At 59.8% G+C, this 115,343-nt stretch carries 98 protein-coding genes (2 of these 98 cut by a window edge); 49 read left to right on the plus strand and 49 right to left on the minus strand.

The genetic code is table 11. The features are described 5' to 3' along the window. The 7 genes from EI290_RS06775 to EI290_RS06805 all read right to left on the minus strand — a co-directional run. Positions 1–819: the 5' portion of a hypothetical protein gene (locus EI290_RS06775; protein ID WP_125428011.1), read on the minus strand. It extends 249 nt beyond the left edge of the window; only the first 819 of its 1,068 coding nucleotides appear in the window; the start codon lies at positions 817–819; its stop codon lies off the left edge, out of view. A gap of 304 nt (positions 820–1,123) precedes the next feature. Next, entirely contained in the window at positions 1,124–3,718 is a 2,595-nt protein-coding gene (locus tag EI290_RS06780) for a PEP/pyruvate-binding domain-containing protein (RefSeq protein ID WP_125428013.1), read from the minus strand. Positions 3,719–4,111: 393 nt separating this feature from the next. Next, entirely contained in the window at positions 4,112–4,987 is an 876-nt protein-coding gene (locus EI290_RS06785) for a UbiA prenyltransferase family protein (RefSeq protein WP_125428015.1), read from the minus strand. 176 nt (positions 4,988–5,163) lie between these two features. After that, positions 5,164–6,363 (minus strand): aminoglycoside phosphotransferase family protein, encoded by a 1,200-nt coding sequence (locus EI290_RS06790; RefSeq protein WP_125428017.1) that lies wholly within the window; start codon positions 6,361–6,363, stop codon positions 5,164–5,166. Beyond that, the gene (locus EI290_RS06795) at positions 6,356–7,504 is read right to left on the minus strand and encodes a DUF3419 family protein (protein ID WP_125428019.1); all 1,149 of its coding nucleotides are present in this window, start codon (positions 7,502–7,504) and stop codon (positions 6,356–6,358) included. Before EI290_RS06795 ends, EI290_RS06790 begins: the two co-directional genes overlap by 8 nt. Then, the gene (locus tag EI290_RS06800; protein ID WP_185816877.1) at positions 7,501–8,946 is read right to left on the minus strand and encodes an AMP-binding protein; all 1,446 of its coding nucleotides are present in this window, start codon (positions 8,944–8,946) and stop codon (positions 7,501–7,503) included. Before EI290_RS06800 ends, EI290_RS06795 begins: the two co-directional genes overlap by 4 nt. Positions 8,947–9,574: 628 nt before the next feature. Continuing rightward, positions 9,575–10,582: an OmpA/MotB family protein gene (locus tag EI290_RS06805; protein ID WP_246008877.1), complete on the minus strand. Its 1,008-nt coding sequence runs from the start codon at positions 10,580–10,582 to the stop codon at positions 9,575–9,577. Between the two features lie 166 nt (positions 10,583–10,748). Between EI290_RS06805 and EI290_RS06810 the strand changes: the two genes are divergently transcribed. From EI290_RS06810 to EI290_RS22385, 8 genes are all read left to right on the plus strand, one after another. Then, positions 10,749–11,801 (plus strand): class I fructose-bisphosphate aldolase, encoded by a 1,053-nt coding sequence (locus EI290_RS06810; protein ID WP_125428023.1) that lies wholly within the window; start codon positions 10,749–10,751, stop codon positions 11,799–11,801. A gap of 363 nt (positions 11,802–12,164) precedes the next feature. Continuing rightward, a complete protein-coding gene (accD, locus tag EI290_RS06815; protein ID WP_125428025.1) occupies positions 12,165–13,052 on the plus strand; it encodes an acetyl-CoA carboxylase, carboxyltransferase subunit beta in 888 nt (295 codons plus the stop codon). A gap of 231 nt (positions 13,053–13,283) precedes the next feature. Further along, the gene (locus EI290_RS06820) at positions 13,284–14,021 is read left to right on the plus strand and encodes an OmpA family protein (protein WP_246008878.1); all 738 of its coding nucleotides are present in this window, start codon (positions 13,284–13,286) and stop codon (positions 14,019–14,021) included. Positions 14,022–14,455: 434 nt separating this feature from the next. Next, the gene (locus EI290_RS06825; RefSeq protein WP_125428027.1) at positions 14,456–15,163 is read left to right on the plus strand and encodes an OmpA family protein; all 708 of its coding nucleotides are present in this window, start codon (positions 14,456–14,458) and stop codon (positions 15,161–15,163) included. Positions 15,164–15,253: 90 nt separating this feature from the next. Further along, positions 15,254–16,015 (plus strand): endonuclease III domain-containing protein, encoded by a 762-nt coding sequence (locus EI290_RS06830; RefSeq protein ID WP_125428029.1) that lies wholly within the window; start codon positions 15,254–15,256, stop codon positions 16,013–16,015. A 152-nt stretch (positions 16,016–16,167) separates the two neighbouring features. Next, on the plus strand, positions 16,168–17,151 hold the full coding sequence (locus EI290_RS06835) for a radical SAM protein (protein ID WP_125428031.1): 984 nt from the start codon (positions 16,168–16,170) through the stop codon (positions 17,149–17,151). A 254-nt stretch (positions 17,152–17,405) separates the two neighbouring features. Further along, positions 17,406–17,924, plus strand: a complete 519-nt coding sequence (locus EI290_RS06840) for a gamma carbonic anhydrase family protein (RefSeq protein WP_125428032.1) — start codon at positions 17,406–17,408, stop codon at positions 17,922–17,924. Between the two features lie 135 nt (positions 17,925–18,059). Continuing rightward, on the plus strand, positions 18,060–18,590 hold the full coding sequence (locus EI290_RS22385; RefSeq protein WP_185816878.1) for a hypothetical protein: 531 nt from the start codon (positions 18,060–18,062) through the stop codon (positions 18,588–18,590). An 81-nt stretch (positions 18,591–18,671) separates the two neighbouring features. Here EI290_RS22385 and EI290_RS06850 read toward each other — a convergent pair whose 3' ends face one another. After that, entirely contained in the window at positions 18,672–20,003 is a 1,332-nt protein-coding gene (locus EI290_RS06850) for a hemolysin family protein (protein ID WP_185816879.1), read from the minus strand. 226 nt (positions 20,004–20,229) lie between these two features. On the opposite strand from EI290_RS06850, the gene EI290_RS06855 reads away from it, so the two are divergent. The 5 genes from EI290_RS06855 to EI290_RS06875 all read left to right on the plus strand — a co-directional run bounded on the left by EI290_RS06855 (position 20,230) and on the right by EI290_RS06875 (position 26,273). Next, complete coding sequence (locus tag EI290_RS06855) at positions 20,230–22,407, plus strand: protein-disulfide reductase DsbD family protein (protein ID WP_125428034.1); 2,178 nt, start codon at positions 20,230–20,232, stop codon at positions 22,405–22,407. A gap of 96 nt (positions 22,408–22,503) precedes the next feature. Next, positions 22,504–23,619: an isoaspartyl peptidase/L-asparaginase family protein gene (locus EI290_RS06860; RefSeq protein WP_125428036.1), complete on the plus strand. Its 1,116-nt coding sequence runs from the start codon at positions 22,504–22,506 to the stop codon at positions 23,617–23,619. 551 nt (positions 23,620–24,170) lie between these two features. Beyond that, positions 24,171–24,656 (plus strand): AsnC family transcriptional regulator, encoded by a 486-nt coding sequence (locus tag EI290_RS06865; RefSeq protein WP_125428038.1) that lies wholly within the window; start codon positions 24,171–24,173, stop codon positions 24,654–24,656. A 219-nt stretch (positions 24,657–24,875) separates the two neighbouring features. Next, a complete protein-coding gene (locus tag EI290_RS06870) occupies positions 24,876–25,841 on the plus strand; it encodes an energy transducer TonB (RefSeq protein WP_125428040.1) in 966 nt (321 codons plus the stop codon). 120 nt (positions 25,842–25,961) lie between these two features. After that, positions 25,962–26,273 (plus strand): hypothetical protein, encoded by a 312-nt coding sequence (locus tag EI290_RS06875; protein WP_125428042.1) that lies wholly within the window; start codon positions 25,962–25,964, stop codon positions 26,271–26,273. 87 nt (positions 26,274–26,360) lie between these two features. Here the strand turns inward: EI290_RS06875 and trxA are convergent, their stop codons facing one another. From trxA to EI290_RS06945, 14 genes are all read right to left on the minus strand, one after another. Further along, positions 26,361–26,690, minus strand: coding sequence for a thioredoxin (gene trxA / locus EI290_RS06880; RefSeq protein ID WP_044003005.1), 330 nt, complete (start codon positions 26,688–26,690; stop codon positions 26,361–26,363). Between the two features lie 219 nt (positions 26,691–26,909). Then, on the minus strand, positions 26,910–27,278 hold the full coding sequence (locus tag EI290_RS06885; protein WP_125428044.1) for a hypothetical protein: 369 nt from the start codon (positions 27,276–27,278) through the stop codon (positions 26,910–26,912). A gap of 128 nt (positions 27,279–27,406) precedes the next feature. Further along, entirely contained in the window at positions 27,407–28,345 is a 939-nt protein-coding gene (locus EI290_RS06890) for a TIGR01777 family oxidoreductase (RefSeq protein WP_125428046.1), read from the minus strand. 94 nt (positions 28,346–28,439) lie between these two features. Then, entirely contained in the window at positions 28,440–28,958 is a 519-nt protein-coding gene (locus EI290_RS06895) for a GbsR/MarR family transcriptional regulator (protein ID WP_125428048.1), read from the minus strand. A gap of 54 nt (positions 28,959–29,012) precedes the next feature. Next, positions 29,013–29,492, minus strand: a complete 480-nt coding sequence (locus EI290_RS06900; RefSeq protein ID WP_125428050.1) for an SUKH-3 domain-containing protein — start codon at positions 29,490–29,492, stop codon at positions 29,013–29,015. An 83-nt stretch (positions 29,493–29,575) separates the two neighbouring features. Beyond that, positions 29,576–33,292, minus strand: coding sequence for a DNA polymerase III subunit alpha (dnaE, locus tag EI290_RS06905; protein ID WP_125428052.1), 3,717 nt, complete (start codon positions 33,290–33,292; stop codon positions 29,576–29,578). 199 nt (positions 33,293–33,491) lie between these two features. Next, positions 33,492–34,280, minus strand: a complete 789-nt coding sequence (locus EI290_RS06910) for a LysM peptidoglycan-binding domain-containing protein (RefSeq protein WP_125428054.1) — start codon at positions 34,278–34,280, stop codon at positions 33,492–33,494. A 28-nt stretch (positions 34,281–34,308) separates the two neighbouring features. Next, a complete protein-coding gene (locus tag EI290_RS06915) occupies positions 34,309–36,531 on the minus strand; it encodes a LysM peptidoglycan-binding domain-containing protein (protein ID WP_125428056.1) in 2,223 nt (740 codons plus the stop codon). A 161-nt stretch (positions 36,532–36,692) separates the two neighbouring features. Next, positions 36,693–39,644, minus strand: a complete 2,952-nt coding sequence (locus tag EI290_RS06920; RefSeq protein ID WP_125428058.1) for a TonB-dependent receptor — start codon at positions 39,642–39,644, stop codon at positions 36,693–36,695. Between the two features lie 451 nt (positions 39,645–40,095). Continuing rightward, positions 40,096–40,740, minus strand: coding sequence for an O-methyltransferase (locus EI290_RS06925; RefSeq protein WP_125428060.1), 645 nt, complete (start codon positions 40,738–40,740; stop codon positions 40,096–40,098). Between the two features lie 7 nt (positions 40,741–40,747). After that, a complete protein-coding gene (locus tag EI290_RS06930) occupies positions 40,748–41,632 on the minus strand; it encodes a YDG/SRA domain-containing protein (protein ID WP_125428062.1) in 885 nt (294 codons plus the stop codon). A gap of 15 nt (positions 41,633–41,647) precedes the next feature. Next, a complete protein-coding gene (locus tag EI290_RS06935) occupies positions 41,648–42,094 on the minus strand; it encodes a YDG/SRA domain-containing protein (protein WP_125428064.1) in 447 nt (148 codons plus the stop codon). Positions 42,095–42,294: 200 nt separating this feature from the next. Beyond that, on the minus strand, positions 42,295–43,563 hold the full coding sequence (locus EI290_RS06940) for a M16 family metallopeptidase (protein WP_125428066.1): 1,269 nt from the start codon (positions 43,561–43,563) through the stop codon (positions 42,295–42,297). A gap of 269 nt (positions 43,564–43,832) precedes the next feature. Beyond that, positions 43,833–44,861 carry a glycosyltransferase family 9 protein gene (locus EI290_RS06945; protein ID WP_125428068.1) on the minus strand — a complete coding sequence of 343 codons (1,029 nt, stop codon included), beginning with the start codon at positions 44,859–44,861 and terminating at the stop codon, positions 43,833–43,835. Positions 44,862–45,231: 370 nt separating this feature from the next. On the opposite strand from EI290_RS06945, the gene EI290_RS06950 reads away from it, so the two are divergent. From EI290_RS06950 to EI290_RS06960, 3 genes are all read left to right on the plus strand, one after another. Next, on the plus strand, positions 45,232–46,524 hold the full coding sequence (locus EI290_RS06950) for an aminopeptidase P N-terminal domain-containing protein (RefSeq protein WP_125428070.1): 1,293 nt from the start codon (positions 45,232–45,234) through the stop codon (positions 46,522–46,524). A gap of 322 nt (positions 46,525–46,846) precedes the next feature. Continuing rightward, positions 46,847–48,313, plus strand: coding sequence for an OmpA family protein (locus tag EI290_RS22925; RefSeq protein ID WP_125428072.1), 1,467 nt, complete (start codon positions 46,847–46,849; stop codon positions 48,311–48,313). A 96-nt stretch (positions 48,314–48,409) separates the two neighbouring features. Next, positions 48,410–48,964 (plus strand): DUF4252 domain-containing protein, encoded by a 555-nt coding sequence (locus EI290_RS06960; protein ID WP_185816880.1) that lies wholly within the window; start codon positions 48,410–48,412, stop codon positions 48,962–48,964. A gap of 96 nt (positions 48,965–49,060) precedes the next feature. Here the strand turns inward: EI290_RS06960 and EI290_RS06965 are convergent, their stop codons facing one another. The 4 genes from EI290_RS06965 to EI290_RS06980 form a co-directional block, all read right to left on the minus strand. Then, complete coding sequence (locus tag EI290_RS06965) at positions 49,061–50,644, minus strand: hypothetical protein (protein WP_125428076.1); 1,584 nt, start codon at positions 50,642–50,644, stop codon at positions 49,061–49,063. Between the two features lie 171 nt (positions 50,645–50,815). After that, a complete protein-coding gene (locus EI290_RS06970; RefSeq protein WP_125428078.1) occupies positions 50,816–51,223 on the minus strand; it encodes an EVE domain-containing protein in 408 nt (135 codons plus the stop codon). Positions 51,224–51,300: 77 nt separating this feature from the next. Further along, complete coding sequence (locus tag EI290_RS06975) at positions 51,301–51,690, minus strand: hypothetical protein (protein ID WP_125428080.1); 390 nt, start codon at positions 51,688–51,690, stop codon at positions 51,301–51,303. Positions 51,691–51,757: 67 nt separating this feature from the next. Beyond that, a complete protein-coding gene (locus EI290_RS06980) occupies positions 51,758–52,153 on the minus strand; it encodes a hypothetical protein (RefSeq protein ID WP_125428082.1) in 396 nt (131 codons plus the stop codon). A gap of 299 nt (positions 52,154–52,452) precedes the next feature. Between EI290_RS06980 and EI290_RS06985 the strand changes: the two genes are divergently transcribed. From EI290_RS06985 to EI290_RS07025, 9 genes are all read left to right on the plus strand, one after another. Then, positions 52,453–54,207: a helix-hairpin-helix domain-containing protein gene (locus tag EI290_RS06985; protein WP_125428084.1), complete on the plus strand. Its 1,755-nt coding sequence runs from the start codon at positions 52,453–52,455 to the stop codon at positions 54,205–54,207. Between the two features lie 231 nt (positions 54,208–54,438). Beyond that, positions 54,439–55,497 carry a glycosyltransferase family 9 protein gene (locus EI290_RS06990; RefSeq protein WP_125428086.1) on the plus strand — a complete coding sequence of 353 codons (1,059 nt, stop codon included), beginning with the start codon at positions 54,439–54,441 and terminating at the stop codon, positions 55,495–55,497. Between the two features lie 94 nt (positions 55,498–55,591). Further along, positions 55,592–55,903, plus strand: coding sequence for a phosphoribosylpyrophosphate synthetase (locus tag EI290_RS06995; RefSeq protein ID WP_125428088.1), 312 nt, complete (start codon positions 55,592–55,594; stop codon positions 55,901–55,903). A 3-nt stretch (positions 55,904–55,906) separates the two neighbouring features. Further along, positions 55,907–56,350: an OsmC family protein gene (locus EI290_RS07000; protein WP_125428090.1), complete on the plus strand. Its 444-nt coding sequence runs from the start codon at positions 55,907–55,909 to the stop codon at positions 56,348–56,350. A 34-nt stretch (positions 56,351–56,384) separates the two neighbouring features. Beyond that, positions 56,385–56,651 carry a UBP-type zinc finger domain-containing protein gene (locus tag EI290_RS07005; RefSeq protein WP_125428092.1) on the plus strand — a complete coding sequence of 89 codons (267 nt, stop codon included), beginning with the start codon at positions 56,385–56,387 and terminating at the stop codon, positions 56,649–56,651. Positions 56,652–56,784: 133 nt separating this feature from the next. Further along, positions 56,785–57,354: a biliverdin-producing heme oxygenase gene (locus EI290_RS07010; RefSeq protein WP_125428094.1), complete on the plus strand. Its 570-nt coding sequence runs from the start codon at positions 56,785–56,787 to the stop codon at positions 57,352–57,354. Further along, positions 57,336–59,645 (plus strand): ATP-binding protein, encoded by a 2,310-nt coding sequence (locus EI290_RS07015; RefSeq protein ID WP_125428096.1) that lies wholly within the window; start codon positions 57,336–57,338, stop codon positions 59,643–59,645. Before EI290_RS07010 ends, EI290_RS07015 begins: the two co-directional genes overlap by 19 nt. Before the next feature lie 4 nt (positions 59,646–59,649). Then, positions 59,650–60,093, plus strand: a complete 444-nt coding sequence (locus EI290_RS07020) for a response regulator (RefSeq protein ID WP_125428098.1) — start codon at positions 59,650–59,652, stop codon at positions 60,091–60,093. Positions 60,094–60,107: 14 nt separating this feature from the next. Beyond that, entirely contained in the window at positions 60,108–61,322 is a 1,215-nt protein-coding gene (locus EI290_RS07025) for a sensor histidine kinase (RefSeq protein ID WP_125428100.1), read from the plus strand. A gap of 73 nt (positions 61,323–61,395) precedes the next feature. Here the strand turns inward: EI290_RS07025 and serS are convergent, their stop codons facing one another. Continuing rightward, positions 61,396–62,670, minus strand: coding sequence for a serine--tRNA ligase (gene serS / locus EI290_RS07030; protein WP_125428102.1), 1,275 nt, complete (start codon positions 62,668–62,670; stop codon positions 61,396–61,398). 482 nt (positions 62,671–63,152) lie between these two features. On the opposite strand from serS, the gene rho reads away from it, so the two are divergent. Continuing rightward, positions 63,153–65,384, plus strand: a complete 2,232-nt coding sequence (gene rho / locus EI290_RS07035; RefSeq protein ID WP_125428104.1) for a transcription termination factor Rho — start codon at positions 63,153–63,155, stop codon at positions 65,382–65,384. Positions 65,385–65,460: 76 nt separating this feature from the next. On the opposite strand, the gene EI290_RS07040 is transcribed toward rho, so the two are convergent. Then, the gene (locus tag EI290_RS07040; RefSeq protein WP_125428106.1) at positions 65,461–66,669 is read right to left on the minus strand and encodes a T9SS type A sorting domain-containing protein; all 1,209 of its coding nucleotides are present in this window, start codon (positions 66,667–66,669) and stop codon (positions 65,461–65,463) included. Positions 66,670–67,056: 387 nt separating this feature from the next. Here EI290_RS07040 and EI290_RS07045 point away from each other — a divergent pair, with 387 nt between their 5' ends. Both EI290_RS07045 and EI290_RS07050 read left to right on the plus strand, forming a co-directional pair. Next, positions 67,057–68,493, plus strand: a complete 1,437-nt coding sequence (locus EI290_RS07045; RefSeq protein ID WP_125428108.1) for a Gfo/Idh/MocA family oxidoreductase — start codon at positions 67,057–67,059, stop codon at positions 68,491–68,493. A gap of 192 nt (positions 68,494–68,685) precedes the next feature. Continuing rightward, complete coding sequence (locus EI290_RS07050; RefSeq protein WP_185816881.1) at positions 68,686–69,336, plus strand: DsbA family protein; 651 nt, start codon at positions 68,686–68,688, stop codon at positions 69,334–69,336. Positions 69,337–69,500: 164 nt separating this feature from the next. Here the strand turns inward: EI290_RS07050 and EI290_RS07055 are convergent, their stop codons facing one another. The 5 genes from EI290_RS07055 to EI290_RS07075 all read right to left on the minus strand — a co-directional run bounded on the left by EI290_RS07055 (position 69,501) and on the right by EI290_RS07075 (position 73,045). After that, positions 69,501–70,127, minus strand: a complete 627-nt coding sequence (locus EI290_RS07055) for a hypothetical protein (protein ID WP_125428112.1) — start codon at positions 70,125–70,127, stop codon at positions 69,501–69,503. 60 nt (positions 70,128–70,187) lie between these two features. Next, positions 70,188–71,063 carry a UbiA family prenyltransferase gene (locus tag EI290_RS07060; RefSeq protein ID WP_125428114.1) on the minus strand — a complete coding sequence of 292 codons (876 nt, stop codon included), beginning with the start codon at positions 71,061–71,063 and terminating at the stop codon, positions 70,188–70,190. A gap of 138 nt (positions 71,064–71,201) precedes the next feature. Further along, the gene (locus EI290_RS07065) at positions 71,202–71,993 is read right to left on the minus strand and encodes a class I SAM-dependent methyltransferase (RefSeq protein WP_125428116.1); all 792 of its coding nucleotides are present in this window, start codon (positions 71,991–71,993) and stop codon (positions 71,202–71,204) included. 44 nt (positions 71,994–72,037) lie between these two features. Beyond that, complete coding sequence (locus EI290_RS07070) at positions 72,038–72,253, minus strand: hypothetical protein (protein WP_148103623.1); 216 nt, start codon at positions 72,251–72,253, stop codon at positions 72,038–72,040. A 363-nt stretch (positions 72,254–72,616) separates the two neighbouring features. Then, on the minus strand, positions 72,617–73,045 hold the full coding sequence (locus tag EI290_RS07075) for a hypothetical protein (protein ID WP_125428119.1): 429 nt from the start codon (positions 73,043–73,045) through the stop codon (positions 72,617–72,619). Between the two features lie 450 nt (positions 73,046–73,495). Between EI290_RS07075 and EI290_RS07080 the strand changes: the two genes are divergently transcribed. The 6 genes from EI290_RS07080 (at position 73,496) to EI290_RS07105 (ending at position 79,965) form a co-directional block, all read left to right on the plus strand. Beyond that, the gene (locus EI290_RS07080) at positions 73,496–74,152 is read left to right on the plus strand and encodes a hypothetical protein (RefSeq protein ID WP_125428121.1); all 657 of its coding nucleotides are present in this window, start codon (positions 73,496–73,498) and stop codon (positions 74,150–74,152) included. 214 nt (positions 74,153–74,366) lie between these two features. After that, on the plus strand, positions 74,367–74,660 hold the full coding sequence (locus tag EI290_RS07085) for a winged helix-turn-helix domain-containing protein (RefSeq protein WP_125428123.1): 294 nt from the start codon (positions 74,367–74,369) through the stop codon (positions 74,658–74,660). A gap of 63 nt (positions 74,661–74,723) precedes the next feature. Further along, on the plus strand, positions 74,724–76,349 hold the full coding sequence (locus EI290_RS07090; protein WP_125428125.1) for a DUF4153 domain-containing protein: 1,626 nt from the start codon (positions 74,724–74,726) through the stop codon (positions 76,347–76,349). A gap of 25 nt (positions 76,350–76,374) precedes the next feature. Next, positions 76,375–76,614, plus strand: a complete 240-nt coding sequence (locus EI290_RS07095; RefSeq protein ID WP_125428126.1) for a hypothetical protein — start codon at positions 76,375–76,377, stop codon at positions 76,612–76,614. Between the two features lie 12 nt (positions 76,615–76,626). Further along, positions 76,627–77,010 carry a hypothetical protein gene (locus tag EI290_RS07100; RefSeq protein ID WP_125428128.1) on the plus strand — a complete coding sequence of 128 codons (384 nt, stop codon included), beginning with the start codon at positions 76,627–76,629 and terminating at the stop codon, positions 77,008–77,010. A 567-nt stretch (positions 77,011–77,577) separates the two neighbouring features. Beyond that, a complete protein-coding gene (locus EI290_RS07105; RefSeq protein ID WP_246008879.1) occupies positions 77,578–79,965 on the plus strand; it encodes a transglycosylase domain-containing protein in 2,388 nt (795 codons plus the stop codon). 130 nt (positions 79,966–80,095) lie between these two features. Here the strand turns inward: EI290_RS07105 and EI290_RS07110 are convergent, their stop codons facing one another. The 4 genes from EI290_RS07110 to EI290_RS07125 all read right to left on the minus strand — a co-directional run bounded on the left by EI290_RS07110 (position 80,096) and on the right by EI290_RS07125 (position 83,446). Then, complete coding sequence (locus EI290_RS07110) at positions 80,096–81,271, minus strand: hypothetical protein (RefSeq protein ID WP_125428130.1); 1,176 nt, start codon at positions 81,269–81,271, stop codon at positions 80,096–80,098. Between the two features lie 45 nt (positions 81,272–81,316). Further along, entirely contained in the window at positions 81,317–82,228 is a 912-nt protein-coding gene (locus EI290_RS07115; RefSeq protein ID WP_125428132.1) for a TIGR01777 family oxidoreductase, read from the minus strand. Positions 82,229–82,362: 134 nt separating this feature from the next. Then, the gene (folE, locus tag EI290_RS07120; RefSeq protein WP_125428134.1) at positions 82,363–83,046 is read right to left on the minus strand and encodes a GTP cyclohydrolase I FolE; all 684 of its coding nucleotides are present in this window, start codon (positions 83,044–83,046) and stop codon (positions 82,363–82,365) included. After that, complete coding sequence (locus EI290_RS07125) at positions 83,039–83,446, minus strand: 6-pyruvoyl trahydropterin synthase family protein (RefSeq protein ID WP_125428136.1); 408 nt, start codon at positions 83,444–83,446, stop codon at positions 83,039–83,041. The genes folE and EI290_RS07125 overlap by 8 nt, the downstream gene beginning before the upstream one ends. 274 nt (positions 83,447–83,720) lie before the next feature. Here EI290_RS07125 and EI290_RS07130 point away from each other — a divergent pair, with 274 nt between their 5' ends. Beyond that, positions 83,721–84,431: a DNA repair ATPase gene (locus EI290_RS07130; RefSeq protein WP_125428138.1), complete on the plus strand. Its 711-nt coding sequence runs from the start codon at positions 83,721–83,723 to the stop codon at positions 84,429–84,431. A gap of 232 nt (positions 84,432–84,663) precedes the next feature. Here the strand turns inward: EI290_RS07130 and EI290_RS07135 are convergent, their stop codons facing one another. Together EI290_RS07135 and EI290_RS07140 are read right to left on the minus strand one after the other, a co-directional pair. Beyond that, entirely contained in the window at positions 84,664–85,266 is a 603-nt protein-coding gene (locus tag EI290_RS07135) for an inorganic diphosphatase (protein ID WP_125428140.1), read from the minus strand. 102 nt (positions 85,267–85,368) lie between these two features. Further along, positions 85,369–88,335 carry a M1 family metallopeptidase gene (locus EI290_RS07140; protein WP_125428142.1) on the minus strand — a complete coding sequence of 989 codons (2,967 nt, stop codon included), beginning with the start codon at positions 88,333–88,335 and terminating at the stop codon, positions 85,369–85,371. Positions 88,336–88,472: 137 nt separating this feature from the next. Between EI290_RS07140 and EI290_RS07145 the strand changes: the two genes are divergently transcribed. Next, on the plus strand, positions 88,473–88,895 hold the full coding sequence (locus EI290_RS07145) for a hypothetical protein (RefSeq protein ID WP_125428144.1): 423 nt from the start codon (positions 88,473–88,475) through the stop codon (positions 88,893–88,895). A 91-nt stretch (positions 88,896–88,986) separates the two neighbouring features. Here EI290_RS07145 and rplS read toward each other — a convergent pair whose 3' ends face one another. The 8 genes from rplS to EI290_RS07185 form a co-directional block, all read right to left on the minus strand. Beyond that, positions 88,987–89,361 carry a 50S ribosomal protein L19 gene (rplS, locus tag EI290_RS07150; protein WP_125428146.1) on the minus strand — a complete coding sequence of 125 codons (375 nt, stop codon included), beginning with the start codon at positions 89,359–89,361 and terminating at the stop codon, positions 88,987–88,989. Between the two features lie 182 nt (positions 89,362–89,543). Continuing rightward, positions 89,544–90,218 (minus strand): tRNA (guanosine(37)-N1)-methyltransferase TrmD, encoded by a 675-nt coding sequence (trmD, locus tag EI290_RS07155; RefSeq protein WP_125428148.1) that lies wholly within the window; start codon positions 90,216–90,218, stop codon positions 89,544–89,546. A gap of 22 nt (positions 90,219–90,240) precedes the next feature. Then, positions 90,241–90,822 (minus strand): ribosome maturation factor RimM, encoded by a 582-nt coding sequence (gene rimM, locus EI290_RS07160; RefSeq protein WP_125428150.1) that lies wholly within the window; start codon positions 90,820–90,822, stop codon positions 90,241–90,243. Between the two features lie 115 nt (positions 90,823–90,937). After that, entirely contained in the window at positions 90,938–91,483 is a 546-nt protein-coding gene (locus EI290_RS07165; RefSeq protein WP_125428151.1) for a 30S ribosomal protein S16, read from the minus strand. Positions 91,484–91,681: 198 nt separating this feature from the next. Then, positions 91,682–92,437, minus strand: coding sequence for an acyl-CoA desaturase (locus EI290_RS07170; protein ID WP_125428153.1), 756 nt, complete (start codon positions 92,435–92,437; stop codon positions 91,682–91,684). 447 nt (positions 92,438–92,884) lie between these two features. Then, positions 92,885–93,592: an RluA family pseudouridine synthase gene (locus tag EI290_RS07175; RefSeq protein WP_125428155.1), complete on the minus strand. Its 708-nt coding sequence runs from the start codon at positions 93,590–93,592 to the stop codon at positions 92,885–92,887. Positions 93,593–93,719: 127 nt separating this feature from the next. Next, entirely contained in the window at positions 93,720–94,535 is an 816-nt protein-coding gene (gene panB / locus EI290_RS07180; RefSeq protein ID WP_125428157.1) for a 3-methyl-2-oxobutanoate hydroxymethyltransferase, read from the minus strand. Positions 94,536–94,658: 123 nt separating this feature from the next. After that, on the minus strand, positions 94,659–97,523 hold the full coding sequence (locus EI290_RS07185) for a putative LPS assembly protein LptD (protein ID WP_125428159.1): 2,865 nt from the start codon (positions 97,521–97,523) through the stop codon (positions 94,659–94,661). An 87-nt stretch (positions 97,524–97,610) separates the two neighbouring features. Here EI290_RS07185 and EI290_RS07190 point away from each other — a divergent pair, with 87 nt between their 5' ends. From EI290_RS07190 to EI290_RS07220, 7 genes are all read left to right on the plus strand, one after another. Beyond that, entirely contained in the window at positions 97,611–98,420 is an 810-nt protein-coding gene (locus EI290_RS07190; RefSeq protein ID WP_394343524.1) for an N-acetylmuramoyl-L-alanine amidase family protein, read from the plus strand. A gap of 66 nt (positions 98,421–98,486) precedes the next feature. Next, complete coding sequence (locus EI290_RS07195; RefSeq protein WP_185816882.1) at positions 98,487–99,488, plus strand: MlaD family protein; 1,002 nt, start codon at positions 98,487–98,489, stop codon at positions 99,486–99,488. A 218-nt stretch (positions 99,489–99,706) separates the two neighbouring features. Continuing rightward, positions 99,707–101,335: an acyl-CoA carboxylase subunit beta gene (locus tag EI290_RS07200; protein ID WP_125428163.1), complete on the plus strand. Its 1,629-nt coding sequence runs from the start codon at positions 99,707–99,709 to the stop codon at positions 101,333–101,335. Further along, positions 101,335–101,823, plus strand: coding sequence for a hypothetical protein (locus EI290_RS07205; RefSeq protein WP_125428165.1), 489 nt, complete (start codon positions 101,335–101,337; stop codon positions 101,821–101,823). Before EI290_RS07200 ends, EI290_RS07205 begins: the two co-directional genes overlap by 1 nt. A 208-nt stretch (positions 101,824–102,031) precedes the next feature. Then, entirely contained in the window at positions 102,032–102,892 is an 861-nt protein-coding gene (locus tag EI290_RS07210) for a DUF5694 domain-containing protein (protein ID WP_125428167.1), read from the plus strand. 110 nt (positions 102,893–103,002) lie between these two features. Next, positions 103,003–104,730 carry a ubiquinone-dependent pyruvate dehydrogenase gene (gene poxB, locus EI290_RS07215; RefSeq protein ID WP_125428168.1) on the plus strand — a complete coding sequence of 576 codons (1,728 nt, stop codon included), beginning with the start codon at positions 103,003–103,005 and terminating at the stop codon, positions 104,728–104,730. A 485-nt stretch (positions 104,731–105,215) separates the two neighbouring features. After that, the gene (locus EI290_RS07220) at positions 105,216–106,091 is read left to right on the plus strand and encodes a transglutaminase-like domain-containing protein (protein WP_125428170.1); all 876 of its coding nucleotides are present in this window, start codon (positions 105,216–105,218) and stop codon (positions 106,089–106,091) included. A gap of 202 nt (positions 106,092–106,293) precedes the next feature. Here the strand turns inward: EI290_RS07220 and EI290_RS07225 are convergent, their stop codons facing one another. Next, positions 106,294–106,902 (minus strand): redoxin domain-containing protein, encoded by a 609-nt coding sequence (locus tag EI290_RS07225; RefSeq protein WP_125428172.1) that lies wholly within the window; start codon positions 106,900–106,902, stop codon positions 106,294–106,296. A 112-nt stretch (positions 106,903–107,014) separates the two neighbouring features. Next, positions 107,015–107,674 carry a 4'-phosphopantetheinyl transferase family protein gene (locus EI290_RS07230; RefSeq protein ID WP_125428174.1) on the minus strand — a complete coding sequence of 220 codons (660 nt, stop codon included), beginning with the start codon at positions 107,672–107,674 and terminating at the stop codon, positions 107,015–107,017. A 218-nt stretch (positions 107,675–107,892) separates the two neighbouring features. On the opposite strand from EI290_RS07230, the gene EI290_RS07235 reads away from it, so the two are divergent. The 6 genes from EI290_RS07235 to EI290_RS07260 form a co-directional block, all read left to right on the plus strand. Continuing rightward, on the plus strand, positions 107,893–108,819 hold the full coding sequence (locus tag EI290_RS07235; RefSeq protein ID WP_246008880.1) for a WD40 repeat domain-containing protein: 927 nt from the start codon (positions 107,893–107,895) through the stop codon (positions 108,817–108,819). Positions 108,820–108,935: 116 nt separating this feature from the next. Then, positions 108,936–109,898: a DivIVA domain-containing protein gene (locus tag EI290_RS07240; RefSeq protein ID WP_125428176.1), complete on the plus strand. Its 963-nt coding sequence runs from the start codon at positions 108,936–108,938 to the stop codon at positions 109,896–109,898. Between the two features lie 139 nt (positions 109,899–110,037). After that, positions 110,038–110,394: a dihydroneopterin aldolase gene (folB, locus tag EI290_RS07245; RefSeq protein WP_125428178.1), complete on the plus strand. Its 357-nt coding sequence runs from the start codon at positions 110,038–110,040 to the stop codon at positions 110,392–110,394. A 292-nt stretch (positions 110,395–110,686) separates the two neighbouring features. Further along, positions 110,687–111,106 (plus strand): BlaI/MecI/CopY family transcriptional regulator, encoded by a 420-nt coding sequence (locus EI290_RS07250; RefSeq protein WP_125428180.1) that lies wholly within the window; start codon positions 110,687–110,689, stop codon positions 111,104–111,106. After that, entirely contained in the window at positions 111,103–113,889 is a 2,787-nt protein-coding gene (locus EI290_RS07255) for a M56 family metallopeptidase (RefSeq protein ID WP_125428182.1), read from the plus strand. The genes EI290_RS07250 and EI290_RS07255 overlap by 4 nt, the downstream gene beginning before the upstream one ends. 243 nt (positions 113,890–114,132) lie before the next feature. Beyond that, positions 114,133–115,343, plus strand: partial view of a DUF5916 domain-containing protein gene (locus tag EI290_RS07260; protein ID WP_185816884.1) — the beginning only. Its footprint extends 1,393 nt past the window's final position; the window shows 1,211 of its 2,604 coding nt (coding positions 1–1,211); the start codon lies at positions 114,133–114,135; its stop codon lies beyond the right edge, outside the window.

Consider the following 115,343-nt stretch of genomic DNA (forward strand, 5'->3'; position numbering starts at 1 on the left):
GGGCGGCTCGGGGCCCAGGTGCAAAGGCGCGTAGTTGGGGTGGCAGAGGCTGAGGGCCACCAGCCGGCCCCGCGCCTGCTCGCGCACCAGCACCGAGGTGTGCGGGCACAGCTTGGCGGCGTACTGCGCGTTGTAGAGCTGGCGGAACTGGCTTTCGGGAATGGGCTGGTAGGCCGGGTTGGCGCTGAAAATCTGGTGCACCAGCGCAAACAGCTCGGTTTCGTGCCGCACCCAGGCTTCGGGCGTGAGCGGAATGAACTCGTAGGGCAACCCGCCCAGGGCCGCCAGCAGCTCAGCCTTGTTCTGGTATACGGCCGGCACCGTGGCGGGCGCAATCAGCCGGCTTTCAAACGTCAGGGCCGGCCGAAAACCCAGCTGCGCCAGCAGCTCCGGGTAGTAGGCAGGGTTGACGGGCTCCCGGTTGAACTGCTGCCAGGAGGGCGGCCCGCCCAGCCGCAAACGGTAGGCGTGGTAGGTGTTGAAGTTGAGCGGCCCCTGCACCCGCGCGTAGCCGCGCCTTCGGGCCTCAGCCGCCAGCTGCCCGAAAGCCGCCCGATTCAGCGTCGCGTCGTCCACGGTTTCCCAGTACCCGAAAAAGGCCGTAGCGCCTTCCCGCGGGAAGATGCCCACCAGCCGCAGCCCCACGTGGTCGGTAAACAGCACGATGTCGTTACGTTCCGCCTCCTGGGCAAACAGCGCCCTTGTAGCCGGCTCGTTTTCTTCCAGCTGGTACGGCAGTAGGTGATATAGCCGGCCTGGAATCTGAAAGAATGAATCGGGTAGCGTGCCTTGGAATGGGAGTTGTTGGATAGTGGGCATTGGATTGTTTTGGTGGTGCGCTTCACCCCCCGGCCCCCTCTCCAGGGGAGAGGGGAAGCCGGACGATAATGGCGAAGCGTTTTCGCTTTGCGTGATTTCTCAGCTATACTTTACAGGCACTTCTCACAATCTCCCAACTTAGAACCGTTATGTTCTACCTCGTCAGTCTGTCTTATTCGTCAGGCTCCCCCTCTCCTTTTCGGAGAGTGGGCCGGGGGGTGAGGCGCACCGACAGAACGTAACGGCCCTGTCTCACTAGCCCAGGGTTTAAACCCTGGGCTACGGAGCGGATGGCAAGTCCTCATCAGAAAGCCGCCAACGTTTCGGCGGCCGTTGCTGGCAGCGCAACCGAATCCGTTGGCAGCTCCTCGATTTCCCCGGTGGTGCCGTTCAGGCGGAGGCGCTGGCCGCTGCGGAGGCGCTGGGTGAGGTGGGGTACGTTGATGATGGTGGGAATGCCCAGCTCCCGCAGCAGAATCACGGAATGGGAGAGGGAGGAGCCCTTTTCGATGATGACGCCCCGGCACATGGGGAACAGGGCGGCCCAACCGGGGTCGGTGCGCAGGGCACACACGATTTTGCCGCTCACGGCCAAGTCGTCGCCGGGGTCAGTAATAACGACGATTTCGCCCTCCACCACGCCGGGGTAGCAGCCGGTGCCGACCAGCGCCCCGGCGGGCACCGGCACCGGAGCCGGCCGCGCGGGCACCGTCACGCGGGAAGGCACGTCTTGGCGGGCGTACTCCCGGAACTCGCAGTGGCGCTGGGCTACCAGGGGTAGCAGGTCGGTGGGCGAGCCGGCCACGGCCGCCAGCAACTCCGTTCCCGTCAGCCAGAATACGTCTTCGGCCGCCGTCAGCCGGCCCTGCTGCGCCAGTTGCATGCCCATAGCCCGGTACAGCGCCCGGTACATGCCGAATAGCCGGGTGCGCTCCAGCCGCAGCGCCTCGCGGTACCGGATGGCCTGTTGCAGCCGCTCCAGCTGCTGCCGCAGCCGCCACCGAAACCAGGGGTTGCGCCGGCTCAGCCGCTGCGCCAATTCCTGCCGAGCCTGCTGCTGCAAAGGGCTGCTGGTGTCGGGAGTCTCGGGGGTGGGCGGGGCGAGCAGGAAGTTACGCAGGTACTGGTAGAACACGGCCGGCTCCACGCGCATGGTGGTGGTTTCCAGCTTCAGCTCGCCCACCGTCCGGTCACCGTACTGGCCAATGAACTCCTGCACGGCCTCGTGAAACCCGGGGGCCAGGCAGGCTACCTGGGCGTGCAGGTCGGGGGTGGAGGTCAGGAGCAGCTCCCGTAGCTGGGGGTGGGCCCAGGCCTGCCGGGCCAGGGCCTGGAGGTGACGGGTGGGCTGGGTGCTGGCTACCTGCTGGTCGCCGGAAAGGTAGCGGCTCAGGAATTCTTCGGGCTGCGCAATGCCCAGCCGTTGCAGGCCCCGCCCCACCCGGCCGTTGGTGGTCATCACCAGAAAGTCGTTGATGATGGGCGTGGTCCATCGTTGCAGCAGCACCTCATCGAGCCGAGTTTTTTCCTGTACCAGCTCCATCCCGCCGAGCGAGGCCAGGGGCTGGGCATAGAACCGCCGATATTCGGTCGCGAAATGGGCCTGAAACGCCGGCACCCGCGCATCGAGTTGGCCGAAGGCGCGGAGCAGCCGCTGCAGATTCAGGGCCAGACCGGGCAGCAGCCGGAGCGCCTCAAACACGCTTTTGCGCCGGCTCATCACGAAATCCACGGGCTCTTCCAGGCCCATCATCCGCTCCATATCGGCCTTGTTCTGCCGAAACGAGGGCAGCAGCTGCAAGCCCCGGTACCAGTTGTTGATGTTATAGTAGATGCGGCCCCGTACCAGCCCCAGCAGATTGGTAACGGTGGTTTCGTGGGCGGCCACGCGGGCGGCGGGCAGGCCCAGCACCCACATGGTTTGGCGGTACACGGTGGCGTAGGCCCGCTGCGCGAAGCTGAACGTGAGCGGGGTAGTCACGCCGCAGTAGCTTTCCTGGATGTTGGAGTTGTCGTAGAGGATGACCTCGGGAATGGGCTGGGTGATGGGCCGCGCCTGCACCAGCCAGAGCCGGCCGGCTTCCACCACAAACTCTACGTCCTGCGGCCCACCAAACTCTTTTTCTAGCCGCCTAGCCACCGCAAACAGCTCGGCCAGCTGGTTTTCCGGGAGGCAGGCAGCCTGCTGCCGGGCGGCGGGCACGGCGGCCAGGTGCAGCCCCTCGCCCCCGGGGGCGGGTTGAAACTGGGTTTCCTTAACCGCCAGCTTCGTGTGACAAGTTGCGCCGGTTTGCTTGTCGAGGTAGAACTCGTCGGGTTCCAGCTGTCCGCTCACCAGCCCTTCGCCGAAGCCCCACACGGCATGTATGGCCATTTCCTGGGGGTATTCGGGGAAGGTAGAGAAGACCACGCCGCTGGCCTCGGCCGCTACTTGCCGCTGCACCAGCACGGCCGGCCGCGCCGCCAACGGCAGCTGCTTCTGCCGGCGGTAGGCCAATGCCCGCTCGGAGTAGGCGCTGGCCGCGCACCGGCCAATGGCGTCCCACACGGCGGCCTCGGTGGTCAGGTTCAGAAACGAGTCCATCAGCCCCGCAAACGACGCCCCGGCCCCATCTTCATCGGCCACTGAGGAGCGCACCACCACCGGCCGCCCCGGAAACCCCCACGCCACCAGCTGCCGCCGGATAGCCTCCTGGTCGGCCGTGGACAGGGGAAACTGCCGGAGTTGCTCCCGCTGCCGCGCCGCGTCGGCCCCGGGCAGCAGGGCCGCATCGAAGGTTTCGGCGGGCAGCACCAGAAACTCCGGCAACGGCAGCCCGGCCGCTTGCAGCCGGAACAGGCCGCGGGCCTTGTGGCCGATGGTGTGGTGGGCGGGTGGGGTGGAGCCGTGGAGTATCATGGAGATAGGGAATGTTCTGGTAGTGTGCCTCACGGGGCCCCTCCGGGGCCGGCCCCCTCTCCGAAAAAGGAGAAGTGGAGCCTGACGGATTGGGCGGTTGTAGAGACGCGACACTTCGCGTTTCTCGTTGCTGATGTTGAAGCTGTTTGAAAAGCTAAATAGGCCGTCATACTGAGCTTGTCGAAGCACCTCTACCGCTTCGTTGGACCCCACCCCAACCCCCGCCGCTTCATGCGCGGAATCCTCCGGGAGAGGGGCTTGAATTAGCCAGAGGTAGAGATGCTTCGACTGCGGCTGCGCCTTCGCTCAGCATGACGCCCTCTTTTTGACTTCTTAAATAAGCGGACCGTTCTATTTGGACCGTTCTAGTGTGAGACGTCAACCATTTCGTCTCTACAAGCGCATTTCGGCAATCAGGGTGAGGTAGCTGCTGAGCATGAACAGGGACACCAGCAGCTCGGCGCGGCGTAGCAGCTTTTCCAGGGGGCGGGTAGCGGCCCAGGCGTACACCAGCAGCGTAAGAGTCAGCAGACCCGCCAGTAGTCCGAATGGGGCCGCGCCGGCGTGCAGCTGCCGCAGCAGCACGCTCTGCGCCGCTACGCCGGCCAGCAGCACCAGCAGCACCGCCGCAATGGCTCCGCGGTAGCCCAGGGTGCGGGAGTAAGAATCTACGCCGGGCCGCTCGGCGGTGGGGGCGTGAGTTTTACGGGCCAGCTCAAAGGCCAGGCCGCCCAATAGGCTTAGTGCGGCCAGCAGCCAGAACTGCGGCGGCCACGGCCCAGCGGGGCGGTAGGCGGCCCACAGCCAGGCAATAACCAGGGGCATGATGAGCAGATGGCTGCCCGCGTACAGCACCAGCCGCGGCTTCAGGAAGCGGCTCGCGCCAAACTCGTAGCGCATCAACAAGCTGTACCCCAAGGCTAGCACCCAGCCGCCCAGGGCCGCCCCGCCCATCTGCTTCGACCACACCAATTCGCCCGCTGCGCCCAGCCAGGCCAGCCGTTGCAGCTGCCCCAGCGTCACGCGGCCCTGTTGCAGCACCCGCTGCGGGTGGTACACGGCATCGGTGGTGTAGTCCTTGATTTCATCGAACACCCGCAGCCGGAAAAAGAAGGAAATGGTAGCCGCCATGCCGCCCACCTCGGGCCACCCAAACGCCGCCCCGCCCGTCGCCACCGACCACACCGTGAGAAACAGAATAGCAAACAGCCCCATGTTCACTAGCGGAAACCGCTCGTTCAGGTAAGCCGCAAAGTTTCGGATGTTCATTAGGAGTTAGTGTAGTGCGTCTCGGCGTGTGCTGATGTTGTTTATTCTGTCATTTCGACGCAGGAGGAATCTGGGTCAAGCCGTTGGTGCGATTCATCCGGATTTCTCCTTCGTCGGAATGACAGTTCAACGGGTCGTTCTGGCGGGAGACGCGAAGTGTCGCGTCTCTACATCGTTCAGCTGGCCAACACGGCTTCATCGTGCCATACCGCCGCCGAAGCGGTTTGGGCCAGGGTGTCGAAAAAGCTGTGGACTACGCGGGGCAGGAAGGGGTAGGGGCCAACAGAATGGGCCATGAGGTACATGCCGAGGCGGTGCAGGCCGAAATCGAGGGCGGCGTAGTGGGTTTCCTGGCGGAAGGCGGCCGGGTCGGGGTAGTAGCCGGTGCGGCGGTGCAGGGCCTGGCGGTAGTGCTCCAGGTAGGCGGGGCGGAGGTGGTACCGGTCGGCATCCAGCACGAAGCAGAGCAGCTCCACGGCGTCGTATACCGGTACGTGGTAGGTGGCCAGCTCCCAGTCGTAGGCGCAGAGTTGCAGGGCGTCGCCCGCGCCCCGAAAGCAGGTATTGCGCGGGTTCAGGTCGTTGTGGATGAGGGTACGGGGGCGGGTTGCCAGCCAGGCCCCGCGCTGCGGAATCTGGCGGATGGCGGCGCGTAGCTGCTCGGCGCGGGCGGGGGAATAGAGGTCCGGGAAGCGGGTGGCGGCGTTGGTAAGCAGCGCCTCCCAGAGCGGGGCCAGGTCCTGCATGTAGCGGCCGGTGGGCAGGTCGGGCCAGGCGGGGGGCGGAGTGCCGGGCAGCAGCAGGTGGCGGGCGTGCCAGCTGGCCAGCTGGTCCAGGGCCGTGCGCAGGTGCTGGTCGGTCCAGGCCGCGGGCTGTAGCACTGAGTTGAGCAGCGTCACGTCCTCCAGATATTCCATCAGCACGCAGTAGAGGCCGGTTTCATCGTCGGCGTGGGTGCCCCAGATGCGGGTCATGAGGCCGGCAACGGGGCGCTGGTACACGGCCAGCTCACGCTGGTGGGTGTGTTGAAAGCCGGTACGTTCGGCAAAGGCTGGGTACACCGCCGCCAGCTCGCCTCCGCACAACTGGGCCAGCCCGGCCAGCATGGCGGATATTTCGCCGCCGTGGGGCTTCACCTTCAGCACCAGGCGGTGTTGCTGGGTCTGGCCGGCTTCTTCCACTGTCAGCAACAGCCCGAAGTGGCCGATGGGCCGGCGGCTCTGCCCGGCCGTGAGCGTGACCAGAATACTGGCTGAGTTATCGAGGGGCAGCGGCTCCACGGCCCGCACGCGGCGGTTGGCGGCGGGGTTCTGGGCCCGGAGCATGGCTTCCAGGAAGACTGGGCTCAGCAGGTCGGCGGTGGTCAGGTCAGGCACAGTGGGCGAGGGTAGAGGTGGAAGAAAGGACGGCCGGGGCCAGGGTCAGACGCGAATCCAGCACCCGCACGTTGCGGAAGTAAAAGCAGGCATCCTGCCGGCTCAGGCGGGCCGAGGCGGCTTCGGCCACGGGCAGCAAGGTGGCGCAGCCGGGACTGGCCGTGCCCTGGTCGAGCAGCAGGTTCCAGTACACCACCCGCAGCGCCCGGCCATCGGCAAACAGCGCCTGCACAGTGCCCTGGAACTCAGCCGCGCTGGTGTACTCGAAGATGTTCGACAAGCTGGCCTTGGTCACGTCCTGGCCGGCGGGGCTGCGCAGAAAATCCACGGCCTCGCCCTCTAACAGCCGCAGCTTGGGCAATTGGCGGCGCAGCAGCTCGTAGTGGCGGCGCTGGTAGCAGGGCGGCAGAATGGCGTAGGGCAGGTGCTCAGGCCCGAAAAAGAAGAAGCGGAAAAAGAAATTGTCGCGCACCAGCTCCGTGCGCACCGCCGCCCGCAGCCGCTCGTAAAACGCCGCCCCGCCCGACTCGGCCGCGTGCCGGAACAGGCGCGGGTCGCGCCCCCGGCTCAGGTTGGCCGCATCGAAGTAGGCCGTGAACCGGGCGGCAAACTCGGTGGTTTCCAGCTCCGCCGCGAAGTAGGCGGCCTGCTCGGCCACGTCGTCGAACTCGGCCAGCTGCCGCAGCTTAGCTTGCAGGGCCGGGGCCAGGGTAGGCAGAAAGCCGGTTACGTAGCGTTCCAGCCGCCCCGCCAGCAATATGCCGGCCGGGTTTTCAGCGAAAAACGCCGCCCAGAACACCCGCTGCGCGTCCGGTAGGGTAGGGCCCACCACCTGCCAGGCATCCGTCACCGCCGCCGGCCCCGCCAGCCCGAGCAAGCCCCGCAGCACACTATGCTCGTGAAAGGCAATAACGTGCATTTTGAGGCGCAGCAGCTGGTTTTGCACCGGGTTCAGGTCAATGGCCGTCACTTGGCGCGGGCATTTCAGCAGGGCGTTGAGGGCGTTGCACCCGGCCGACGTCACCACGAGCACGTGGTCGGTGGGCTGGAGAGTGAGGGCTCCGTAAAGGGTGCGGCTGTCTTCCCACACCAGGGAGTAGCGCAGACAGTCCAGCGCCACGGCACAGAATTCGGTTTTCATAGAGATTGAAGCTGGTCGTATAGAATTTTGGAATGATGCCGCGCGTCCAGCGGCAGCGCGGCGCACCGCCGGATGCCCACCAACGGCACGTCCGGCAGGTGCTGGGCGAGAAATTCCGCCACGTCCTCAGTTGAAACCGAGCCATGCACCAGCACCGTGAAGCCGGCCGCATCGGCGCGGGCGGCCACCTGCTCCACGCCGGGCCGGTGCTGAAGCAGGTGCTCCACTTGGAAGTGCTGCACGCCCCGGTGCAGCCGCGCGTTACCCTGGCGGCCCGTGAGGTAGAGCTGCCCGGCCGCTACGTAGCCATAGTCGCCGGTGCGCAGCCACTGGCCGGGTGCGGTGGCCACGTGCGCCCCGCGCACCCACAACTCGCCCACCATCTGCCCCGCCGCCCCAACGTGCAAGGTGCCCAGCGGCTCGAAGCGCCACTCCAGCTCCGGCCTGATAGCGCCCACGCAGTACCCCAGCAGCGGGTCAGGGGCCTCGCTCGTCACGGGCCGCACCGCAATGGGCTCTGCCTCCGACGAGCCGTAGATGACGTGTACCGCAGCGCCCGGAAAAGCCCGCCGCAGCGCCTGGGCCAGCGGCTCCGGCACCGGGGAGCCGCCCACGCCCACGGCCACTACGTCGGGCAAATCCACCGGATGCTCCCGCAGATACGCCAGCAGCCGCGCGAAGTAGCACACGTTGCCGGTGAGCGTCTGTACCCGTTCCCGCTGTATCTGCGCCACCACCCGGGCCGGGTCCAGTTGCCGGAGGTTGTGCCAGGGCACCGCCGGCAGCACGCTCACCACGCCCGCCGCCAGGTTGTGCAGCAGAATGTTGGGGAACAGCGGAAAGTCGCGCTGCCCGGCCCAGGGCGGAAAGGCGGCCTTAATGGTTTCGTGCTGGGCCCGCAGTACCGCGTGGCTGCGTCGGATGGCCTTGGGCCGCCCCGTGGATCCGGAGCTGTGCGACACCAAAGCCGCCTGCTCCGGGGGCACCGCCACGGCCACCCAATCCAGCGCAACCGGCCCCGGCGGGCAATCAGCCGCCACCAGCCGCAGCCCCCGCAGCCAGGCCGCCAGCCGCAGCAGCCGGCTTGGCGCGGCCATCAGCACCACCCGAATGTTCAGTTGCCGCGTCAGCTCCATCAGCTGTTTCGGGGTTGCGCCGGCCGGGGGCAGTACCGGCACGGCCCCCAGCGCCAGCACGGCCAGCAGCCCGCCCACCAACTCCACGCTTACCGGCACGGCCAGCAGCACCGCCTGACCCGCCCGCACCTTTTGCGCCAATAGCTTTTCCCGGCCGGCCGCCACCCGGTGCAGCAGCTCCCCGCCGGTGTAGGAAACGGCTTGTTCACCGTCCGCCGTGGGCCACACCAGGCACACCTGCTCCGGCTGCCGCCGCAGTTTGTCATGTATAAGTTGGAGGTAATTGCCGGGCTGAACACGGTTCATAGCCGAAGCAGCGGGCTGCGCGGGCCCGGCTGCCGTGCGGGGTAGAAGTTGTATGGATGAGCCGGAGAACTGCACGAGTGGTTGCATGGCAGAAAGGTGCCGCTACCGTTGCACATTGTCCAACCACGCTTTCAACTAATCAGACTTTGTGACTTGAGCTTGGTATGGGTGTATAGTGTTGTTTTATAGATATTTATGCATGATATAAATTGATTTTACAGCAGATCTATATGGCTCCAACAGGGCGACATATGGGTAGGCTGCTTTCAGAATAAACAGGGTTTGCAAAAACCACCGTGCTGTTTCATTGCTCGCAGTGTTTCGCAGAGGAATACGCAGTGTCTCGCAGTGTTCTATTGGCCCGTTGCGTACATCCTGATGAAATAGAAAGAGCCCCGGCGGGCCGGCCCTACCACCAACTGGTAGTGCCGTTCCGCCGGGGCTTCTGAAATGAGTGACACGCTTCTCCTACCAACATGCTTAAGTGGTGAGGCGAAAGCAAAGTAGTCTTTTTCCTCAGGCTTCCTCTCTCCTTTTTCGGAGAGGGGGCCGGGGGGTGAGGCGAACCATTAAACGAGTACACCGCAATACGTTCGACTCTCCATTAAATAGCCAGCCGCCCCACAACCTACTTCCCGCCCGCCGTCGAGTTCGAGTCCAGAATCTTGAGCAGCTCGTTGAGCTTGGGGGTGAGGATAATTTCGGTGCGGCGGTTGAGGGCTTTGTTCTGGGGCGAGTCGTTGGGGGCCACGGGCACGTACTGGCTGCGGCCCGAAGCTGTTACCCGCTCCGAGGCCACGCCGCCGGTGGTGAGCAGGCGGGCAATTTCGGTGGCCCGCAGTACGCTCAAATCCCAGTTGTCCTGCATGGCCCCGGCGGGGCGGCTGAACGGCACGTTATCGGTGTGACCCTCTACTACCACGTTCACGTCGGGCTGCTGCTGGAGCACGGTAGCTAGCTGCTTTAGGGCTTCCTGGCCCTTGGGGTCCACTTTCGTAGAGCCCGACTTGAACAGGAGCTGCTCAGAGAGAGAGACGTACACTTTGCCGTCCTTCATCTTCACCTGCAAGTCGGTGCCCTGGAAGCCGCGCAGGGCGTTGCTTACGCTGGCTTTAAGGGCGTCCACGGCCCGGTCCTTCTCGGCCAGGGCCTTTTGCAGCTCAGCCAGGCGGGCCTCACGGGCGGTGAGGTCAGCCGTGAGCTTGTCGATGTCGGCGCGGCTCTTGCGCAGGTTGGTATCCAGCTCGCCCAGCTCGGCCTCGCGGCGGGCCAGGTCCTTGGCTACCTTGTTGTAGTCGGCCGATTTGTCGGCCATGGCCCGGTCAGAGTTCTTCAGCAGCTTGTCGTAGCTGTCGGTGAGCTGGGCGTTGAGCTGGCGGGTGCGACGCAGGTTGCGGCCGGTTTCGGTGGAGTCGTCCACGAGGCGGCGGGTGTCGAGGCGCAGCTGGGCCAGCTCGTCGGCAGACTTTTTTAGTTCGGCTACCGCTTTGCGGTACTGCTGCTCCGCCTCGTCTTTAGCTTGCTCGGTGGCCGCCTGCCGGGCTTTCAGGTCGTCGTATTTCTTGGAAGCCACGCAGCCCGGCAGGGCTGAGGCGGCCAGCAGTGCGCAGAAAGCAAATGCAGGAATGTGTTTCACGGCAAAAGGAATCAGGGGAGAAATGCGGAAAAGCAGGGCCGCAGGCCTTGCGTACCTTCCGGCACGGCAAGGTAAGGCCCCGACGGCGGATGTGCTACCCGTAGCTGTTGAGGCTTCCACTACGTACACAACAGGTTTCAGACGTTTCCTTTTTCCTGCTTCCGCCATGGCTTCTATCCTCGACAACCTGCCCCCCGACACAGCCGCCCTGCTCGACCACCAGTGCCGCACCTTTCCCAAGGAGCAGCTGCATGCGCCCGGCCCTGATTTTCTGGACCGCTGTTTCGTGCCCGGCAACCGGACCCCGCAGGTGTTGCGCAGTCTGGGCCAGCTGTATACCCACGGCCGCCTTAGTGGTACCGGCTACCTCAGCATCCTGCCCGTCGACCAGGGTATCGAGCATACGGCTGGCGCCTCCTTCGGGCCGAACCCCATGTATTTCGACCCCGAAAATATTATCCGGCTGGCTGTGGAAGGCGGCTGCAACGCCGTAGCCACTACGTTTGGCACCTTCGGTACGGTGGCCCGGCGCTACGCCCACCGCATTCCGTTTCTGGTCAAAATCAACCACAACGAGCTGCTGACTTACCCCACCAAGTACGACCAGATTCTGTTTGGCTCGGTGGAGGAGGCCTGGAATTTGGGCGCTACGGCGGTAGGGGCCACTATTTATTTTGGCTCCGAAGAGTCCAGCCGGCAGATTCAGGAAGTGTCGGCGGCATTTGAGCGGGCCCACGAGCTGGGTATGGCAACGGTGCTATGGTGCTATCTGCGCAATAATGCCTTTAAAACCACCGACCAGGATTATCATCTGGCCGCCGACCTTACCGGGCAGGCCAACCACCTGGGCGTTACCATTGGAGCGGATATCATCAAGCAGAAACTGCCCGAAACCAACGGGGGCTTTGCTACCCTGAAATTCGGTAAAACCCACCCCGCCATGTATGAGCAGCTGGCCACCAGCAACCCCATCGACCTGACGCGCTACCAGGTGGCCAGTTGCTACATGGGGCGCATTGGCCTCATTAACTCCGGGGGCGAAAGCCTGGGTGCCGGCGACCGGGAAGCTGCCATCCGCACGGCCATCATCAATAAGCGGGCCGGCGGCCAGGGCCTGATTTCAGGCCGTAAAGCCTTTCAGCGCCCGTTTAAGGAGGGCGTAGACCTACTCCACGCCATTCAGGATGTGTACCTCGACGAGCGAATTACGCTGGCGTGAGGGCAATGATGAAGAAGTGAAGCAATGAACTGATAGAGAAAAAGGGACGGCATTCCGAGCATGTGGCGCATCAAGCCAGGGTCCGAAGGTGTAGTCGAGAAATCGGGCGTGCTGACGTCCGAGGCTACCTGTTATTCCGCCGGCAGGAGAAACCGGGCGTGCTGATGTTGCGGCCGTACTTCAACGTCAGCAGGAAACTGTCATTCCTCGGCTTCGCTCGGAATGACAGTTTCCTGCTGACCTTATCCCCCATCTTTCTCGTACCTTCACTCCCCTTTCTCGCTTTTGTATTCTGCCGTACCTTGCGCCTTGGCAGCAGGCATCGGTTCTGCACCCACCCCATCGACTCAAGCCCCTCTTCATATGTCATCTTGGTTTAAGCGCAAAGAAAAAGGCATTGTAACGCCCACGGAGCAGAAGAAAGAAACACCCGACGGCCTGTGGTACAAGTGCCCGGAGTGCAAAACGGTTGTTACCATGGTTGAACATAAGCGCCTGCTCTCTACCTGCGGCAACTGTGGGCACCACGACCGGATTGATGCAGCCGATTATTTCGACTTTTTGTTTGATAACCACCAGTACCAGGAGTTGGATGCCGAGATGCACTCCGCTGACCCGCTGCGCTTCGTGGACACCAAAGCCTACCCTCAGCGCGTAGCTGCTACGGAGCGTAGCACCGGCCTGAAAGATGCCGTGCGCTCGGCCCACGGCCAGATGAATGGGCTGGGCGTAGTAGTTGCCGCCATGGATTTCAAATTCATTGGGGGCTCCATGGGCTCAGTAGTCGGCGAAAAAATTGCCCGCGCCATCGACTATGCCCGGCAGAACCGGCTGCCCTTCCTTATGATTTCGCGCTCCGGTGGAGCCCGCATGATGGAAGCCGGCTACTCCCTGATGCAAATGGCTAAAACCTCGGCCAAGCTGGCGCTGCTGTCGGAAGCTGGCCTGCCCTACATTTCTCTGCTCACCGACCCCACTACCGGCGGCGTAACCGCTTCTTTTGCCATGCTCGGCGACTTTAACATTGCCGAGCCGGGGGCCCTTATCGGTTTTGCCGGCCCCCGGGTTATCAAGGAAACCATTGGCAAAGATTTGCCTAAAGGCTTCCAGAGCGCCGAGTTTGTGCTGGAACACGGGTTCCTGGATTTTATCGTGGACCGCAAGCACCTGAAAAATAAACTTACCGAGCTGCTAACCATGCTTAAGCCCGTTGAAGTGGCTGCCACTGAGCCTGCTACCCTTACGCGCTAGGCCCAAAGAATCCCGGCCGGAAATTTTCGGCAAGCTTTTTGGCTAAAGCCCGTTAAACGTGCATTCGGCGCGTTTAACGGGCTTTTTGCTTGGACAAGCGAAACACCGGTGCTTTTGCCACAGGCGGTATAGTAACTGGTCTATATTTGCCGAACATTTTTTACCCAACCGCAGTAAGAACCTGCAAAACCCCGCAATCCGCTCTTTTTCTCTCCACCAAGTTTCTTTCTTATGACTTCTCGCAATTCGCTTCTGACGCTGTTAATGGCCTTCGTGCTATTCGTAAGCTCCTGCGCCACTACCCGCAACCCCAACATTCCGGAAGCCGACACGAACGGCACCGGTCCCCGCAAAACGGGCATGAGCAAAACCGCCAAGGGCGGCCTGATCGGGGCTGGCGGCGGAGCCGTAGTAGGCGGGGTGCTGGGCCGCGTAATCGGGGGCAAGAACGGTACGGCTGCCGGCGCTATCATTGGGGCTGCCGTGGGTGGTACCGGAGGTGCCCTTATTGGCCGCAAAATGGACAAACAGGCCGAGGAGCTGCAGCGTGACATGCAGAATGCCAAGGTAGAGCGCGTGGGTGAGGGTATCAAAATTACCTTCGACTCGGGCATCCTCTTCGATACCAACAAGAGCGACCTGCGCGCTGCTTCTATGACGGAAATCCAGAAAATGGCTGAAATCCTGAAGAAGTACCCCGATACCAACGTACTGGTGGAAGGCCACACCGATGCCAGCGGCTCGGATGCCATTAACCAGCCACTTTCGGAGCGTCGGGCCCAGGCTGTTGCCAACTACACTACCTCCCAGGGGGTTGATGCGGCCCGTATTACCACCAAAGGCTACGGCTCCAGCCAGCCCATCGGCGACAATACTACTGCTGAAGGCAAGCAGGCCAACCGCCGCGTAGAAATTGCCATTTATGCCAACGAGAAAATGAAGAAAGCCGCTGAAGCCGGCCGCCTCTAATTCTCTGCAGTGGCACAGCACAAAAAAAGTCGCCTCCCAGGGAGGTGACTTTTTTTTGCGCCTGCGGGGTAGAAACCACCTGCTGGCGGCGTATGGGTAGAGCAGGCGGCCATTGCCGAAATTTCCGCAGCTTTTTCTGCCCGTATGAGCTGGTAGCCTGCCGTTGAGGGTACGCAAGGTGCATACTGGTGCTTGCCCACGTAATACCGGGGGGAGGCTTACCGGCTGGTAGGGAAGTAGTTTGGGCCGCTTAAGCCACCCGGTAGGGGCAGTTGCCCAGTATTTTGATAATTTCCACCCGCTGAAATCATTTTTGGCAAGGTGGTTGCAAAACCCTTGGTACGACTGGCAGCAACCTTATTCAGATGTTGTACCGAGCCTTTTCTGCTGCTTTTCCCTTTACTTCACACCAACACACTAACCTCCCCAAACCCATGAAAAATCTTCGTTCGTTATTCGCCCTCATGCTGGCTGTGCTGCTACTGGGTAGCAACTACGCTGAGGCCCAAACCACTACCACTACCAAGAAGCCCTGGAGCAAAACCGCTAAAGGGGCCGTTATTGGTGGCCTGGGTGGTGCGGCCGGTGGCGCTGTGCTTGGCCGCGTAATTGGTGGTAAATCGGGCACTGCCAAGGGGGCCATTATTGGTGCCGCCGTGGGTGGTGGTGCTGGTGCCCTCATTGGCCGCCGCATGGATAAGCAGGCGGCTGAGCTGAAAAAAGAAATGGCCGGCGCCAAAGTGGAGCGCGTGGGTGAGGGTATCAAAATTACCTTCGACTCCGGCCTGCTGTTTGCTAAAAACTCCTCGGCTCTTACCTCGGCTGCCCAGGAAAACATCCAGGAGCTGGCCAAAACCCTCATCAAGTACGGCGACACCAACGTAATTGTAGAAGGCCACACCGACAACACCGGCAACGATGCCATCAACGACCCCCTGTCTCAGCGTCGGGCCCAGGCCGTTGCTAACTACACCCAGCAGCAAGGCGTGGACGCTTCGCGCTTCACGGTAACCGGCTACGGCTCCAAGCAGCCTATTGCCGACAACACCACCGAAGCCGGCCGTCAGGCAAACCGTCGCGTGGAAGTAGCCATTTTCGCAAATGAAAAGCTGAAGAAAGCAGCTGAAAAAGGCACCATCTAAGGCAACTGCCGGTAGTTTTTTCGGCGGCCCTGTCACCAGTTTGGTGGCAGGGCCGTACTGTTTTTAGCCCTATCTGCCGATATCTGCCCTATGCCTGCCACTTACAGCTCATTACCTGCCGAAAAAACCCAGGAAAATCACGCCGTCCTGAATCGGTTTTATCCGCCTCTGACCCTCGATAATCCCCGCCGCTCTCCCATGCGGGAGCTCATTTCCACGGTATTGTCGCATCGGACCACCCACGCCGATGAGGAGCTGGCGTACGACCGGATGCTGGAAGCCTACGGCGACTGGGCGGGGGTGCTGGCGGCCCCTACTGCGGAACTGGCCCACGCCATCCGGACAACCCGCTGGCCCGATACTCAGGCCCCGCGCATTCAGGAAATTCTGCGCCGCATCCGGGCGGAGCGGGGAGAGTTTGACCTGGATTTTCTGCGGGAGTGGACCACCGAGCAAGCCATGCAGTGGCTGAATGATATGCCGGGTATTGGGTTGAAAACGGCCTCGTTGGTGCTGTTATTCAATTTTCATAAGCCCGTATTGCCCGTTGATGCTCACGTGCACCGCGTAGCACAGCGCGTGGGCATGATAGGCCCGAAGGTGTCAGTGGAAAAAGCCCATCATGTGCTCCTGGAGCAACTGCCCAAGGATGCCCTGACGTTGCTTAATTTTCACAAGCACAATTACTGGCACGGGCAGCAAATCTGCTTTTTCCTAAAACCCGCTTGCGCCCGGTGCCCGCTCAAAAGCTTCTGCTCCTACTACCAGGAGCACTACGGCCCCGCCACCCCCGAGGCCCTGGCTGCCACGCCCGCTCACTGGGACGAAACCTGGGGCAAGCTGCCGCATTAAATGGTTTGTCGTTATTTGTTGTTTGCTTTTCGTTTGGGCCGTTGGTGAAGGCAGCTAGGCGGTACTGACTGGGCTCTGGGCCAGCAGTAGTTACCGGGTAAGCAGCCGTTACCACCAACGAAAAACAGACAGTAGACAACAAAAAACGAGCTATGCGCCTTGTTCGCCATCCGGTTCTGTGCAATTACTACGTTACGTACCGGTGCAATGCCAAGTGCTCGTTCTGTGATATTTGGGAAAAACCTTCGCCCTACATCACGCTGGCGGACGTAGAGCAAAATCTGCGCAGCCTGAAGCAGCTGGGCGTATCGGTAGTGGATTTTACGGGCGGCGAGCCGCTGCTGCACCGTCAGATTCATGAGTTTGTGGCTCTGGCCCACGAGCTGGGCTTTATTACCACGCTTACGACCAACTGCCTGCTCTACCCCAAATACGCCGAGCGGCTGCGGGGCAAAGTAGATATGCTGCATTTCTCTCTGGATGCCTCCGAGAAAGAAGTACACGATAAAGGCCGGGGCGTGGCCTGTTTCGATTTTGTGCTGGAAAGCATTCGGGTAGCCCGGGAGTTGGGCGAGCGGCCGGACATACTGTTCACGGTGTTTCGGCAGAACCTGCCGGACCTGGAAAAGGTGTACCAGGAAATTGCCCAACCCAACCAGCTCATGCTGATTCTCAACCCGGCCTTTGAATACAATGCCGTTGACACCGGGGAGCAACTTACCCCGGAAGAGCTGGATTATCTGTCGGCGTTTGGGAAGCGGCCGGGCGTGTACCTCAACGAGGCGTTTATACAGCTCCGACGGGACGGAGGCAACCACGTGGCAGCTCCCGTGTGCCGGGCTGCCAGTACCACCCTGGTTATCTCGCCCAGCAACGAGCTGGTGCTGCCCTGCTACCACCTGGGCGAGCAGAAATTTCCCATTGAAGGGCAGCTGTACGACCTGTACCACTCGGAACCGGTGCAACGGCTGGTGGCACTTGAGGGCCGCTTGCCTCAGTGCGAAGGATGTACGATCAACTGCTACATGCAGCCCAGCTTCGCCGTCGAAACCAGCAAATATTTCTGGCAGGCCCTGCCCAGCACCCTCAAATACAACTGGGAAAAAGGTACCTGGAAACGGATGCTGGCGCGGTGAGTTGGTGAAATGGTGAGTTTAGGTCCTGAATGCACGGAAAACCGTATTACATCAGTACCGCCTTTGCTCACGTAGGCGCATTCCTCTGCGAGCCTTTGCCAGAAAACTTATTGCCACACACAATATTGTGCAGCTGTGCCAAGGTCCTTCGTGCTGACGACAGCAGATAAAAGATGACAGCAGAATAATCCATTCAGCATCCGCCAGCTCAACCGCCTCGTCTAACAATTCACCCGTTCATCCATTTCACTCCCATGCCCGCCCTCATTCTACCCGTTCAGGATAAGCACCCGCAATTTGGCCCCGACTGCTTTCTGGCCGATAATGCCACCGTAGTAGGCGACGTACTGCTGGGCCGGGGCTGCACCGTGTGGTTTCAGGCCGTAGTGCGCGGCGACGTGAACAGCATCCGGGTTGGCGACGAAACCAACATTCAGGATGGGGCCGTGATTCACTGCACATATCAAAAGGCGGCCACCGTCATCGGCTCCCGCGTGAGCATCGGGCACAAGGCCATTGTGCACGGCTGCACAGTGGCGGATGATGTGCTCATTGGCATGGGTGCTATTGTAATGGACCGGGCGGTTGTAGGGGCTGGCTGCATTGTAGCCGCCGGCGCCGTGGTGCTGGAAGATACCCAGTGTGAGCCGGGTTACCTCTACGCCGGGGTTCCGGCCCGCAAAATCAAACCCGTGAGCGAGGAGCAACGGGCCGGCTTGCGGCAGACGGCCGCAAACTACCAGCTGTATGCCAGCTGGTTTGTAGGAAAATGAGCTTCAAGGGGAGAGTAGCTTTGTGAAATGCAGAGGGGGCAAGTAATTTGGACGGAGAAATTCACCTTTCTTTCCGGTGCTCATATGCGTCATGAAAGAGGGTAGCTTTCTATTCACTTTTCTTACCCTCTATTCATGTCCAAATTGTACGCTTACCTGGTCGGCACCGTGCTGGCCACCGCCTCTCTGGTTTCTTGTAACAGCAGCCACTATGCTTTCCGGCCAGCTACCTCTCCCTATCATGAGGTTACCAACCGGGTAACAGCCCAGCCAGCCCCCGCCGCTCTGCCACTTGCCGTATCCGCCGGGAAACCGGCTGCCGCACCTGCTGCTCCGGCCCCTTCGGCTCCTGCTGCTCCTGCGGCAACGGCTAGCCGCAAAGCAATGACGCCTGCCCGGCACCTGGTGCTGCCCGGCAAAGCAGGGATATTTCAGCGTGCCGCAGTGGCCAAAGTTACCAAGCAGCTGCGCCGCCAGCCAGATGTTGCCAAGGCCGGGCAGGCTCAGTCGAAAGCCGGTACGGCTGGTATTGTTATCGGGATAGGACTGGTTATTCTGCTGATTGGCGGGCTGATTGGTGGAACCAACTTCGTGGCCACTATTGGCGGCGTTACGTTTCTGGTTGGCCTGATTATGCTGATTATTGCCCTGATCAGCGGAAAATAACCTGCTCCGCTACTTCCTGAAAAGAAAGCCCCGTCAGAAACCTAACGGGGCTTTCTTTTTAGGAAGTAGTGGCAGTGAGCTTTATAGGGCCAGGGCTTCTCCGGTGTCCTCCAGTTGCTCCTCGGCATTGGTAACCCGTAGCTGCACCAGCTCCACGGCACGGCCGGAGCGCTTCAGTACCCGGAACTCGTAGCTGTCGAGCACAGCCACGTCGCCTACTTCCGGAATGTTGCCGTACAGCACGTTCAGCAGGCCACCCACGGTTTCGTAGTCGTCGCCTTCGGGCAGGGGGTAGGGCAGGTACTCGTTGGCGTCGGAAATGGGTGTAGCCGTATTCACGCGGTATTCACTTTCCGAAACCTTCTCTACTACCGGCACTTCGTTGTCGTACTCATCCTGGATTTCGCCCACCAGCTCCTCCACAATATCCTCCATGGTTACGATGCCCGAGACGCCCCCAAACTCATCCGACACCACGGCCATATGCATGTGCTTGCGCTGAAACTGGCGCAGCAGGCGGTTAATTTTTTTGGTTTCGGGCACAAAGTAGGCCGGACGCATGATTTTGGCCAGCTCAATGGGTTCCTGCCGTCGGATAATCTGCAGTAAGTCTTTTACGTAGAGCACGCCCACGATATTGTCGATGTTGCCCTCGTACACCGGAATCCGAGAAAATCCTTCGTTGTACACCGTTTCCAGCACTACATCCTGGGGCGTATTGATATCAATGGCCGAGAGCTTGGTGCGGGGCACCATAATCTGCTTCACCATCCGGTCGTTGAACTCAAACACATTTTCCAGCAGCTCGTGCTCCGATTCCTGCAGCTCCCCGCTCTGCTTGCTCTGATCCAGCAGCAGGCGCAGCTCCTCGGAGGTATGCACCTCATGCTCATGCACCGAAGCTACCCCAAACAGGCGCAGCACCAGGTTCGAGAGCTTATCCAGCAGCCAGATAAGCGGAAAAGTAATCCAGGCAAAAGCCCAGAGCGGAATGGCAATGGCAATACTGACATTCTCGGGCTTGCGGATGGCCAGCACTTTGGGTGCCTGCTCGCCCAGTACAATGTGCAAAGTGGTGATAAGCGTGAAGGAAGTACCAATGGCAATCTGGTGCACCAACGTGGGGCTTACGGTCAGGCCCAGTTTATCGATGATAGCCAGTACCACTTCGGCTACTACACTTTCTCCTACCCAACCCAAGGCCAGGGAGGCCACCGTAATACCCAGCTGGGTGGCCGACAGGTAATAATTCAGGTCGTGCAGCATGCTCTGCACCAGCTTGGCCAGGCGGTTGCCACTCTGGGCTTTGATGTCAATTTGCGAAGGCCGAACCTTCACGAAAGCAAATTCCGCTGCTACAAAAAAGCCATTCAGCAATACCAGCAGGATGGTCAATACTATATTTAAAGCCATAGGTGCAGAAGCCTGACTCAACCGGTCGGCCTTCCATTGTAAGGCAAAAATACGACATTCGGCGCAAGCGGTTGGAAAATACCCTGGTTTGAGTTGAAGAATACCCGGCCGGCAAGGGAAACCGATGCAGCTTTGCTCCCGGAAAAACTACTTTCGGCGGTTGGCTGTTGCGGTTTCTGCCGACCTTTGCACCGTCTTCGGCCCTTCCGTCGTTTTTTTCTGCTTCATGTCCCGGCTTACTCCTTATTTCCTCTCGCTGCTTCTGGTGTTAACTACGCTTGGAGCCACGGCGCAGATACTGCAGCCTACTAAGCTTTCTGCCGCCCTCAGTACACCCACCGCTAAGGTGGGCCAGGAACTGGACCTCATCGTAACGGCCCGCATCGACGACAAGTGGCACCTCTACGCCACCGACTTCGACCCCGACCTGGGCCCCACCGTTTTTACCTTCACCTTCGCGAAGAGCCCGGCGTACGAGCTGGTGGGGGTGCCCAAATCCATTGGGGCCACCAAGCACTACGACGATATTTTCAAGGGCAACGTTACCTACTTCGAGAAAACCGGCCGCATCACCCAGCGCATCCGGGTGCTGCAGCCAGGCCCCCTCACCATTACGGCCGAAACCGAGTTTCAGAGCTGCACCGACGTGGATGGCCGCTGCATTCCGGGCGAAGAAACGCTCCAGTTTGGGCCCATTGAGGTAACGGGTGCCGCTGCCGCCCCCGCCACACCGGCCAAGGGCAGCACCGGCGCGGTAGCTCCAGCTGCCCCCGCCGCAGTTGCCCAAGCCATGCCGGCTCCCGCCAACACGGCCGCCGCCCCATCTTCTGCCCCAGGTACACCCGTTGCGGAAGCTGATCCGGTACTTTCCAGCCCGGCCCCGGCAGTAGCCCCGGCCGCCGCCGTTGCCGGAACTGCCGCCGCTACTGCGCCCCAGGATAGCCTGTGGGGCTTTGCGCTGGCGGCATTTCTGTTTGGGTTAGGGGCACTGGTTACGCCCTGCGTGTTCCCGCTGATTCCCATGACGGTGTCTCTCTTCACCAAAGGCTCGGCTAACCGCCGCGAGGGTATTCTGAAAGCCGTGGTGTACGGCGTCAGCATTATTGTGATTTACCTGCTGGTGGGGGTGCTGGTGGCCGCTGGGCTGGGCGAAGACGGTCCTAACCTGATAGCCACGCATTGGCTGCCCAACCTGATCTTCTTCCTTGTCTTCCTGGTGTTCGGCTTGTCATTTCTGGGGCTGTTCGAAATAACCCTGCCGCACGGCATGGTGAATAAAATTGACGCCCAGGCCGATAAGGGCGGCTGGGGCAGCATTTTCTTCATGGCCCTTACGCTGGTAGTCGTATCGTTTTCGTGCACTGGCCCTATTGTCTTTACTATTCTGAGTCTGGCTTCCCGTGGGCAGCGCATACTGCCCATCGTTGGAATGCTTGGCTTCTCTTCGGCTTTTGCCTTGCCGTTCATGCTGTTTGCCCTGTTCCCCACCTGGCTGAAAAGCCTGCCTAGCTCGGGTGGGTGGCTGAATACGGTAAAGGTTACCTTCGGCTTCGTGGAGCTGATGCTGGCCCTCAAGTTTCTGAGCATGGCCGACCTGGCCTACCACTGGAACCTGCTCTCCCGCGACCTGTATCTGGTGCTCTGGATTGCGCTGTCGGGTCTGCTGGGCGTGTACCTGCTGGGCCGCTTCAAACTCTCCCACGACTCGGACCTGCCCCACCTGAGCGTGGGCCGGCTGCTGATGGCGGTGCTGGCTTTCAGCTTCATGACCTACCTGATTCCGGGCCTGTTTGGTGCACCACTGCCCTTACTGGCCGGTTATCTGCCGCCCCAGAGTCGCCGCGACTTTACCCTCGCCGCCCCGGCTGGTCCGCCGGTAGCACCAGCTACTACGGTAGTCGGCTGCGAAGCCCCGCGCTACGCCGATTTTCTGGAGCTGCCCCATGGTCTGTCGGGCTATTTCGACCTGGAGCAGGCCAAGCGCTGCGCCAAAGCGGCCAACAAGCCGCTGTTCATTGATTTTACCGGCCATGCCTGCGTCAACTGCCGCAAAATGGAAGCCACCGTCTGGAGCGACCCGCAGGTGCTCAAGCGCCTGCGCGAAAACTTTGTGGTAGTAGCCCTGTACGTGGACGATAAGAAGGAGCTGCCCCGTAGCGAATGGTACACCTCTGCCTATGACCACAAGGAAAAGACAACCCTGGGTAAGAAAAATACCGATTTGCAGCTGAGCAGCTTCAACATGAATGCTCAGCCCTATTACGTACTGCTCGACCCTAACTCGCCCACCGATGCGGCGCATGTGCTGGTGCCGCCGGTAGCCTACGAAGATAATGTGAGCAGCTTTGTGCAGTTCCTGGATGCCGGCCTGGCCCGGTACCGTCAGCAGGTAGCTGCCCGCTAATCATCAGGCCTGAGCCCGTCCACTGAGCCCGCTCCGAAGCATCCTTCGGAGCGGGCTTTTATCTTGGTGGCAACTTCTACCTTTTGCCCACCGCGTATGCTCCGTCGTTCTGTTTTCCGCGCCGCTATTGTGGCCGCTTTGTGTATGGCTCCGGCGCTGTCGTGGGCCCAGGCGGCTGCTTCATCGGCCACCGTTGTGCCCGATGCCTCCCGGATTACCCTGGTAATTCATGGTGGGGCTGGCACCATTACCCGGGCCCTCATGACGCCCGAAAAAGAAAAAGCCTACCAGGAGGCACTTAACCAGGCCCTGGACGCCGGGTATGCCGTCTTACAGAAGGGAGGTACGGCCCTGGATGCCGTGGAGGCTGCCGTGCGGTTCATGGAAGACTCCCCCTTATTCAACGCAGGAAAAGGGGCTGTTTTCACGCATGATGGCCGCAATGAAATGGATGCAGCAATTATGGAAGGCCGTACCCTGGCGGCTGGTTCGGTGGCCGGGGTTACGGTGGTGCGCAACCCCATCCGGGCGGCCCGGGCCGTCATGGAAAAATCGGCCCACGTGCTCCTGACGGGAGCAGGAGCCGAGCAGTTTGCCCGCGAGCAGCAGCTGGATATTGTACCGCCGAGCTATTTCTATACGGAGGCCCGCTACCAGCAACTGCAGCAGGCCCTGGCCGAGGAGCGCAAGCCCGGTACTCCCGATCAGCTGAGTACCCCCACTACGGCCCCCGTAAAAACGAAAATCAAGCAGAAAGACGGGAAGCCCCAGGGTGCGGCGCCTATCTTCACCGAAGGCAGGAAATATGGTACTGTAGGCGCCGTAGCCCTCGATCAGTTCGGTAACCTGGCCGCTGCTACCAGCACCGGCGGCATGACTAACAAGCGCTACGGCCGGGTTGGCGACGCGCCCATCATTGGCTGTGGTACATACGCCGATAATCAATCGTGCGCCGTTTCCTGCACTGGTTGGGGCGAGTACTTTATCCGGGCTACGGTAGCGCGCGACGTGGCTGCGCGGATGGAGTTTGGCCGGCAACCGTTGGAGCAGGCTGCGCAGGCTACCATTGAGAAGGTAGCCCAGCTAGGAGGCGACGGTGGGCTGATTGCCGTGGATCGGCAGGGCAATATTGCGCTGCCTTTCAACTCAGCGGGTATGTACCGGGCCTACCGCAAAGCCAGCGGGGAGCGGCAGGTACTGATATATCGGTAATGCGAACCGACATAATCAAAAAATAAAAAGGCTCCGTGCAACTACACGGAGCCTTTTTTGCCTTTACGCAGTGTTTTCTACGCAGAAAGCCCGACCTTTGCGGCCAGATTGCAAAAAAACGGCGGAAACGCTGCCGATACTAACAGGAAGCCGGTTACCGGGGGGGGGAATGGAAAAAGAAAAGGCGGCACCCACCCAGATGCCGCCTCTCGATTCAGAACGTACCCACCCAGATACGTCCCGTTTTCCCTCCTCACATAGTCCACCCAATGTCGTAGTGCTGTAGAAGAAGGAGTCGAACCTCCACGGAGTAGTTAGCCGGCCGCCGGACCAGTTTTTCCCGAATCTCCACCCCCGAGAGAGGAGGGCGTGTCTGCCAGTTTCACCATTCTACAGTGTTAAAACAATCCGCTGCCGCTTGCGTTGGATTATGACAAATGTACTAGCCTGATCGAAGTAATAAAATAATTTCAGACATTTGCATTAAAATTTACATACTTTTTAAAAAAGTAAAACTTTCATTGAAATATAGGTAATCAACACCCTGAAAAATGGCTCGTAATTACGAACTTGACGACACCGACCGGAAGATTCTGGCCCTGTTGATTGATGATGCGAAAATGCCTTACACCGAAATTGCCCGCAAGGTGCATGTTTCGGGTGGCACAGTACACGTCCGGATGGCTCGGCTGGAGGAACTGGGTATTGTGCAGGGCGCAACGCTCAAGATTGATTACCAGAAACTTGGCTATGGTGTACGGGCATTTCTGGGAATCTATCTGCAGAAAAGCTCCGTGTACGAAAGCGTAGTGACGGCACTGCGGCTGATTCCGGAAGTGGTTAGCATCGACTTCACGACGGGGGCTTACGGTATTTTTGCCCGCCTGATCTGCCGCGACACCAACCATCTGCGGGAAGTGCTACACGAACAGATTCAGCTGATCGAGGGTATTGAGCGCACCGAGACTCTCATTTCCTTGGAAGAAGCCTTCAACCGGCCTATTCAGCTGCAGGAAATAGAGGAGGACGCCAGCTAAACCTCCCGCCGGAACAATTTCCGGTTGTATGCCGCTGCTCCAGTCATGGAGTAGCGGCTTCTGTGTTTTACGTAGGTCCATGCTTCCTCTGCCGAGAAGAAATTGGCCGGCTCCCAGCCTAAATAGTATTTTTCGGGTGAAGTTGAAGACTGGCTTGGGGGTTGATTCGTAGAGAGTTATATTTCGTATATCCGTGCAGATACTTTAAACGGCTACTCCATGAGACTCCAGTACACTTTTATCCTGTTGGGGGTGCTGCTGACCCGCATGGGCCATGGGCAAAGTTTGCCGGCGGTCTATCTGAACGACCGGGATGAGGCCACCGTGCCTGACAGTGCTACGCACTACCGGATTGTGGACCGCAAAAATGAATTATTGGGCACCTATGCCATGCGTGAGTATGCGCTGTCGGGTACGCTGCTGCTAAAAGGCACACTCTCTTCCATTGACCCCCCCGTGCGCAATGGCTTGCTTACCTGGTACCACCCAACCGGGAGCAAGGCTGCCCAGGTGCACTACCACGACGATGAGGCGGAGGGCCTGTACGTAGGCTGGTACGAAGACGGCCGCGTAAGCCAGCGTGGTGACTATACCGATGGGCAGCGGGTAGGTCGTTGGATTACTGTTCACCGCAACGGACAGAAACGCTCGGAAGGCCGCTATAACAACGGAAGGCCGGTGGGGGAGTGGCGCTACTATTACGATACGGGCGAGCTAAGCGCCATTGAAATGCCTGACCGCCATGGCAAGCCCTTGGCCCTGGCTTTTTTCAATAAGGATGGCTCTCCGTATATGGGCCGGGTCCGGACGCGGGAGCTACCACACTTTCCGGGAGGAGATGCGGCCCTACTGAACTATGTAGTTCGCAACACTACGTACCCCCGCAACATTCGCCGGAAGGGAATTACCGGCAATGTGTATGTAAGCTACACCGTGGGTGAAGATGGGCACGTGAGCCAGGTGCGCGTGGTGCAGGGCTTGGCCCCCGATGCCGACCAGGAGGCCCGGCGGGTGGTGGCCAGCCTGCCGCCCTTTGAGCCGGGTCGGGAGTACAATCTTCCTACCGCCATGACGTTCACCATCCCCATCTATTTCGCCCCAAACTTTTCCCTGGCCTCAGGCCTGAAACCCCCGCAGGTGCCGCCCTCCGAAGCCCGGGCGGCGGCTCCCGAAGCAGTTGAGTAAGTAGGTGAGCAGGGAAACGAGTAAGCAGGCCACGGCAAAAATTAACGGAGCGTATTAAACTCAGCCGGGTGTATGGCCTCTTACCGACAAATGCTTTCCTAACTGTAACCCGCTACTTCCATGAAAACCTCCGCCTTAATTGCCGCCTTCGCCCTGAGCGTGCTAACCAGTGTATCGGCTGCGGCCCAGGTGGCTCCCCGCCGTCCCGACCAGGCCCGCATCCGCCAGGGAGTACGCTCCGGCCAGTTGACCCCAGCCGAAGCAGCCCGCGCCCAAAAGCAACAAGCCGATGCCCGTCAGGCCCGGCAGGCAGCTCGGGCCGATGGAGTAGTAACGCCCACCGAGCGGAAAGTGGTCCGCCATGAGGAGCGCCAGGCCGACCGGGTATTGTACCGGCAAAAGCACGACGGCCAGACCCGCGTAGTGCGCTAACCCCTGCCCCGAACTAATACGCTAGAACGCAAAAGCGCCCCGGTCTGCCAGCAGACCGGGGCGCTTTTGCGTATGACAGGGTAATGCTTAGGCTGTAACCTGCGCGTCCAGCTTCTGAGCCAGCACGTGCTTCGGCACGGCACCTACCTGCTTATCCACTACTTGGCCATTCTTGAACACCAGCAGCGTGGGGATGCTGCGGATGCCGAATTTGGCGGAAGTCTGGGGGTTAGAGTCAACGTCAACTTTGCCGATAACGGCTTTGCCTTCGTATTCGCCGGCCAGCTCTTCTACTACCGGGCCTACCATGCGGCAGGGGCCGCACCATTCGGCCCAAAAGTCTACCAGTACCGGCTTATCGGAGTTGATGATCTGGTCGAAGTTAGCATCGGTAATTTCGATGGCTTTATGTCCCATAATTGTAGGGTTTTTGATGAAATGAGTCTGTACGCTTGTCTGAGCACCTTGTACGTACAAGCGGGCCGCAAGGTAGCAGATTGCGTTCCAACAAGCAGCGCGCCGGAAAGTTCACTTCGGCCAGAGTGGCAGAAGTCTGGCTGAGTCAACGCAGTTGCCCGCTACTGTTGGCTCGGGCAGGCCAACAATAGCGGGCGGTATTCGGCACACGGTATCAGGTTACGAGTGATAAGCCCGGGCGTACTCCTGCGCCCGGTTGCGTAGCTTATAAAACACATAGAGGTTGAAGAAGTGCATGCCGCCCAGAATCAGAATGATGGTCCCGATTTTGATGCTGAGCGTTTCCACGCTGTCCTGGTAGCTGGTTACGGCCTCCGTGGTGCGCAGCGTGAGCGTAGCGTAGCCGATGTTGACCAGGTAAAAGCCCGTCAGCAGCAGCTTGTTCACGGAGTCGGCCAGCTGCTCATTGCCGTGAAAAATATCGACCAGAAACAGCCGGCCGTTCTTGAACAGCGTGCGGGCCACCCAAATGGTCAGCAGCACCGTAACGGGCAAATACACTCCGTAAACCAGCAGATAGTAGTTCATGACGTTGAAGGGTTTGAGGGTGAATGAAAAGTGATAAGGTGAAAAGTGAATGGGGACAGGTAAAGGCGCTTTGCGGCAGGAGTTGGGGCGGTTTTGCTGATAGCTTCAGTTGGTACCGGAGTCTGGTTTTAGGGCAGGTAAGCCGCGGAATCTATCTGCGGGAGTAAATCGGCTACTGCTTGCTGGCAGCTAGAGAAGCGGAACCGGAAACCGGCGTTCAGCAGCCGTTGCGGCACTACTTTGCGGCTTTTCAGGATCAGCTCGGTTTCAGTGCGCAGCAGGAAGGCCCCGATTTCCAGCAGCCACTGCGGCTGAGGCAAGTGCCAGCGCGGGCGGTAGTGCCGGTCGAGCAAGCCCATAAGTGTGGCGTTGGGCAGCGGCTCCGGAGCGCACAGGTTGAACGCGCCTTCCAGCGTCGGCCGGGCCACCAGAAACTCCACGGCCCGGCAGAAATCCGCTATGTGCAGCCAGCTCACCCATTGTTGCCCGGTGCCCTGGGGCGTACTCAGGCCCCAGCGGGCCAGCCGTGCCAGTACGGGCAGCGCCCCACCATCGGCGCCCAGCACAATGGCCGTGCGCAGCGCCACGCGCCGCGTGTGGGGCACGGTTGCCAGGTTGAACTCGGCTTCCCACTTCTGGGCTACCATCTCCGAAAAGCCCCGCCCGATGCGGCCGGCGGCTTCTGTGTTGGCCGGGGCCGCGCCGGTGGTGTCTTCGTAAATGGTAGCGGTGGAGGAGTTCAGCCACAGGGCGGGCGGGTTTAGGCACTGCGCCACGGCTTCGCCCAGTACCCGGGTGCTTTCAGTACGGCTGCGCACAATAGCGTACTTGTTGGCGGCGTAGTAGCGGCAATCCACCGATTTGCCGGCCAGGTTAATGAGCACTGCCGCCCCTTCCAGCTTGCTGGCCCAGGGCCCCAGCGTGCGGCCGTTCCAGGCTACTTCCCCAAATCGTTTGGCACGACGGGTAAGCGTGAGCACCTCGTAGCCCAATTGCCGGAAGTGCCGGGCCAAGTGCCGCCCCAGAAAGCCGTTGCCGCCAGCCAGAATCATCAAGGGTTGGTTCATAAGAGTGATATTAAAGGTGAATGATTCAAATACTATTAATTTGAAACTTTCAATAATTATTGAAATATGATAGCAAAAAAATAAGCACTTGCTATTATCGTCGGCTCATAAGCTTCATAAAGGTGCTCACAAACCAATTTTCATCAGCTTTGATGAGCGTGGCAGCGGCCCTATCCGCGAAGTCGGCGAAGCTCTGGATGTTACCGATCATCTGGGTAAAGGCCTGGGTTTCCTCCGGCGTAGCAGTAGGGGAAGGCTCTACCTGCCGGACTTCGCCCAACACACGCATGATGGGGGCCAGCTCCCGCTTGTGGCGCTCCTGCAGAATGAGCGTAGCCACCCGGTGAATGTCTTTTTCCGCCGAGAAGAACTCCCGCCGCTCCCCCGGCCGTAGCTCCTTGCGCACGAGGCCCCAATCCATGAGGGCGCGCACGTTCATGTTGGCATTGCCCCGGGAAATCTGCAGCTGCTCCATAATATCCTCGGTGCTCAGGGCCCCGGCCGACACCAACAACAAGGCGTGCACCTGCGCCATCGTCCGGCTCACGCCCCAAGCCGAGCCTAGGGTGCCCCAGCCTTCAATGAACTTGCTTTTGGCCTCGTCGAGTTGCATGGTTCAAATGTAGCAGAGTATTTCAAACTTTCAATAAAAATTGAAAGAATCTTTTTAAGATATTTCCTGTACAGGCTGATTAGTGCATATACGCTCTATAGCCTTGGTGCCATCTTCGGCTATGTAACATAAGTAATCATCAAAGCCACCGTACACTCGCCCTGCACCATCCATAAACAGAAGTAAATGATTGGAAAACGCTGTTCCAATAACGCAAAATTGTGAGTGACCAATCCGCCGGGCATAGTCCTCCTGAATCCAACTGACATCAACTCCGGCACTGGCATCACAAGCGTGAGTGTTCAGCGTATCTGACCCGCCCTCGTCTTGCTTGAATTTTATCGTTAAGTCGCCAAACTCTCCAAGGAATGCTGCTACCTCAGGAAACCAGCTGTATCTTTCATAGAAAGAAAGATACGCGCGGTATTTAAGGGTCAAAACCTTACGTCCAGCGTGCCAGCCAGCTTTCCGTAAGCAATCTTCTGTAAGAGGCGAGAACCTGCAACCTAGGGCACTATTCGGAATTTCCTGCATGATTGGCGAAAATGAAAACGAGGCGGATATTGCTTCTGAAGATAGAAGATATCCGCCTCGTTCAGCTTATTTCCCGCGCTAGCCTAAATCAACTGGCAGGCTTCAATCTCCATTTCGCGCATCTTGCGGATGAACTCCTTAGGCTCGATGCGGTAGCGGCGGGAGTAGGTGTCCACGGTGAGGTGCTCGTGGGGCTCAGCAAACTTGATTTCCAGCTTTTTGGAGCCGGCGCAGCCTTCCACGGCTTCCATGAAACGGTCCATGAATGGCTCCGTGATGGTGCGCAGATCCAACTGTACCCGCACGCCGTTGGCCAGTTTCTCGGCCACGTTGAACAGCGGCTCCATGGTTAGAATCTTGAACTCGAACTGGTCGGAGTCGCGGAAACGCTGGGCGTACTTGCCGCGGATGTACATGGGCGGCACCTGCTCCTTATCGTAGTTGCGGGGGTTGATGAGGTTGCTGAAGCGCGAGTAGTCGTCGCGGAACAAAGCCAGGTTCAGTGATGACTCGTAGTCTTCCACGCTGAACGACACGAAGGGCTGGCCGGTCTTGGTGGTTTTGAACATGACGTTGGAAATCAGGCCGGCTACCGTTACCTCGCGGTTTTTGTAGTTCTCCACCTTGTCCAGCCCGCAGGTGCAGTAAGAGTCGATTTCCAGCTTAAAGTCGTCGAGCGGGTGGCCCGAGAGGTAGAAGCCTACCACTTCCTTCTCGCGGCGCAGCAGCTCGGTGGCGGGCCAAGGCTCCATATCCTGCACTTTGGGCAGGGGCATGGCTACGGCCCCGAAGGCCCCGCCGCCAAACAGGCTCTGCTGGGCGGAGTCCTGGTCGGCCTGGTACTGCTGGCCCATTTTTACGGCCTTATCGATGAGGTTCTGGTCGCCCGAGGGCGCTTCCACGAACTGGCGGCGGTGGTAGCGCTCAAACGAATCAAACGCCCCCGACAGGGCCAGGCTTTCAAACGTCTTTTTGTTCACGGCGCGCAGGTTCACGCGCTTCGAGAAGTCGAAAATATCGGTGTAGGGGCCTTTTTTGTCCCGCTCGGCCACAATGCTTTCAATGGCGGCCTCGCCCGCGCCCTTCACGGCGGCCATGCCGAAGCGGATCTGGCCCTTCTCGTTTACGTTGAACTTGAGGATGGATTCGTTCACGTCAGGGCCGAGTACGGGCACACCCTGACGGCGGGCTTCCTCAATGAAGAAGGTCACCTTCTTGATATCCGACATGTTGTTGGTGAGCACGGCAGCCATGTACTCAGCGGGGTAGTTAGCTTTCAGATAACCAGTCTGATACGCTACCACCGAGTAGGCGGCGGAGTGGGAGCGGTTGAAGCCGTAGGCCGCAAACTTCTCCATCACGTCGAACACCTCGTTGGCCTTTTTGGGCTTGATGCCGTGCAGCTTCTCGGCGCCCTCGCAGAATTTCTCCCGTTCCTGGGCCATCTTCTTCATGTCCTTCTTGCCCATGGCCCGGCGCAGCAAGTCGGCACCGCCCAGGGAGTAGCCAGCCAGAATCTGGGCGGCCTGCATGATCTGCTCTTGGTACACCATGATGCCCTGGGAGTAGTTCAGGATGGGTTCCAGCAACTCGTGCGGGTATTCAATTTCCTCGCGGCCGTGCTTACGGTTGATGAAGTTCGGGATGAACTGCATGGGGCCCGGCCGGTACAGGGCGTTCATGGCAATCAGGTCCTCAATGTTGGTGGGCTTGAGGTCCTTGAGGTACATGCGCATCCCTTCCGACTCGAACTGGAACGTGCCGATGGTGTCGCCGCGCTGGTAGAGCTCGTAGGTTTTGGGGTCGTCGAGCGGGATGTCATCGATGTTGATTTCGACGCCGTGGTTTTTCTTGATGAGCTCCAGGGCATCGACGATAATCGTCAGCGTCTTCAGCCCCAGGAAGTCCATCTTGAGCATCCCGGCGGCCTCAATCACCTTGCCATCGAACTGCGTCACCAGCAGGTCCGAGTCCTTGGAGGTGGACACGGGGATGTACTTGGTGATGTCGTCGGGGGCGATGATGACGCCGGCGGCGTGGATACCGGTGTTGCGCACCGAGCCTTCCAGCTTGTGGGCCAGGCGCAGAATGTGGCCGCGCAGGTTGTCGGGGGCCGTGTCGCGGACGATATAATCCAGCTCGGGGTTTTCGGCAAAGGCCCCGGCCAGGGTGGTACCGGGCTTCTCGGGCACCATCTTGGCCAGCTCGTTGGTCTGGGGCAGGGGCAGCTCCATGGCCCGGGCCACGTCCTTGATGCTGGACTTGGCGGCCATCGTACCGAAGGTGATAATCTGGGCCACCTGGGTTTTGCCGTACTTGTCCACCACGTAGTCAATCACCCGCTGGCGGTTCACGTCGTCAAAGTCGATGTCAATATCGGGCATGGACACGCGCTCCGGGTTCAGGAAACGCTCGAACAGCAGGCTGTACTTGATGGGGTCGATGTTGGTGATACCCACGCAGTAGGCCACGGCCGAACCCGCCGCCGAGCCCCGGCCCGGACCCACGGCCACGCCCATATCCCGGCCTTTGTTGATGAAGTCCTGGGTGATGAGGAAGTAGCCCGCAAACCCCATCGTCTGGATGATGCGCAGCTCGTAATCCAGTCGCTCCTCAATTTCGGGCGTGCGCTCGGCGTAGCGCGGCGGCTTGGTCATCGTGACGATACCCTTACCGGCCGAGGGCCCGAACGCGCCCACGTAGGTCAGCTCGCGCAGGAATTCATCGGCATTAGCAAAGGCCGGCGGAATGGGGAAGTTGGGGAGCAGAATGTCGCGCGCCAGCTTGGGCGGCGTGATTTTATCAACGATTTCGTTGGTGTTGTCCAGGCTTTCGGGCACGTCCCGGAACAGCTGGCCCATTTCCTCCTGGCTCTTGAAGTAGAACTGGTCGTTGGGGAAACCGAAGCGGGAGCGGGGCCGGGGCATCTGGGCTTCCTCGTCGATGCGCATGAGCTGGCGGCGCACCTGGTCGTCGGACGAGGCGAGGGGGCGCAGGTTGTCGAGGTGGTCGTAGAGCACCTTGTTGTCGCCGGAAACCAGCCGGAAATACTTGGTCTGGAAGTCGCCCACCGGAATGCTGTGCTCCTCGCCGGTGTTCACGCACAACAGCAAATCGTGGGGCGCAAAGTCCTCCTGGTTGACGTAGTGCGAGTCGTTGGTGCAGATGACCTTGACGTTATACTTCTGGGCCCACTTCAGCAGAATCTGGTTGAGGTCCTCCTGGCTTTTGCCGGTGTTGTCGATGTTCTCGATGCCGTGGCGCTGGATTTCGATGTAGTAATCCTCGCCAAATACATCCAGCCACCACCGCAGCTGCTTCTCGGCTTCTTCCTCGGTTTTCCAGAGCAGCGCCTGCGGAATTTCGGCTCCAATGCAGCAGCTGGTGGCAATCAGGCCCTCGTGGTACTGCAGCAGCAGCTCCTTGTCAATACGGGGGTACTTGCTGTACACGCCCTCGATGAAGCTCATGGAGCAGAGCTTGGCCAGGTTCTGGTAGCCGGCCTGGTCCTTGGCCAGCAGCAACTGGTGGTGACGCACGTCCCGCTCGCCCTTTTCCCGGCTGAAGCTTTTCTTGTGCCGGTCCTCCACCAGATAAAACTCGCAGCCTACAATGGGCTTCACGTTGTACTTATTGGCCTCGGCCACAAAGTTGAAGGCCCCGAACATATTGCCGTGGTCGGTGAGGGCTACGGCCGGCATACCATCGGCCTGGGCCTTCTTCATCAGGGCCGAAATGCTGGCCTGACCATCAAGCAGAGAATATTGGGTGTGGCAGTGCAGGTGCGAGAATACGGGCATGGGCAGGCAGCTCCGCGCCGTTAGGGCCCGAAGCGGACAGTAAAGTTACCCACGAATCTGCGGCCGGGAAAGATTGCGCGACAAGGGATTTTGGCGTACTATCAAAGAATACGGGCGACTATATAGCCGCCCGTAGCAGGTGTAGCAACCATACTTGCTGCCACCTCAAGTAATGGGCAGGTGGGTAGATGGCAGGAAGTTATCGGCTACCCTCTACCACCAATACTTCCCCAATCTTCACCGACGGCTCAGCCTTAGCATTCCACTGCTGGAGCTGGGCGGGGGTGGTGTTGTACTGGCGGGCAATGCTGAACAACGTTTCGCCTTTCTGTACGGTATGGCGCTGACCGGATGGGCTGGCTTTGGGAGCCGCCGCGGCCTTGGCAACGGACACTACCGCCGGCTTAGCAGTAGCCGGCGCCAAGCTGGTAGTGCGCGGCTGGACTTTAGGCTTGGCAGTAGCCGGCGCGGCGGGCATAGAGATGGTGCCCATCGGGGCGGGGGCCGGGGCTTTGGCTGCTACGGGCTTGGCCGTGCCCATGAAGCCGGAGGCGTGCAGCCGCTCGGCCGCGGCTTGCAGTTCGGGCGTTTTGGCGGCCCGGGCATCAAACCCCTGGTACTGGGGGCTGCGCAGCAAGGTGTTCAGCTCTACCTGCCAGGGCTGCTGGCGAAGCCGCTGGGCCAGCCGCTGCTGCTGCTCGCGGGGTAGGCTGGCGGTGTAGCGGCTGAGGCGCTGGTTCAGGACCGGAATTTCTACCAGCGCCGCATCTACCAGCTGCACAGCTTTGGCGTCGTTGGGCTCAAAGTAAATGGCCCGGAGCCGCCGGACGCTGGTTTCCACTAAGCCCGACATTACCCGCACCGAATCTTCGGAGAGGGCTGGTGTTGGGACTATGGTAGCAGGCTGCCCGGAGGTTTGTTGGGCCTGGGTAGTAAAGGAAGCCAATGTACCGACTGTCAGCAGCAGGGGCGCAACAAGGAAACGCATCGGAGAAGCCGAAATGAACGAATGGAAACTACTTGGCCGGTTTGATCAGCAGCACTTCCCCGGGCTTTACCGAGAAATCAGGCTTGCTATTCCACTCCATAATCTGCTTGATGGTGACGCCGTACTTGCGCGACACGCTGTACATCGTTTCACCGGTTTGCACCGTGTGCTTCACCTCGGCCGGGGCCGCAACAGGAGCTGATAGGGCCGGTTTAGCAGTGGCCGGAGTAGGCTTGGCAGTAGTAGCCGGAGCGGGCAGGGGCGCGGCCATTGTATCGGGAGCCGTTAGGCGCAGCACCTGCCCAATGCGCAGGGCTGGCTGCTGCGGCAGGTTGTTCCAGAGCACAATGTCGGCGGGGCGCAGGCCGAAGCGGCGGGCTACGGAGTAAAGGTTTTCCTTAGGCTGAACCGTATGCAGGCCACTGACCGGAACAGGTTCTACGGCTGTTGGCGGTGCTACCGGGGCGGGCGTAACGGGGGCTGCCGGGCGCGGAGCCGGCGTAGCAACCGGCGCCGGGGTGGGCGTAGCGGGAACTGCCGGGCGCGTTACAGGGGGAGTTGGGTTGATGCGCGGAGCCGGAGCAACAGGCTGAGTAGAAGGGCTGGCAACTGGTTCTGCTTCCGCCGACTCTGTTTCCGCTGGCTCGTCTGCAATTGGGGCGGCGGCGGGCAAGGGCTTTTTGGGGAGCGGGGAGGCAGGTTTAGGAGTGGCAGCGGGAGCAGGTATGGTTGCCGGCTGCGCAGGAGCCGGGGGCAGTTCATTCAAATTCTCGGTGTGCTCATCGGTGGCACTATCGGGCTGCACTACCGTTGTGGAGGTATCTTCCTCCACGGCATCCTCCAGAATGCGGCTGGAGTTGGCCGTGCCACCCATGTAGGGCTCGGTATCATCCTGCTTCTTTTTCTTGGTCGGAGGTACGGCAAGCCCACCTTCCGGGGTGGCTGGGGAGGCTCCTACGGGTTTCTCGAAGGCAGCCAGGGCCGCGGGGTTGCTGCCGTCGGCGTACTCTACGGGTACATTCTTGGGGCGAGTGTGCTGCAGCCACAGTACACGGCCGGGCCGTAGCTCCTCATTGCGGGCCATGCGGTTTTTGCTCCAGATGGCTTTGGCCCGGATACCGTACTTCTGCGAAATAGTAACAACACTCTCGCCGGGCTGGGCCGCATGATACTCCACGGCAGCTTTGTCGCGCTTCTTCTGCACAAAGTAAGGCTGGCCGGCGGTGATATTGTCAAACGCGAACAGGTCGTTGAACTGCATGAACTTGCGCAGCTTCACGCCGGCCCGCTTGGCCAGGCTTTCCTTGGTGTCGCCGGGCAGCGCAACCACCGCCTTTAGCCCATTCACGCGCACAAAATCAGCGTTTTCGGGGTCGGCGGTAGGTTGGTTGAGGAGCTGGCCGGCGGTGGCGTTTTTTTGCTGGGCGGCCAAGGCAGTAAGCTGCAACGGGTCCGTAATGGGTACCAGCATGGTATACACCCGGTCGGTGGGCACGATGGGGGCCAGCAGCCAGCGGTTGTATTTGGCCAGTTCCTCGGGGTTCTGCTGCATAGCCTGGGCCATTACGCTCAGTGGCCGGCCGGCCGGAGCCGGAAATTCCTGCAGCAGCAGCGGGGGCTTGGTGTTCAGGCCAATGGCGGGCTCAAAGGCAATTTTGTGGGCCAGAAAGGTGAGAATGTAGGGGTGAGTCTTTTCCGAAATTTCCATTTCGGTGGCTCCGGCATCGGTGGGCAGGGTGTAGGGCTTGGTGCCGGTGAGGCCCAGGTTGTAGCTGAGCAGAGCGTTGGCCCAGTTGCGCAGCGTTTTGTTGTTGCGCAGCAGGTACTGCGCCGCAGCTTTCGAAGAAGCCGTAATGTGCTTCCGCTCGTCAATGGCTTCGTTCATCAGCAGCCCAAAATCCTGGGCCGACTCCCGCTTGAACTGCCAGTAGCCCACGGCATCGTGAATGCTCTGGGCGTCGCCCTGCAAGCCGCTTTCCTGGAGAGCCAGAAAGTGAAAATCCAGGGGCAGGCCTTCCTGCTGAAAAACCCGGTCGATGATGGGGAAATAGGCGTCGGCCAGCACCACCCGGGCCTGGAAGGAGGCGGGGTGACGGCGAAGGGCATCTACCTTTTGCTGAAGGGCAGTGCGGCCGCCTTCGGTGAGGCGCAGGCGCAGGCCCGCTACGCTCAGCTGGGTCGGTACTGGCAGGGTTTGGGCTGCTACCAGCAAGGGCAGCAGCAGTATCACCAGTAGTACTAGTCGTTTCATAAGAGGGAAAAGCAACCAAGCGGAGCCGTAGGATGCGCTGAGTTGCTTTGCCGGCCCCGTTAGACTACAAAATAGAGGAAAAAAAGCCGGCTAATCGGCCATTCCGCTGCAAATACAACAGAATGTCAGAATTCTACCGATTTATTGCTGCTAGCTTCACCCTACATGCCCCCGCCGGGGGGCGGGCCAAAACCACCGGGGCCGCGCCGTTCAGGGCGACCTTCCTCGGAGCTGGGCAGGGCGTCGCTGCGGCCACCTCCCACGAAGCTGCGGATGTTGTAGGTGAACATCAGCATGAAATAGCGCTGCAGAATGTTGGTCTGCACATCCTCGGTATAGGCGGCCGTAATATTGCGCTGGATGCTGTTATTCTGGCCCAGCAAATCGAAGGCGTAAAGCTTGAGTTCGGCCTGCTGCTTCGGCCCCAGCTTCTTGCCCAGGGAGGCATTCCAGAGCACAAAGTTCTGGTTATAGCCCGCCGACAGGCCCGTGTACAGCTGGTGATTGACATCCGACTGCACCGTGAGGCCCTTGGTAATAATCCAGCTGAAACGCAGGGCCGTATTCTGGCGAAAAAACTGGCTGTTGAGCTGCTGGCGCAGGGTGTTGCGCACGTAGCTCTGGCTGGAGTTGCTGCTGAGTGTGAAATCCAGCTGGGGACTGATGTTGCTGCTCAGGGCTACGCCCAGGCCGGCGGTGGGCGTACGGCTGTAGTTCAACTCCCCGAATACAAGGCCCGGCGTCTGGGAGTAGGTACCACTGGCGTTCAGGTTCAGGTTCGACTTGATGAAGGCCAGCGGCAGGCTGTAGTTCAGGAAGGAGCGGAGCGTGTACTGCTGGTTCAGGTTCACGGGCCGGGTCAGCTGCCCGCCGGCCGGGATGGTGATGTTGTCAACCGTCACAGGAGTGGTGCCAGCGTACACGGTGTTATTGGTGATGTAGCTATCCACGTAGGAGCCGCCCAGCAGCGCGAAAAACGAGCGGGACTTCTCGGGCACGGCCGCCGAGTAGCGCAGAAACACGTTGTGGCGGGTTTCCTGGCGCAGGTTGGGGTTGCCGGTGGTCAGCTGCAAGGGGTTGGCGTTGTTCACCACTTCCTGCAGCTGGCTGATGCCGGGCGGGTTGGTGCTGGCCCGGTAGTTCAGGCGCAGGTTCTGCTGCCTGGAGAAGTTGTAGCGCAGCTGGGCATTGGGCAGCACGTTCAGGAAAGTGCGGCGGGTACTGCCCGGGCGCGGAAACTCTTGGTCACTGCGTAACTGGGCGCTTTGCACGGCCGCACCCACGGCCCACTGGAAATCCTTGTCCTGATACCGGTAGGTTACCTCGCCCGAGTTGGTCAGGTACTGGCTCTGGAACACGCTGCTGAGCGTATCGTTGAGGATGGTGTACTGCTGCTCGTTGGGCGAGAAGTTGTAGGTGCGCTTATCGGAGTTGTTGGGCGTGTAACCGAGCGAGTAGGCCAGCTGCAGGATGCTTTTCTGGCCCAGCGGCTCGGTATAGTTCACATTGCCGGTCCAGGCCCAGCCCGTCTGGTCCAGCTCCGAAAACTGATTCAACGTGGTCGTCCGGGGCTGGCTGTTCTGGAAAAAGGTGGTGCTGGACAGCAGGTTGTTGTCGCCGTTCTTGTCGTTGTAGGTAGTATTCAGACCCAGGGAAAACGTGCGGCCCCGGCGCTGAAACCGGTGCCGGTACAGCAGCTGGTTGGCGGCCGTAATGCCGGTGAGGGCCGAGCGGAAGGTGCTGTTGTTGGCACCCTGGTTGAGGTTGCTGGCATCAGACTGCACCTGAAATGTGCTGCCGTCGAGCAGGCTGTTGCCGGTGTTGCGCTGCACCGAGAGGCTGGGCCGCCACAGCAGGGAGTTCAGGGAGTCGAACTTGTGCTCCACCCGCAGGTTGAAGCGGTTGTTGATGTTGCGGCTGGTATTTAAGGATAGTTCATTATAGCGCAAATCCTGGGTCTGGCCGGCCGGGGCCACGTAGCGGCGCAGCAGGTTGGTACGGCTGGTGTTGTCGCTCAGGTTGAAGAAGTAGCTGCCCTGCACCTCTGTTTTCAGGCCCCAGGTATCGGCGTAGTTCAGGCCCAGGGCGTGGGTTTTGCTAATGCCGCCCTGCTGGCTCACCAGAAAGTCGCCGGCGTTGTTGCCGCCGCCCTGACCGCCGAAGTTGCCGCCGCCCCCGCCCACCCGGCCGCCTCCCTGTCCCCGCTGGCCCTGGCCGCCCCCGCCACCCTGGCGTGAGGTGCCCACCACGCCCAGCAAGTCCTCGGTGCCGAAGTTTTGCTCGTTCACGTTGTTGCTCTGGGCCACAATACTCAGCCGCCGCTTGCCCTTGAACACGTTGAGGTTGCCGCTGAGGCGGTACCGGTCGTCCTGGGGGCCGTACCCGGCCAGCACCCGCCCAAACTTGCCATTGCGGAAGCTGGGCTTGGTGACAATGTTGATGGTTTTCTGCTGGTTGCCGTCGTCGAAGCCCGTAAACTGGCTCTGGTCCGAGGACCGGTCGTACACCTGAATCTTGTCGATGACCTCGGCCGGAATGTTCTTGAGCACGGCGTCGGGGTCGTTGCCGAAAAACTCCTTGCCATCTACCAGCACCCGCTGCACCTGCTCGCCCTGGGCCTGTACCTTGCCGGTGCCGGGGTCCACGGTTACGCCGGGCATTTTGGTGATGAGGTCCTGGGCGTTGGCGTCGGGGTTGGTTTTGTAGGAGCCGGCGTTGAACTGGGCCGTGTCGCCCTTTTGCACGGCGGCGGCAGCCTGGCCCACCACTTCCACTCCTTTCAGGGCAATGCCGCCGCCCGCTTGCAGCGTGAGACTACCCAGACTGAGCGGCTGGCCGCTCACCTCTACGGTGCGCCGCAGGTTCTGGTAGCCCAGGAAGGAAACCGAAAGCACATAGCGGCCGGCTGGTACGCCCGATACCGAGAATGAGCCATCCGCTTCCACGGCCGCGCCGCGTTTAGTGGAATCGGGAATTTGAGTGAGCAGCACGTTGGCCCCAATCAGCGGCGACTGGTCTTTGGCGTCCAGCACCCGCCCGCTAACGGTGGTAGTCTGGGCCGCGCCGGCCAACGTGGTCAGCAGCAGCAATAACAGGAGGAAAGGTCTGAGCATTAGTCGGAGTGGATATATCTACAGGGGCAATAGACGCAAAACTGACCGCCGCGTTTAGCTTTTCACTTCTTCGGATCGGGGAAAAAAAGATGAGCCCCCGGAATCACTCTATGAACCGGCTGATTTTATCGAAGTTGTCCAGGAAATACAGTAGCCCGTCATTCCGATAATAAGAAGAATGCCATGCTGTTTACTTAGTAACAACTGTTTATGTTAACTAACTCACCACTATTGACCGCCATGCTGAGTATGTGACGCATCAAGCCAGGGTGCTTATCCGCAGTTGAAGCATCTTCGCTCCGTTTTCATGTTAAGTAATGAGCCCTGTGGTAAACACACTTCGACAAGCGGACGCCAGATGAGGCATGACGTTCCTCCTCCAAAAGCCTCAGCACGCGAGATTCCTCGGCTTCGCTCGGAATGACGTTTTTAGTATTAACCTGAACGTGTTCTATATTTTGCGCACCAAAAATAATCCGTCGCGCAGGGGCAGAAACACGTTTTCCACCCGCTTGTCAGCCTGCACTTTGTCGTTGAAGGCCCGCACTGCCAACGTGTCCTTATCTGAGGGCTTTATAGGGTAACTATCCAGCGCTTTGCCGCCCCACAGCACGTTGTCAATCAGCAGAAAGCCGCCGGGTCGCACCTGGGGCAGCACCAGCTCATAGTACGTGTCGTTGTTAATTTTATCGGCGTCGATGAACACCATGTCCCAGGTTTCAGCTAAGGTGGGCACAATGTCCCGGGCGTTGCCGATGTGCAGCTGAATGCGGGCTTCCTCGCCGGCCTCTTGCACGTAGCGCCGGATGCGGGTTTCCAGTTCGGGGTTCTGCTCCACGGTATGCAGCACGCCATCGGCCGTCATTCCCTCGGCCAGGCACAGGGCCGAATAGCCCGTAAACGTGCCCAGCTCCAGTATCCGCCGCGGCCGGATCATGTGGCTCACCATACTCAGCAGCCGCCCTTGGGCGTGCCCGCTGAGCATACGGGCGTGCAGCAGCTGCACGTGGGTTTCCCGGTTGAGACGGGCCAGTAGCGGGCTTTCCGGGGTGGTGTGATGGTCGGCGTAGCGTTGAGCGTCGTCGGGGGAGTACATGAGGAAATTACGTGAACAGGGTGGCCGGCCGATAAATCCGCCGCCGATGGTAAAGCAAATGAGCCGGGTGCGGCTGATGCGTGGGGGCCACGGTTAGGCGTCCCGTCTCACCTAACAGGCGCCCATCGTCCTGAATGGCCCAGGCCCCTCGGTCGAAGGTAGCGTGGTGATTGGGGCACAGGCAAAGCAGGTTACTGATTTTGTCGGGGCCGTGATGTGCGCCCCCCAACGGACGAATGTGCGCTGCTTCGGCATAGGCTCCGCCCGGCACCGCAAGCCGGGCGCGGCACACTTGGCAGCGGTAATCGTACAGCTGCTTCACCGCGTGCATTACGGTTGTGTCGCGTACCAGCTGCTGTACCAGCCGCAGCCGGCGCGGGGCGGCAGTATAAATCGGTTCCGGTTCCTGCACGGCCGGAGTTTCAGGAGCCGCATCAGCAGGAGCGGAGCGTTGTTCCAGCCTGAACCGCCAGATGCAGTAGCCGGATTTGCCCACCTCCTGGCTGAACTGCGTCACGTAGTACAACCCGGCATACTGGTAAAACGACAGGCTGCCTTCCTGCACTTTGCGGATAACCCGCACCGGCGTTTGCTGAGCAAAGCTCAGGCTCAAGGCCAGGTTGCCGCCGCTCAGCTGCTGGTCGGCTACCTGACGGCCTTCCTGGTTGCCGCCTTCCCCGGTGTACAGGATACAGCTGCCCAGGTCCATGTCGTCCTCGTAGCCGCCGGAAAGCACAATGGCCTCCGCGGGGTGGCTTTTCAGGCTGGATATGCCCTTGTATAAGTCCCGGTGCAGACCGGCGCTTTTCACATCCTGCCGGTTCAGGAACTCGTGGCCGGGAAGAATATCGGGTATAGCACCGAGGTGAACAGGTACCGGTTGATGTCGCATAAATAATAGACTTGCTTATAATTCGAGAGAATCCGGCTCCAGCCGAAATTTCCAGACCAGAAAACCCGACTTGCCGGCCTCATACACGGCATCCACCACGTGGTACAACCCCTCGTAGCGGTAGCCGCTGCCGGTTTCGTCGTTGATTTTGCGGAAGACACGCACGGGCTGGGTTGTTTCCAGGCTGCGGCGCAGCATCAGGTTGCGGCCGGTCATTTCCTGGTTTGTCACCTGCTTGCCGGTGCGCGGGTTGCGGCCGCCACTGCCGGAATAGATGATTTCCTCCTCCCGGAAATCGTCATCCTCGTACTGATCGGCCAGAATAATGGAATCGGCTCCTTCCGCCTCCGAGCCGCTCACGCCCGCGCGCGTGGGCCGGTGCAGCCCCGCCCGACTCAGCGCCAGCCGGTTTTCCAGCACGTCGCCGGGCCGGTAGTAGCTGATGTGGCCGAAGATGGGCATGGGCGGTTAGGGTAGGAGGGTGTGCGGGTGGGAGGGTAGGAGTTGAGGTAGAAAAGCACGTCATGCTGAGCATGTGGTGGAGCCGTAGTCGAAGCATCTCTACTGCTTCGTTGGTACCGGCATTGATTAGCCAGAGGTAGAGATGCTTCGACTACGGCTCCGCCTCCGCTCAGCATGACGTGCTTTTCTCAATTCCTATCCTACCCTCGCACCTTCTTACCCTCACGCCCCACCTTCTCCTCCGGCACGTACTGCAGTACGCTCAGGTTGTCGTCGGTCAGGATTTCGTTGGCCAGCTCCAGCAGTTGCGGGGCGGTGATGCGGCGCACTTGGTCGAAGATTTCGTTGATGCTTTCGACGCGGCCGATGTCGAGGGTGCTTTTGGCCAGCAGCTGCATCAGGCCGCCGTTGCTTTCCTCGGCCATGGCCAGTTGGCCCATGAGCTGCTCCTTGGAGGTGTGCAGCTGGGAGGTGCCCAGGGGCTGCTCCCGCAGCTTCTTCAACTCCTTCTGCACCAGTGTAATCGTGCGGTTTACCTGCTTTTTCTCGGTGCCGAAGTAGATGCCGAACAGCCCCGTATCGGTGTAGGGCGAGTAGGTGGCGTCAATGGTGTACACCAGCCCATATTTCTCGCGCACGGCCAGGTTGAGGCGGGAATTCATGCCGGGGCCGCCCAGCAGGTTGCTGAGCAGGAAAAACGGAATCCGCCGCTCGTCGTGCAGGGCGTAGGCCGGGCCGCCAATGAGGCAGTGCGCCTGCGTGATGGGCTTGTGCTCCAGGCGCTCCAGCCGCTGGTAGCCGCTGAACGGCAGCCGGGGCCGCGCGCCCAGCCGGGCCGGCAGCGGGGCCAGAAACTTATCAGCCAGCCGCTTCACTTCCTTAAATGGCAGGTTGCTTACCGAGCTGAATACCAGCCGGTCGGTGCGTACATTTTCGCGCAGAAACTGGTGGAAATCAGCCTGCTGAAAGCCCGAAACACTCTCGCGGGTACCTAGGATGTTGTGGCCCAGGGAATGACGGGCAAATACCACGTCATCGAAGTCGTCGATGATGGCGTCTTCGGGGGCGTCGTGGTACATGGCCATTTCCTCCAGAATCACGCCGCGCTCCTTCTCAATCTCCTTTTCGGGGAAGATGGAGTTGAAGGTGAGGTCGGTGAGCAATTCGAAGGCCCGCTCAAAATGGGTGCTGAGCAGGGAGGCGTAGAAGCAGATTTTCTCCTTGGTAGTGTAGGCGTTCAGCTCTCCGCCCACAGTTTCGAGGCGGTTGAGGATGTGGAAGCTCTTGCGCTTCTCGGTGCCCTTGAAGGCCATGTGTTCCCAAAAGTGGGCCAGGCCCTGCTGGTGCGGCTTCTCGTCGCGGGAGCCAATATCCAGCAGGAAGCCGCAGTGGGCAATTTTGGTGTGCAGAACTTGTTTATGCAGAACCCGGATGCCGTTGGGCAGCTCGTACAGGTCGTAATCGGACATTGGATGGGGACTTAGGGACATGGGGACTCAGGGGCTTGGCTGTTGCGGCCAATACCCCGGCCCGGCCCGATATAACCACGCAGGGTGGCATGTAGTTGCAAAGGTACGAATGGTGAAATGGTGAATTTGTGAAGTTGTGAAGTTGCCGTTGTAGCAGCCGGATCATTCATCCTGAGTATGCCTGGCATTACGCATGAACAAGTCGTTCCAACGTAGTAAGGTCCTTCGCTCCGCTCAGGATGACAGCCTCATTTTACAAATTCACCACTTCACAAATTCACCACCTCTGCTTCCGCCAGCACAGCCAGCAGCTGCTGGGTGCGGATGCCGTGGGCGCAGCGGAAATGGCCCAACGGGCAGGCTTTATAGCCATGCAGCCCGCAGGGACGGCATTCCAGATCTTTCTCAATTTCCACGATGCGCGAAAATGGGCTCAGCGGGCCGAACCCAAAAAACGGTACCGTGGAGCAGTACACGGCGCATACCGGTGCTCCCACGGCCGAACACAGGTGCATGGGGGCCGAGTCGTTGACGTAGTTGAGCACCGCCCCGCGCATGAGGGCGGCCGAGGCCAGCAGGGAAAGTTTGCCCGACAGATTCACCACGCCCGGCCGCGAGGTGCGCTCCAGCAGCTGCTGGCAGGCAGCCGTATCGGGGGGGCCGCCCAGCAGGTACACGGTATAGTGCGCAGGCAACGCGGCCAGCAGCTGCAGCCACTGCTCCTCCGGGAACTGCTTGGTAAACCACACTGAGGTAGGCGCAATACAGATGTACGGGCCCCCGGCAGCATAGGGCGCGGCGGCGGCTTCATCCGGCGGGGTAGGGTAGAGGCGGGGCGGTACCACCGGGCCCTCGTAGGCGGGGGCAAGCAGGTGCAGGTTGCGTGACACCTCGTGCACGCCTGCCCCGATAACGTGCGGAATGGCGCGCGTAAACCGAAAGGCAAACGGGTTCTTGTCGAATCCAATCCGCTCAGGCGCCCCCGAAAAAGCCGTCAACAGGCCCGTGGACGCAAACCGTTGCAGCGTCACCACCCGGCCGTAGTTGGTCTGCCGAATCTGCTGGAGCAGCTGCCAGAGGCCACCGTATTTGTTGGTTTTCTTATCCCACACCAGCACCCGGCGCACGTGCGGATGGCCCTGCACCAGCCCCTCGTTTCCCTTCCGCACCAGAAAGTCTACTGGCGTGGCAGGTTCCGTTTGGTGCAGGTACTCCAGCAGCGCCGTGGCCAGAATCACGTCGCCGATGAAGGCAGTCTGGATCAGCAGGAGGGCGGGTGGGGCAGCGGATTCGGGCATAGTGCAATATCAGACTACAAAGATACCGGTTCAGCGCAGGTACCCCGCTTTTTTGTCTTATTAATGCCAGGCAGCTGTTTAGAGCTAGGTTCCCTCCCTGAAAGGAGGGACCAGGGGTGGTTGATGCTGCCAGAACAGATTTTAGCGCTAGTTCTCATCATCGTTCAGGAACAATCAACCACCCCTAGCCCCCGCCGCTTGATGCGCGGAATTTTTCAAGGAGGGCAACTAGCTTCTAGCTCTAGGCTGCTGTTCAAGCTGCAACCATCCACCAACCCACCGCGCCTATTCACAACCCGCGTGCTTCTGCCTAACTTGGCCCGGCCGCTTTGGCGGCCTCCGTTTCTGCCACTCAACCCCCGCTGCCCCCATGCGCTACGGCTCTATATCGCCTGACCTGTTTATTGAGAACCGCCGCCGCTTCCGCGAGCAGCTGCCCCCCGCTTCGTTGGCCATCTTCCACTCCAACGACATCATGCCGACCAATGCCGACGGCACCATGGCCTTCCGCCAGAACAACGACCTGTTTTACCTCTCTGGGGTTGATCAGGAGGAGAGCATCCTGGTACTTTTCCCGGATGCGGTGCTGCCTCAATACCGCGAAATCCTGTTTCTGAAGGAAACGAGCGAGCATATTCTGGTGTGGGAGGGCTATAAGCTCACCAAAGACCAGGCCCGGGAGCAGTCGGGCATTCCTACCATTATGTGGCTGGAGTCGTTCAAAAGTGTGCTGCCGGCCCTGATGAACGAGGCCGAAAACGTGTATCTCAACTCCAACGAGCACATCCGGGCCGTGGTAGAGGTAGAAACCCGCGACGCCCGCTTTGTCAAGTGGATCAAGGAGGCCTACCCCTTGCACCAGTACCGCCGTCTGGCCCGCATTATGCACCAGCTGCGTGCCATCAAAAGCCCCGAGGAAATCCGGTTGATGCAACGGGCCGCCGACATCACCGAAAAAGCTTTCCGCCGTCTGTTGGATTTTGTGCGGCCGGGCGTGATGGAATACGAAATCGAAGCCGAAATCTACCACGAGTTCCTGCGCAACGCCTCCCGGGGCCCGGCCTACGGCAGCATCATTGCCTCGGGGGCCAATGCCTGCATCCTGCACTACGTCAGCAACGACCGGGAGTGCCAGGACGGCGACGTGCTGCTGATGGATTTCGGGGCCGAGTTTGCCAACTACGCCGCCGACCTCTCGCGCTCCATTCCTGTAAACGGTACTTTTACCAAGCGCCAGCGCGAGGTGTATGAGGCTGTGCTGCGGGTGATGAAGTTTGCCACCTCGCGCCTGGTGCCCGGGGGAAACATTGAGGAGTATCACGCCGCCGTGGGCCGCCAGATGGAGCAGGAGCTGATTGGGCTGGACTTGCTCAATGCGTCGGATGTACAGAACCAGGACCCCGCTGCTCCGCTCTACAAAAAGTACTTTATGCACGGCACCAGCCATTACCTGGGCCTGGATGTGCACGATGTGGGCTTCAAGTACCGCACCTTCGAGCCAGGCATGGTGTACACCTGTGAGCCGGGTATCTACATCCGGGAGGAGGGGCTGGGCATCCGCCTCGAAAATGACATCCTCATCACCAAAACCGGCCCCGACGACCTGATGAAGAACATTCCGCTGGAAGCCGCCGACATTGAGCGGCTGATGCAGCAACGGTAAGGGGCTGAAAGCCGGAGTAGGCCGCGGTACCCCCCTTTGCTCGAACCCGGGCAAAGGGGGGATATCTTTTTTTGGGAGTTGAGAGAACAGGTTTCAGGGCCGCAAAACCGGGCGGGTATAGCGGGTTTTTGGAGAAGTGTTAAGTATATAACCTATTGAATATGTAATAATTGGCTCAGGTCTGAGGAGGGTGTACAAGTGGAGCGAATAAGCCCAGGACAACTTTATTTCGGCTGGGTAGGTATAGGCGGTAGTCCGAAGCTAGGCTGGTAAAAGGCCTCCTGCTTCCACCCAAGCCATTTCTTCCACCTAATTTCGCCCCATGAGACACCTTTTAGCAACCTCAACGGCCCTGGGTCTGACGCTTCTGGCGGCGGCCCCGCGGGCTCAGGCCCAGACGGCCGACCGGAAGACGGCCATTGGCCTCAACGTAAGCGCCATGCAGTACAAGGGCAACTTTGGCTCCGACTACTGGAAGTTTGGTGAAAACAAGTATGCCCCCGGCATTACCTTCAGCCGCTACCTCACCCCGGGGCTGGATCTGCAGCTGAGCGGCAACTACGTGGAGTTCAAGAAAGATGCTCCGGCGGGCGCGCCGTATTTCGGTAGCAACTTTGCCACCAACGTGGTAAACGTGAACCTGGGCCTGAAATTCAAAGCATTCAAGGAAGAATCCCGGATTCGTCCTTACCTGCTGGCCGCCCCGGGCCTGACGTATACCAGCCGGGAGGGCACCATTAACCGCAATGGGCAGACCCTGCGCACCGACGAGGACAAGAGCTACTTCGACCTGTTTGGGGCGGCTGGTGTTGACTTCCGTTTGGGTGAGGCTGTAACCCTGTTTGTACAGACCGGCCAGCATATTCCCCTCAACGCCAACCTCGACGGAGACCCGGCCCGCGACGATAATAAGTTCGACGACCGGTTTCTGCAGCATACCGTGGGCCTGAACATTGCCCTGGGCAAAGCCAAGGACACGGACGCCGATGGTGTATCGGACCGCAAAGATAAATGCCCCGATACCCCCAGCGGCGTGGCCGTGGATGAAAACGGCTGCCCCCTCGATGGAGATAAGGATGGCGTGCCCGACTACCAGGATCAGTGCCCCACGGAGGCTGGTACTGCCGCTATGCAAGGCTGCCCCGACCGTGACAACGACGGCGTAGCTGATAAAGATGACCAGTGCCCCGACCAGGCCGGCCTGCCCGCACTGCGCGGCTGCCCTGATGCCGACGGTGACGGTATTGCCGACAGCGCCGACAAGTGCCCTGACACGCCTAAAGGCACCCAGGTAGACGCCAACGGCTGCCCGCTGGTAGTTGATGCCGACGGTGATGGTATTCCGGACTCGGCCGATAAGTGCCCCGACACGCCCAAAGGCGCTAAGGTAGATGCCAACGGCTGCCCCATGGAAATTGATCCGGGTGTGCGCAAGCTGGAGCAACCCGTCCGCTTCGAAACCAACAGCACCGTTATCAAGCGCACCTCCTACGGTACGCTCGATAAGATGGTACAGGCCCTGAAAGACCACCCTGAGTATAGCCTGCGCGTAATCGGCCACGCCGATTCCCGTGGTACCGATGAGTACAACCAGGGCCTCTCGGAGCGTCGGGCTGGCTCGGTGAAGCGCTACTTCACTGGCAAGCAGGTGGACCCCGCCCGCGTGGTTACCGAAGGCCGTGGCGAATCGGAGCCGGCTGCGCCGAACACGTCGGCCGCCGGTATGTCGCAGAACCGTCGGGTAGAGTTCAAATTCGAATTCTTCATTCCTTCGGCCCCTCAGCCGTAAGGCGGCGGAGTAACTAACCTTAAAAAGCGGCGTACCATGTGGTGCGCCGCTTTTTTTGCATCATTGCCACTTTCTCACTTCATCCTTTATAGCTACATGAAACTTCGTTCTGCCTCTTTCCTGCTGGGTATGGTGCTGGTGCTGCTGGCCGGCTGCCGGGCCAGCGGACCCGGTACCCCGGCCCGTACCGTGGCTGAGTTTTTTAATAAGTATGAAAACCGCTCGGGTTTTAAGGCCACCGACTGGAATGCTGGTCTGGCTACCCGGTTTATTTTGGGTCGTATTGCCAAAATAGGAGGGGATAATGACGTGAGTCAGGCCCTAACTTCCATCCGCACGGCCCGCATACTTACCTTCACCCCCACCAGCGGCACCGCCCGCGACTTGGTAGCGGAGGGGCTTAATAAGGAAGTGGATGGCTTGCTGGCCAACGAGCGGTATACCCCCCTGGCCACCGTCAACTCCGATATGCCAAACCAACTGCGGTATTCCGTGCGGGAACAGGGAGGCAAAATAACCGAGCTGGTTGCCGTTGGCAAACAGGAAACTACTGACTCCTTCGTGCTGATGGCGGTATCCGGTAGTTTTACCCGCGAGCAGGTAATGGCCCTGAGCAAAGTGCTGCCCAACGTTGTTAGTGGTGTGAACTGATTGCCAGCTCAGTCACTGCCTACCAGAAAAGCCGGCCGCGCAGATGCGCGGCCGGCTTTTCTGGTAGGCAGTGACTGAGCTGGCCCGTTCGTATGCTTAAAACTCCAGGGTATTGAGAAAGAATACGTCCCGGCCGGGGCCCTTTTCGGAGCGCACGTGCTGGTAGCCCACGGCCAGAAACCGACTGCCATACCAGGCCATCAGGTGTTCCTGGGTAGTGTCGCTGGTTTTATCGGTGGGGTTGGCGGTTTGTAGGCTCACCTGCCAGTCGTTGGGCGTGGTGGCGGCGCGGTCTACTATCTTGTAATGAAACTCATCATCCTTCAGGTAAGCAATGGCAATGCGCTGGCCGCCGGGTAGTGGCCGGATGCGCACAGTTTCCTGTAGCTGAGTATGCTCAATTTCCTTAAGGATAAAAGAGTTGTCCCAGAGTAGGTTGCCTTGCCGGTCAAAACCGCAGATGAGGGCGTGGGATGTACGGAATCCTTCGGAGCCGCGGCGGGAGTTATAAAAGTTGTTGTAGCGGGAGGGATACCCAAAGCCGTTGTAGCCACCCAGCCCATAGTTGTAAGGCATACCCCAGTTACCGTAGCTATAGCCCGTGTTGTTGTAGCGCGGATAATACACCTCCGACACCAGCACAAAACCCTCCGGAGTAGGCACCATATCGTGCATCAGAAGCTGGTAATGGTGCCGGAACTGCCGGTCGGAGGCCCGCAGCCGCTCACTGCGCTGACGCATCCGGGCTACCTTGGCCGGCTTCATAAAATCGAAGAAATGCTTCAGGTTCAAGAAATCATAATAGCGCAATGAACGGCGCTGTCCGGTAGGCGTTACGCCGGCCGTGAGGTCGGATGCAAACAAACCCTGGGAGTAGCGTGAGTCGCGGAGAGTATAGGTGCCGGCCAGCAGGCGGGCGGCGCTGTCGCCGGGGCTGAGCTGGGCATCCAGCAGGCCCCGCTCACTACCAGCCTGCACAAACTCGGAACGTAGCAAGCGCCCATCATCGTCCAGCTGCTTCAGCTGCAGGCGCGACTTAAACCCATTGGATTCGCTCAGAATCAGCTCGGCCCGCTTGGTAGCCGAGTCGGCCATAAAGGTAAAGCGGGTGGGCAAGGGCTCGAATACCGAGGGCAGAAACTGAAACTGGGCCGTGTGCAGGTTCAGCAGCAAAATGGTCAGGTGCTGATCTACTACTACCGTCACAAAAAGATTTCCGTCCAACGCCTTCAGCTCGTGAATTTCGCGGGCCCGCTTGGTTTTGAACTCCCCGGTACCCAGCTCGCCGGTGCGTGTATCGTAGGCAGCTACCCATAAGGTGCCGGGTTCAGTGCCACTGAACACGGCGTACACATCGGTGCCCTCAGCGCAGAGCCGCTGAAAATCGTAGCCACGCGGTACCGGAATATCTACTTTGGTACGGGGCTGCAGCGCATGATTAAATTTCTGAAAGAAGTACTCCGTTTTACCCGCCAGGCGCGGGTCACGCTCCACCAGAAGTACCACGCTGCTGTCCTCTACCAGAGGCTGCACCTGTACGTCGCTGCTATAGGTTTCCAGCTCCAGCTCGGCCCGGTAGGACTGGCGTGGCTCTATTTCGGGTTTGGTGAGGGGTTTTTTCTGCGCGTACGCCCCCGCACTACCCACCAGAATGCAAAATAACAGGTACACGTATTTCATAACTCAAACCAAAAGTGCCAAGGCATTCAAGGCATTAGGAAGATACTGCGAAACTTGCGTATCACCTAACGCTGGTGCTCTGGATAGGATGCCAGCACGAAACAAAATGCACACGGCCTGCCCGAATTTTCGGGCAGGCCGTGGCCAAAGCACAAACACCAAGTGGGCGGGTTAGCTGCCCAGCTCCAGTAACCTATCAAATTCCTCCGGCCGCAGGGCCATTACTGAGAGGCGGGACTGGCGCAGCAGTCCAATCTGGCTGAGGCGCTCATCCTGCTTGATGCGGGCCAGCGGCACAGGCCGGGCCAGCGCCTGCTGCGGCATCAGGTGCACGGCTACCCAGCCACTGCCGGCTTCGGCTGTAGCATCGGGAGCAGCGGGGGCCGCCACCTTTGCTACGCCCACTACCTGTTTTTCGGTTACGCTGTGGTAATACAGGACCAGGTCGCCGGGCTGCATCTGCTGCAGAAAGTTGCGGGCCTGAAAGTTGCGGACTCCGGTCCAGTCGGTGCCGCCGTCGCGCACGAAATCGGCCCAGGAGTATGCTGCCGGTTCTGATTTTACGAGCCAGTAATTCAAGAAAGAGGAGAAGTTGTCTGCGTGAGTGAATAAGGCAAAAGTATCACGGCAGACCGTAGCGGCAGCATTCCGGTGGGTTATTGTTCCCGTTTTGCCAGCAATTTGCCGGCATCCACCGATTTTACCCGCAGGAGGTAGCCGCTGCGCTGAGGGTCGTTGAACTGAATGCGGTAAGTGCCGGAACCCAGCGCCTGCCAGGTACCCGGATAGTCGACCGGCGCATCAACGGGTCCCAGGGCAGACTCAATGAAGGTATGATCAGACTTAAACTGTAGCACCTCGTACTGCCAGCCCGGCGAGGTCTGGTTGGTGGGCGTGTAGGTTGAAAAACCTTCCCGGGTGGCTTGGAACGTGTTATACCACCTAGGACCAACTAACTCAGCTGCCCCAACGGCATCACACTCCTGCTTGGCGCAGGCACTCAGCAGGCCTGCCGCTCCTATAGCAAACACCATAAAGTAACGCATACCCGAAGAATTGCAGGTGAAAACTCTCCGGCAAGAGCCCGGTTTGCCCCCGAAAGGTTGCAGGCCCCTACCGCTCTACCCGGCGTACCTTCAGCACCTCATTCTCCAACGATACGATTTCCAGCGTGTAGTCGGGGTCCTTCTTGTCGTCGAGGGTAATCCGGAGGGTATGGTCGTTTTCGGCGGTCCAGCGGCCTTTACGGCCCTCAATGCCATCAGTAGGGGCAATATCGTACTGCGTGAACATCCCATTGTGGTCGAAGGCAAAGCCGGTACGCCCCCGGGAAGGCGGAAAGGCGTACGTGTTGGGGCGATACACGCGCACGTCGCCCTGATCCTCCTCGTGGGCGTGGAGCCAGGTCCGTTCCAGCTGCTTAATCTGAGAAGTCATATTGGCGTCGGGGTTGCAGGTGGCAGCCAGCAGCAGGATACTCAAAGAAGCCAGCAGAGTGAAGAGGCGCATGGTAGTTGAGGGTTGTGGGTAGAGCTTAGAACGAGGAGAAGCGCAAGGTAGTTGATTGGTGGTTGCTGATAGTTGGTTGCTGAAAGCAGCTGGATACGCCATGCCAGGCAGGCGGCGCGCTGGATAAGGATACGGAGCCCGTGCCGTTGCTAGGAGCCGAAAGAAGGCGTTGCCATTCCCGCGCGCAGATGCCAGCGTAACAGCGCACAGCGCCACTTTCACCCCAGCCCTTTGGCCCGATGCGCTAAATGAACTCTATACCGTAAGAACAATCAACAACCCTCTACCTTTGCCAGCCTATGGATAACCGTGCCCTCGTCCGCGCTTTTCGCCTCGCTGCCCAGCTACTGGAGCTGCACGAGGAAAACCCTTTCAAAATCCGGGCCTATGAGGGCACTGCCAACGCCCTGGAGCAGCTGAGCGTGCCGGTGGCCGACATTGAGCGCCACGGCCTGCCCGACCGCACCGGCCTGAGCAAAACCGCCGCCGCCAAAGTGGCCGAAATGCTGGATACCGGTTCGTTTGAGGAGTTGACCAGGCTGCTGGCCGCCACCCCACCCGGCGTAGTGGAGCTATTACGGGTGAAGGGCATCGGCCCCAAGAAAATCCGCAGCCTATGGAAGGAATTGGGCATCGAAAGCCCCGCGCAGCTGCGCGAAGCCGCCCAGCGCGACGAGGTGAGCAAGCTTAAAGGCTTCGGGCAAAAAACCCAGCAGGCCATTCTGGAAGCCCTGGAATTCACCGACCAGAGCCGGGGCAAGCTGCTGTATCCGCAGGCCGAGGAGCTGGCCAACGACCTGGCTGGGCGCCTGCAAACTACTGAGGGAGTAGCACAGGCAGCCGTAGCCGGGGAGGTGCGCCGCCGCCTCGAAACCGTGGAAACCATTACGCTGGTGGTAGGCACCAGCCAGCCGGCGGCGGCGCATCAGCTGCTCAACAGCCTGGAGGGCCTCACGCCCGATCCGCGCCGCAGCGGCCCGTTTGCCTGGCGGGGTACGGCCACGGTTTCCGACGTGAAGGTGGAAGTGCTGCTGGCCGCCCCGGCGGAGTTCATCAACCAGCTGCTGCTGCATTCGGCCTCGGAAACCCACCTGCTGGAACCGCTGAGCGAAGAGCCCCGCCCCGGCCAGCCTGCCACCCTGCGCCACTGGCTGCGGCGGGAGCAGTTCGCCACCGAGCAGGCTCTGTACGAGCGGGCCGGCCTGCAATACGTGGAGCCCGAGCTACGCGAAGGGCTGGGCGAGCTGGCCCTGGCCCGAGCCGGCCAGCTGCCCCGGCTGCTGGAAGATGCGGACCTGCGCGGCTCCCTGCACAACCACAGCACCTACTCCGACGGCAACCACAGCCTGCGCGAAATGGCCACGTTTCTGCGCGACCAGGGCTACGAGTACCTGGGTATTTGCGACCATTCGCAGGCGGCGCACTACGCAGGCGGCCTCTCGCCGGAGCGGGTGCGCCAGCAGCAGCGCGAAATTGACGAGCTGAACCAGGAGCTGGCGCCATTCCGGATTTTCAAGGGTATCGAGTCGGATATCCTGTCGGATGGCGCCCTGGACTACCCGCCGGCCGTGCTCGAAACCTTCGACTTTATTGTGGCCTCGGTGCATTCCAACCTCAAGATGGATGAGCGGAAAGCCACTACCCGGGTGCTGCGGGCCATCGAAAATCCGTACACCACCATGCTGGGCCACCCCACCGGCCGCCTGCTGCTGCGCCGGGAAGGGTATCCGCTCGACCACAAGGCCATCATCGATGCCTGCGCCCAGCACAACGTCCTCATCGAAATCAACGCTAACCCCTGGCGCCTCGACCTGGACTGGCGCTGGGTGCGCTACGCCCTCGACAAGGGCGTGCAGCTCAGCATCAACCCCGACGCCCACCACACCAATGGCTACGCCGACATGCGCTACGGTGTGCTGATGGGTCGCAAGGGCGGCCTCACCCGGGATATGACTTTCAACGCCAAGTCCGTGACGGAAGTAGCCGAGTTTTTTGCCCGGCGCAAAGCCGCCATCAAGCCCCCGCTGGAGTTTAAAGATTCGTTGTTTGGGTAGGGTAGTGATGGGGTGATGAGGGAATGAAGAATAAGGTGAAAAGGAGACGAAAAAAAGAACGTCATGCTGAGCATGTGGCGCATCAAGCCAGGGTGGGCAGCCGGAATCGAAGCATCTCTACCTCTAACTAACTGATTAGCATTACAACGAAGCAGTAGAGATGCTTCGGCTTCGTTGCACTTCGCTCAGCATGACGCTCCCCTCATCCCCCCATTACCCCATCACTTCCTTATGAAAATCCTCGTTCTGCGCTTTTCCTCCATCGGCGACATTGTGCTGACTACGCCCGTGGTGCGGGGCTTGAAGCTGCAAGTGGCAAACGCAGAAGTGCACTTTGCCACCAAGCCGGCCTTTCGGGGTATTCTGGAAGCCAATCCTTACGTGGACAAGGTGCACTGCCTCAATGGGGCGTTGGGGGAGCTGGTAGCCGCGCTGAAAGCTGAGCAGTTCGATTTCGTGGTGGATTTGCATCACAACCTGCGCACGACCCTCATTAAGGCTCAGCTGGGCGTAAAATCGGCCAGCTTTGATAAGCTGAACTGGCGCAAGTGGCTGCTGGTGAACCTGAAGATAGATACCCTGCCCCGGGTGCACATTGTGGAGCGGTACTTAGCCGCAGTGGCCCCGCTGGGCGTGCGCAACGACGGCAAAGGCCTCGATTATTTTATTCCGGCGGCCGATGAGGTAGCCGTGGATGAGGTGTTGCCGCCGGCCTTCCGGCAGGGGTACGTGGCTTTTGCCATCGGGGCCCAACACGCCACCAAGCGCCTGCCCGTGGAGCGGATCATTGAGCTGTGCGGGCTGCTGCGGCGGCCCGTGGTGCTGCTGGGAGGCCCCGCCGACGAAACCACCGGCCACGTGGTAGAGCTGGCCTTCGACCAGGGGGCAGCCACCTCGCCGCCCGCGCCCGGCCGCATCCCCGACAGCCCGTACTACTTCCCTAAGCAGTCAGCAACCACCAACCACCAATCCACACTCATTTACAACGCCTGCGGCCGGTTCAGCCTCAACCAATCGGCCTCCCTGGTGCGGCAGGCTAGTTTGGTAGTGAGTCACGACACCGGCCTGATGCACATTGCGGCGGCGTTCCGCAAGGAAATTCTGAGCGTGTGGGGCAATACGGTGCCGGCGTTTGGTATGTATCCTTACCGTACCGAGTTCCGGGTGCTGGAAGTACAGGGGCTGGACTGCCGGCCCTGCTCCAAAATAGGCTACGAGCAATGCCCCAAGGGCCATTTTCGCTGTATGCGCGACATTCGCTTCGACCTGGAGCTGCCCGCAGCCCCTTAGCACTGGCCAGCCCGTAACCTCAACAACAGAACCTGCCCGCTGCGCGTAAGGGAAGGCAGCGGCAACGGGGCCGCGGCAGCCAGAGTATTCGCCGATGAGCTTTTTTGCCTACGACACCCTTACCGAGGCCATGCAGGATTTGCAGCGGCGCGGCTATACCCAGGATTTCAACCTCTCTAACCAATACCTGCACTGCCCCGGCCTCGACCTGGAGTTGTACCCGCAACACTTCCAGGTGCGGGAGGTGTACCGGTTTGAGGGCGAAACCGACCCCGGCGACGAAAATGTGCTCTACGCCATTGAGTCGGACCAGGGAGTGAAGGGGCTGCTGGTGAATGCCTACGGGGCCTACTCGGAGCCAATTGCCGACGAGCTGATGCACAAGCTGAACCTGCCCGCTGCCTGAGCCATGACTGACACTCCCGAGAAAGCCGTAGTTGTGCGGGTTGGCCCCCAGGACCTGGTAGCCGACATCCGGGCTGGGCGGCACACCTGGCTGGCCGATGAGCCTACCACCGTGGGCGGGCAGGACCGGGGCCCCACGCCCTACGACCTGCTGCTGTCGGCGCTGGGGGCGTGCACAGCCATTACCCTGCGCCTGTACGCCACCCAGAAAGGCTGGCCCCTGGAAGGCATCGAAATCAGCCTGAGCCACCAGCGTGTCCATCGTCAGGATTGTGACCAGTGCGAACAGCCCGGCACGATGCTGGAGGAGGTACGCAAGGAGCTGCGGCTACTGGGGCCGCTGTCGGTGGAGCAGCGGCAGCGTCTGCACAATATCTCCGAGAAGTGCCCCGTGCAGAAAACCCTCGCCAGCGGCGCCCTGCGCATTGTGACGGTACTGGCCGAGTAATTATCTTGCCTTTTACACTCATGCTGCCTTCCGTATGGCCCTTTGCACCCACCTCCAGGCTATTGCAGCCATTGTGCCCGCTCCTGCCGAGCACGTATGTCCGGAATGCGTAGCCCTTGGCGACACTTGGGTGCACCTGCGCGTGTGTCAGGAATGTGGCCACGTAGGCTGCTGTGACTCTTCCAAAAACCACCATGCCACCCGGCATTTCCAGGCTACGGCCCACCCGGTAGTGGCCTCGGCCGAGCCCGGTGAGCAGTGGGTGTGGTGCTACGCGCACGAGCAACTGGCTGAATACTAAGCCCACTAGCCCGTCAGTGGCCTCTGGCTGGTGACCTGTTGCCTGTAGCGGAGCCCACAGCCGGATCTGTGCTACATTTGCTTTTTATCCTGTAAGGCTGCTGTCTGGCAGTATCGTAGCAGCCTGTTCCTGCATGACCTCTGTACCTGGTACCATTGATATTCTGGCGCGTCTCCGCCAGGAAACCCGTCCGCATCACGATGCCCTGGAAGCCAACGAGTTTAACCAAGCCCTGAAGCGTGGTGCCGCGTCGGAGGCTGGTACTGCTCGTTTTCTGGGTAAGCTGTACGGCTTTGTCGTGCCGTTTGAACAGGCCTTACGGTCCCGGAGCCATTTGTTCGGGCCCGAATGGGAGCTGGAGCGCCGCTTCCGGAGCCATTTGCTTCGGCAGGACCTGCCCACTGCCGATACGCTGCCACTGGCCTCCAATTTACCCCCGCTACACACCTGGCCGCAGCTGCTTGGGGCCCTGTACGTGCTGGAGGGCTCCACGCTGGGCGGGCAGGTAATTGCCCGGCAGCTGGCTACGGCCGGCGTTTCGGCCCGGGCCTATTTCGGCGGCCATGCTGAGCAAACCGGCCCACTCTGGAAATCCTTTGTGCAGCAGCTGGCGGCCGCCGCCACTCCCGCCACTGCCGACGAAATTGTAGAGTCGGCTTCTCTCACGTTTCAACGCTTACACCAGTGGATAGAACAGGCATAACGCTTACCGATGAAAGCTTGGTGGGGCAGGAAATCACCCTGACTAATTGCGACCGGGAGCCCATTCATATTCCCGGTCTGATTCAGCCGTACGGGTTTCTGCTGTGCCTGGACGAGCACAGCCACCGCGTGGTGCAAGCCAGTGCCAACACCTGGGAGCTGCTAGGCATGGCGGCCGAAGAGCTGATTGGGCAGGGGTTGGATTGGCTGTTTGAGCCCGCCCGGCTCATGGAAATCAACGCGCAGCTGGAGCAGTTGCGGGAGGGGCACCGCCTGCTGGGAGTACGCCTCGATCAGCTGCCTGGGCGGCCTTTCTACAAGTTGATCCTGCACCGCTTCGATGCGCTGCTGTGGCTGGAGTTTGAGCCGGTGGCAGCTTCTCCCGGCGAGTTGCTGGATATGCCTTCCCTCAACGATGCCCTGGGCCAGATGCTGGCCGCCGTATCAGTGGTGGAGTTTTGCGAACATGCCGTACAGCAAGTGCGTGCCATTACAGGCTTCGACCGGGTAATGGCCTACCGCTTTGCTGAGGATGAAAGCGGGGAGGTAGTGGCCGAAGCCCGCCGCCCGGACCTGGAGTCGTTTTTGGGGCTGCACTACCCGGCTACCGATATTCCCAAGCAGGCCCGGGCCATGTACCTCAAAAACTGGCTGCGGTTTATTCCCGATGTGGGCTATCTGCCCGTACCCTTGGTGCCGGTGCGCAACCCCAGCAGCCAGCGCCCCCCCGATATGACGTACTCCGTGCTGCGGAGCGTGTCGCCCATTCATGTGGAGTACCTTCAGAACATGGGAGTAGGTGCCACCATGACCATTTCCCTGATTCGGGAAGGCAAGCTATGGGGGCTGTTGGTCTGCCACCATTATTCGCCCCGGCTGGTAAGCTACGAGCTGCGCGACCTGTGCCAGTTTATCGGTAAAACCTTTTCGGCTCTGCTTCGCAGCAAGGAGCAGGCCGATGATTTTGCCTACCAGGTGCGGCTGCGCGAACACCAGGCCCGGCTGTTTGGCCTGCTGGCTGAGTTTCCCGATTTCCGCACTACCCTCTACCAGCATTTGCCCGTCGTAAAAGAAATTTTCGACTGTGGTGGCGTAGTGGTAAGTTTTGAGGGGGATATAGGCCTGTGTGGTAACACGCCTACCGAAGCCCAGGCCCGGGAACTGCTGGCCTGGCTGGACGCACATATGCCGGGCGAGCTGTTTCATACCAGTTCCTATACCCGCCATAACCCCGCTGGCGTAGTACTGCGGGCTACGGCCAGTGGCATTCTGGCCATCCGGCTCAGCCACAGTCCCGGCGACTACCTTATCTGGCTGCGCCCCGAGGTATTACAAACCGTTACCTGGGCCGGCAAGCAGCAGAAAGCCGAAATCCAGAAAGATGGGGTGCTGCACCTCTCACCTCGTTCCTCCTTTGCGGCCTGGAGCCAGTCGGTGGAGAATACGGCCCTGGAGTGGAAGCCCCTGGAAATAGACAGCGCTCAGGAAATCCGGCTGCGTATTGCCGATATTCGCCTGCGCCTGTTCAATGAAATACAGGAGCGCGCCCAGGTACTGACTCGTCTGAATGCCGAGCTGGAGCGCAGCAACGACGAGCTGGACTCCTTTGCCTACGTGGCTTCCCACGATTTGAAAGAGCCGCTGCGGGGCATCCACAATTACTCGGTTTTTCTGCTGGAGGACTACGCCGATAAGCTCGATGCGGAGGGTATTCACAAGCTGGAAACTCTGGTGCGCCTAAGCCAGCGCATGGAAGCGCTTATCGAGTCCTTGCTGCAACTCTCCCGGGTTGGTCGTCTGGAGCCCGAGGTGCAGCAGATTGACGTAAACCAAGTAGTGCGGGAGGTAGTGGAAATTTTGCGGCCGCGCTTGGAGCAGAACGGAGTGCAGCTTTCCGTGGCGCAACCCCTGCCCATTGTGCAGGCCGACCCCGTGCGGCTGCGGGAGGTATTCAACAACTTGCTTACCAACGCCATGCGCTACAACGATAGTGCCGTGAAAACCGTAGAGGTTGGGGTGGTAACGGATAAGGTTATTGGGCCACGCGGACCGATTGACCCGGCTGCGTATCATACCTTTTACGTGCGTGACAATGGTATCGGCATCAATTCTCGCCACCACGAAAGCATTTTCAAGATCTTTAAGCGCCTGCACGGGCAGGACAAATACGGTGGGGGTACTGGCGCCGGGTTGGCCATTGCAAAAAAAATGATTGAAAAGAGCGGCGGTCAGCTCTGGGTTGAATCTCAACCGCAAGAGGGCGCTACTTTCTTTTTCTCAGTTCCGAAATAATATCATGAGCTCAGCTTCTCTCAAGCCCATTTTAGTGGTAGAAGACAGCGCAGAGGATTTCACGGCTCTAGGCCGGGCTTTCCGGAAACACGCGCTCCAAAACCCCGTGCTCCGGTGCGCCGACGGCGACCAGGCACTGGAGTACCTGCAGGGCTATGGGCGCAATGCCAACTGGCCCTCAGTATTGCCGGCCATTATTCTGCTGGATTTGAATATGCCCGGTACCGACGGGCGCCAGGTGCTGGAAATAGTAAAACAGGATAGTATACTCAGCACCATTCCGGTTATCATCTTCAGCACCTCATCTAACTCCCGCGACATTGAGGATTGCTATCAGTTGGGTGCTAACAGCTACCTTACCAAACCCATTGGCTACGCCGAAATGGAGGAGAAAGTGCGCCTGATTGTGCAGTATTGGCTGGAGGCCGTTGAGCTGCCCGTTGCCTAGATGAACCCCCGCCTGTGAAAAAAATACTGCTGGCCGATGACAACGAAATAGACCGGATGCTTTACCGCCGCTTTCTGGGAAAGCAGCTGGGGCACGAGAGTCTGGAGTTTCATGAGGCAACTTCCGGCGAGCAGGCCATTGCTCTGTATAAGTCGCTACGGCCCGATTGTATGCTGCTGGACTACAACCTGCAGGATATTGACGGGCTAACGGTGCTGGAGCAATGCCGCCAGCATGCTCCTTCGGAGGGGATGTGCGTGGTGATGATAACAGGCAGCGGCAACGAGAAGCTGGCGGTGCGGGCGCTCAATGGCGGGGCATCCGACTACTTGGTGAAAGGCCAGTTCGACCGGGAGTTGCTGGCCAAAACCATCACCCATGCCATTGAAAAAACAGAATGGCAGCACTATCAGTCGCGCTACCATACCCAGCTTCAGGCCATCAATCAGCAGCTCCGGGATTCGCTGACTGAGCTTACTGATACCCGGCAGCAGTTGCAGGTGCGTAACCAGGAGCTGGCAAACACCAACCGGGAACTGGCCCGCACCAACGCGGACCTGGACAATTTCGTGTATGCGGCTTCCCACGATTTACGCCAGCCTGTTCATAACCTGCAAGGGTTGTTTGATGAGCTCCGTCGGGTGGCCATCTTTCCCGATCCGGAAGACGCGCAGGTGCTGCGGCTGGTAGATGTTTCCCTGCAGGCCCTCACCACTACTATTACCGATTTGGCCACGGTTGTACAGGAGCAGCGGGCCACTGGCAACCAGGCGCCCGAGCACGTCAATATTCGGGAGCTGATGGCGGAGGTGGCCAGTTCACTCCGCGCGCAGATCCGTAGCACCCAGGCCCACATTAGGCTGGAGGTAGAGGAGGTGGAACAGGTTGAATACGTGCGGGCTAACCTGCGGACTATTCTGCAGAACCTGACCTCCAACGCCCTGAAATACCGCCACCCCGACCGTCGTCCGGAAGTAACTATTCGTACCTGCCTGCAGGCCGGTCAGCCGGTGGTAGAGGTACAGGATAACGGATTAGGAATTGATATGAGCCGGCACGGAGCCGAGTTATTCCAGTTGTTTCGGCGGTTTCACCCCGGTGTAGAGGGTACTGGGGTCGGCTTGTTTCTGGTGAACCGCCTGGTGCTCACCGGAGGCGGCCACGTAGAAGTTGACAGCCAGGAAGGGGAGGGAACTACCTTCCGGGTGTATTTGCGCCAGGAGGGCTAGCCTATTTTTTCGGAGGACATAAAAAAAGCGCCGCTCTGCTACAGAGCGGCGCTTTTCTGCGTCATCTGGCTATCTATCCAATTCGGCTGAATCCGCAGTAGCTGTGCAGGGCCGCCGGCAGCCGGATGCCTTCGGGCGTCTGGTTGTTCTCCAGCAAGGCCGCCACAATGCGGGGCAGGGCCAGTGCCGAGCCGTTGAGCGTGTGCAGCAGCTGGGTTTTACCGCCCTCAGTACGGGTGCGTAGCTTGAGGCGGTTGGCCTGGTAGGTTTCAAAGTTGGAGGCCGAGCTCACCTCCAGCCACCGCTGCTGGGCGGCGCTCCATACTTCCAGGTCGTAGGTAAGGGCCGAAGTAAAGCCCATATCGCCGCCGCAGAGGCGCAGTACGCGGTAGGGCAGCTCCAGCTTCTGCAGTAGTCCCTCAATGTGAGCTACCATGCCTTCCAGGGCCGCGTAGCTGTTTTCGGGCTGTGTGATTTGTACAATTTCTACTTTATCGAACTGGTGCAGACGGTTGAGGCCGCGCACGTGCGCCCCCCAGCTGCCTGCCTCCCGCCGGAAGCAGGGCGTGTAGCCGGTATTGAGAATGGGCAGCTGAGCCGGGGCAATAATTTCGTCGCGGTAGAGGTTGGTAATAGGCACCTCGGCCGTCGGAATCAGGTACAGGTCGTCGGCGGTGGCGTGGTACATCTGGCCCTCCTTATCGGGCAATTGGCCGGTGCCGTAGCCGCTGGCCTCGTTCACCAGTATCGGGGGCTGGATTTCGGTGTAGCCGGCTTCCCGGGCCTCATCCAGGAAAAAGTTGATGAGGGCACGCTGAAGGCGGGCACCCTGGCCCTTGTACACCGGAAAGCCCGCGCCCGTAATCTTGTTGCCCAGCGCGAAGTCGATGATGTCGTACTGCTCAATCAGCTCCCAGTGCGGTTTGGCCCCGGCCGGCAGCTCCGGCTTGGCGCCCACTTCCCGTACCACCTCGTTATCCTCGGCCGAGCGGCCGGCCGGCACGCTGCTATGTGGCACGTTGGGCAGCTTATACAGGGCCTGCTGCAGCTCTTTTTCCACGTCGGCCAGTTCTTCGGCGTGGGCTTTGGTGTGCTGCTTCAGCTCGGCCGTGCGGGCTTTCAGGGTTTCCGCCTCCGCCTTGTTGCCGGCTTTCATCAGGCCGCCAATCTGCCGGGCCAGCTCATTGGCTTCAGCCTGCGCCTGGTCGTGGGCGGTTTGCAGCTCCTTGCGCCGTTGGTCCAGACCCAGAATGGCCTGCACGTCGGCTTCGGCGGTGGCGTAGTGGCGTTTGGCCAGGCCCGCCAGCACGGCGGCGGTGTGTTCTCTCAGGACGGAAACTTGCAGCATAACAGCAGAAAGGCGAAAAGAATAGGCAAAAGTAGAAGTTTGCCGTTGCAGATACAGCACAAATCAACGGCCCTCCGGAATTTAGCGGGCCAGGCACCCTGCCGGGCGAAACGGAACTGTTTGGTTGCAGGTAGGGGTTTCCTGAAAAAGCACCGCTTTCTAACTGATTGGAGGGCTGTATCCTTTGGCTTCTGTGGCACGTATGCAGGCTAGGCCGCTAAATCTGAAATACGATTTGGCAGTTCCCCGGTATTCCGCTAACATTGCACATACAAGCCAGCTCTGGTTGGCGGACCCACTGGCAGTTTTTTCCGCGCCTGGTCTGCACTCCGCTTTTTGCACCAGCTGGTTCCACCCACGGTTTTTACTTCTCGCTTTTTTCTGCGTCGGGCGCCGCGCTGCGGCTACCTTCTGTGCCCGGAATGGCCTGTGCTGCCCTGTTGTAGGCTGTTTAGCCGCCCCCTTTTCGCTCCGCTTCTTATATGTACACTATTGACGAGTTAAAGGACCGTTTGCTGTCCGAATTGAAGGAAATTGCTGAAAATCTGAAAGTCGGCAATTTCAAGAAACTCAGCAAGCAGGATCTGATTTACAAGATTCTGGATCAGCAGGCCATTACGCCCGCCGACAAGCTTCCCCAAAAAGTGAAATCCGGCGAAGCTCTTGCTCCGGAAGCCGACGCCCCGGCCCCGGCGGCCAAACCGGCCGCGGCCCCCAAGGCTCCGGCTACCCGGGCGGCCCGGCCGGCGGCAGCACGTCCGGCCCGTAGCAAAGCTCCGGCCGCACCAGCTGCCCCAACCGAAGCCACCCCGGCCGCTGAGCCGGTTGCCGCGGCTGCCGAAGCGGCAGCTGTTCCAGCACCAGCTCCCGCTCTGGAGGCAGCTCCTGCCGCCACCCCGGCGGCCGAGCCAGCTGCTTCGGAAGCCGCCGCTGAGCCTGCCACGGCGGTAGCCGGTATGGAGGAGGCCAGCGCCGAGCGTCCCGTAAAGCTGTACCAGCGTCCGGAGCGCCGCACCCGCACCGACCGCGCCGGCCGGCCCATTGTAGCGGCTCCGCTAGCCGCTTCGGATGTAGCCGTTTCCATCGAGCTCTTCGACGTGGCCCCGGTAGCGGCGGAAGTAGCCGTAGCACCGGCCCGCGACCCGCGCCCCATCGACCCGACGGCCCCGGCTCCCATCCGGGACGGGCGGCCCGAGCAGCCCCGTATTTTCCGGGAAGGCCGCGAATACCGCAATGACGCCCCCCGCGAAAACCGCAACGAGCCCCGGCCCGAAAGCAACGGCCGCGCCGAGCAGCTCCCCCGGGAGTTCCGGGCCGACCAGCCCCGCACCGACCAGCCGCGCGCCGATTTTCGGCAAGAAGGAGCCGCCCCGCGCGAGGGCCGCAACGACCAGCCCCGTAACGATCAGCCTCGTAGCCTGCGCGACGGCAGCCGCCCCGATGCCCGCGAGCAGCGGGAGCAGCGTCGGGAGGAGCGCTACGCCGCCCGTGAGCTACAGCGCCAGCAGCGCCAGGAGCAGCGCCTGAACAACCCCGACCAGCCCCGCGCCGACCGTCAGGAACAGCGCCAGGAGCAGCGCCCGGCCCGGCAGGAGTTTGATATTACCATCCCCGGCGACGGTACCTTGGAAATGATGCCGGATGGCGGCTACGGTTTCCTGCGCAGCCCCTTCTACAACTACCTGGCCTCGCCCGACGATATTTACGTGGCCCCCCAGCAGGTAAAGCAATTTGGCCTGAAAGCCGGCGACACGGTAAAATGCACTATTCGTCCCCCACGCGACGGGGAGAAATACTTTGCTTTGGTTAGCGTGGAGGGTATCAATGGCCGCTCGGTAGAAGAAGCCCGGGACCGGATTCCGTTCAACAACCTCACGCCGCTGTTTGCTGAGGAGCGCCTCAAGCTTACTACTAAGCCCAGCCAGTACAGCACCCGCATTCTGGATTTGTTTGCGCCCATCGGCAAAGGCCAGCGCGGCCTGATTGTGGCCCAGCCCAAAACCGGCAAAACGGTGCTGCTCCAGGAAATTGCCAACGCCATTTCGGAAAATCACCCCGAGGTGTATTTAATGATTCTGCTCATTGATGAGCGCCCGGAGGAAGTAACGGATATGGCCCGCTCGGTGAAAGCCGAAGTGCTCAGCTCCACCTTCGACGAAACGGCCGACCGCCACGTCAAAATTGCCACTATTGCCATGGAAAAGGCCAAGCGCCTGGTGGAGTGCGGCCACGACGTGGTAATTCTGCTCGACTCCATCACCCGCCTGGCCCGCGCCTACAACACAGTGCAGCCCGCTTCCGGCAAAATTCTGTCGGGTGGGGTGGATGCCAACGCCCTGCACAAGCCCAAGCGCTTCTTTGGGGCGGCCCGCAACGTGGAAGACGGCGGCTCGCTCACCATCATTGCCACGGCCCTCATCGAAACCGGCTCCAAGATGGACGAAGTAATCTTCGAGGAATTCAAAGGCACCGGCAACATGGAATTGCAGCTGGACCGCAAGCTGGCCAACAAGCGCATCTTCCCGGCCATCGACGTGCCGGCTTCCGGTACCCGCCGCGAAGATTTGCTGATGAGCAAGGACGAGTTGAACCGCATCTGGGTGCTGCGCAAGTTTATGTCCGACATGACGGCCTCCGAAGCTATGGAGTTCCTGAAGGACCGCATGAAAGGCACCCGTGACAACGAGGAATTCCTGCTGGCCATGAACGGCTAGTAGTACTACTACGTCCACAGAAAAGGCCTCCGCTGCAGTTACAGCGGGGGCCTTTTCTGTGAGTGCCGTAGCTGAATTAGTGCCGCACGAAGCGCTGCACATTGCGTTTGCCACCGGCCGTTAGCTCAAGAAAGTAGATGCCTGCCGGAATTGCCTCGACTGCCACGGTAGTATTGCCAGAACCTTTACCGCTGACCAGTACTTGTCCAGTAACTGAGTGGACGCGGTATTCTACTACGCCGCCCACGGCCGGCAGTGTAATGCTGGAGTTGCTGGGATTAGGATAAAAGGTAGCGGCTAGTTCGTCGGTTGCCACCACCACTATCACCGAGGAAAGGCTGGCTGTCCCATCGGCATCTACCTGGCGCAGCTGGTAGTATGAAAGCCCGGCCGGCGCGGTATAATCGGTGAAGGCGTAAGTGGTACTGGCAGTAGTGGTGCCGCGGCCTTTCACGCGCCCCAGCGCATCGAACGATTTTCCATCAGCACTACGCAGAATCTCGAAATAGGCATTATCCTTTTCGGTAGCTGTAGCCCAGCTTACCGCCACCGATGAACCCTGCCGTTCGGCTGAAAAATGAGTAAGGGTAACCGGCAGGGGGCCAGCGCTGCTAATAACAACATCATCAATCACTATGGCAGTTTTATCATTGGCATTAGCGACAATCCTGACTTTGGCCTGCGTGACTGTAGCTGGTAGAGCAAGCTGAATAAAGGAGTATCTGGTAGCGCTGGTAGTGCCAGCGGTATAGGTAGGTGCCCCAGCGCCAACAGTGGCAGTAGCAGTAGCGGTGGCAGAAAAATCCCAAATCACGTCACGTCCGTTGCCATTTCCTACAATAGTGAGGGCTGTGTTATATGAAGATCCACCATTTGTGCTAACACTTACAATTACACTCCCGTTGGATGCCAGTCCACCATTCTGATTTGTAGCAAATACAGCTAAGCGAAAATTGATGGAGTTATTCGAGAAATTTGTGAAGGATACATTGCGGAAATCCATGGTGGTGGCTACAATACCACTTCCGGTATTGTTTTGAGCCCCATACGAACGAGTACCGCTTGTACTCACTGAGCTATTGTTCGGGGAAGGATTAGGACCCGCAAAAGCAGAACCAGAGTTGCCCGTAAAATATTGCCCCCCGGAAACAGTGAAGCTTAAACTACCTGCCGTATTAGCGCCCTCAAAATCCTGGGAAGCAGTTGTACTTTGTCCAAAAGCTGAGAAGAGCCTTCCTAATAAAAGGGCCATCAGCAAAGAAGTAGAGAAGAGTTTCTTACTCATAAAAAAGGTGTGTTGAGCGAGTGAGAGGCGGCATTCAGCTAAAAAGCCAAACTATTTCGAAGAGAGTGTGTACGAGTATAGTCTTATTAATTGAATAAAACTAATAATGTTTGTAAGGTAGTTAAGCGTTTGATTTGTTTTTAAACAGTGCAAGTAATTGACTATTTGGGCTATATAGAGTATGTATTGTTAAAGAATACAATCAATTATATTATAAATATTATAATATAATTGTACTTTTTTTATCTTGAATTAGCCTTGTCTTCGTATTAATGTACTTGTGGCTATCAGGCAGCCTTGGTACACCTGCTGCAGCTACATTTCAGTGTCCTCTTATGCAAGCAGAGTAGGGTCAACTCACACTCTCTACTTCCAACACGTTATCCTATGTCTTTCACTAATGAGCTATTAAGTACCGTGCTGCATCACGCCGGCCGGGAGGTATCTCGCAAAGAGTTTCTGAGTCTGGCTGGCCGAGGGCTGGCCGTAAGCGTAGCGGCCGGGGCGCTGGGTAGCTGCCAGTCGGAGGGCCCGGGTGCCAAAGCGGCGGGTACGCCTACCACGGGCACGCCCGCTTCGGAAGTTGACGCTGCCACCACTTTCACCTCACCGGAGGGCACAAAAGTAGCTTCTTCGGAAGCCGTGTCGCCGCCGGCCAAGGTGCCCGCTGAGGTGAGCAAGCCCATCGAGCTGGAAGCCTGGAAGTCGGATGTAGACCCCCAGTCGGGGCCGGTGCCCACGCCGCTGCCGCCCGACCAGCGCGTGGGCTACGCCATTGTGGGGCTGGGGCATTTGTCGCTGGAAGAAATCCTGCCCGCCTTCGGGGAGTGCAAGAAGTCGAAGCCGGTGGCGCTGGTAAGCGGCTCGCCGGAGAAGCTGAAAAAAGTGGCCGCCCAGTACGGCATCAAGCCCGAAAGCTGCTACAGCTACCAGGACTACGACAAGCTCAAGGATAACCCGGAGGTGAAGGCCATTTACATCGTGCTGCCCAACTCCATGCACGCCGAATACGTGCTACGGGGGGCCAAAACCGGCAAGCACATTCTCTGCGAAAAGCCCATGGCCGTATCGGCGAAGGAGTGCGAGCTGATGGTGGACGCCTGCAAAAAGGCCGGCGTGAAGCTGATGATTGCCTACCGGATTCAATACGAACCCTACAACCGCTTGGTACACGACATGGTGCGCGCCGGCAAGTTCGGCAAGCCCAAGTACATCCAGGCCCAGAACAGCCAAAGCTCCGCCAACCCCGACCACTGGCGCCACAAGAAAGCCCTGGCTGGAGGCGGGGCCCTGCCCGACATCGGCCTGTACTGCCTGAACACCAGCCGCTTTCTGCTGGGCACCGAGCCCACGGAGGTATTTGCCTACACCTACAGTACGCCCGGTAACCCGCTGTTCAAGGAGGTTGAGGAAACCATGTCGTTTCAGCTGCGCTTCCCGGAGGGAGTAATAGTAGACAGCATCACCCACTACAACACCCACGACTCGCGCTTCTACCGCGTGAATACCGAGCGGGGCTGGATCCACCTGGATAATGCCTACGCCTACACCGGCCAGAGGCTGCAAACCTCGCAGGCGGAGGGCAAGGCCAAAATGCAGAACCAGATTACCATTCCGGCCCAAAACCAGTTTGCCACCGAAATGGACCATTTTTCGGAGTGCATTCTGGAAGACAAGCGCCCCCGCACGCCCGGCGAAGAAGGCTTGCAGGACCATCGGATTATGGAGGCTCTGTACCAGTCGGCCCGGGAGGGGCGGCCCGTAAAGCTGCCGGCGGTGCAGGGCACAGATGTGTTCCGGGGGCCGGAGCCCAAGCAGACGTAACCTCGGTTCCGTTATTCTGAGACAGTAGACGAAAGACCTTATGGTAGTAGAATGGGTTTTCTCACAGAGGTTCGCGGAGGGATGCACTGAGGGTCGCGGAGGCCGTTCAATTGCTATAAGGTCCTTCGCAGGCTCACGATGACAGCGGAAGGATGGCGGGGAGAAACAGCCCGACGCCCTACCTTTGCCCGTATGGAACAACAACCCGACCTACCCGAGCTGCTCTATATTTCGGACCCATTGTGCAGCTGGTGCTACGGCATGAGCCCGGTAGTGCAGCAGGTACAGGCGCAGTTCGCCGGACGAGTGGTGGTGTCGGTGCTGTGCGGAGGCATGATAACCGGGGAGCAGGTTGGGCCTATCCGGGAGGAGTGGCCGTTGCTTTCGGGGGCGCTGGGACAGGTGCAGCAAGTAACGGGCGTGGTATTCGGGCCAGCTTTCCGGGCCCGGGGCGAAGAGGGCAGCTACGTGCTGAACTCGGAGCCGCCGTGCCGGGCCATTCATGCGTTTCGGCAGCTGCGGCAGGAGCAGGCCGCCCAGTTTGCCCACAAGGTGCAGCAGGCCTACTTCCGCGACGGTGCCGACCTGAACGACCCCGCCACCTACGCGGCCCTGGTTGCGCCCTACGGCCTTGATGCGGCCGATTTTCAGGCACGGATGCAGAGCCGGGAGATTATCCGGGGTACCATTCTGGAGTTTGCAGCCGTGGGCAAAATTGGGGTTCAGGGCTATCCTACCACCATTTTGCGGCTGGGCTCCCAGGGCCTGATACTGGCCCGCGGCTACCAGCCCTACGACTTGTTTGCGGCCCGGCTGGAGGAGGCGCTACGCCAGGCTGACTAGAGCCCGAGTCGTCAGAACGTGTACCCCAGAGCTGTGCTCCGGCTTGCGTAAGAAGGTAATTACCCCTAGTGCGGGCCGGAGCACAGCTCCGGGGTACAAGGGCAACGACGGCCGAGGCAGGGCTTCGGGGTACAACTCCTGATGGCGTGAGGTACCCGTTCTTCTTAGGGAATATGCACCACCTGCTTGCGCAGCGGCGACCAGGCAATGCGCTGCCGGTCTTCCTTACCGACCAGGTAAATAAATGCCACCGCGTCGGGGCGGCGGTGCAGGTCGTCCCAGGCGGCGCGGTCGAGGCCGGCGGGTACATCGGTTGCCGGGAAAGTGGCCGATTTAGCTACGGCCGGCCGCTGGAAGTTCTTGTCGGCAAAAAACTCCTTCACCCGTTTCCGCACGTAGGCTTCCCGCTCGGCCTGGGTAGCGGTGGAGCCTTTCATTTCGTACACCATAGCCGCCTCCAGGTCCGGCGACGACAGCACTTCCCGGAAAATAACCTGGCCGCTGGCCGTGGTGATGGTAAACGTAGCTTCCCCACTCAGCACCGAGGAGCCGCGCAGCACCAGCGAGAATACGTCGGGCGAGGCCGCCGAGGAGAACTGATGGCGGCTGCGGCTGGTCAGCAGCGTATCGGCCTGGGCATCAACGGGGGCCGGGCGGGCCGTATCCAGGGGCTCGGGCCGGGCCGCCGACGAATCGGGAGCGGTGGTAGCGGGGGATGAGGTAGCCGTTTGCTCGGGCGAGGAGCAGGCCGCGGCAACTAGCAGGAGCGGGAATAAGGCAGTAAAACGCATGGCGCTGGAAATAGGGTGAGGCTGATTGTACGCAACGGGCAGCTCAGCCGTTGGCCGCGGTTACCAGATTAGCATCAGGGCAAACGCCAGGCTCAGGCAGATGGAAGATACCTGGTTCATGCGCATGGTGTGGTCGAAGTCGGCGGCGGCCGGGTGCTGCCACACGCCCCGCGCCCAGGTGGCAAACAGCCCCACTACCGGCCCCGTAGCCACCAGAAATACCAGTAAATGGCGCAGCTCCTGGCGCTGCACGTACACCAGCGCCAGCAAAGCCGCCCCCGCCGCCAGCGCCACTCCCGCCCAGATAAACGTACCCCGAATCCCCAGCCGTAAGCTCAGTGTCCGGTCGCCGCGTCGGGCGTCTTCCTGGTGCTGATACACCTGGGTAAGCGGGTAGGAGCCACACAGAAACAAGCTGCTGACCAGGGCCAGCAGCAGATTGGTGGGCTCCAGCAGCTGGGCCGGGCCGGCGCCTACGCCTACCTGGGTCATCAGAAAGGTGTAGGCCCCCTGAAACACCACCACCACGGCTGTGCTCAGCAGGGGATACTTTTTGAGGCGGATTCCCTCGTAGCTGTAGGCCTTCGATACGAGCAGATACCCGGCCACCAGGCCCGCAAACGGCAGGCTCAGCAGCGCGGCCCCCAGCACGGCCAGCCCATCAAACAGCCACACCAGATGCAGCAGCTCCGCCGATACTTTCGGGGGGTGCCGCAGCCCCCCGATGCTGCCCTCGTCCCGGTCGTAGTAGCTGTTGTAGCCGTTGGAGGCCGGGTAGGCCAGCAGGTGCAGCACCACAAACACGCCCGCCGCCCGCCCCCAGCTGAACGGCTCCCGCAGGGCGCTCAGCCCAAACCAGAATACCGGCATCAGGTACACTGAAAACGGAATGCGCAGCAAAGGCAAGGCGCGGCGGTAGGGCAGAAGCAAGGACATGCGGCGGGAAAGTAGCACACGCTTCAGCTTGTGCCGGATGAATAGTAATAGCACACGCTTCAGCTTGTGCCGGGTGACAACATACCCATTGAACCAGGCGGCTCACGGCGCAAGCTAAAGCTTACGCCCCGATTCAGCTTAGGCCACGTTGTTGGGTATACCGATGAGGTAGGTTACCTCGGGGCCCCAGTGGTGGCGGACCTTCCCGGCCTGCCAGGTAAATGCCCCACTTGGGTCGGCGCGGTGGGCCAGCCGCAGCAACTGCTCCGGCGGGTACATCCGCAGAATGCTCACGCATCCGTCCCAAATGGTAAATAGCGGAATCAGCGGGATAAGGTAAGTGAACAGCAGCCGGCTCAGGCTGAACGGCCGGATAAAGGGCGTAATCAGAAGCTGGGCAACGGGCAGTACGGTGCAGGCCAGCAGTAGTTCCAGCCAGTGCTTGCCGGCCCCCTCGAACACGCCAATGCCCGTACGCTGCCGCACCGCATCGGCCAGTAGCGCCTCGGCCGCTGTCGGCGGGAAATGGTGAAAGGCCGAAAACACCACCCGAAACCCCGCCAGCCCGGCTGGCACGGCAGTAGCATCGACGGGCGCTGGCTCGGCATCGAGCCCAGGCGTAGTAGCCTGCAACTCCTGCCAGGCCGCTGGCTGGGGGTATAAATCGGTGAGGCGAACCTGGGCCTGGGGCAGACCGGCCGCACGCAGCTGCCGTAGCACGCCCGCCGTGCCGCCTCCGGCTCCGGCGCATAACTCCAGCAGTTGATGGTGGCCGGTGCGCAGTAAGGCGTCGCGCAGCAGGGGCACAATAGGCTGGTAGATGCGGAGCCCCGAAATCATAAAGCGCAGATAATCCATCATGCCCGCCCGGATTACCCGCGGAAACCAAGGCAGGTCTTCAAACTCGAACAGCTGGAGGCGAAGCTTCATGGGATGCGCATACGCAGAAGTGCCGCAAAAGACAATCCGGCACCTTACGGGCGGGCATACCACCCCGACACGGCAGACGCGACTATCCAGGGCAGCATAGAGAAAAACACCCGGATTGCATCGTCGGGAGCGGCAGCGGCCCACACAAGCAGGCCGGCCGTTAGCACACTAACCAGGCCCGCCGTACCACTCAGGGCGTATTGCCGCATCGAAGCCGACAGATGAGAGGTGCCCCGCAGCACCAGACGAACCACAAACATGTAGGGTACCACCAGAAAAAAGGTGCAGATTAAGCTAATAGTTATGGCCCCTGCCCAGGCCTCCAACACTACGGTTGCCTGGTGCCAGGCCGGAGGATGCCGCACAACCGTATACAGGGCAAACAATGAACAGCCTCCTGCTACTGTACCCGCCCATTGTTTAATAGCTACATAAAAGGCTTGAGAAGTAACTGTATCAGTCTGCACGTACTTGAACAGGTTGCGGAGTACACACGCAATATAGTGGGGCAAGGCCGTTTGTTGTAGGAGGTAGAATGGCCCTGAAGCAGGAGGATAGTTTCCTCAAGTGACGTGCTCGAGTAAGCTCCCCCTCGGAAAAAGAGGGCAACGAGTTTTTTAGCATTAATGGTGCGCCGCCACTGCAGCCCGCTGGGCCGGACCATAGAGCCAGAATACGGCCAGCACTGCCGCCACACCGTAAGGCAATGAAAGCGGCAATACGGCCTGCATTGAGTCGATGGGCGACAGTAGCACCAGCAACTGATTGGCTAGCAGAAAAAACAGCACCACGCCGCCTAGCGCCATGCTTCGCCGCGACCAGCCGGGTTTAACCCGACTCATCATGGTGAAAAACGGAATAACCAGCGGCACAACAGCCAGCGAAACCAATGCAGCCAGCAGCCCTGCCAGCAAGGCAATTGAATAGTCGGCCAGGCGGGCCGAGGCGAAATCCAGCAGTAACCACAAAGTACCGCCAGCGTTACTAAGCAGCCACAGAATGAAGGTGCGAACAGTGGTAGAGTGGCTGGTAGTGGCGTAGTGATGAAGCATAATGCAGATAAATAAAGGCGGAAACAGAGAAAAAGTGTACCGATAACACCCCGAACGTACGCACCGCCAAACAGCCCTGGTTTCCTGAAAACGGGCTTTTGTTGGGAATTCGGATGCCATTTTGGGATGCCGACGGTGTCCCGCAGTCTAACAACTGTAGTTGGTGAGTAGGCACGTCAGCAGCTTCAGGGAAATGATGAGGTGTAAGAGGCGTTTGGAGTAGTAGTCAAGCTTGCCGGCTCACATCCCTTGCATGAAGCTCACTGCACCAAAACGTGCGTCGGATGAATGACCACGCCAGCCTCTGCACGCAAAAGCCCTTGATAGTGCATATAGGTCAGCCCGTCACTCCCAGCCCCGCATTGGAAGCACGTCAAAAAAATTATTGGCTGGATGTGTTGGAAACCACCCCCAACTTGTGTTGCTTTGTAACGCAAAGTGCTTTATTCTATGGCCAAGCCCACCATCGACCCGCTCGCTCAGCTTACCGAAATCCGTTCCATCATGGAACGGTCGTCGCGCTTTATTTCGCTCAGCGGCCTTTCTGGGGTAGGGGCTGGGGTGGTGGCACTGGTGGGAGCCGGCGTGGGGCACTGGTATTTGCAGCAGCGCTATGCCGCCGAGGGCTATTCCTACGGCGGCTTCATGCGCCTGCTGCAAAGCACGCCCCAGGAGCGGCTGGCGGTGCTGCCATTTCTGGCGCTGCTGGCCGCGGGTATTGTGGGTGCGGCGCTGGCCGTGGCTACTTTTTTCACGGTGCGCCGGGCTAGGCGGGCCGGTCAGCCGGTGTGGAGTGCCCTGGGGCGGCGCCTAGCCATTAGTCTGGCTATTCCGCTGGTGGCGGGCGGACTGTTCTGCATCGCCCTGTTTGTGCAGGGGGCGGTGGGGTTGGTAGTACCGGGGTTGCTGCTATTCTATGGCCTGGCTTTGCTCAACGGCAGCAAGTATACCCTGGATGAAATCCGTTGGCTGGGCCTCACCCAAATTGTGCTGGGGCTGGTGGCCGTGTTGTTCCCTGGCTTCGGCTTGGCGTTCTTTGCCCTCGGTTTCGGCCTGGGCCACATCGGCTACGGCATTCTGATGTATAACCGGTATGAAAGAGGGTAATGAAAAGGATGAAGTAAAAAGTGACAAGTGCAAGTAAGCCTCTGTATGGTTCCAGGTTTATAGAATCCCAGACATTATTTGCATGACACACTGCGTCGTGGCACCCGAACCTCGCCTTTCTTCTGTTAACCTCAGGCCGCTCAGACCCCATCCGTTCCTCTCAACTGCATACTTCTCCCCCGTCACCTTTTACCTCATCACTTCATAACTCCCTTTGAAACACCTCATTCACACGCTCAATAAGGCTTTCGACAACCGCGTCCGGTTGGGCGTAATGGCCGTGCTGATGGCGAATGAATCGGTGAGCTTCAATGAGTTGAAAGAAGCCCTGGACCTGACGGATGGCAACCTGGCCAGCCACGTAGCGGCCCTGGAAAAGGCCGGCTACGTAACGGTGAGCAAGCAATTCATCGGCAAGAAACCCAACACCACCTATGCTGCTTCCATCGAAGGAAAAACCGCATTTCAAGACCATCTGTTGGCCCTGGAGAAGTTGTTGCGCGGGTAAGGTCTCTTTTTTTGCCCTTAAACTTTGAAATACAAAGTTCTTTCAGAATACCTCTTACTGCTTATGACCACCTTCACTGCCACCGTGCCTGCTGCCGGGCCGGTTCCCTTCACCCACCGCAGTCCGGTGGTACTCACAGCCCTCCAAAAGCTGCTGATTCCGGCCGGCACCGTGCTGTTCGATGTGCTGTTCTGGAACCAGGAAATTGGCCTGAACCTGGCGCTGTACACGGTATTTGTGCTGGCGGCCACGTTGCTGGGGCAGCCCCGGCAGGCGGCGGTATGGCGCTCCGGCTACTTCCGGCTGATGGTGGCGGGTACGCTGGTTAGCGCCGGCTGCGTGGTGTGGCTGGGCTCCGGCGCTGCCCGGCTGGCCTGCGTAGCTTCCCTGCTGATGGTGTTAGGCTACGTAAACCAGCCCCATCTGAAACTGGTGGCCTACGCCCTGCTGACGGCCCTAACGGCCGCCACGCGGGTGCTGCCGGGCCTGTTGCCCTACCTGAGTTTGCCCCAGGGCGGGGCCGGCCGCTGGCCGCGCGTTCGGTTTTATGGCCGCCTGCTGCTGCTGCCGCTGGTGGTGCTGGGCGTGTTTCATGTGCTGTTTGTGCTGGCTAACCCGCACTACGAAGCCCTGACCGACCACTTAGTGGAGAAGCTGGGCGAGTGGCTGCTGGCGCTGTGGCCGGCTTTTTCGCTGCCGCATCTGCTGTTTTTTCTGCTGGGGCTGGTGCTTACGGCTGGGGCGTTGGTGATAGTGCCCCAGCATTTTTTCCTCGACCATGAGTCGCGCTTCGGGGAGTTTGTGCGGCGGCAGCGCGACCGGGTAGCTTCCTTCGGAGTGCGCCGCCCCGATTTCCGCGTCAAAAGCCAGGGCCCGCTCGACTTGCGCAAAGAGTATCTGGCGGCCCTGGCCGTGTTTGGGCTGGTAAATGTGCTGCTGCTGGTGGTCAACACGCTGGATGTGCGCTGGATCTGGTTCGGCTTCACGCCCGAGCCCGGCTTCGACCTTACGCAGTTTGTGCACGAGGGTACCTACGTGCTGATTCTGAGCATTCTGCTGGCCATGGGCATTGTGCTGTGGTTTTTCCGCCGCAACCTCAACTTCTACCAGCCCGGGCTGCCGGCACTGCGCTGGGGCGCTACCGTGTGGGTGGTGCAAAACGTGGTCCTGACGGTGTCGGTGGGGCTGCGCAACTACTATTACATTCTGCACACGGGGCTGGCTTACAAGCGCATTGGGGTGTATGGCTTCCTCCTGCTCACCCTGTTCGGGCTGCTAACGGTGCTGCTCAAAATCTGGCAGCGCCGCTCGGCCTACGCCCTGGTGCGCCTGAACGGACTGGCCGCCTACGCGCTGCTGCTGGTGCTGGCCCTGGGCAACTGGGAAATCTGGATTGCCCGCTACAACCTCAGCCCCCGCTTCCGCACCGTCGACCTGGGTTTCCTGCTGGCTATGCCTGAGCGGGTGCTGCCCGAGCTGGCTACCCGCCAGGACGTGCTGGATGGGGCCACGCGCATTATCATCAGCCCACCCGGGGCTTATTACGAAAGTACCGCCACGCCCGAGCAAGCCAAAGCCGCCATCCGGCACCGCATTGCAGCCTGGCAGCGCAACTACCCCGAGTACCACAGCTGGCAAAGCTGGACGCAGGCCGAGGCAGCAGCTTATGAAGCTCTGCGCAACCAGTAGCCACTCACCCGATTTCTTTTCTCCCATGAACTTCCTGCAACTCGGATTTTCCCTGTTGGGCCTGCTCTGGTGCGCCGGCAGCGTGGCCGCCCTGGCCGCTTTGCTCACCTGGCGCGAACGGGCCGCCACCTTCGCCGCCCGTACCCAGCGCCTGTTGGTAGTCGTGCTGCCCTGCGCCACCTTGCTGCTGGGCTCCGTGCTCTGGACGCTGCTGCACATGATGCTGCTCTGGGGACATGCCGCGCCGGCCGTGGCAGTTCGCTAACATTTCTTCCGCATGAAAACTGAGCATATCAAACCCCACTCCGCCGGCCGCAGCCTGGCCGTGCTGCTGGCCGCCTGCGCCGTGCTCTGGACGTGGTGGCAGATACCCGGCTGGTATCAGCTGGGCTCCACCAACGCGGCCCAGTTGGCGCAGCTGATGCACGTTTGGCAGCAGGCGTGGCTGCTGGGGCTATGGGTAGCGGGGGCCAACGCCGTGGTGCTCTACCAGGCCACGCTGCCGCTGGCCCTGCCTTCGTCGCCGGGCAGCCTGCTGGATACCCGCCGCTACCTGCCCAACTTTGTATTCTGGCTGTGCGTGGTGTTCCATTTGGGAAGCCTGCTGGGCCTGCTACTGCTGGGCGCCGGTCAGGTTACGCTACATCCGCTGTGGGTATGATGGACTGGCTGGATTCGCTCGTGGCCCGGCTACGGTACTTCGTATGCCGTACCGTGCTGCCGGCTGTGCCCCGGGCGGCGTGGTGGGTTGCCGGTGGCATGGTTTTCTGTGCTTTAAATCTGGTGTTCGAGCAGGAAATATGGCCGAATCACCCGCAGACCGGGGTGTGGTTTGGCGTGACGTTCATCGGATGCATGGTGAGCTTGCCGTGGCTGGCGGCTCTTGCAGCGGGCCGCATAGCTGCAATGCTCAAGAATCAGGCTTGGCGGTGGTTATGGTGCCTGGCCTCCTGGTGCGGATACGCCGGCGCGGCTTGCATAACTGTAGCAGTGGGTATCGGATTAGTAATTCTATTCAGTGGGCGGATGACGGACTAAGGGGTCTGGAACCAACCCTATAGGTACGGAAGTAAAAGGCAGGCAAGGGAGGTGTGTGCGGCCTCCATTCGGTTAGCTGCCGCACACACCTCTCCGCCAACTGATAAACTACGCACGACCCCGCCGCAACTGGTATATTTGCGTCTCCCAAACCGGCTCCGCCGGTTCTGCTCGCCTCATTGCGCTCTGCATGTCCGCTTCTACGCCGCTAAAGAAAACTACTTCCGCTGTTCCCACCCGTCGTTGGCCCAACCGCACCTCCCGTGCGCTGTGGGCATTTTTTGTGGTAGGAGCGGGGCTGTTTCTGCTGTACCCGATTCTGGTGAGCATGAACTTTCTGTTCCTGTTTGGCAAGTCGCCGAGTTTGGAGGAGCTGGAAAACCCCCGGGTGGAACAGCCCTCCAAGGTATTTACCGCCGACGGCGTACTGATTGGCCGCTACTTCCGCGAAAACCGCTCCCCGGTGCCGCTCAGCAAAATGTCGCCCTGGCTGATCAAAGCCCTGGTTTCAACGGAAGATGTGCGCTACCAGCAGCATTCCGGCATCGACCCCGTGGCCATTGCCCGGGCCGTGGCAGGCGTAGCTACCGGCGGCAGTGGGGGTGGGGGCTCCACCATCACGCAGCAGCTGGCCAAAAATCTCTACAAAACCCGCCGCAAGGAAAATACCGGCCTGCTGGGCCATGTGCCCCTGTTGGGCACTATCATCAGCAAAACCAAGGAGTGGCTCACGGCCGTGGAGCTGGAGCGCCGCTACACCAAGGACGAAATTCTGGCCCTCTACTTCAACACTGTGGAGTACGGCTCCCAGGCCTACGGCGTGAAAGTGGCCGCCAAAACCTTCTATAGTACTTCCCCCGACAGCCTCACCATTGAGCAGGCCGCCATGCTGGTGGGTATGCTCAATAACCCCACGGCCTTCAACCCCAAGTTTCATCCTCAGGCTGCCCAGCGTCGCCGCAATCTGGTGCTCACGCGCATGGGGCAGGCGGGCGTGCTCACGGCCGCCCAGGTACAGCAGGAGCAGGCCCGGCCCATTGCCCTGAAATACCAGGTAGAAAAGCACGTGGACGGGCCCGAAACCTACTTCCGTGGGGCCGTGAGCCAGGCCGTGAACGAGTGGTGCAAGCAGAACGGCTACGATATGTACCGGGACGGCCTGCGTATCTACACCACCATCGACTCGCGCATGCAGCAGTACGCCGAGGAGGCCGTGCAGAAAAAAATGAAGTCCCTGCAGCGTACTTTCGACAACTTCTGGCGCAACCGGGACTCCAACCCCTGGGTGGACGAGGACGGCAAGGAAATTCCCGACTTCATCGAAACTCAGATGAAGCGCACCGAGCAATACAAGGAGCTGGCCGCCCGCTACCGGGGCCGCCCCGATCTATTAGACTCAGCATTGCACCGCAAGCACCCTACCAAGGTATTTACCTGGAAAGGTGACGGCGACACCACGCTCATGCTGTCCCCGCTCGACTCGCTGGCCTATTACAAGCACTTCCTGCACGCCGGCATGATGACCATGGACCCCTTCACCGGTCAGGTAAAAGCCTGGGTGGGGGGGCTCAACTACCGCTTCTTCCAGTACGACCACGTAAAGCAGGGCAAGCGCCAGGCCGGCTCCACCTTCAAGCCCTTCGTCTACCTCACGGCCCTGGATAACGGCTACTCGCCCTGCGACCGAATCCGGGATGAGCGGGTAACCATCAACTACGTGGAAAACGGCAAGCCCATGGAGTGGCAGCCCGACAACGTAACCCGTGAGTACACCGGCATGAACATGACGCTGCGCTACGCCATGGCCCGCTCCGTCAACTCCGTCACGGCCCAACTCACTGAGAAAGTCGGCTGGGATAACGTGGCCAAGTACGCCAACAAGGTCGGTATCCGGAGCAAGCTGCTGCCGGTGCCCAGCATCGGGCTGGGCTCGGGCGGTGACGTGAGCGTGTTTGAAATGGTGAATGCCTACAGCACCTTCGTCAACCAGGGCTTCCGCACCGAGCCCATGCTGGTCACGCGCATTGAGGACGTGAACGGCAACGTGCTGGCCCAGTTCGACCCCCAGCAGAAGCGCGTAATTCCGGCCGAAACGGCCTGGCTGATGACCTACATGCTGCGTGGCGGCATGGAGGAGCCCGGCGGCACCTCCCAGGCGCTATGGGACTATGAGCTCTGGAAGAAAAACAACCAGATTGGCGGCAAAACCGGTACCACCAGCAACTACTCCGACGGCTGGTATATGGGCATTACCAAGGACCTGGTAACCGGCGTGTGGGTAGGCGGCGAAGACCGGAGCATCCACTTCCTGAACTCTCAGCAGGGCGAGGGGGGCCGCATGGCCCTGCCCATCTTCGGCACCTACATGGAAAAGGTGTACCAGGACCCCGACCTGGATATCCGGATGGGGCCCTTCCCCAAGCCGACCGTTACCATCACCAAAAAGTACATTTGCGTAACCGAAGAGCCGCGCCGCCGCCGCCGCGAGGAGCCCGTGGATACCATTGTGGTCGACAATCTGCTGGAGGAGCTCAATAACGGTACCGTACCTCTTCCCGACAGCCTGGGCGGGCAGTAAAAACTTGTAATCCAGAGCCGGATTTACCAGGACGTGCACCCCGAAGCTGCGCTTCGGCCCGCCTGAGGAGGGTATCCAATTACGCAGTAAAATAATTACCTTCTCCCGTGAGGCACAGTATAGTTCCGAGCTATCTGTTCGGGCTCAGCTTGCGCCATAGCAGCACGGTGCCCACCACTACGAGCCCGGAAAGTAGTTGAAACGTGCGCCGCCAGGGGTGCGTGGTGTGCAGCGTGCGGTGTACTTCCAGCGAGTTACTCCAGGCAATAAAGGCATCGGCAATGGGCAGCTGACCCAGTAGGTAGGATTTGCCGCTACCACCGTGCCAGGGTAGACCAAACGCCTCAATGCTGTTGCGCAGGCCCACGGCGGTAGTAGTGTCGCCGAAGCGCTGCATAGTACGCCGGCCCACCAGAGAAGCCGCCCCGCCCACACCCCAGATAACCGGGCCGGAATCTATATCCTCCGTGGCCGCCGTGCCCTTGGCCGATTCCAGCAGGCCTGGCAGGCCCAGCCGGCTCGTCAGGAACAGGGCGCGGTAACGCTGGAAATGCGGCTGCGCATAGGCAGAGTCAATTTCAACAAGGAAGGTAAGCAGCTGGCTTTGCGAAGAGCCGCGGGCGGGCGTGAGTACAGCCCCGGAGCCGGCCTTCACCTCGTGCGGAATTAGCTGCCGGGCATCCAGCCGGGAGTTCACCGCCCGCAGCCACTGCCGGATTACCCTATGGTACTGCGGCGGTTGTAGCCGGTCGTGCCAGGCCAGGGCCGCCACGCCCAGCACGCCATCGGCGGGCCAGGCTGCACCGCGGTACGATTCCAGGTAAGGCGAAGGGCTGGCAGCCAGGGCAGCGGCAATCAGGGCGCATTGCCGGTCGAAGCGGTGCAGGTCGGCCGTATCCCGCTGGGCCGGGGGCAGGGCGTACAGGTAGCGCCCCAAGCAGTACGCCGACCAGCCCTGGTAGAAAGCCCCGTAGGGCAGGGGCAAATCCGGCTCAAAAATAGCCTGTGCGGCCGGGCTTTGCATCTCGCCCAAGGCCCATTTGGTTTCCCGGCTGGCCTGTTGGTGCAGGGCAGATGCTGGCGGTACGTGAGCGAGCAGCTCCGTCCAGGTAAGCGCATACAGCGCATTCAGGTATACAAAACCTTCCGGGTACAACTCCTGCATCTGCTGCCCCGCCCCGCTGTGCATGCGGTCCTGCAGAAACTGTAGCTGCCCTATAACTTCCGCATTGACGGGCCGGCCTTGTACTGGCACCAGCCGGGGCGTATACAGCAGCTGATAGTTCAGGTAGGCAACAAGTAACAAAATGCTCCCTAGCGGGACCCGGAGAAGAAAACGCACGGCGCTGCCCTATTCCTCGCTGTAAAATGACTCCAGCGCCCCGCGCAGCTTCGGAAACTCAAAGGTGAAGCCCTGCTGCAGGGTTTTTTCGGCACTAACGCGCTGGGAGGCCAGCACTATCTCGCTCATTTCGCCCATTACCAGCTTCAGGCCGAACTCGGGCACCTTAGGCAGCACCAGCGGGCGGTGCAGCACATCGGCCAGGGTGCGGGTAAACTCCTGGTTGGTTACGGGGTTGGGTGCCACGGCATTGTAAGTGCCCTGCCACTGCGGCTCCTCCAGAGCCTGAATAAACAGGCGGCACAGGTCGTCGAGGTGAATCCAGGACATATACTGCTTGCCCGAGCCCAAGGCTGCCCCAGCCATGAGCTTCACGGTACGGGCCAGGGGCACCAGCGCGCCGCCCTCAGGGCTCAGTACGATGCCAATCCGGAAAATAGCCGTTCGGACGCCGTATTCCGCTACCCCCTGGGCCGCAGCTTCCCAGCGCTGGCACACTTCCGCCAGAAAATCGTCGGTAGCCGGTGGAGTTTCTTCGTTTACCAGTTGACTGTCCCGGTCGCCATAAATGCCAATGGCCGAGGCCGAAATGAACGTCCGGACGTGGTGGTTCTGCTTGGCCAGTTCCCGCGCCATCAGCTGGGTGCCGGCCAGGCGGCTCGACAAAATTTCCCGCTTTTTTTCCTGCGTCCACTTGCCGTCCGACACGCTGCTGCCCGCCAAGTTGATGATGTAGTCGGCGTAGGGTACGGCGGCCTCGTCGATGGTGCCTGCCAGCGGGTCCCAGCGGAAGCTGCGGAACCGGCCGCTACCGGACGTGCGGCTGAGCAAGGCCACTTCGTAGCCCCCGTCAATCAGCATTTCCGCCAGGCGGGTGCCAATCATGCCGGTACCACCGGTAATCAGAACTTTACGGGACATCTGAAATAGTTTCTGGGTACTTGTTTCTCGTTCGTGTTCAGTTTACGCCCATCAGCAGATTTGCATGACCGACACGGAGAACTTGCCGATTCCTAAGCACCAAAACTAGAAACAAGTAACTAGAAACCAGAAACTCATTTCCCCAACAACCGCAAAAACTCGTGGCGTAGCGTTTCGTCGCGCCCAAAGGCGCCGCCGTATTCGGCCGTAATGGTACTGCTGTTGGTGTCATTCACGCCCCGGCTCATTACGCAGAGGTGGTCGGCCTCAATCAGCACGGCCACATCTTCGGTGCCCAGCGCGTTTTTTAGCTCCTCAGCAATCTGGCGGGTGAGACGCTCCTGCACTTGGGGGCGGCGGGCAAAGTACTGCACCACGCGGTTCAGCTTACTGAGTCCCACTACGTGCGTACCCGGCAGATACGCCACGTGGGCCTTGCCGATGATGGGCACAAAATGGTGCTCACAGCACGAAAATACCGTAATGTCGCGCTCCACCAGCAGGTTCTGGTAGTGGTAGCGGTTGTCAAACAACCGTACCTCGGGACGGTGCTTGGGGTCGAGGCCCCTAAACCATTCCTGCACGTACATTTTAGCGACGCGCCGGGGGGTGCCGCTCAGGCTGTCGTCGGTCAGGTCCAGGCCCAGCAGCTGCATAATCTGCTCAAAATGCCCGGCAATGGCCGTAATCTTCTCGTCGTCGCTGAGCTGAAAAGCATCGGCACGAAGAGGGGTGCGCAGGTCGGCCGGTAGTTGGGCATCAACAACGGGGCGGGCGGCACCGTCCGCGGCAAAGGCCGCAGGCACGGGGTTATCCATGGTATTCTACAAAATTGCGTTCGGTCTCATACAGCGTAACCGATAAGGCTAGGCTGTCCGCTAGGTGAGGACGCAAACGGTTCCAGATAACCACGGCAATATTCTCGGCCGTGGGGTTGAGGTGACGGAATTCTTCAGTGTCCAGATTCAGATTCCGGTGGTCAAAGGTATCCAGAATCTCGCGTTTGATCAGGTCACTCAAGCGCTTCATATCATACACGTACCCGGTCTCCGGGTCGATGCTGCCGGTCAGGCGGACAATCAACTCGTAGTTATGTCCGTGATAATGAGGGTTGTTGCACTTGCCGAAGATGGCCCGGTTGTGCTCCTCGCTCCAAGCTGGGTTGTGCAAACGGTGCGCGGCGTTGAAGTGCTCTTTACGGCAGATCGTAATGGTCATAGTCGGCAATGAACAGCGTGGGGTTGCTTTTGTTCAGCAGGTTCGCAAAGATTCATAAGTGGTTAAACGTAGCAGTATCTGTATATGAGAATAGTTTTATGGTACCTAAGTAATGCGAAATAGTAATTTTCAAGCAAAACACAGCTTTCTTCAAAAAAATCAATCGGGGGCCTAGTATGGTGCTGGTAGTCTGGTTAAATTTGGTCAGTCGGATACAGTAAGCCGGCATTTACTTCCTGCACATCATTTCTTTTTCACTCTATTTCATTCCCCTATGAAACGAGGCCTACTCTTCTCCCTGCTGCTCCTATTGGCAACAACGGTGACCAGCTTCGCGCAAAAGTCGCCCGTTGACGAAACGGATATGGCCATCAAAGGCATTCCGCGCAAGGGGCAACGAGTTTCTATGCAGCTGGATAGCAAGCGCGTGGAAGACTCCTGGAAAAAACAGCTGGATGAGCAGTTCGGCAGCAAGGTGAAAGCCGATAAGGGCGTATATACCATGGATGGCGTCGTTATTGAAGCCATTTCCAAAACCCCCATCCGCGTAATCAGCAAGGTAGATGCCGTGCCAACCGGTACCACCGTATGGTGGTCGATTGACCTGGGCAACGCTTACCTGAGCAAAGATGCCACTCCCGTGCAGTGGAAAGCCGCCGAAGGCTACCTGAAGGACTTCGCCCGCAAGCTCTACCGTGAGGATTTGGCCCTGCAGGTTGCTACCGCTGAGAAAGCCCTGGTACAGTCGCAGGACAACCACATGGCCGTTATTGCCAAGGCTGATGCCATCAAGAAGGACATCGAAAAGAACAAGCAGCGCAAAATTGAAATTCAGCAGCAGCTGGCACAGAACGCCGCCGAGTTGCAGCAGTTCAACAACCAGGTTGACCTGAACCTGAAAGAGCAGGAAGCTGCCCGCGCCGACATTGTGAACATGCGCGTGGCCCTGGAAGCCGTAAAGGAGCGCATGAACAAAATCGAATAGTAGCCGCAGTATACCGCCGCTTCTCTCCGGTTACAACAACAAAGGCCGCCCTAGTGGGTGGCCTTTGTTGTTGTAAGCCTTTATGTGCTGTGGCGCGGACTTCGGCCCGCCGCTCACCTCACATAAAACGGTATTCAGGACGCCTTTTACAGTCCGAAGGGCGGCTCCTGTGGTAGATAGTATACTGTGTGGAGGCGGCGGACAGAAGATCACGCCACAGTATACCGGCTCCTTACTCCAGGTGGCTGCGGAGGAATTTTTCGGCCTCTTTCTCGTTTTTCCAGCCTACAATGCGGGTTTCGGCCGGGCGGTAGCGGTGCTGAAACCATAGGCTCAGGGAAGGCCGCACACCCGGGTAATGCTGATTGAGCGTGGCCCAGTCAGTGGCATCGGGGAGGGTGCGCTGAGCGGGGCGGGCAGGCACGGCCAGCAGCACAGTTTGCAAGGCGCCTTTCACGTCCAGCGTGAGCAGGGCCAGGGGCGTCACTTCTACCACCGTGCCCGCGGGCTGGGTTTCGGCCAGCACCAGCGCTGCCAGCGGAGCCTCCGCCCCGCCCATACCCGTGGCTACCCGCGTACCCGGTACGAAGCCCAGATTACCGGGCACCGGCAGAAACTCAATTACCTCCTCGGTACCGGCTTCCTGCTGTCGCTCAAACGTGTGCGTGGCCGGGTTGTAGTGCTGCTCGTGGTTGGTACCGGCGGGCATGGCCACGACCACCTGAAGCAGCTTCCGTTCCGCCGAGAAAGTGGGGAGCTCGGCGTAGTTAGTGTGGCAGCCGCTCAGCAGGCCAGGGAGGAGCAGAGCAGGAAACAGCAGGGCAGAGGCACGCATGGCAATGAGGGATAAGCCGAAAGACTGGTCCGGAAGATAAGAAGCCCGGCCAGCATGTACTATGCCGGGCCGGGCTTCACCCTGTACAGGATTTCAGTAGAGTTACTGCGCCAGCTGTTCGTCGAGGAGGCGGAAGGGACTCAGCTGCTCCAGGTGCAGCACAAAGCGAATGTTACGCGCGAAATCTTTGCCACTGCCGGGCAGTCCGTTCTCGTACTGGGAGCCGGCCACGGGCAGGTACAGACGCAGGATGTTCTTGGCCAGAGGCAATACCAGGCCCGCCCCGTAGTAGCCCCGGGTCCGGGCGCTGAAGGAAAGGCCAGCTACTATTTTGCCTAGCCCCACATCACCGTACACGGCCAGGGAGGTAACCGGCAGGTCGGCTTCCAGGTTGAGAGTGGTAAGCCAGTTCTGAGTGCTAACGGGCACGTAGCCTTTAAAGCCCCCGTCCCGGTCGTCGGTCTGGTGCACCTGGGCGGTGAAGGCATCGGAAATCTGCTGCCGGTCGAGGTAGGTGTTCTGGTAGCGGTAGTCGTAGCTGCCGCTCAGGCCCATCCGGAAGTCGGCGCTGGATTTCAGGAAGGTGCCCCCGAACACGCGCGCCCGCACCTGCTTCCGGGCGTTGTAGTAGCGGCCGTAAGTGGCCGTGGCCCGGAGCAGGCTGGCCTGCCGGGCACTGTTGTCACTGGAAACATCCGATGACAGGAAGTTCAGCTCCAGGTGGCCCGACCAGTTCTGGAGGGCATTCCCGTCGCTGATGCGGTATTCCGCCGTCTGAATGCTGCTGGTACGGTTCAGGAAGTCGCTCTGCACGGAGGTATTGGCAAACCGGACCCAGTGCTGGGCGCGGTTATAGGCCGAATGCGGCAGCTGCAGGGTGAGGCTGGGCTCAATTTTGCTGAACCGCTCAAACCGCGTCAGCTGTACCTTGGTGATAAGCTGGCGCACATTGGTGCGGGGCAATACGTTCAGCGACACGCTGCCGATGCCGTTTATCTCCGCCCGGTTGAAGCTGAACATGGGCATGGCCAGGAAATTCAGGCGCTTCGGGGCCAGCAGGTTCGTGTAGAAGGCCGCGCCCAGCATAAACTTATCGGCGGTGTTGGCCCCCAGCACCGGCACCCAGTTGATGAAGTGCCGGTCCCAGCGCTCCACGCTGGCCAGGGGCTTCAATTGCAGGGGCTCCCAGGTCGGGAAGCTGCCCTCCAGCTGGCGCTGGTCGTCGCGGCGGTTGAGCTGGGGCGTGAGGTAGCCGGGGTCGACTACCACGGCCGCCACCCCCTGGCGCTGGAAGTTGAGCTGGGTTTCGTCCTGCTCTTCATCCTCGGTGCCGCCGAATACGGGCGTCCACTTCAACTCCAGTACTTTCCCCTGAGCATCCAGGGAGGCCACGGGCACGGCCAGGGGCGCGGGAGAGTCGTTGCGTACCAGCACCTTTACCGTACCGTTCTGCACCAGCATATCCGACAGCGCTACCTCGTAGTGGTTCTGGGTAGTGAGCATCTGCTGAAAAAACCAGCCGAGCTTCTGGCCGCTGACTTCCTCAAACACGGCCTGCATGTCGGCCGGGTAGGGGTGGCGGAACTGCCACCGCTGGTAGTAGGTGTGCATGGCCTCGTCGAACTTCTCCTGCCCCAGGTAGCCGGCCAGGTATCTCAGCAGGGAGGCCGTTTTGCCGTACACAATCAGGCCGTAGTTGAGCTTGCCGAATTCCGCCGAAATGGGGCCACTCACCGGCTGGTCGAGGCCCCGGGAGGCCATGGCCTGGTAGGGAATCTGGTTGAGGGCGGCGGCCGGCAAACCATCTACGCCCAGCTTACCAGCAATTTTGGGCGACTTCGCCAGAAACTCGAACTGCCCGGCGGTGGGGTTATCCCGCTCCGCCACCCGGTTTTCGATGTAGGAGTTCACACCCTCATCCATCCACGGAAAATCCCGCTCGTTGGAGCCCAGAATCCCGTAAAACCAGTTGTGGCCCACCTCATGCACAATGGCCGCAGGTTGCGTTACCGTCACCATCGGGTACTCCATACCTGAGCCGGCGCTTAGGGCTCCATCCACGGCCGTGGCGGAGGCGTAGGGATACTCGCCCACCCACTGCGAGTAGTAGGTGAGGGCGTCATTCACATCCTGCAGGCCCTTAATCCACTTCTGCGCATCCTTGTTGGTGAAAAGCACCCAGGAAGTTACCTGCCGACCCGAGGGTAGTGTGACGCCGCCTTTCAATACGTTAAACCGCTTATCAGCAAACCAGGCAAAATCGTGCACCCGGTCCTGCACGTAGCGCAGGGTTTTGGTTTCCGCCGCCGAAGCTGGAAACTTCAAATCGGAGCCGAAGTCCTGCGGGGTTTTCTTGGCCGCCGTAGTCGTAGCCAACTGGTCGAGGCGCTGCTGCTCGTCGGGATTCTGGAGTACGCCGGTGGCGCCCACCGTGTAGTTGGCCGGCAGCGTAATGCGCACATCAAAGGAGCCGTACTCCGAATAGAACTCGCCCTGGTCGAGGTAGGGCATCGGGTGCCAGCCCTTCTGGTCGAATACCGCCGGCTTGGGGTACCACTGCGTAATCTGGTAACTCTGGCCCACGTGCCCGAACCGGGAAAACGAGTCCGGAATCTTAACCCGGAAGGGCGTGGTGATGGTGGCGCGCGCCCCGGCAGCCAGGGGCTGCGGCAGCACCAGCTTGGCCATGTCGGGGCTGGTGGCGTCGTACTCCAGCCGGGCCGGCTGCCCGTTCACCTGAAACTCCAGCCCATCGATGTAGCCGCGCTGGCTGGGGCTGGCAAACTGAAACTTCCGGCTGCCGTTGCGCAGCTGCTGGCGGGCAAAGGCGGTGTTGTTGTCCCGGTAGGCATTCGGCCACAGGTGAAACCAGATATAGGTCAGTGCCTGGGGCGAGTTATTGGTATAAATCAGCTCCTCACGGCCGCTGAGCAGGTGCTGCTTGTCGTCGAGGGTTACATCGATGGAATAGTCGGCCTGCTGTTGCCACGTGGAAGCCGTTTGGGCTTGGGCGAAGATTGGGGCTACCGTTAGGCCGGCCAGGTAAAGTAGTTGTCGGATGCGCAACATAGGATGAGGGGAAGAGAACAAAGCGGCAACGAAAGTAGCCGTTCGGGGCGAGACCCCCGAAGAACCTTCTGAAAAAGCACACGTTTGCCACCTACACCCATCCATCACGCTACCTGGTAGCCCAACCCATTCGTATTATGTCGTACCACAAACTGCCCAAGGACGATACCCAGCACCAGAATCACCTCGACGGTGCCATCAATCTGCTCACTGGCAACCTCCAGGAAGAAGCTGAGCGTGCCGGCCTCGACAACAATTTCCAGCGCTGGATTGAAGACCTTAAGGACGCCAACAACCCCGAGCTGCACCAACTGGTAGTTGATTTGCAGGAGCTGAAAGCCCACTTCGGTGGGGGCTCCATTGATAAAAATATCGTGGGCCGGCTGCTGCACCGCCTGGGCACTGCCACGAGCAAAGCCGCCATCTTCGCCGAAAACCCCAACACCGCCGACCGGATTGGCAAGCTGGGCGAGGCCCTGACGGCCGCGGCCGGGCAAGTGCAAGGCGGACAAACCACGCCCGAGCAGGATTTGCAGCAGGATTCCAGCCAGAACCGCTAGCTAACCTGCGTAACCAAATAGAAACAGCGAAGCCGGTTTCCTACGCAGGAAACCGGCTTTGCTGTTATTAGAAACGCGGAGAGCGGGTAGCTTAGGCTACGGTAGCCACTACGCGACGCTTCTCTTTGATACGAGCCGCTTTGCCCGACAGACCACGCAGGTAGAACAGACGGGCCCGGCGCACCTGGCCACGACGAATTACTTCAATCTTGTCGATGTTAGGCGACAGGAGCGGGAAAATCCGCTCGGTGCCAATCTGGTTCGAAATCTTACGAACAGTGAAGGTTTCGCCGTTCGAGCTGGTGTTCTTGCGCTGGATAACTACGCCCTGGAACTGCTGAATGCGCTCCTTGTTGCCCTCGCGGATTTTTACGTGGACATTGATGGTGTCACCGGCGGCAAACTTGGGGAAGCTGGCGCGGCGCTCCTGGGATTCCTGCTGGATAAAATCGAGTAGTACGCTCATGGCTGGAAAAACTGTGAAGGACGGCCGCGCCGCCCTGAAGGGTTTCGGGTAAAGAGGCGCAAATATAGCCCTCTGATTTGATGATTACAACTTCCGTTGTTATTGACTGAGTGACTGAGTGTCTGAGTAGTGCCTTTTTAATAGCTTCAGCCCAAAAAACACGCAGTTATTCAACTACTCAGTTACTCTAAAAGGTCCGGCCGCCGCTCCTGTGTGCGAGCCAGGGCCTGCTCATGGCGCCAGATATCAATTTTCGGAGTATTGCCCGAAAGCAGAATATCCGGTACCGCAAGGCCTCGCCATTCGGCCGGGCGGGTGTACACGGGGGGCGCCAGCAGGTTGTCCTGAAACGAGTCGCTCAGGGCCGACTCCTCGTTGCCCAGCACGCCGGGCAACAGCCGCACCACCGCGTCCACCAAAATGGCGGCCCCCAGCTCCCCTCCGCTCAGCACGTAGTCGCCTACGCTGATTTCGTGGGTGATGTAGGCCTGCCGGATTCGCTCATCCACGCCTTTGTAATGGCCGCACAGGATCAGCAGGTTTCCCGCCAACGATAACCGATTAACCAAGGGCTGCCGCAGCGTGTTGCCGTCGGGAGTCATATAGATAACCGCATCGTACGGTCGCTGCGCCATTAGCTCATCGAAACAGGCGGCAATAGGCTCCACACGCAGTACCATGCCGGCTCCGCCCCCAAACACATAGTCATCAATCTGACCGTGCTTATTGATGGCGTAGCGGCGCAGGTCGTGCAGCTGAATTTCGGCCAGGCCTTTCTCCTGGGCCCGCTTCACAATGGAATGGGCGAAGGGACTGACCAGCAAATCCGGCTGGCACGTTACAATGTCAATGCGCATAGTTCCCAAGCAGCCGATAAGCCTAAGGCGCTACAAATTCGTCGGGCTCATCCCGCTCCCGCGAAGCAGGCGTCAGATACACGTCAAGCAAGCCTTCAGGCAAGTTTACGTATAGCTTGCGCGCGTCTTCGTCGGCATGCGAAATCAACTCATCGGCCACTGGAATCAGTACTTCCTGACCCTTGTAGCGCATTGACAGCACGTCCTGCTGGGGCAACTCGTAGAACGTCTCTACAGTGCCCAACTCACCGAGCTGCTCATCCACCACCAGGAAGCCAATCACATCGTGAAAGTAAAACTGGTCGTCGGCCAGGTCCGGCAGCTCGGCTAGTGGGCGCCACAGCTTGGCATTCCGCAACGGCTCGGCTTCCTCTATCCGGTCAATACCTTTGAGCTTGAGCAGAGCCCGCTCACCACTCTGGGGCTGCAGTTTTTCCACGGCATACTCCGTGAGCTTGCCCGGGGCCGTGGGTAGTTCCAGCAGCACCGATTTCAGCTTCCGATACGGCTCCAGGTCATCCACATCGAAGGTGGCTACCACGAAGCCTTTCAGGCCGTGTGGCTTCACAATGGAACCCAGTTCGTAGCAGTCGTCGAGTGTCATGAGGTAGGAAGTGAAGAGGGGGAAACGTGCGAAGGTGATGGAGTGGAACAAGACAGCGGCGGGCAGAGCCGTCGACATCCTCGTTACCCCATCACCTTCTTACGTAAGCCAGAAACTATGCGCCGGCTTCCTCAGTGGTTTCAGCCGGAGCTTCTGCCTCGGTGGTTTCAGCTTCGGCGGCCGGAGCAGCAGCAGCCAGGGCGGCAGCCTGCTTGGCGCGCTGTGCTTCAGCGCGAGCTTCGTTTACCTTGGTTTCAGCGGCCAGACGCTGCTTGCGGGCTTCTTCCTTGGCGGTGCCCAGGCTGGTGCGCTTGCCTTCGATTTTGGCGTCCTTCTGCTCCTTCCAGTCGGTGTAGCGCTGGTCGGCGGTTTCCTGGGAAATAGCGCCTTTGATAACACCCAGTTGCAGGTGCTTACGGTACAGCACACCGCGGTAGGAGAGCATGGCGCGCACGGTATCCGTGGGCTGGGCACCTTTCATAATCCAGTCGAACGCCTTGTCACCATCAAAGTTGATGGTGGCGGGGTTGGTCTGGGGGTTGTAGGTGCCGATTTTTTCGATGAAGCGGCCGTCGCGGGGCGAGCGGGAGTCAGCAACAACGATGTCGAACATTGCGGCCTTCTTGCGGCCACGACGGGCGAGGCGGATTTTAACTGCCATAAACCGGTTTGGTTAAGTGACGCATCCCGTGCGTCTGGTTGAAAAATGAGGTGCAAAGGTAATCATAGATTCATCGGATTAAAAGGATTGCACCGTTTCAGCGCATCAGCCGGTCTAAAAGAGAAGGGTTTAAAGATAAAAAAAAGGCCATTTCTGCATAGAAATGGCCTTTTCACAAGAAAATATATCTGGGAGAACCTACGCCGCCATGGGTACATCCTGCTGCCACTTGCGCTTCACTTTCACCACGCCTATTTTATCGAGGGTCCAGATGAAAGCGTAGGTGGGGTCCAGCTCCCACTTCTTCACGCCGAAGTTGACGCGCATGGGCAGCTTGTGGTGGTTGTTCTGGAACAGCTCCCCGAAGGCCAAAAAGTCGAAGGGCAGGGTGTTTTTGCTATGGTCGTGGTTGTCGAAGTTCTGGTAGCCGTACTTGTGGCCGCCCCAGTTCACGATGGCGCCGTGGATGGGGCCCATCAGAAAGTGCAGGGGCAGCAGCAGGAACTGCCACCAGGCCGTGGCAAACTGCACGTAGAACAGCACGTATAGAGCGCCCCAGCCGATGCGGGAGTACCACTTGTCGCCCAGGTTTTCCACGGCTTCCCACACCGGGTAGTCGCCCTCAAACCGCTCAGCCAGCTCGTAGCGACGGTTCAGCACATCGTTGTAGATGTTTTTGGTCTTCCACATCATGCTGAACGCATTGGAAGAGTACAGCGGCGAATGGGGGTCCAGCTCGGTATCGGAGTAGGCGTGGTGCATGCGGTGCAGCAGCGCGTAAGCCCGGGGCGAGAGGAAGGAAGAACCCTGGCAGATGTAGGTGAACAGAAAGAAAAACCGCTCCCAGAATTTATTCATGGTGAACATTTTGTGGGCGGCGTAGCGGTGCAGGTAGAACGTCTGCGTGAAGAGCGACAGGTAATAGTGCGCTACGAAGAAAACGAGTATTGCCATTGGGGCAGAAGGATTAAGGGTCGGAACCGGAAACGGCGGGCACGTTTGAGGGCAGAAGCCCAAATTCCCTGCTAAAGTTCAAGCGCCGTTTCGCAAAACTACGGCCACCCCTCCCCCAAGTGCAATTCAGCTTCTAAAAAGGACAAAATGTTATTAGCGACGGGACATGAGCAGGGAAACCTGAGACGATGAAGCTGTTTAGGAAGTCTGGCAGAACCAATCAGAACGTCATGCTTCATCTGGTGTCCGCTTGTCGAAGCATCTCTACCGCTTCGTTGAACGGCTCAACGAAGCGGTAGAGATGCTTCGACAAGCGGACACCAGATGAAGCATGACGTTTTTTCGACTTTCTAAACAGCTTCGACAAAACAGCAGAAGTGAGACAGACGGACCGTTTGGCGAAGTCGTCTGTCTCACTTCTGCTGTTTCGTCGTCTCAGGTTTCCCTCTAATAATATGCCTCCGCCGCTTCCCAGTGGGCTATGTCGGGCAGGGGGGCTTTGAAGCACATAGCTTCTTTGGTTACGGGGTGCTGAAACTCCAGCTGGCGGGCGTGCAGGGCAATGCTCACGTCGGGCAAAGGGGCCAGGAAACCGTACTTCACGTCGCCCACGATGGGGGTGCCGAGGCCCGAGCTGAGCTGCACCCGAATCTGGTGGGGGCGGCCGGTAATGGGGTTCACCTGCAGCAGCCAGCGCGTGCCGGCCTGGCCCAGCACCTGGTAGTCCAGCTCCGATTTGAGGCCTTGGCCGTGGCGCTCGGTGTAGGCTTTAGTGGTGTTGCGAATGGGGTCTTTCACCAACCAGTGCGTGAGGTGGCCCTGGGTAGGGGCGGGACACTTACCGGTGAGGGCCCAGTAGGTTTTGTGCACCTTATTGTCGCGGAACAGCTCGTTGAGGCGGCTCAGGGCCTTGCTGGTTTTAGCCAGGGCCACCACCCCGCTCACAGGCCTATCCAGGCGGTGCGCTACGCCCACGAAGGCGGCACCGGGCTTTTTGTACTTGAAGCGCAGGTATTCCTCGGCCTTGGCTGAGAGGGGCTCGTCACCGGTTGCATCGCCTTGTACCAGCAGCCCGGCGGGCTTGTTGATGATGAGCAGATGGTTGTCTTCGAACAGGATTTCCCGTCCTTCAGCCCACAAATTTGGTCGGTTCACTCTGGGGAAAGAATTAAAAATTAAAAATTAAAAATTATGAATTGGCTGAATCCGAACGGTCAATTTGAGCGCATTAGGGAGCCAGTAGCGTAATTTTTAATTTTTAATTCCTCAATTTTTAATTGATTTAATACGCTTCTTCCGAAGTCGGGAAGTCGCGGGCTTTTACGTCCTGAATGTAGCGCTGCACGGCGTCGTGCATCAGGTCGCCCAGCTCGGCGTAGCGGCGCAGGAAGCGGGGCTTGAACTCCTTGGTGATGCCCAGCATATCGTGCACTACCAGCACCTGCCCGTCCACGTCGGGGCCGGCACCGATGCCGATTACGGGGATTGTGAGCTTCTCGGCTACCTGCTTGGCCAGGCTGGACGGAATTTTCTCCAGCACCAGGGCAAAGCAGCCGATTTCCTGCAGCAGCAGCGCGTCTTCCAGCAGTTTCTGCGCCTCCGCTTCTTCCTTGGCCCGCACGGTGTAGGTGCCAAATTTATAAATACTTTGCGGAGTAAGCCCCAGGTGGCCCATCACCGGAATGCCGGCCGTGAGGATGCGGGTGATGCTGTCCTTGATTTCGGCCCCGCCTTCCAGCTTGATGCCATGCCCGCCCGATTCCTTCATGATGCGAATGGCGGAGCGCAGGGCCTCGGAGGAGTTGCCCTGGTAGGAGCCAAAGGGCATATCCACCACCACAAAGGCCCGCTTCACGGCCCGCACTACGCTCTGGGCGTGGTAAATCATCTGGTCGAGGGTGATGGGGAGGGTGGTTTCGTGGCCGGCCATAACGTTGGAGGCCGAGTCGCCCACGAGCAGCACATCCACGCCCGCCCCGTCCAGAATTTGCGCCATCGAGAAGTCGTAGGCGGTGAGCATGGAAATTTTTTCGCCGCGCTGTTTCATGGCCAGCAACTGGTGCGTGGTCACGAGTTTGACTTCTTTATGCTGAGACATAGAGGTAGAGAAAAGAGAGGAAGAGAAACCGGAGGCATCGGCCTGGGGCAGGGCAAAAGTGCCTAATTTCTTTCAATCAGATGTCCCCTTGCCATTGGCAGGGTATACAGGCCGCCGCCGCCGTTAGTAGTTCAGGAACGTGCGGTTGCGGCTCAGCTTCAGGCTCTGGAGCAGGGTTGATTTGGCTGCAATGGTTACGAAGTAGCCCCGGGTGGCGCCGAAGGGCCGCCAGTTCCCGTTGATCTGCCAGCAATGCAGGTCCTTGGTGAAATCCAGGGAGGTAAAAGCGGGCGTGCGGTTGATGAAGTCGTAGTTGGTGCTGAAGCCGAAGCGGAAGGTTTCGGTGAGCTTCACTGAGCCGTTCAGGTTGAGCGTAGCGGCCGTGTAGGGCGACCGGCGGGGGCGGGAAGTCAGCTCCGGCAACGGGCCCTGGTTGGCGTAGGAGGCCGTGAAGCTGGTATTCAGCTCCCAGGGAATCGAGAAATCCACGTAATCCTCGTACGGATTTATCATGCGCGGGGAGCCGAGCTGCGGGTCGTTTACCGGGGCCGCATCCCGCTGAATTGTTGATTTTTTGGTGCCCTGCGCCGGATTGAACTGGTAGGACAGAGAAGCATTGGCGGTGCTGAGGCGGGCCAGCCGGATGCGGGAAGTGGAGGGTTGGTCCTGCCACAAAAACCGGTCTTTCAGCGTACCGGTGGAGTCGCGCTGGTAAAACTCGAAGTTGGCGTTGAGCGTGACGTTGAGCTTGCGGGCCACCTGCGTGCGGAACGTTGAGGACAATGGCGCCAGTTTCAGCCGGTCGGCCGCAAAGTTGTAGCCGGTGCTGAAATCTAGCCCGTCAATCAGGCTCACCTTGTTGAAGGGCGTGTTGCCGGTGGTGTCGTTGGAGTTGCGCACCTTCATTTCCACGGCGTTCTGCAGCGAGAAGCTCAGCTGGCTGACGCGCGTGGCCGTGGGGTAGCCGTAGAGGAACCCGTTGTACTGGGGCAGCAGAAAGCCTTGGTTGTCGATGTAAGTTTGACCTTCCTCATATAGGCGGCCGGTGGCGGGGTCGCGCAGGCCGGGGGTAGCAATCCGCTCCAGCCCCGAGTTCCGGGCCGAGCTGGTGGGCGTGTAGTTGTAGTTCAGGCTGGGCGTGATTTTGTGGCGCAGCGCCTGAATCTTGTGGGTGCCCTTGCGTACAATGGTCCCGTAGAGGTTGGTGCTCATGCTGGCCCCATATGATACGGCGCTGAGACGGTTGAAGCTGGCCGTGGTATCCACCCGAATGGCTTTGGCCGTTTCGTTATAGGAGTAGTCCAGCCGCTTGAAATACCAGATTTCGTTGTAGGTGACAGTAGGACTGAAATTGAGGTGGGCAAAATTGAAGCTGCCCAGCGTAATACCGAAATTATGGCGCATACCGGTTTGGGAGTTGCGCAGCAGCTTGCTGAGGTTGCCCAGCTTCACGGGCATAATCAGGGCCGTGTTGGAGCCGCCCAGCAGCGGAATGGCGCCGCCGTTAATCTGGCGGGCAGCAATATTATTGGACAGCTTGTTCTGGAAGGTCAGGTCGTAGGAAAAGGCCAGCTGCTCGTAGGCCTTGCGGGGCTGAATCTTCAGAATATCATACACGTACTGCCGGGCCAGCTGCGCCGATACGTCGGGCAGGGTGAAATCCATGGTGCCCGTTTGGGTGTTCTGGCTCTGGCTCAGGTTTACGCTGTAGTTGATGGGCGCGTACCGCAGCTGCTTGGAGTAGGTAACCGTGGACTGGAAGGCCGACGACAGGTAGTTCCGCACGTTGTAGGAGTTTTGGCGGAAGTAATTGTTGCTGCTCACGTTCACGTTGGCCGAAAACCGGCCGCCATTGGGGCGGGGTACGGGTGTGTGCGTCCACATCAGGGCAAAAGTTTGCTGAGAGCGGGGTACGTTGTAGGTGGGGTTGGTATTGGCATCTGTAGTACCCAGCAACCGCTCGGTGGGCTGGGAACTGTAGTTGAAAGTGAACAGGCCCTGGTAGCGGTAGCGGGTGATATACTGCATTTCCGCCGTACCGCGCCAGCCCCCAAACCGGTCGGCGTTGCCCGAGTAAATATCCCCGGTGAGGCGCACCCCAATGTGCTCATTGGCGGCCCAGTAGTAGCCTCCGTTGCGCAGGAAAAAGCCCCGGTCGGCGGCCTGCCCGAAGGTTGGAATAATCAGGCCCGAGGAGCGGCGCTTGTTTTTGGGCGAGGGGAAATACCCGAACAGAAAGCCCAGCGGCGTGGGTATATCCCCGATAACCAGGTTGAAGGGTCCCGTCACCACGCTCTGGCCCGGTATCACCTTCATCTTGGAGGCGTTGATGTAGAAGTGCGGGTGCTCGAGGTTGCAGGTAGTGTAGCGCCCGTGCACCCCGAACATTTCGTTCAGCTGGTTTTTTTTGATGGTTTCGGCGTGGATGTAGCCTTCGCCTTGCTGGGTTACCACGTCGGTAATGCGGCCCCGCTTGCTTTTGATGTTGTAGTCGATGCGGCCGGCCTGGTAGGTTTCGGCGCCCTGCTTGAACACGGGGCGGTCCTGCACGCGGCCGGTAGTATCCTTGGCTCCCTCGGCCGTTACCAGGTTTTTGCTGTAATCCACCGTAATCAGGGCGGCTTTCAGGTTCATCTCCCCATAATCCACGCTGGCCTTGTCGTAGAGAATGGCGCGCTTATTCTGCACCTCAAACCGGATGGAGTCCTGGGCCTTGTATTTCACGGTGCTTTCCACCGCGCCCTTGCGGCCCCCGGCCGCCACCCGCACCGAGTCGGGCGTGCCCGACACCAGGCCCGTAGTGTCGCGCACGGGCCCGGCGGGGGGCGGGTTCAGGATTTTGGGGGCCGTGGTTCGCACGTCGGCGGGTACGTTGGTAGTACCCGGGCGCTGCTGGGCGGCAGCCGGCAAGCCCAGGCTCAGCACCAGCGCAAGCAGGCCGGTAAGCCGCAGCAGCGGCCCGAACACACGCAATACAGAAAGGAACACAGGCGCGAATGAGGCCACGTAGTTTTTATCGTTTATTTTGTGGCGGTTTGCAAAGGTAGCGGGTCGCTGCCCCAACTAACGAACTCCGTGCGGAATATTGTCGCTCTGGGCACGGCGGCCCTGTTTTCCCTCGCCGGATTTGCTTTTCCTCAGAATTCGGAGCCGGTGGCGGGGCCGTTGCCGGCGCGGTATCGGCTGCGGACGGTGGTGCTCGATGCGGGGCATGGAGGAAAGGATAGAGGCTGCGCCGGCGTGAAAGCCCGCGAGGCTGATGTAGCGCTAAAAATAATTTTGGCCCTGGGCCGGCAGATAGAAGAGAACATGCCGGACGTAAAGGTTGTATACACCCGCAAAACTGACGTATTTGTGGAGCTGGCCGACCGGGCGGGCATTGCCAATAAGAACAACGCCGACCTGTTTATTTCGGTACACTGCAACGCCTCAGCCGCCTCGGCCAACGGGACCGAAGTGTGGACCATGGGGCCGCACAAAACCGATGCCAACCTGACCGTAGCCAAGCGCGAAAACTCGGTAATTCTGCAGGAAGACAATTACAAGGAGCGTTACAATGGCTTCGACCCCACTTCCCCCCAGAGTCATATTCTGTTTTCGCTTTACCAGAGTGCCCACATTGTAAACAGCATCCGGTTTGCCCAGAAAGTGGACCGGCAGTTTCGTACTACCGTGGGCCGGCCTTCCCGGGGCGTGAAGCAGGCGGGCTTTCTGGTGCTCTGGAAATCAACCATGCCGGCTGTGCTTATTGAGTCAGGCTTTCTTACGAACCGGCAGGAAGAACTGTATCTGAACGATAAGACCAATCAGACGTATATGGCCTCGGGTATTTACCGGGCCTTCCGCGACTATAAAAACGAGCTGGAAGCCACCTCGGGCGAATAATCCCCGCCGGGCATTGCAACCCGGCTCTGGCTTCCTGACTCTCCCTCCAACCAACCGCAGACCACCGTGTCGAAAGAAATTAAAGTAGCCCTGCTGGGTATTGTGGCCATTGCCCTGCTCGTTGTGGGCTTCAACTTCCTGAAAGGAAGCAACCTGCTATCTTCCGACCGGACCTACTACGCCAAGTACGACAACGTAGACGGCCTGAACGTGGGCAACCCGGTGGTGCTGAACGGCATCAAGGTGGGCCAGGTAAAGGAAATGACGCTGGTGCCTGAGGAAGGTAACCGCGTGAAAGTGGCCCTGGAGCTGCAAAAAGGTGTTACCGTCGGCGACTCTACGGTAGCCTCGCTGAGCGGCTCCCTGCTGGGCTCCAAAACCATTACCCTGTTTCTGGGCAAGGACAGCAAGGTGTACGACGGGGGCGAGGAGCTGAAATCCTACACCGTGGCCAGCATTACCGATGCCTTTCAGGCCAAGGCCCTGCCCGTGCTCGGCACCGTCGACTCCACCCTGATTAAGGTGAACGGCTTCCTGAATAAGGATGCCAAAGTAAGCCTGCAGGCTACCCTGCTCAACGCCCAGGGCAGTACCGAGGCCCTGAAAAACCTGCTGCTGATGAACCAGCGCAACATCAACCAGATTACCACCAACATGGCCCGCCTGACCGCAGAGCTGAATAAAACCAGCGCTAAATTCGACCGGATTGCCAGCAACTTCTCCACGCTCAGCGACTCACTGAAAAATGCTCCGGTGGGCCCGGCCATGCGCAAGCTCAACGCTACCATGACAGAAGCCCAGGGAACCATGACCACGCTCAACCGCTCTTTGTCGGATCAGAAAGGCTCATTGGGCAAGCTCATCAGTGACTCTACGCTGTACAACAACCTCAACGCCACGGCCGCCAGCTCTAATGCCTTGCTGCAGGACCTGAAAGCTAACCCCAAGAACTACGTGCACTTCTCGGTGTTTGGGGGGGGGGGCAAGGCCAAGAAAGAAACAGAAACCACCACCGTGAAACCCAACGGTACTACCACTGAAACCGAAGTGAAAACGACGGTAAAGTAGGTGTCGGCCACAAACGGCAATCCTCTTACCTTTGAATCCGCCCCGTGAGGGGCGGATTTTTTTGTTCTGCCCAAAGGTGAAATAGTGAGATGGTGAAAAGGTGGGCTTGCTGTGCTGATGACTTACGCGGGGCGAATGGCCCGGCACAAGTTGCCGAAACGGCAAACTCACCCTTTCACCATCTCACTATTTCACTGCTCCCACCCATTCCCACCCCAATGAACCTCGAATTCAACAAGAACGAAGACAGCATCAAGCAACTTAACTTTCAGCTGAAAAAACGGCTGGAAAAAGTGCAGCTCGGCGGCGGCGAGAAGCGCATTGCCGCCCACAAAGCCAAGGGCAAGCTCACCGCCCGGGAGCGGATAGAGTATCTGCTCGATACAGGCGCGGAAACCGTGGAAATCGGGGCGTTTGCCGGGGAGGGCATGTACAAGGAAGAAGGAGGCTGCCCCTCGGGCGGCGTGGTGGTGGTAATTGGCTGGGTGCAGGGCCGGCAGTGCGTGGTAGTAGCCAACGACGCCACTGTAAAGGCCGGGGCCTGGTTCCCGATTACGGCCAAAAAGAACCTGCGGGCCCAGGAAATCAGCATCGAAAACAAGCTGCCCATTATCTACCTCGTCGATTCGGCGGGCGTGTACCTGCCCATGCAGGACGAAATCTTCCCCGATAAGGAGCACTTCGGCCGCATCTTCCGCAACAACGCCGTAATGAGCAGCATGGGTATCGTGCAGCTGGCCGCCATCATGGGCCCCTGCGTGGCTGGTGGGGCTTACCTGCCTATTATGTCCGACGAGGCCATGATTGTGGACGGTACCGGCTCGGTATTTCTGGCGGGCTCCTACCTGGTGAAGTCGGCCATTGGGGAAAGCATTGACAATGAGACGCTGGGCGGGGCCACCACGCACTCCGAAATTTCGGGTGTGACGGACTACAAGTTTGCCAACGACGAGGAGTGCCTCGACCACATCCGCAACATCTTCGATAAGATGGGCGGGCAGGCTACAGCTGGCTTCTCGCGCAAAGCGCCCCTGGCTCCGGCCCAGGACGAGAAGGAAATCTACGGTCTGCTGCCCGCCGACCGCGCCAAGCCCTACGACATGATGGACATCATCAACCGCTTGGTGGACAACTCGGAGTTTGAGCCTTATAAGGATCTTTATGGTCAGAGCCTGATTTGCGGGCTGGCGCGCATTGATGGCTGGGCCGTGGGCATCGTGGCCAACCAGCGCAAAATCGTGAAGACCAAGAAGGGCGCCATGCAGATGGGCGGTGTTATCTATTCCGACTCGGCCGACAAGGCCGCGCGCTTCATCATGAACTGCAACCAGAAGAAGATTCCGCTGGTGTTCCTGCACGATGTGTCGGGCTTCATGGTGGGCTCCCAATCAGAGCACGGCGGCATCATCAAGGATGGAGCCAAGATGGTGAATGCCATGGCCAACTCCGTGGTGCCGAAGTTTTCGGTGATTGTGGGCAACAGCTACGGGGCCGGCAACTACGCCATGTGCGGCAAAGCCTACGACCCCCGCCTGATTGTGGCCTGGCCCACTGCCCAGCTGGCCGTGATGAGCGGGGCCGCCGCCGCCAACACGCTCCTCCAAATTCAGGTAGCCGCCGCCGAGGGCAAGGGCGAAAAGCTGACGGACGAGGCCAAAAAGGAAATGTTCGACAACATCAAGGCCCGCTACGACGAGCAGCTCTCGCCCTACTACGCCGCCGCCCGCCTCTGGGTGGATGCCATCATCGACCCGCTGGAAACCCGCAGAGTCATTTCCCAGGGCATTTCAATGGCCAACCACGCGCCGATTGAAAAGGCGTATAATGTGGGTGTGATTCAGGTGTGATGACGATTCTGCTTGAAAATCCTCCTCAGTTCCGGTGGCAGACGGATATGGATAACCTATTGCCCGCTATTAGGCAGCAGGTTGAAGAACTGAACTGGGTTATTTCTAATCTGCAATGTTGGCACCTCAAGGACTTTGTGCCAACAGTTGCTGACTGGGAGAAACAGCAGGAAAACTCATATATCGTCATACCTGGGAAGATTCTGTATGACGTTATGGTCAATCAAGGCATTCAGATAGTATGGGGTGTTTTCTGTGGTATAGCAGGCGAAGTACCTGAACTGTCTTTTGATGAAATACCGTACGCCGACGGAAATCGGGAGCTATGGACTGAGCCGGAATCATTGCAGTTAGCTGCTGCTGCGTTAGAAATCGTGTGCTTCGACAGCAGTGTGACCATTGTAAAGTTTAGGAATGAGGAATTAGGATGTCAGTTTTTAGATGCATTTCCGGATGGGCAAGTTCTGCGAACCACTGCAGTTGAATAGGGGTTTTGAAAGGCCTCTATTTATTAGCCGGCTGCAATAGCGTGAGCAGAACTCCTCTTCGCCACCGGGTAGAAAACGTCATAACATCTTCCACTTACTGCGGCCCGCCAGCTTCACTTGAAGCGGCGGGCTGTTGTTTTTTTCGGAAGCAAACAGACAGGAAATCCGGCTGTGGATTGTAACTCGCAGCCACACTCATGGCTACACTATGCTCAAATCTATCCTGCCCGTTATGTTCTGCGCTGTTTCCGGCGTAAGCTGGGCCCAAACGTCCCCCAAGCCCGCCGAGGTAATGGTGGTGGGCTGCGACCATCTCAACCAGATTTACAAACCTGCCAAGCCTGCCACCGACGTGCTGACGCCTCAGGGTCAGCAGGAAATAAGCCGGTTCACGGCCGCCATTGCCCGGTTTCGCCCCGATATGTTGGTAGTGGAAATGCTGCCCGAGGAGCAGCCCCGCCTCGACAGCCTCTACGCCCTCTACCGGCAGGATAAGCTGGACCTAGCCGCGCTGCCCGGCGGCCGGAGCGAAGTGTACCAGGTAGCGTTTCGGCTGGGCAAGCAGCTGCAGCTGCCCCGGATTTACTGCGCCAATGCCCCGGGCGGCACGTCGCAGGGCATTTTACGCACCGGCCAGAACATTGAACTGTACCAGCAGGCCGGGGCGGAGCTGAGCAAAGTAGCCGGGGCCAAGCGGGCTGCGCTGGAAGATGGCAGCCTGCCGTTGTCCCGCTACTTGGCCACCCTCAACCAGCCCGAAATTTACAACCTGGTGTACCGGCTGCGCTACGTAACACCGGCCCGCGTCACCAACGGCCGCTTCACCAACCCTGACGCGGCCGTGGACACGGCCTTCATCAACCCGCGCTACATTGGGGCGGAGCTGATATCAGTGTTCAAGAACCGGGACTATAAAATCTACTCCAACATCGTGACGCAGGCGCTGCCGGTCCGGCCGCAGCGGGTGCTGGCCCTGTTTGGCGCGGCCCACATCGGCTCGTTGCAAAGCATCTTCGCCAGTGACCCGGAGTTTCGGGTGGTGGAGTCGCGGAAGTATCTGAAAAAGTAGGCAGCACATTCTGAACGCAGGTTGTGGGTAGCACGGCTGCTACGTGAGGGTGATGGTCAGAAAAGTGAAAGTTGCCGTATAGCCTTCCGGACTTAACTCCTCTGAAGACAATGGCAAAGAAAACCGTAGCGGAAATACTGGTTGATACCCTGGTGGCGGCCGGCGTGCGGCGCGTGTACGGCGTGGTGGGTGACTCGCTCAACGGCCTTACCGACGAAATCCGGAAGCGCGACAACATTGACTGGGTGCACGTGCGCAACGAGGAAGCCGGCGCGTTTGCCGCCGGGGCCGAGGCCCACCTCACCGGCTCCCTGGCCGTGTGCGCCGGCAGCTGTGGCCCCGGCAATACCCACCTCATCAACGGCCTCTACGACTGCCACCGCAGCCGGGTGCCCGTGCTGGCCATTGCAGCTCAGATTCCGAGCATCGAAATAGGTACCGGCTACTTCCAGGAAACCCACCCCGAAAACACCTTCAAAGAGTGCAGCGCCTACTGCGAGCTACTGGGTAACCCCGGTCAGGCCGTGCGCATGGTGGAGTCGGCGGTGCAAACGGCCCTTACGCAGCGTGGCGTGGCGGTGCTGGTGATTCCTGGTGACATCCAGTACGAGGAAACCGATGCCCCTGAGCCCCGGGTGCCGGCTCTGCGCAGCAAGGCTACGCTGGTGCCGGCTCCAGACGATTTGCGGGCCGCCGCCGATGTGCTCAATACCGCCGATAAAGTTACCATTCTGGCCGGGGCCGGGTGCGCCGAGGCCCACGCCGAGCTGCTGCAGGTGGCCGAAGCCCTGGGGGCTCCCGTGGTGCACGCTCTGCGCGGGAAAGAGTACGTGGAGGGCAACAACCCCTACGACGTGGGCATGAGCGGGCTGCTGGGCTTTACCTCCGGCTACGCAGCCATCATGGATGCCGATGCGCTGCTGATGCTGGGCACGGACTTTCCCTACACCCAGTTTCTGCCCCCGGAAACCCGCACGGTGCAGGTTGACCTGCGCGGGGAGCACATTGGCCGGCGCACCCGGGTGGAGGTGGGCCTGGTAGGCGACGTGGCCGCCACGCTGCAGGCCCTGTTGCCCATTCTCAACCACAAGCAGGACCGCCGCCACCTCGAAAAATCTCTGGACCATTACCGGGAAGCCCGCCAGGACCTGGACGAGCTGGCAACCGGCGAGGCCGGCGACACCAGCATGCACCCGCAATACGTAGCCCGCCTCCTGAACGAGCAGGCCGCCGAGGACGCCATTTTCACCTGCGACGTGGGCACGCCCACCATCTGGGCGGCCCGCTACCTGCGCATGAACGGCCGGCGGCGGCTGATTGGCTCCTTCAACCACGGCAGTATGGCCAACGCCATGCCCCAGGCCTTCGGAGCCCAGCTGGCCAGCCCCGGCCGGCAGGTAATTGCCCTGGCCGGTGATGGGGGCTTTGCCATGCTGATGGGCGAGATGCTGACGCTGAAACAGCTGAAAACACCCGTTAAAATCGTCATCTTCAATAACGCCAGTCTGGCCTTTGTGGAGCTGGAAATGAAAGCCGCCGGCATTCTGGAATACGGCACTGAGCTGGATAATCCCAATTTTGCGGCCCTGGCCGAAGCAGCCGGCGTGCGGGGTATCCGCGTTTCGGACCCCGCTGCACTACCTGCGGCCATTGCCGAAATGCTGGCTCACCCGGGCCCGGTAGTGCTGGATGCCGTGGTGAAGCGCACGGAGCTGTCGATGCCGCCCACCATTCAGGCCAGCCAGGTAAAAGGATTCAGCTTGTACGCCCTGAAAGCCATCATGAGCGGCCGCGGCGACGAAGTGCTGGAGTTGGCGAAAACCAATCTGCTGCGGTAAGGAAGCACTCAAAGAGTACGGTTTTAATGCTTTAGCAGAGCGCCGTTCCGAGCGGAGTGCAAGAATGACGAGTAGGGAAGCTGTTTACGAAGGCATTTAGGGCATGTGGACAGTTAACACAATGCACTACCAGAGAACGTCCTTCCTCGGCTTCGCTCGGAAGGACGTTCTTCTTATATGACTGACCACACAGCCTAGGAGGTCGTTGGAAATTAGCGGAACGCTATGCGCTGTCTGGTGTTCCGCTACTGCCCGAAGTCTCCTACTTGGGCAGTGTTTAGGAATTGTCATGCTTCGACAAGCTACGGCTGGCAGCAACTTCCTTTTTATAAATTCCTAAACGCTTCCAGCAATGAAAGGCTCCGAATGAACAAATAGGCCCGCTCAGGCTGTTATTTCCGGATAAACCTGTGCGGTGAACCCGCGCGGGTTGTGTTTATTTGCTCCTTCTGCTTCTCGCGGCTTCCGCTGCCGCCTGCTGATCCATGACCAACAAAGAAATAAAAGCCCTTATCTCCCTGCTCGACGACCCGGAAGTTGCCCCGCAGATTCAGGAGAAGATTCAGACTCTGGGCGAAACCATTATTCCGTTTCTGGAGGAAAGCTGGGAGGAAACCCTGGATTCCCAGCAGCAGCAGCGCCTGGAGGACCTGATCCATCATTTGCAGTTTGAGGGGTTGCAGCAGCGCCTGCGCGTGTGGCGCGACTCCGGCGGCGAAAACCTGCTGGAGGGCATGTGGCTGCTCAACAGCTACCAGTATCCCGACGCCGATTTTCAGGTGCTGAACCGGGCCATTGAGCAGTTGCGCTTTGAGGTGTGGACGCTGCTGCAACCCGAAATGCACCCCGCCGACCAGGTACAAACCCTGAACCATGTGCTCTTCCGCACGCACAAGTTTGCCGCCAACACCCAGAATTTCCATTCCCCAGCCAACTCCATGCTGCACCGGGTGCTGGAAACCCGCCGCGGCAATCCGCTCACGCTCTGCGTAATTTATCTGCTGGTGGCGCAGCGCCTGAAACTGCCGGTATTTGGTGTGAACCTGCCCAACCTGTTTGTGCTCACCTACCGTCTGGAGCCGCCTCTGGAGCCGTTTTATATAAACTGCTACAACCGGGGGCTGGTCCTCTCGCGCACTGATATTGAGCACTATATTGCCCAGCTCAACCTCACGCCCAACGAAATCTTTTTTGAGCCCTGCTCGCACCTGGATATTGTGCGCCGGGCCCTGCGCAACCTGCAGCTCAGCTTCGAGAAGCTGCAGGAACCCGCCAAAGCCGCCGAAGTGGGTCAGCTGCTGACCATCCTCACGGACGACGTGCAGACTGACAATCCCCAAGCCGCCCCCGACGAGGAGTAAGGTTGTGAGCCGCGTGTCGTTGCGCGGACGAAGGACGACGCAATCCGTCTTATTGTACACGCAAAACGCCCGAATATGCAAAGCCCCTGACGTGCATACATCAGGGGCTTTCGAGTAGGTCAGCGTTTTATACTTGGAGAAAGATGGATTGCGTCGTTCTTCGTCCGCGCAATAACACGCGGTCCAACCGACTTATTTCTGCTTAAAACTTCTTGATCAGGCAGCCAGCGGCGCGTCTGTCGGAGACGGTGGCGGGGCGGCCGGCCAGCAGGTTATCAAGCACCAGTTCCACGTATTTCTCCTTGGCGTAGGCTTCTACCTGGGGATTGTCGTCGATGGCACCCTTGTAGCGCACGGCAAATCCGTCACCCACGGGTTGTAGCACAACGGCCTCGGGGGTTTTGCTGGCTCCCAGCAGGGTGCTCACCTTCTGGCCTTCATCCGTGAGCAGGGGCAGGTCGGGTCCGGCCGTTTTCACCTTGAGCTTTTCGGCGTCGCCCGTGTCGGCGCTGGCCTCCAGGTTGATGGGGGTATTTACAAACAGAAACTGCACTCCTTTGGCGCTGTATTCCGTGCTTAGTGCGGCCAGACGGCTTTGGTAGAGCTTGGAAAAGGCGCAGGCGGGATTCAGGAACACCACTACCACGGCCTTGCTGCCAGCGTAGCTTTTCAGAGCCACTTCGGCATTGGAAGCATTTTTCAGGCTGAAATCCGCCACGGAACGGTTGCCCTGGGCACGGGCCACGCTAACAGCTACGGTACAGAACAGCAGGGCAGCAGCGGCAACTATGGAAATTCGGCGAAATGACATGGGCAGTGAAAGGGAAATGCGGCGGTGGTAAGCGGTGCAATACGACAGTAGCGGGGAAGAGGAGGTATTCCGTGTGCTTGAGTGGTACAAGCGGAACGACAAACCCACCAGTTCACCATTTCAGTATCTCACCAATGGTGTAAGTTAGGATGTAGTCGGGAGTTGGGCGCATATACTGGATCTGGTGTTGGCTGCGGGAGTTTTCGAGCAGCAGGTGTCCCGTCAGCACACCAGCCTCCCGCAGCTCAAACGGGCTGAGCAACAAGTGCTCTTTAAACACCAGGCCCCGGCGGCTATGCAGCTTGTATAACGTCTCCTTGGCGCTCCAATACAGACAATACTTCGATGCGTCGCTGCCGGCGTCGGCCAGCTCGGATTCCGCCAGAACCCGGTGGGCCAACTTTTTAGCTTTCGGGCGTATCATTTCAATATCTATGCCAACCCGCTCATGGGCGGAAAGCACCGCCGCTACCCACTCACCCGAGTGCGACAAAGAAATGCCGTAGGCAGGCAACTCCTGGAAGTAGGGCCGGCCGTTTTCATCGTTGTGCAGGGTGGCCGGGGCATCGTTCAGCTCCCGCAGCAGCTGGTGGGCCAGCACCCGGCCGGCCAGCCACTGCCGGGCCCGTAGCTCGTCGCGGCCCTGAGGAAAGCGGGCCAGGTAGTGGGCCTGCGCCGGCAGCTGGGCCCAAAGCGCCTCGGCTGGTTCCGTCAGGTGCCAGAGCCCCAGCACGGCCGTTTGGGAAAGAGGGGAGAGGGAGTGAAGGGGCAAAAGGCAAAGGAATGAAGGAGTGAATAAGTGAAGGTACTACCAGAACGTGTACCCTGGCGCGCAGCTCCGGTCGTCGTTGTTCTTGTACCCCGAAGCTGTGCTTCGGCCCGCGTCAGGGACTAAACTCATTATCTGGGTTGATTAGCCTCTCACGTGAGCCGAAGCACAGCTTCGGGGTACACGTTCTATCTTCGCGCAGTCATCTATTCCTGTTACCCTTGTCCACTCGCCCCCAGGTTCACAAAGCAGCTTCTCTCACCGGCCACCGCGACTGTGTGTACGCCCTGACCGGCATGGCCGGTGGTGAAACCGTGTTTTCGTCGGGGGCCGATGGGTTGGTGGTGGCCTGGCAGGCCGATGCGCCCGGGCAGGACGGCGAACTGCTGGCCCGGGTGGAAAACTCGGTGTATGCGCTACTGCATCTGCCGGAGCAGAACCTGCTGGTGCTTGGCCATAATTTTCAGGGCGTGCAGGTGCTGGACCTCGGTACTAAAACCCTGCTGCACGCTACGGCCCTGCCCCCGGTAGCCATTTTCGATGTGGTGTATTCTGAGGCCCGACAGCGCCTGTACGTGGCCCTGGCCGATGGCACCCTGGCCGTGCTGCGCGGCCCCGATTTTTCGGTGGAAACCCTGCTGCGCGTGTCCGACAAAAGCCTACGCTGCCTGGCTTTGCACGAGCAGCGCGGTGAGCTGGCCGTGGGTGGCTCCGACCATCTGGTGCGGGTGCTCGATGCCGACTCGCTGCGGGTGAGGAACGTGCTGGCCGGGGCTACCAACTCGGTGTTTACCTGCGCCTACTCGCCCGGGGGGCGCTACCTGCTCACGGCCGGCCGCGACGCCCACCTGCGCATCTGGGACGTGGCCGCCGGCTACCAGGAGCACCGCAGCATAGTGGCCCACATGTTCACCATCAACCACCTGGCCTTCTCGCCCGATGCCCGCCTGCTGGCTACCTGCAGCATGGACAAAAGCATCAAGCTCTGGGACGCCGAAACCTGGCAGCTGCTGCGGGTGGTGGACAAGGCCCGGCACGCCGGCCACGGCACCTCAGTAAACAAGTTATTTTGGCCGGGAAGCGGGAATAGGCTAGTTTCGTGTAGCGACGACCGTAGCCTGGTCGTTTGGCAGGTTGGTAGTGAGTAGCTGGTAGTTGGTAATAAGAAAGGGCAGCAAACACGTGCGGATGCTGGGCCTTGACCTGTATACCGCTACTGCCATGTCCTAGTCTCAATACCTGATACCTATTACTCAGTACCACAATGAAAATCACCGCCCTCGATATCCGGCAGAAAACCTTTGAAAAAGCCTTTCGCGGGTTGGATAAGGACGAAGTGCAGGCCTTTCTGCTAACTCTTTCCCAGCAGTGGGAGCGAATGGGCGACGAAAACCGGGAGCTGCGCCTCAAGCTCGACCACGCCACCCAGGAAGTGAGCAAGATGCGGGAGGTAGAAACCAGCCTCTACCGCACCCTCAAAACGGCCGAAGACACTGGCAACAGCATTACCGAGCAGGCCCAGCGCGACGCCCAGCTGCGCATCCGGGAAGCCCAGCTACAAGCCGAGCAGTTGCTGGCCGATGCCCGCCAGAAAGCCCGCACCGTGGTCGACGATGCCTACCAGCAGGCGGAGCGGACCGTGGCTGATATGCAGAAGGAGGTAAATGGTTTGGGCCAGGAATGCCAGCGGCTGGAAAGTATGCTGGACAGCCTCACCCGCGACCTGCACAACCTGGCCTCTGATGCCCTGGCCAAAGTGGAAAAAGCCCGCACCCGGCCAAAATCCAGCACGGCGGCCATCCTTTCCAAAGCGGCCAGCGTAAAAGTAAACCGCCCGCACCCTGCGGACGATTCACCCAAACCAGACGCCGCCATGTACGTTTCCACTGCTTCTTCTGCTGCTACCGCCACTGCTGTAGCGGGTAGTGTAGCTGCTTTTCGCGCCGGTACCCCCGAGGTAGCGGAGCGCCAGCCCATCGGCTACAACCCCAAGCCCGGCCAACAGCCTGACCCCAACCAACCCGAGCGGCCCGAGCCGGAAATTGAGCGGCCCGGTGCCCCCATTCCCGGGGCCCCCAACCCGGCCGTGCAGCCCGATATCCGTCCCGGTAGCCCCGACCGACCCGAAATTCCGCAGCCGGTGCCGCCTTCCCACCCCGGCCACTCGGACCAGCCTAACATGCAAGCTGAGGCCCTGGGGGAGAAATCCTTCTTTGATGAGATTTAACCGTACTGCCTGACTTCAGGTGGTCCAGTACATAAAGCCTGCCCGCTGGGGCGGGCTTTTTTGTTTCCTTTGCCGGTTGTACGCATCCGGGCGAGGAGCATTACTGCCTTACCCGTTCACCATTTTACCATTTTACCGCATGGGTCAGATTGCACTGGAAGGCATGGAGTTTTTCGCGTTTCACGGCTACTACGACGAGGAGCAGAAAATTGGGAACAAGTACGGCGTGGACCTCTACATCGACACCGATTTGCACGCCGCCGGGGCTTCTGACCAGCTGCGCGAAACCGTAAACTACGAGGTGCTGTACCGGGTAGTGGCCGAGGAAATGCTGGCACCAGCCCGCCTGCTGGAGCACCTGGGCCACCGGGTACTGGACCGGGTGCTGGAAGAGTTTCCGTATGTAAATGGGGTGCGCGTGAGCGTGTCGAAATTCAACCCACCCCTGGGCGGCATCTGCCACCGGGCCCGCGTAACGCTGGAGCGCCAACGGTAGCTACCCTAGGTATAATAGGCTAACAGCTGAGGGCCGTCGTTCTACCGAAGGAAGGTAGAATGGCGGCCCTTATTGCGTTTAGATGCTTACATTCAAGTAGATAAAATATTATACGAAATAAATCGTAGATATTTCTTGGATGTACGACAAGCTTCGTATATGTTTGATGTACGAACTGCTTCGTAGCTGGTTTTGCCTGGGGTATTCCGTGGTTTCCTGCGCGTAGGAGCTGGCCCAGGCAACGGTGGCGGGTGGTTCGGTAGTCCCATACAGTACCCTTTAGTTTGGTCCCATGAGTAAATCCCCCCTTCCGAAACCTACCGAATCGGAGCTGGAAATTCTGCAGGTGCTCTGGCAGCATGGCCCCAGCACCGTCCGCTTCGTGAACGACGAGCTGAACCGGCGCCGTGAAGTAGGCTACACCACCTCCCTGAAGCTACTGCAACTGATGCTGGACAAAGGGCTGGTGCTACGCGACGACGACAGCAAAACCCACGTGTACCGGGCCGCCGTGCGCGAAGAAGAAACCCAGGGCCTGCTGCTCGACCGATTCGTGGATTCCACCTTCGGCGGCTCGGCCATGAAGCTGGTAATGCAGGCCCTGGGCAACCGCCGCACCTCCCGCGAGGAGCTGGCCCAGATTCGCCGCCTGCTCAACGACATCGAAATTCAGAACGACACGACTCCACCCTCAACCGACGAAGCCCCATGAACTGGCTGGAAAACATGTTGCCCCCCGCGCTGGTGCGCGCCCTGGGCTGGACGCTGGTACACTCCCTGTGGCAGGGAGCCGTAGTGGCACTGGCATTGGCTGGCCTGCTGCTGCTGCTGCGCCGGCACCAGGCCGAAATCCGCTACCGGACGGCGGCAGCGGCTTTGCTGGTATTGCTTGCGCTGGCCAGCATCACATTCGCCCGCTACTATACCGCGGCTCCTGCGCTACATACGACCGTTGCGGGCTTCCGGGTAGGGGATGAGGCCGCCGTGCGGGCGGATGGGATTGTAACGACGGCCCCGGCCGAAGCCAACCATGCCGTAACCCCGCCAGCGGCGGCGGTAGCTCCGGCGGCCCCTACCGGTCTGCAAGCCTGGCTCACTTACTTCGATAACAACCTGCCCATTCTGGTAGCCGGCTGGCTGCTGGGGCTGCTGGCCATGACGCTCCGGTTGCTGGGCGGGCTGGCCTACGTGCAGCGCCTGCGCCGCTACCGGGTGCAGCCCCTGGCCGAGGAGTGGCAGCAGCGCCTCCGGACCCTGGCCGACAAAGCCGGCCTCCAGCAGCCGGTGCAGCTGCTGGAGTCGGCGCTGGTGCGGGTACCGGTAGTGGTGGGGCACCTGAGCCCCGTGATTCTGCTGCCGCTGGGCACCGTGACGGGGCTGAGCACGGCCTACCTGGAGGCCATTCTGGCCCACGAGCTGGCCCACGTGCAGCGCCGCGACTACCTCATGAACCTGGTGCAGTCGGTGGCCGAAACGTTGTTCTTCTACCACCCGGCCGTGTGGTTCGTGACGGCCTGCCTGCGCACGGAGCGCGAAAACTGCTGCGACGACGCCGCCACGGCCTTGGTGGGGGGAAACGCCCTCACGGTAGCCCGGGCCCTGGCCGCTCTGGCCGAGCTGACCACTGCGCCGGAACCCGCTGCACCCCGGCTGGCTATGTCGGCGCTGGGACCCGATGGCTCGGTACTGGGCCGCATCCGGCGGCTGGTGCAGGGCCGCACGGCGCCCACCTTCACGGAAGGCTTTATGGCCGCCTGCGTGGTGCTGAGTGGCCTGGTGCTGCTGACCTCCGCCGTGGCCATTGCCGACCCCCGGCCGGTGGGTGAGCAGTCCGTTGGCGGTGCTCTGAAACAACTACCCTTCCTGCAGCCGGAGCCCGATACAACGCAGAAGAAAGCAGCTGCGGAGCGGCTTGCCTCCAGCCTGGCGCCGGCAAATCCGGCAGGGCTGCCTCCCATTGCGGGCGAGGATGATTTGGCGGCTCTGAGTGCTGCCCCGGCCGCCGCGGCAGCTCCGGAAATGGTTCCCGCGGGGGCCTCTGCCAACTTTACGCTCCGCGCTGACGATGAGCAGGATGATGAGGGCAAGAAGCGCAAACGCACCCGCCAGCAGGTGGTAGTGGTGCCCGGCCCCAGCCGGAGCCGCCCCGGTACGGTGGTGATTGAGAAAGATAAGAAGGGCCGTATTACCAACCTCACGGTAGATGGGCAGCGGGTAGAAACGGCCTCGGCCGGCAAATCGAAGGCGAAGGGCAAGCAGGCCGCCAGCCAGGTGGAGGTAATTCAGCTGCAGGGTCGCCGCGGCGAATGGGCGAGCGGTCAGAACTTCAATTTCAACTTCGACGACAACTTCAACCGCAACTTCCACTTCCAAAGCCCCGGCCTGAGCCCAGCCGACGTGGCCCGCATTAAAGCCGATGCCCAGCGGGCCGCCGCCGATGCCCGCCGCCAGCTGCGCGAAAACCCGCAGTGGCGTATGCAGATGGAACGCAGCGCCGACGTGTGGACCGACCAGGCCATGAAGGCCCGCCTCCAGGGGCTGAAGGGGCGGCTGCAGGCTTTACAAGGGGCCGAAAGCGCCCTGCGCACCACTCTGGCCGACGAGGACTTGAATGAGGAGCAGCGGGAGCAGATCCGGGAGCAGCTGGAAAACATCCGGGAGGAGCAGCAGGATGCCCGGCAGGATTACAGGGATGACCTGCGCGACCAGCTGGAAGACGCGGACGGCGACAGCCGCAACGGCGGCGACGAGGAAGCGGCCCACCGCCGGGTAGAGGCCGAAATGCGCCGCCATGAGGCCGAGATGCACCGGCTGGAAGCCGAGATGCGCCGCCACGAAGCTACTCTGCGCCGCAATGAGGCCGAAGTACGCCGAAATGAGGCCGAGGTGCGCCGCTATGAAGCCGACACCCGCCGCCGCACTGCCGATGGCACTGAGGAGGCCCTACTACGGGAGCTACGTAAGGATGGCCTCATCAAAAGCACTAATAGCGTGCAGCTGAGCCTCACGGCCACGGCGCTTACCGTAAACGGAAAAAAGCAGCCGGCCACCGTGCGCGACAAATACCTGAAGCTGGTGGAAAAACAAACCGGCCGTAAGCTCACTAAGGGCTCATTTGTGCTAAACCGGCAAACTTCCGTCCGCACTACTACCGGGCGGGGAATGGCCGTACCACCAGCTCCGCCGGTGCCCCCCGTCGCGCCGCTGCCGCCGGCCGGGGCCGATGCTCCGCTGCCACCGGCACCCCCGCGCGTACCCCGCGCGCCCCGGCCTCCCCGCTTTAACTCCGACAACATTCGGGCGGAACTGCGCAAGGATGGCGTTCTTGGCGCCAATGAAAAAAACTTCCAGTTTCAGCTAAACGAAGAAGGCCTGACCGTAAATGGTAAAAAACAGTCGGCCGAACTGACGGAAAAGTACCGCCGGCTGCTGGATGAGCCGGATGCCAACGGCCGCAACGTGCGCCGGAACGTGCAGATTTCCATCAGTGAATAGCAACTGCAAAAACAACCTCGGCCGCCGCTGCAACGGCGGCCGATTTTTTTAATGTTAAGTCTGAATATAGAGGCAACGGTTCAGGAGCGGCCTGCATCTATTGCTGCATCCTGCCCATTAGGGACACACGTATCCGCCACTTCCCGTACCGACGCCCTTGCCCGTGTTACCGCCCCGGCCGTCGGGTTTCTCACCCATCTACCACCGCTCTGCTTGTTCTACTTTTTCTCCCGTCGTTACGTCGTGAACTGTTCTCGTGTGCTGCTACTGCTGGCTTGCTGGCTGGGTGCCCTTGGGGCCGCCCGGGCCCAAACCGCCCCCGAAACTCCCGCCAATGCGGCGGTGCCGGCCCTCAAGCGCCAGCTGCAGGCAGTGCGCATCACAGAAACCATTAAGCTCGACGGCGACCTGAACGAAGCCGTGTGGCAGCAGGCCACGCCGGCTACCGATTTTATCCAGAACCGACCCAACCCCGGCCCTCACGAACGGCACAAAACGGAGGTACGGGTGCTCTACGATGATGCCAACCTGTACATCGGCGCCATTATGCACGATGTGTCCCTGGATTCGATTCCGCGGGAGCTGTCGGGGCGCGACGACTTTGGCAACACCGACTTCTTCGGCATCTTCCTGGATACTTATCACGACAAGATTAACGGCTATGGCTTTTTTGTAACCACTGGCGGCGTGCAGGGTGATGCCCGCTACTCCCCGGCCGGGGGCGAAGATTTCAACTGGAACGCCGTGTGGGACTCCCGCACCGCCCTGCGCGGTACCGATTGGGTAGCCGAAATGCGAATTCCGTATTCGGCCATCCGCTTCAGCAAAGCGCCGGAGCAGCTCTGGGGCATCAACTTCATGCGGCAGCGCAAGCGCGACAACCAGGGTTTTTTCTGGAATGAGGTGCGGCCGGCCGTGGATGGGTTCGTGAACCAGTGGGGCGAGCTGCTGGGGGTGAAAAACGTGCAGCCCCCGCTGCGCCTTTCCCTCACGCCCTACATTTCAGCCTACGCCAACCACTACCCCTACAACGTGCAGGGCACGCGCAACACCAGCACCAGCTTCAACGGCGGCGCCGACGTGAAATGGGGCATCAATGAGAGCTTCACCCTGGATGCTACCCTGGTGCCCGACTTCGGGCAGGTGCAGAGCGACAACCAGGTGCTCAACCTCTCGCCCTTTGAAGTGCAGTACAACGAAAACCGCCAGTTCTTCACGGAGGGAACCGAGCTGTTCAACAAAGGCAACTTGTTTTACTCCCGCCGGGTAGGGGCCCAGCCCATTGGTTTCTATAACGTAGAGAGTCAGCTGCGGGCCGGCGAACTGGGCCCCGATGGCAAGCGCCGGCCGGGCGAGGCCGTCGTGAGCAACCCCGGCGTCACGCGCCTGCTCAATGCCACCAAAGTATCGGGGCGCACCAAAAACGGCCTGGGCGTGGGCGTTTTCAATGCTCT

The sequence above is a fragment of the Hymenobacter metallilatus genome, from assembly GCF_003944705.1.
Classification (GTDB): Bacteria; Bacteroidota; Bacteroidia; order Cytophagales; family Hymenobacteraceae; genus Hymenobacter; species Hymenobacter metallilatus.

What these genes read in the sequence shown, in the direction of transcription:
- EI290_RS06780 (WP_125428013.1), bottom strand. Translation starts at nt 3,718, where the DNA reads ATGATACTCCACGGCTCCACCCCACCCGCCCACCACACCATCGGCCAC.
- EI290_RS06785 (WP_125428015.1), bottom strand. Translation starts at nt 4,987, where the DNA reads ATGAACATCCGAAACTTTGCGGCTTACCTGAACGAGCGGTTTCCGCTA.
- EI290_RS06795 (WP_125428019.1), bottom strand. Translation starts at nt 7,504, where the DNA reads ATGAAAACCGAATTCTGTGCCGTGGCGCTGGACTGTCTGCGCTACTCC.
- EI290_RS06800 (WP_185816877.1), bottom strand. Translation starts at nt 8,946, where the DNA reads ATGAACCGTGTTCAGCCCGGCAATTACCTCCAACTTATACATGACAAA.
- EI290_RS06810 (WP_125428023.1), top strand. Translation starts at nt 10,749, where the DNA reads ATGGCTTCTATCCTCGACAACCTGCCCCCCGACACAGCCGCCCTGCTC.
- accD (WP_125428025.1), top strand. Translation starts at nt 12,165, where the DNA reads ATGTCATCTTGGTTTAAGCGCAAAGAAAAAGGCATTGTAACGCCCACG.
- EI290_RS06820 (WP_246008878.1), top strand. Translation starts at nt 13,284, where the DNA reads ATGACTTCTCGCAATTCGCTTCTGACGCTGTTAATGGCCTTCGTGCTA.
- EI290_RS06825 (WP_125428027.1), top strand. Translation starts at nt 14,456, where the DNA reads ATGAAAAATCTTCGTTCGTTATTCGCCCTCATGCTGGCTGTGCTGCTA.
- EI290_RS06830 (WP_125428029.1), top strand. Translation starts at nt 15,254, where the DNA reads ATGCCTGCCACTTACAGCTCATTACCTGCCGAAAAAACCCAGGAAAAT.
- EI290_RS06835 (WP_125428031.1), top strand. Translation starts at nt 16,168, where the DNA reads ATGCGCCTTGTTCGCCATCCGGTTCTGTGCAATTACTACGTTACGTAC.
- EI290_RS06840 (WP_125428032.1), top strand. Translation starts at nt 17,406, where the DNA reads ATGCCCGCCCTCATTCTACCCGTTCAGGATAAGCACCCGCAATTTGGC.
- EI290_RS22385 (WP_185816878.1), top strand. Translation starts at nt 18,060, where the DNA reads ATGTCCAAATTGTACGCTTACCTGGTCGGCACCGTGCTGGCCACCGCC.
- EI290_RS06850 (WP_185816879.1), bottom strand. Translation starts at nt 20,003, where the DNA reads ATGGCTTTAAATATAGTATTGACCATCCTGCTGGTATTGCTGAATGGC.
- EI290_RS06855 (WP_125428034.1), top strand. Translation starts at nt 20,230, where the DNA reads ATGTCCCGGCTTACTCCTTATTTCCTCTCGCTGCTTCTGGTGTTAACT.
- EI290_RS06860 (WP_125428036.1), top strand. Translation starts at nt 22,504, where the DNA reads ATGCTCCGTCGTTCTGTTTTCCGCGCCGCTATTGTGGCCGCTTTGTGT.
- EI290_RS06865 (WP_125428038.1), top strand. Translation starts at nt 24,171, where the DNA reads ATGGCTCGTAATTACGAACTTGACGACACCGACCGGAAGATTCTGGCC.
- EI290_RS06870 (WP_125428040.1), top strand. Translation starts at nt 24,876, where the DNA reads ATGAGACTCCAGTACACTTTTATCCTGTTGGGGGTGCTGCTGACCCGC.
- EI290_RS06875 (WP_125428042.1), top strand. Translation starts at nt 25,962, where the DNA reads ATGAAAACCTCCGCCTTAATTGCCGCCTTCGCCCTGAGCGTGCTAACC.
- trxA (WP_044003005.1), bottom strand. Translation starts at nt 26,690, where the DNA reads ATGGGACATAAAGCCATCGAAATTACCGATGCTAACTTCGACCAGATC.
- EI290_RS06885 (WP_125428044.1), bottom strand. Translation starts at nt 27,278, where the DNA reads ATGAACTACTATCTGCTGGTTTACGGAGTGTATTTGCCCGTTACGGTG.
- EI290_RS06890 (WP_125428046.1), bottom strand. Translation starts at nt 28,345, where the DNA reads ATGAACCAACCCTTGATGATTCTGGCTGGCGGCAACGGCTTTCTGGGG.
- EI290_RS06895 (WP_125428048.1), bottom strand. Translation starts at nt 28,958, where the DNA reads ATGCAACTCGACGAGGCCAAAAGCAAGTTCATTGAAGGCTGGGGCACC.
- EI290_RS06900 (WP_125428050.1), bottom strand. Translation starts at nt 29,492, where the DNA reads ATGCAGGAAATTCCGAATAGTGCCCTAGGTTGCAGGTTCTCGCCTCTT.
- dnaE (WP_125428052.1), bottom strand. Translation starts at nt 33,292, where the DNA reads ATGCCCGTATTCTCGCACCTGCACTGCCACACCCAATATTCTCTGCTT.
- EI290_RS06910 (WP_125428054.1), bottom strand. Translation starts at nt 34,280, where the DNA reads ATGCGTTTCCTTGTTGCGCCCCTGCTGCTGACAGTCGGTACATTGGCT.
- EI290_RS06915 (WP_125428056.1), bottom strand. Translation starts at nt 36,531, where the DNA reads ATGAAACGACTAGTACTACTGGTGATACTGCTGCTGCCCTTGCTGGTA.
- EI290_RS06920 (WP_125428058.1), bottom strand. Translation starts at nt 39,644, where the DNA reads ATGCTCAGACCTTTCCTCCTGTTATTGCTGCTGCTGACCACGTTGGCC.
- EI290_RS06925 (WP_125428060.1), bottom strand. Translation starts at nt 40,740, where the DNA reads ATGTACTCCCCCGACGACGCTCAACGCTACGCCGACCATCACACCACC.
- EI290_RS06930 (WP_125428062.1), bottom strand. Translation starts at nt 41,632, where the DNA reads ATGCGACATCAACCGGTACCTGTTCACCTCGGTGCTATACCCGATATT.
- EI290_RS06935 (WP_125428064.1), bottom strand. Translation starts at nt 42,094, where the DNA reads ATGCCCATCTTCGGCCACATCAGCTACTACCGGCCCGGCGACGTGCTG.
- EI290_RS06940 (WP_125428066.1), bottom strand. Translation starts at nt 43,563, where the DNA reads ATGTCCGATTACGACCTGTACGAGCTGCCCAACGGCATCCGGGTTCTG.
- EI290_RS06945 (WP_125428068.1), bottom strand. Translation starts at nt 44,861, where the DNA reads ATGCCCGAATCCGCTGCCCCACCCGCCCTCCTGCTGATCCAGACTGCC.
- EI290_RS06950 (WP_125428070.1), top strand. Translation starts at nt 45,232, where the DNA reads ATGCGCTACGGCTCTATATCGCCTGACCTGTTTATTGAGAACCGCCGC.
- EI290_RS22925 (WP_125428072.1), top strand. Translation starts at nt 46,847, where the DNA reads ATGAGACACCTTTTAGCAACCTCAACGGCCCTGGGTCTGACGCTTCTG.
- EI290_RS06960 (WP_185816880.1), top strand. Translation starts at nt 48,410, where the DNA reads ATGAAACTTCGTTCTGCCTCTTTCCTGCTGGGTATGGTGCTGGTGCTG.
- EI290_RS06965 (WP_125428076.1), bottom strand. Translation starts at nt 50,644, where the DNA reads ATGAAATACGTGTACCTGTTATTTTGCATTCTGGTGGGTAGTGCGGGG.
- EI290_RS06975 (WP_125428080.1), bottom strand. Translation starts at nt 51,690, where the DNA reads ATGCGTTACTTTATGGTGTTTGCTATAGGAGCGGCAGGCCTGCTGAGT.
- EI290_RS06980 (WP_125428082.1), bottom strand. Translation starts at nt 52,153, where the DNA reads ATGCGCCTCTTCACTCTGCTGGCTTCTTTGAGTATCCTGCTGCTGGCT.
- EI290_RS06985 (WP_125428084.1), top strand. Translation starts at nt 52,453, where the DNA reads ATGGATAACCGTGCCCTCGTCCGCGCTTTTCGCCTCGCTGCCCAGCTA.
- EI290_RS06990 (WP_125428086.1), top strand. Translation starts at nt 54,439, where the DNA reads ATGAAAATCCTCGTTCTGCGCTTTTCCTCCATCGGCGACATTGTGCTG.
- EI290_RS06995 (WP_125428088.1), top strand. Translation starts at nt 55,592, where the DNA reads ATGAGCTTTTTTGCCTACGACACCCTTACCGAGGCCATGCAGGATTTG.
- EI290_RS07000 (WP_125428090.1), top strand. Translation starts at nt 55,907, where the DNA reads ATGACTGACACTCCCGAGAAAGCCGTAGTTGTGCGGGTTGGCCCCCAG.
- EI290_RS07005 (WP_125428092.1), top strand. Translation starts at nt 56,385, where the DNA reads ATGGCCCTTTGCACCCACCTCCAGGCTATTGCAGCCATTGTGCCCGCT.
- EI290_RS07010 (WP_125428094.1), top strand. Translation starts at nt 56,785, where the DNA reads ATGACCTCTGTACCTGGTACCATTGATATTCTGGCGCGTCTCCGCCAG.
- EI290_RS07020 (WP_125428098.1), top strand. Translation starts at nt 59,650, where the DNA reads ATGAGCTCAGCTTCTCTCAAGCCCATTTTAGTGGTAGAAGACAGCGCA.
- serS (WP_125428102.1), bottom strand. Translation starts at nt 62,670, where the DNA reads ATGCTGCAAGTTTCCGTCCTGAGAGAACACACCGCCGCCGTGCTGGCG.
- rho (WP_125428104.1), top strand. Translation starts at nt 63,153, where the DNA reads ATGTACACTATTGACGAGTTAAAGGACCGTTTGCTGTCCGAATTGAAG.
- EI290_RS07040 (WP_125428106.1), bottom strand. Translation starts at nt 66,669, where the DNA reads ATGAGTAAGAAACTCTTCTCTACTTCTTTGCTGATGGCCCTTTTATTA.
- EI290_RS07045 (WP_125428108.1), top strand. Translation starts at nt 67,057, where the DNA reads ATGTCTTTCACTAATGAGCTATTAAGTACCGTGCTGCATCACGCCGGC.
- EI290_RS07050 (WP_185816881.1), top strand. Translation starts at nt 68,686, where the DNA reads ATGGAACAACAACCCGACCTACCCGAGCTGCTCTATATTTCGGACCCA.
- EI290_RS07055 (WP_125428112.1), bottom strand. Translation starts at nt 70,127, where the DNA reads ATGCGTTTTACTGCCTTATTCCCGCTCCTGCTAGTTGCCGCGGCCTGC.
- EI290_RS07060 (WP_125428114.1), bottom strand. Translation starts at nt 71,063, where the DNA reads ATGTCCTTGCTTCTGCCCTACCGCCGCGCCTTGCCTTTGCTGCGCATT.
- EI290_RS07065 (WP_125428116.1), bottom strand. Translation starts at nt 71,993, where the DNA reads ATGAAGCTTCGCCTCCAGCTGTTCGAGTTTGAAGACCTGCCTTGGTTT.
- EI290_RS07070 (WP_148103623.1), bottom strand. Translation starts at nt 72,253, where the DNA reads ATGTTTGTGGTTCGTCTGGTGCTGCGGGGCACCTCTCATCTGTCGGCT.
- EI290_RS07075 (WP_125428119.1), bottom strand. Translation starts at nt 73,045, where the DNA reads ATGCTTCATCACTACGCCACTACCAGCCACTCTACCACTGTTCGCACC.
- EI290_RS07080 (WP_125428121.1), top strand. Translation starts at nt 73,496, where the DNA reads ATGGCCAAGCCCACCATCGACCCGCTCGCTCAGCTTACCGAAATCCGT.
- EI290_RS07090 (WP_125428125.1), top strand. Translation starts at nt 74,724, where the DNA reads ATGACCACCTTCACTGCCACCGTGCCTGCTGCCGGGCCGGTTCCCTTC.
- EI290_RS07095 (WP_125428126.1), top strand. Translation starts at nt 76,375, where the DNA reads ATGAACTTCCTGCAACTCGGATTTTCCCTGTTGGGCCTGCTCTGGTGC.
- EI290_RS07100 (WP_125428128.1), top strand. Translation starts at nt 76,627, where the DNA reads ATGAAAACTGAGCATATCAAACCCCACTCCGCCGGCCGCAGCCTGGCC.
- EI290_RS07105 (WP_246008879.1), top strand. Translation starts at nt 77,578, where the DNA reads ATGTCCGCTTCTACGCCGCTAAAGAAAACTACTTCCGCTGTTCCCACC.
- EI290_RS07115 (WP_125428132.1), bottom strand. Translation starts at nt 82,228, where the DNA reads ATGTCCCGTAAAGTTCTGATTACCGGTGGTACCGGCATGATTGGCACC.
- folE (WP_125428134.1), bottom strand. Translation starts at nt 83,046, where the DNA reads ATGGATAACCCCGTGCCTGCGGCCTTTGCCGCGGACGGTGCCGCCCGC.
- EI290_RS07125 (WP_125428136.1), bottom strand. Translation starts at nt 83,446, where the DNA reads ATGACCATTACGATCTGCCGTAAAGAGCACTTCAACGCCGCGCACCGT.
- EI290_RS07130 (WP_125428138.1), top strand. Translation starts at nt 83,721, where the DNA reads ATGAAACGAGGCCTACTCTTCTCCCTGCTGCTCCTATTGGCAACAACG.
- EI290_RS07135 (WP_125428140.1), bottom strand. Translation starts at nt 85,266, where the DNA reads ATGCGTGCCTCTGCCCTGCTGTTTCCTGCTCTGCTCCTCCCTGGCCTG.
- EI290_RS07140 (WP_125428142.1), bottom strand. Translation starts at nt 88,335, where the DNA reads ATGTTGCGCATCCGACAACTACTTTACCTGGCCGGCCTAACGGTAGCC.
- EI290_RS07145 (WP_125428144.1), top strand. Translation starts at nt 88,473, where the DNA reads ATGTCGTACCACAAACTGCCCAAGGACGATACCCAGCACCAGAATCAC.
- rplS (WP_125428146.1), bottom strand. Translation starts at nt 89,361, where the DNA reads ATGAGCGTACTACTCGATTTTATCCAGCAGGAATCCCAGGAGCGCCGC.
- trmD (WP_125428148.1), bottom strand. Translation starts at nt 90,218, where the DNA reads ATGCGCATTGACATTGTAACGTGCCAGCCGGATTTGCTGGTCAGTCCC.
- rimM (WP_125428150.1), bottom strand. Translation starts at nt 90,822, where the DNA reads ATGACACTCGACGACTGCTACGAACTGGGTTCCATTGTGAAGCCACAC.
- EI290_RS07165 (WP_125428151.1), bottom strand. Translation starts at nt 91,483, where the DNA reads ATGGCAGTTAAAATCCGCCTCGCCCGTCGTGGCCGCAAGAAGGCCGCA.
- EI290_RS07170 (WP_125428153.1), bottom strand. Translation starts at nt 92,437, where the DNA reads ATGGCAATACTCGTTTTCTTCGTAGCGCACTATTACCTGTCGCTCTTC.
- panB (WP_125428157.1), bottom strand. Translation starts at nt 94,535, where the DNA reads ATGTCTCAGCATAAAGAAGTCAAACTCGTGACCACGCACCAGTTGCTG.
- EI290_RS07200 (WP_125428163.1), top strand. Translation starts at nt 99,707, where the DNA reads ATGAACCTCGAATTCAACAAGAACGAAGACAGCATCAAGCAACTTAAC.
- EI290_RS07205 (WP_125428165.1), top strand. Translation starts at nt 101,335, where the DNA reads ATGACGATTCTGCTTGAAAATCCTCCTCAGTTCCGGTGGCAGACGGAT.
- EI290_RS07210 (WP_125428167.1), top strand. Translation starts at nt 102,032, where the DNA reads ATGCTCAAATCTATCCTGCCCGTTATGTTCTGCGCTGTTTCCGGCGTA.
- poxB (WP_125428168.1), top strand. Translation starts at nt 103,003, where the DNA reads ATGGCAAAGAAAACCGTAGCGGAAATACTGGTTGATACCCTGGTGGCG.
- EI290_RS07220 (WP_125428170.1), top strand. Translation starts at nt 105,216, where the DNA reads ATGACCAACAAAGAAATAAAAGCCCTTATCTCCCTGCTCGACGACCCG.
- EI290_RS07225 (WP_125428172.1), bottom strand. Translation starts at nt 106,902, where the DNA reads ATGTCATTTCGCCGAATTTCCATAGTTGCCGCTGCTGCCCTGCTGTTC.
- EI290_RS07240 (WP_125428176.1), top strand. Translation starts at nt 108,936, where the DNA reads ATGAAAATCACCGCCCTCGATATCCGGCAGAAAACCTTTGAAAAAGCC.
- folB (WP_125428178.1), top strand. Translation starts at nt 110,038, where the DNA reads ATGGGTCAGATTGCACTGGAAGGCATGGAGTTTTTCGCGTTTCACGGC.
- EI290_RS07250 (WP_125428180.1), top strand. Translation starts at nt 110,687, where the DNA reads ATGAGTAAATCCCCCCTTCCGAAACCTACCGAATCGGAGCTGGAAATT.
- EI290_RS07255 (WP_125428182.1), top strand. Translation starts at nt 111,103, where the DNA reads ATGAACTGGCTGGAAAACATGTTGCCCCCCGCGCTGGTGCGCGCCCTG.